Annotated in this window: 88 protein-coding genes, 1 tRNA gene and 1 pseudogene (1 of these 90 only partly in view); 36 read left to right on the top strand and 54 right to left on the bottom strand. The window is 68.7% G+C overall.

Annotated features, from left to right (window positions below; translation table 11 throughout):
• Positions 1-128: 128 nt before the first annotated feature.
• Positions 129-350: pseudogene (locus M8009_RS16875) on the top strand (integrase core domain-containing protein); the annotation flags it as partial.
• 943 nt (positions 351-1293) lie between these two features.
• On the opposite strand, the gene M8009_RS16870 reads toward M8009_RS16875, so the two are convergent.
• A complete protein-coding gene (locus M8009_RS16870; RefSeq protein WP_250063373.1) occupies positions 1294-2079 on the bottom strand; it encodes a glutamate synthase-related protein in 786 nt (261 codons plus the stop codon).
• Positions 2080-2209: 130 nt separating this feature from the next.
• Between M8009_RS16870 and M8009_RS16865 the strand changes: the two genes are divergently transcribed.
• Together M8009_RS16865 and M8009_RS16860 are read left to right on the top strand one after the other, a co-directional pair.
• Entirely contained in the window at positions 2210-3922 is a 1713-nt protein-coding gene (locus M8009_RS16865; RefSeq protein WP_250063371.1) for a VRR-NUC domain-containing protein, read from the top strand.
• Complete coding sequence (locus M8009_RS16860) at positions 3919-6240, top strand: ATP-dependent DNA helicase (protein WP_250063369.1); 2322 nt, start codon at positions 3919-3921, stop codon at positions 6238-6240. The genes M8009_RS16865 and M8009_RS16860 overlap by 4 nt, the downstream gene beginning before the upstream one ends.
• 7 nt (positions 6241-6247) lie before the next feature.
• On the opposite strand, the gene M8009_RS16855 is transcribed toward M8009_RS16860, so the two are convergent.
• Positions 6248-8065, bottom strand: coding sequence for a monovalent cation:proton antiporter-2 (CPA2) family protein (locus tag M8009_RS16855; RefSeq protein WP_250063367.1), 1818 nt, complete (start codon positions 8063-8065; stop codon positions 6248-6250).
• Positions 8066-8205: 140 nt separating this feature from the next.
• Here M8009_RS16855 and M8009_RS16850 point away from each other — a divergent pair, with 140 nt between their 5' ends.
• Entirely contained in the window at positions 8206-8871 is a 666-nt protein-coding gene (locus M8009_RS16850) for a cupin domain-containing protein (protein WP_250063365.1), read from the top strand.
• Positions 8872-8991: 120 nt separating this feature from the next.
• Positions 8992-9171 carry a PLDc N-terminal domain-containing protein gene (locus M8009_RS16845; protein WP_250063363.1) on the top strand — a complete coding sequence of 60 codons (180 nt, stop codon included), beginning with the start codon at positions 8992-8994 and terminating at the stop codon, positions 9169-9171.
• A gap of 81 nt (positions 9172-9252) precedes the next feature.
• Here the strand turns inward: M8009_RS16845 and M8009_RS16840 are convergent, their stop codons facing one another.
• Genes M8009_RS16840 through M8009_RS19145 form a run of 3 tightly spaced genes read right to left on the bottom strand, consistent with a single transcriptional unit; the run spans position 9253 to position 10228 of the window.
• Positions 9253-9846, bottom strand: a complete 594-nt coding sequence (locus tag M8009_RS16840; protein WP_250063361.1) for a DNA polymerase ligase N-terminal domain-containing protein — start codon at positions 9844-9846, stop codon at positions 9253-9255.
• 31 nt (positions 9847-9877) lie between these two features.
• The gene (locus M8009_RS16835) at positions 9878-10093 is read right to left on the bottom strand and encodes a DUF3565 domain-containing protein (protein ID WP_250063359.1); all 216 of its coding nucleotides are present in this window, start codon (positions 10091-10093) and stop codon (positions 9878-9880) included.
• A gap of 9 nt (positions 10094-10102) precedes the next feature.
• Positions 10103-10228: a hypothetical protein gene (locus tag M8009_RS19145; RefSeq protein WP_284047877.1), complete on the bottom strand. Its 126-nt coding sequence runs from the start codon at positions 10226-10228 to the stop codon at positions 10103-10105.
• Between the two features lie 210 nt (positions 10229-10438).
• On the opposite strand from M8009_RS19145, the gene M8009_RS19345 reads away from it, so the two are divergent.
• On the top strand, positions 10439-10543 hold the full coding sequence (locus tag M8009_RS19345; RefSeq protein WP_430886923.1) for a rhomboid family intramembrane serine protease: 105 nt from the start codon (positions 10439-10441) through the stop codon (positions 10541-10543).
• A gap of 679 nt (positions 10544-11222) precedes the next feature.
• A complete protein-coding gene (locus M8009_RS16830; protein WP_250063357.1) occupies positions 11223-11645 on the top strand; it encodes a hypothetical protein in 423 nt (140 codons plus the stop codon).
• A gap of 230 nt (positions 11646-11875) precedes the next feature.
• Here M8009_RS16830 and M8009_RS16825 read toward each other — a convergent pair whose 3' ends face one another.
• The 3 genes from M8009_RS16825 to M8009_RS16815 all read right to left on the bottom strand — a co-directional run bounded on the left by M8009_RS16825 (position 11876) and on the right by M8009_RS16815 (position 16634).
• Entirely contained in the window at positions 11876-12205 is a 330-nt protein-coding gene (locus tag M8009_RS16825; protein ID WP_250063349.1) for a hypothetical protein, read from the bottom strand.
• A 96-nt stretch (positions 12206-12301) separates the two neighbouring features.
• Positions 12302-13552 carry a ribonucleotide-diphosphate reductase subunit beta gene (locus M8009_RS16820; protein ID WP_250063347.1) on the bottom strand — a complete coding sequence of 417 codons (1251 nt, stop codon included), beginning with the start codon at positions 13550-13552 and terminating at the stop codon, positions 12302-12304.
• A 181-nt stretch (positions 13553-13733) separates the two neighbouring features.
• Complete coding sequence (locus M8009_RS16815) at positions 13734-16634, bottom strand: ribonucleoside-diphosphate reductase subunit alpha (RefSeq protein ID WP_250063345.1); 2901 nt, start codon at positions 16632-16634, stop codon at positions 13734-13736.
• 361 nt (positions 16635-16995) lie between these two features.
• Here M8009_RS16815 and M8009_RS16810 point away from each other — a divergent pair, with 361 nt between their 5' ends.
• Positions 16996-17709 (top strand): winged helix-turn-helix domain-containing protein, encoded by a 714-nt coding sequence (locus M8009_RS16810; protein WP_250063343.1) that lies wholly within the window; start codon positions 16996-16998, stop codon positions 17707-17709.
• 3 nt (positions 17710-17712) lie between these two features.
• The gene (locus M8009_RS16805; protein ID WP_250063341.1) at positions 17713-19329 is read left to right on the top strand and encodes an ATP-binding protein; all 1617 of its coding nucleotides are present in this window, start codon (positions 17713-17715) and stop codon (positions 19327-19329) included.
• Here the strand turns inward: M8009_RS16805 and M8009_RS16800 are convergent.
• Positions 19316-20230, bottom strand: a complete 915-nt coding sequence (locus tag M8009_RS16800) for a LysR family transcriptional regulator (protein ID WP_250063339.1) — start codon at positions 20228-20230, stop codon at positions 19316-19318. The two genes, M8009_RS16805 and M8009_RS16800, sit on opposite strands and share 14 nt — an antisense overlap.
• Positions 20231-20333: 103 nt before the next feature.
• Here M8009_RS16800 and metE point away from each other — a divergent pair, with 103 nt between their 5' ends.
• Both metE and M8009_RS16790 read left to right on the top strand, forming a co-directional pair.
• Positions 20334-22640, top strand: coding sequence for a 5-methyltetrahydropteroyltriglutamate--homocysteine S-methyltransferase (gene metE / locus M8009_RS16795; protein WP_250063337.1), 2307 nt, complete (start codon positions 20334-20336; stop codon positions 22638-22640).
• Between the two features lie 91 nt (positions 22641-22731).
• On the top strand, positions 22732-23493 hold the full coding sequence (locus tag M8009_RS16790) for a COG3650 family protein (RefSeq protein ID WP_250063335.1): 762 nt from the start codon (positions 22732-22734) through the stop codon (positions 23491-23493).
• Between the two features lie 57 nt (positions 23494-23550).
• On the opposite strand, the gene M8009_RS16785 is transcribed toward M8009_RS16790, so the two are convergent.
• Both M8009_RS16785 and M8009_RS16780 read right to left on the bottom strand, forming a co-directional pair.
• A complete protein-coding gene (locus tag M8009_RS16785; protein WP_250063333.1) occupies positions 23551-24618 on the bottom strand; it encodes a metal-dependent hydrolase in 1068 nt (355 codons plus the stop codon).
• Positions 24619-24689: 71 nt separating this feature from the next.
• Complete coding sequence (locus M8009_RS16780) at positions 24690-25229, bottom strand: DNA-3-methyladenine glycosylase I (protein WP_250063331.1); 540 nt, start codon at positions 25227-25229, stop codon at positions 24690-24692.
• 78 nt (positions 25230-25307) lie between these two features.
• Here M8009_RS16780 and M8009_RS16775 point away from each other — a divergent pair, with 78 nt between their 5' ends.
• Both M8009_RS16775 and M8009_RS16770 read left to right on the top strand, forming a co-directional pair.
• Complete coding sequence (locus M8009_RS16775) at positions 25308-25760, top strand: DUF411 domain-containing protein (RefSeq protein WP_250063329.1); 453 nt, start codon at positions 25308-25310, stop codon at positions 25758-25760.
• An 18-nt stretch (positions 25761-25778) separates the two neighbouring features.
• Positions 25779-26219, top strand: a complete 441-nt coding sequence (locus M8009_RS16770; RefSeq protein WP_250063327.1) for a VOC family protein — start codon at positions 25779-25781, stop codon at positions 26217-26219.
• A gap of 30 nt (positions 26220-26249) precedes the next feature.
• Here the strand turns inward: M8009_RS16770 and M8009_RS16765 are convergent, their stop codons facing one another.
• Positions 26250-26654, bottom strand: a complete 405-nt coding sequence (locus M8009_RS16765; protein WP_250063325.1) for a DoxX family protein — start codon at positions 26652-26654, stop codon at positions 26250-26252.
• Positions 26655-26753: 99 nt separating this feature from the next.
• Between M8009_RS16765 and M8009_RS16760 the strand changes: the two genes are divergently transcribed.
• Complete coding sequence (locus tag M8009_RS16760; protein WP_430886924.1) at positions 26754-27203, top strand: META domain-containing protein; 450 nt, start codon at positions 26754-26756, stop codon at positions 27201-27203.
• A gap of 90 nt (positions 27204-27293) precedes the next feature.
• On the opposite strand, the gene M8009_RS16755 is transcribed toward M8009_RS16760, so the two are convergent.
• The 4 genes from M8009_RS16755 to M8009_RS16740 form a co-directional block, all read right to left on the bottom strand.
• Positions 27294-30140, bottom strand: a complete 2847-nt coding sequence (locus tag M8009_RS16755; protein WP_250063321.1) for a valine--tRNA ligase — start codon at positions 30138-30140, stop codon at positions 27294-27296.
• A 117-nt stretch (positions 30141-30257) separates the two neighbouring features.
• The gene (locus M8009_RS16750) at positions 30258-30704 is read right to left on the bottom strand and encodes a DNA polymerase III subunit chi (RefSeq protein ID WP_250063319.1); all 447 of its coding nucleotides are present in this window, start codon (positions 30702-30704) and stop codon (positions 30258-30260) included.
• 61 nt (positions 30705-30765) lie between these two features.
• The gene (locus M8009_RS16745) at positions 30766-31866 is read right to left on the bottom strand and encodes a branched-chain amino acid aminotransferase (protein WP_250063316.1); all 1101 of its coding nucleotides are present in this window, start codon (positions 31864-31866) and stop codon (positions 30766-30768) included.
• 148 nt (positions 31867-32014) lie between these two features.
• Positions 32015-33535: a leucyl aminopeptidase gene (locus M8009_RS16740; RefSeq protein ID WP_250063314.1), complete on the bottom strand. Its 1521-nt coding sequence runs from the start codon at positions 33533-33535 to the stop codon at positions 32015-32017.
• 137 nt (positions 33536-33672) lie between these two features.
• Between M8009_RS16740 and lptF the strand changes: the two genes are divergently transcribed.
• From lptF to bfr, 5 genes are all read left to right on the top strand, one after another.
• Positions 33673-34755, top strand: coding sequence for an LPS export ABC transporter permease LptF (lptF, locus tag M8009_RS16735; protein WP_250063312.1), 1083 nt, complete (start codon positions 33673-33675; stop codon positions 34753-34755).
• Positions 34752-35816 (top strand): LPS export ABC transporter permease LptG, encoded by a 1065-nt coding sequence (lptG, locus tag M8009_RS16730; RefSeq protein ID WP_250063311.1) that lies wholly within the window; start codon positions 34752-34754, stop codon positions 35814-35816. The genes lptF and lptG overlap by 4 nt, the downstream gene beginning before the upstream one ends.
• Before the next feature lie 12 nt (positions 35817-35828).
• Complete coding sequence (locus tag M8009_RS16725) at positions 35829-36302, top strand: RDD family protein (RefSeq protein ID WP_250063309.1); 474 nt, start codon at positions 35829-35831, stop codon at positions 36300-36302.
• Between the two features lie 110 nt (positions 36303-36412).
• Positions 36413-36619, top strand: a complete 207-nt coding sequence (locus tag M8009_RS16720; RefSeq protein WP_250063306.1) for a (2Fe-2S)-binding protein — start codon at positions 36413-36415, stop codon at positions 36617-36619.
• A 160-nt stretch (positions 36620-36779) separates the two neighbouring features.
• Positions 36780-37262: a bacterioferritin gene (bfr, locus tag M8009_RS16715; protein WP_250063304.1), complete on the top strand. Its 483-nt coding sequence runs from the start codon at positions 36780-36782 to the stop codon at positions 37260-37262.
• Positions 37263-37337: 75 nt separating this feature from the next.
• Here the strand turns inward: bfr and M8009_RS16710 are convergent, their stop codons facing one another.
• The 3 genes from M8009_RS16710 to M8009_RS16700 are packed head-to-tail and all read right to left on the bottom strand — an operon-like array spanning position 37338 to position 39212.
• The gene (locus M8009_RS16710; protein ID WP_250063303.1) at positions 37338-37565 is read right to left on the bottom strand and encodes a DUF1653 domain-containing protein; all 228 of its coding nucleotides are present in this window, start codon (positions 37563-37565) and stop codon (positions 37338-37340) included.
• Positions 37566-37623: 58 nt separating this feature from the next.
• Positions 37624-38454: a tRNA cyclic N6-threonylcarbamoyladenosine(37) synthase TcdA gene (tcdA, locus tag M8009_RS16705; RefSeq protein ID WP_250063301.1), complete on the bottom strand. Its 831-nt coding sequence runs from the start codon at positions 38452-38454 to the stop codon at positions 37624-37626.
• Complete coding sequence (locus tag M8009_RS16700; RefSeq protein WP_250063299.1) at positions 38451-39212, bottom strand: pseudouridine synthase; 762 nt, start codon at positions 39210-39212, stop codon at positions 38451-38453. The genes tcdA and M8009_RS16700 overlap by 4 nt, the downstream gene beginning before the upstream one ends.
• A gap of 107 nt (positions 39213-39319) precedes the next feature.
• Here M8009_RS16700 and M8009_RS16695 point away from each other — a divergent pair, with 107 nt between their 5' ends.
• The 4 genes from M8009_RS16695 (at position 39320) to M8009_RS16680 (ending at position 43936) form a co-directional block, all read left to right on the top strand.
• Positions 39320-40474 carry an alpha/beta hydrolase family protein gene (locus M8009_RS16695; protein ID WP_250063298.1) on the top strand — a complete coding sequence of 385 codons (1155 nt, stop codon included), beginning with the start codon at positions 39320-39322 and terminating at the stop codon, positions 40472-40474.
• A 94-nt stretch (positions 40475-40568) separates the two neighbouring features.
• Positions 40569-42314, top strand: a complete 1746-nt coding sequence (gene aceK / locus M8009_RS16690) for a bifunctional isocitrate dehydrogenase kinase/phosphatase (RefSeq protein WP_250063295.1) — start codon at positions 40569-40571, stop codon at positions 42312-42314.
• A 37-nt stretch (positions 42315-42351) separates the two neighbouring features.
• The gene (locus M8009_RS16685) at positions 42352-43086 is read left to right on the top strand and encodes an SIR2 family NAD-dependent protein deacylase (protein ID WP_250063293.1); all 735 of its coding nucleotides are present in this window, start codon (positions 42352-42354) and stop codon (positions 43084-43086) included.
• A 73-nt stretch (positions 43087-43159) separates the two neighbouring features.
• Positions 43160-43936, top strand: a complete 777-nt coding sequence (locus M8009_RS16680) for a tRNA-uridine aminocarboxypropyltransferase (RefSeq protein WP_250063291.1) — start codon at positions 43160-43162, stop codon at positions 43934-43936.
• Positions 43937-43991: 55 nt separating this feature from the next.
• Here the strand turns inward: M8009_RS16680 and M8009_RS16675 are convergent, their stop codons facing one another.
• From M8009_RS16675 to def, 8 genes are all read right to left on the bottom strand, one after another.
• On the bottom strand, positions 43992-44252 hold the full coding sequence (locus tag M8009_RS16675; protein ID WP_250063289.1) for a c-type cytochrome: 261 nt from the start codon (positions 44250-44252) through the stop codon (positions 43992-43994).
• Between the two features lie 339 nt (positions 44253-44591).
• Positions 44592-45830, bottom strand: a complete 1239-nt coding sequence (locus M8009_RS16670) for a TraB/GumN family protein (protein ID WP_250063287.1) — start codon at positions 45828-45830, stop codon at positions 44592-44594.
• An 88-nt stretch (positions 45831-45918) separates the two neighbouring features.
• The gene (locus M8009_RS16665; RefSeq protein ID WP_250063284.1) at positions 45919-47367 is read right to left on the bottom strand and encodes a TrkH family potassium uptake protein; all 1449 of its coding nucleotides are present in this window, start codon (positions 47365-47367) and stop codon (positions 45919-45921) included.
• Between the two features lie 16 nt (positions 47368-47383).
• Positions 47384-48757, bottom strand: coding sequence for a Trk system potassium transporter TrkA (gene trkA, locus M8009_RS16660; RefSeq protein WP_250063282.1), 1374 nt, complete (start codon positions 48755-48757; stop codon positions 47384-47386).
• 119 nt (positions 48758-48876) lie between these two features.
• Positions 48877-49083, bottom strand: coding sequence for a dodecin (locus M8009_RS16655; RefSeq protein ID WP_250063280.1), 207 nt, complete (start codon positions 49081-49083; stop codon positions 48877-48879).
• Between the two features lie 35 nt (positions 49084-49118).
• The gene (gene rsmB, locus M8009_RS16650; protein ID WP_250063278.1) at positions 49119-50471 is read right to left on the bottom strand and encodes a 16S rRNA (cytosine(967)-C(5))-methyltransferase RsmB; all 1353 of its coding nucleotides are present in this window, start codon (positions 50469-50471) and stop codon (positions 49119-49121) included.
• Positions 50468-51457, bottom strand: a complete 990-nt coding sequence (gene fmt, locus M8009_RS16645) for a methionyl-tRNA formyltransferase (protein ID WP_250063276.1) — start codon at positions 51455-51457, stop codon at positions 50468-50470. Before fmt ends, rsmB begins: the two co-directional genes overlap by 4 nt.
• A gap of 113 nt (positions 51458-51570) precedes the next feature.
• A complete protein-coding gene (def, locus tag M8009_RS16640) occupies positions 51571-52083 on the bottom strand; it encodes a peptide deformylase (protein ID WP_250063274.1) in 513 nt (170 codons plus the stop codon).
• A 170-nt stretch (positions 52084-52253) separates the two neighbouring features.
• Here def and M8009_RS16635 point away from each other — a divergent pair, with 170 nt between their 5' ends.
• The 5 genes from M8009_RS16635 to aroE are packed head-to-tail and all read left to right on the top strand — an operon-like array spanning position 52254 to position 56934.
• A complete protein-coding gene (locus tag M8009_RS16635; RefSeq protein WP_250063272.1) occupies positions 52254-53363 on the top strand; it encodes a LysM peptidoglycan-binding domain-containing protein in 1110 nt (369 codons plus the stop codon).
• Between the two features lie 14 nt (positions 53364-53377).
• A complete protein-coding gene (dprA, locus tag M8009_RS16630) occupies positions 53378-54475 on the top strand; it encodes a DNA-processing protein DprA (protein ID WP_250063270.1) in 1098 nt (365 codons plus the stop codon).
• Between the two features lie 58 nt (positions 54476-54533).
• A complete protein-coding gene (tsaC, locus tag M8009_RS16625) occupies positions 54534-55091 on the top strand; it encodes an L-threonylcarbamoyladenylate synthase type 1 TsaC (RefSeq protein ID WP_250063268.1) in 558 nt (185 codons plus the stop codon).
• 44 nt (positions 55092-55135) lie between these two features.
• On the top strand, positions 55136-56068 hold the full coding sequence (gene hemF / locus M8009_RS16620; RefSeq protein WP_250063266.1) for an oxygen-dependent coproporphyrinogen oxidase: 933 nt from the start codon (positions 55136-55138) through the stop codon (positions 56066-56068).
• Between the two features lie 53 nt (positions 56069-56121).
• Positions 56122-56934, top strand: a complete 813-nt coding sequence (gene aroE / locus M8009_RS16615; RefSeq protein WP_250063264.1) for a shikimate dehydrogenase — start codon at positions 56122-56124, stop codon at positions 56932-56934.
• Between the two features lie 129 nt (positions 56935-57063).
• Here the strand turns inward: aroE and M8009_RS16610 are convergent, their stop codons facing one another.
• Positions 57064-57324, bottom strand: coding sequence for a hypothetical protein (locus M8009_RS16610; RefSeq protein WP_250063262.1), 261 nt, complete (start codon positions 57322-57324; stop codon positions 57064-57066).
• Between the two features lie 19 nt (positions 57325-57343).
• Positions 57344-58147: a M48 family metallopeptidase gene (locus tag M8009_RS16605; protein WP_250063260.1), complete on the bottom strand. Its 804-nt coding sequence runs from the start codon at positions 58145-58147 to the stop codon at positions 57344-57346.
• 119 nt (positions 58148-58266) lie between these two features.
• Here M8009_RS16605 and M8009_RS16600 point away from each other — a divergent pair, with 119 nt between their 5' ends.
• Positions 58267-59133, top strand: coding sequence for an ATP-binding protein (locus M8009_RS16600; protein ID WP_250063258.1), 867 nt, complete (start codon positions 58267-58269; stop codon positions 59131-59133).
• A 155-nt stretch (positions 59134-59288) separates the two neighbouring features.
• Here the strand turns inward: M8009_RS16600 and M8009_RS16595 are convergent, their stop codons facing one another.
• The 15 genes from M8009_RS16595 to trmJ all read right to left on the bottom strand — a co-directional run bounded on the left by M8009_RS16595 (position 59289) and on the right by trmJ (position 73571).
• Entirely contained in the window at positions 59289-59909 is a 621-nt protein-coding gene (locus M8009_RS16595) for a hypothetical protein (protein WP_250063256.1), read from the bottom strand.
• A 198-nt stretch (positions 59910-60107) separates the two neighbouring features.
• Positions 60108-61511, bottom strand: a complete 1404-nt coding sequence (gene der / locus M8009_RS16590) for a ribosome biogenesis GTPase Der (RefSeq protein ID WP_250063255.1) — start codon at positions 61509-61511, stop codon at positions 60108-60110.
• On the bottom strand, positions 61508-62656 hold the full coding sequence (bamB, locus tag M8009_RS16585) for an outer membrane protein assembly factor BamB (RefSeq protein ID WP_250063253.1): 1149 nt from the start codon (positions 62654-62656) through the stop codon (positions 61508-61510). The genes der and bamB overlap by 4 nt, the downstream gene beginning before the upstream one ends.
• Positions 62653-63309 (bottom strand): YfgM family protein, encoded by a 657-nt coding sequence (locus M8009_RS16580; protein ID WP_250063251.1) that lies wholly within the window; start codon positions 63307-63309, stop codon positions 62653-62655. The genes bamB and M8009_RS16580 overlap by 4 nt, the downstream gene beginning before the upstream one ends.
• 28 nt (positions 63310-63337) lie before the next feature.
• Positions 63338-64666 (bottom strand): histidine--tRNA ligase, encoded by a 1329-nt coding sequence (gene hisS, locus M8009_RS16575; protein ID WP_284047876.1) that lies wholly within the window; start codon positions 64664-64666, stop codon positions 63338-63340.
• A 40-nt stretch (positions 64667-64706) separates the two neighbouring features.
• Positions 64707-65822, bottom strand: coding sequence for a flavodoxin-dependent (E)-4-hydroxy-3-methylbut-2-enyl-diphosphate synthase (gene ispG, locus M8009_RS16570; RefSeq protein ID WP_250063249.1), 1116 nt, complete (start codon positions 65820-65822; stop codon positions 64707-64709).
• A gap of 10 nt (positions 65823-65832) precedes the next feature.
• Entirely contained in the window at positions 65833-66855 is a 1023-nt protein-coding gene (locus tag M8009_RS16565) for a RodZ domain-containing protein (protein ID WP_250063247.1), read from the bottom strand.
• Positions 66856-66903: 48 nt separating this feature from the next.
• Positions 66904-67632, bottom strand: a complete 729-nt coding sequence (gene pilW, locus M8009_RS16560; protein WP_250063245.1) for a type IV pilus biogenesis/stability protein PilW — start codon at positions 67630-67632, stop codon at positions 66904-66906.
• Between the two features lie 122 nt (positions 67633-67754).
• Positions 67755-68882, bottom strand: coding sequence for a dual-specificity RNA methyltransferase RlmN (rlmN, locus tag M8009_RS16555; RefSeq protein WP_250063244.1), 1128 nt, complete (start codon positions 68880-68882; stop codon positions 67755-67757).
• Between the two features lie 212 nt (positions 68883-69094).
• Positions 69095-69520, bottom strand: a complete 426-nt coding sequence (gene ndk, locus M8009_RS16550) for a nucleoside-diphosphate kinase (RefSeq protein WP_250063242.1) — start codon at positions 69518-69520, stop codon at positions 69095-69097.
• Between the two features lie 212 nt (positions 69521-69732).
• Positions 69733-70059, bottom strand: coding sequence for a HesB/IscA family protein (locus tag M8009_RS16545; RefSeq protein ID WP_106231851.1), 327 nt, complete (start codon positions 70057-70059; stop codon positions 69733-69735).
• 25 nt (positions 70060-70084) lie between these two features.
• Positions 70085-71242 carry an IscS subfamily cysteine desulfurase gene (locus M8009_RS16540; RefSeq protein WP_250063240.1) on the bottom strand — a complete coding sequence of 386 codons (1158 nt, stop codon included), beginning with the start codon at positions 71240-71242 and terminating at the stop codon, positions 70085-70087.
• A 60-nt stretch (positions 71243-71302) separates the two neighbouring features.
• Positions 71303-71773 (bottom strand): Fe-S cluster assembly transcriptional regulator IscR, encoded by a 471-nt coding sequence (gene iscR / locus M8009_RS16535; RefSeq protein WP_250063238.1) that lies wholly within the window; start codon positions 71771-71773, stop codon positions 71303-71305.
• Between the two features lie 82 nt (positions 71774-71855).
• The gene (gene cysE / locus M8009_RS16530) at positions 71856-72740 is read right to left on the bottom strand and encodes a serine O-acetyltransferase (protein WP_250063236.1); all 885 of its coding nucleotides are present in this window, start codon (positions 72738-72740) and stop codon (positions 71856-71858) included.
• Positions 72741-72824: 84 nt separating this feature from the next.
• The gene (gene trmJ / locus M8009_RS16525; RefSeq protein WP_250063234.1) at positions 72825-73571 is read right to left on the bottom strand and encodes a tRNA (cytosine(32)/uridine(32)-2'-O)-methyltransferase TrmJ; all 747 of its coding nucleotides are present in this window, start codon (positions 73569-73571) and stop codon (positions 72825-72827) included.
• Between the two features lie 138 nt (positions 73572-73709).
• Here trmJ and M8009_RS16520 point away from each other — a divergent pair, with 138 nt between their 5' ends.
• Complete coding sequence (locus M8009_RS16520) at positions 73710-74504, top strand: inositol monophosphatase family protein (RefSeq protein WP_250063232.1); 795 nt, start codon at positions 73710-73712, stop codon at positions 74502-74504.
• A gap of 117 nt (positions 74505-74621) precedes the next feature.
• Here the strand turns inward: M8009_RS16520 and secF are convergent, their stop codons facing one another.
• The 5 genes from secF to queA all read right to left on the bottom strand — a co-directional run bounded on the left by secF (position 74622) and on the right by queA (position 80170).
• The gene (gene secF, locus M8009_RS16515; protein WP_250063231.1) at positions 74622-75545 is read right to left on the bottom strand and encodes a protein translocase subunit SecF; all 924 of its coding nucleotides are present in this window, start codon (positions 75543-75545) and stop codon (positions 74622-74624) included.
• 9 nt (positions 75546-75554) lie between these two features.
• Positions 75555-77405 (bottom strand): protein translocase subunit SecD, encoded by a 1851-nt coding sequence (gene secD / locus M8009_RS16510; protein WP_250063229.1) that lies wholly within the window; start codon positions 77403-77405, stop codon positions 75555-75557.
• 149 nt (positions 77406-77554) lie between these two features.
• Positions 77555-77890 (bottom strand): preprotein translocase subunit YajC, encoded by a 336-nt coding sequence (gene yajC, locus M8009_RS16505; protein ID WP_089713395.1) that lies wholly within the window; start codon positions 77888-77890, stop codon positions 77555-77557.
• A gap of 66 nt (positions 77891-77956) precedes the next feature.
• Entirely contained in the window at positions 77957-79075 is a 1119-nt protein-coding gene (gene tgt, locus M8009_RS16500; protein ID WP_250063227.1) for a tRNA guanosine(34) transglycosylase Tgt, read from the bottom strand.
• A 63-nt stretch (positions 79076-79138) separates the two neighbouring features.
• On the bottom strand, positions 79139-80170 hold the full coding sequence (queA, locus tag M8009_RS16495; RefSeq protein ID WP_250063225.1) for a tRNA preQ1(34) S-adenosylmethionine ribosyltransferase-isomerase QueA: 1032 nt from the start codon (positions 80168-80170) through the stop codon (positions 79139-79141).
• A 140-nt stretch (positions 80171-80310) separates the two neighbouring features.
• Between queA and M8009_RS16490 the strand changes: the two genes are divergently transcribed.
• From M8009_RS16490 to M8009_RS16480, 3 genes are all read left to right on the top strand, one after another.
• Positions 80311-80397: transfer RNA gene (locus M8009_RS16490), tRNA-Leu, on the top strand.
• A gap of 117 nt (positions 80398-80514) precedes the next feature.
• Positions 80515-80847 (top strand): type II toxin-antitoxin system RelE/ParE family toxin, encoded by a 333-nt coding sequence (locus tag M8009_RS16485; protein ID WP_250063223.1) that lies wholly within the window; start codon positions 80515-80517, stop codon positions 80845-80847.
• Positions 80844-81149: an addiction module antidote protein gene (locus M8009_RS16480; protein ID WP_250063221.1), complete on the top strand. Its 306-nt coding sequence runs from the start codon at positions 80844-80846 to the stop codon at positions 81147-81149. Before M8009_RS16485 ends, M8009_RS16480 begins: the two co-directional genes overlap by 4 nt.
• Positions 81150-81221: 72 nt before the next feature.
• On the opposite strand, the gene M8009_RS16475 is transcribed toward M8009_RS16480, so the two are convergent.
• From M8009_RS16475 to M8009_RS16465, 3 genes are read right to left on the bottom strand one after another with little or no spacing between them, the layout of a single operon-like run.
• Positions 81222-82034, bottom strand: coding sequence for a DUF1206 domain-containing protein (locus M8009_RS16475; RefSeq protein WP_250063219.1), 813 nt, complete (start codon positions 82032-82034; stop codon positions 81222-81224).
• Between the two features lie 33 nt (positions 82035-82067).
• Positions 82068-82682, bottom strand: a complete 615-nt coding sequence (locus tag M8009_RS16470) for an exopolysaccharide biosynthesis protein (protein WP_250063213.1) — start codon at positions 82680-82682, stop codon at positions 82068-82070.
• Positions 82672-82827 carry a hypothetical protein gene (locus tag M8009_RS16465; RefSeq protein ID WP_250063212.1) on the bottom strand — a complete coding sequence of 52 codons (156 nt, stop codon included), beginning with the start codon at positions 82825-82827 and terminating at the stop codon, positions 82672-82674. Before M8009_RS16465 ends, M8009_RS16470 begins: the two co-directional genes overlap by 11 nt.
• 197 nt (positions 82828-83024) lie before the next feature.
• Here M8009_RS16465 and rnk point away from each other — a divergent pair, with 197 nt between their 5' ends.
• Positions 83025-83438 (top strand): nucleoside diphosphate kinase regulator, encoded by a 414-nt coding sequence (gene rnk / locus M8009_RS16460; RefSeq protein WP_250063210.1) that lies wholly within the window; start codon positions 83025-83027, stop codon positions 83436-83438.
• 75 nt (positions 83439-83513) lie between these two features.
• On the opposite strand, the gene M8009_RS16455 is transcribed toward rnk, so the two are convergent.
• Positions 83514-83744: a hypothetical protein gene (locus tag M8009_RS16455; protein ID WP_250063209.1), complete on the bottom strand. Its 231-nt coding sequence runs from the start codon at positions 83742-83744 to the stop codon at positions 83514-83516.
• A gap of 260 nt (positions 83745-84004) precedes the next feature.
• Between M8009_RS16455 and M8009_RS16450 the strand changes: the two genes are divergently transcribed.
• Together M8009_RS16450 and M8009_RS16445 are read left to right on the top strand one after the other, a co-directional pair.
• Positions 84005-84622, top strand: a complete 618-nt coding sequence (locus M8009_RS16450) for a LysE family translocator (RefSeq protein ID WP_250063207.1) — start codon at positions 84005-84007, stop codon at positions 84620-84622.
• 92 nt (positions 84623-84714) lie between these two features.
• Positions 84715-85947: an EAL domain-containing response regulator gene (locus M8009_RS16445; protein ID WP_250063201.1), complete on the top strand. Its 1233-nt coding sequence runs from the start codon at positions 84715-84717 to the stop codon at positions 85945-85947.
• Here M8009_RS16445 and M8009_RS16440 read toward each other — a convergent pair.
• A protein-coding gene (locus tag M8009_RS16440) for an acyl-CoA dehydrogenase family protein (protein ID WP_250063200.1) crosses the window boundary here: on the bottom strand, positions 85887-86484 show its 3' portion. The gene runs 1055 nt beyond the window's last position; the window shows 598 of its 1653 coding nt (coding positions 1056-1653); its start codon lies beyond the right edge, outside the window — the gene reads right to left on this strand; the stop codon is at positions 85887-85889. The two genes, M8009_RS16445 and M8009_RS16440, sit on opposite strands and share 61 nt — an antisense overlap.

Raw genomic sequence — 86484 nt, 5'->3', positions numbered from 1 at the left:
AGGTCGTTAGGGTTTCACCCATGGCGAGTGGTCCTCTTGAATCGTGTTCTGCCAGGAACATCTTGATTCTACAAGAGAAAACCACTCGCCATCTTCATTTTCAGCCCTGCCTCATGAATAAGCCGGGATACAGCCCGCACACCAACGGCAAGGCGGAGCGATTCATCCAGATAGCGCTACGGGAGTGGGCCTATGCTCGGTCATACGCAAGTTCGGAAGAGCGCGGCAGGCACTTGCCTGCCTGGCTCCATCAATACAACTGGCATCGGCCGCATGCCAGTCTGGATTACCACTCTCCGGTTAGCCGGCTGGGCCTTTCCGTGAACAACTTGGTGGGTTTACACAACTAGTGTCTTTAGCCTAGTCATTTAACATAGCGTTAGGGCGGGAAGTCACTACGTGACCTGATGGCGGTGTCCGACATCACTGAGCGAGGAACGGTGCTTTCTGGGCAATACAATTCTGGAAACCAGCGATAACCATCCCTGTAGTCACTGACTCGTTAGTGTACTGATACACTAGGTTGTCTCGAGGGCTTGTGAACTCTCTCTTGCTAAATAATATCGCAGTTCTATTTTTAGGAATGAACATCCGATGAGAGGTAGATGTTAAATTATCGTATTCCCAAGGTTGTAGTGGTTCGAATGTCGAATCGAGATCTGTTTTTTCATCGGCAGTATTTCTAAAGTCTCTTTTCCATCTCATCTCATCTCATTGAGTGTGTTATGTAAATATTTCTCTACAAGCTTATTATTTCTATTGGTAATCTTGATGATAGTCCTTTCAGCATCATTAGCTAGAGATAAATAATCTAGATCAAACCCTAACTAAACACCTTTGCCAGCTAGGTGTATAACATCATCTTTTGATTGTTCGACAAAATTCGACGTGTCAAAGTGTTCGATTCTTAAGCTTCTTTTTCTAAGCGCCCCACCTGGAAGGTTTTCGTGTACAAACAAAAATCGATATATGATGTCCCAATCGCCAAAAGTCAGTATCACCCACTGCTGCTGGGCAAGATCAGGCATTCTGGATCGTAGTGGCGTGAACTACCGGTGTGCGATGGTCCGTGGAAGAAACTCTATGACCTTTTCAACCAGTAACGCGATGAGGTCATCTTCGAGGCCACCTTGGCCCGGCTACAGCTGAGACGCGAGAGGATCGGAGTGCGCAGACAAAGAAGGGGGCTCTTGGGAATTACTGATTACCGATACAGGTATCGTTTATTGTCAGTATTTCATGTGTACGTACTGACGTCGTGATTAGCGGATATAAGCCTTTAATTACAATAGTTTATATCGTGTCAACACCCCGAGTCTTTCGGTGTGTGGCCCCCTGGGAGAGCTTGACCTCGATCATCTTGACCTCGGGGCGGGCGGCGTTCTCAACGAACGTGTTTGAGTCGAAGTTGCCCTCGTGGTCGCGACATCCGAAATAGCCGGAGCCGATCTCCCACACCAGGTCGCCGCCCTGCAGATGGTGGCGAGAGATGCCGCCCTCGCCGGTATCGTGGTAGAAGCCGCCGCGCCGGGCCCCAAGATTCAGGGCCTCGATGGCGTTGCCGGATAGCGCGCCGAAGCTCATGGCGGAGATATTGAGCAGGTTGACGCGATAGGGTTGGCGGCGCTCGCTGCCAACCTCCACCGCAAGGCTGGCCGGGTCTGGCTGCGCGGGCGACAGCGACGGGTTGATCCATTCGTAGCCCTCCGCGTACATGTCCAGTACCGAGCCGAAGGGCTTCTTGTCGAGGATATTCTTGGCACGCTGGTAGACGGCACTGCGCTGTTCGCGGGAAAAGGGGCGCTCCTCGGTATCCGACTGCACGAAGTATTGGCGGATCTCGGGGCCGATGCCCTCCATGCAGTAGCGGAAATGGGCAAGGATCGGATAGTTGCGACGCAAGGTCCGGGACCGCTGCCTGAGGTCCCAGGTGCCCAGGCTGACCAGGGCGGCGAACGGCAGCACGGGCCAGAAGGGCGCACCCATAGCCCAGGCGGGAAGGGTGACGACAAGCCCCAGCAGGCTCGCGATGAAGGCGCTGTAGCGAAGCGGAATGGGTCGGGGAGCACGAATTGCCATCGGAAACTCCGGATTAGGTCGGCCGTCGGCGGACGCCCGGTATTGGCCACGTCGGTATGGGTCGGTCGACGGGACACTTCCTTACAGCTCCGCCACTTCCCTCGTCCCGGCCAGCTGATACCATGGATGCATGAACAGTACTCCTGCCGCCGCGCCGGTCACCGCGCCCCTGGACGATCCGCGCTACTACCTGGCGAACTTCCGCTTCGTGCTGGCGTGGGTGGCCGAACGCCACGGTGACCTGCTGGACGCGGCCGAGCACGACTTCCTGGCGGCGTTCGCCGTCCTGCCCGAGGCGTCGCAGGCGCTGCTGGTGCGCATGGTGATGCGCAAGGGCGAGCACTTTCGCACCTCGCGACTTCGCTATCCCGAGATCGGCGACACCGAGGCGGCGCTAGCGCCCCTGGTGGCGTCGGGGCTGGTCGAGGCCGCCCCCGAGCTCGGCCTCGAGGCGCTCTTCCGCCAGCTGCGCCTTCCCGAACTGCGCCGTGCCCTGGCCGGCGAGATCGCCGCCGCGGGGCTCCCCGCGGCCACCGGCAAGGCGGCGCTGCTCGAGGTGCTGGCGCCGCGGCTCACCGAGCCTCGCCGGCTCGCTGACTGGTGGCCCGCGGCGCCGGACCGGGTCGTGCGCCTCGCCGTGATGGCGACCTGCGACCGGCTGCGGCTGATGTTCTTCGGAAACCTGCGCCAGGACTGGGCCGAGTTCGTGCTCACCGAGCTCGGTCTGCAGCGCTTCGAGCGCGTGGCAATCACCCCCGACTCCCGGGCCTTCCGGCGCCGCACGGAGGTGGACGCCTACCTGGCCCTGCATCGCCTGCGCGAGCGCCTGGAGGCAGGTGAGGCGGTATCGGCACTGTGTGCCGAGCTGCCCGCGCCGCTGGTCGACAACGCCTGGCTGGCGGCGCGGCATCGGCGGCTCTGCGTGGCGCTGGGCCGCCAGGCGGAGCGTGAAGGGCAGGGCGAACCGGCCCTTGCTCTCTATGCCCAGGCCGGCTGGCCGGAGGGGGATCTGCCCGGCAGCGTCGAGGCGCGCATCCGTCACCTGCGTCTGCTTGAGCGCCGCGGGGCGCACGCCGCGGCCCTGGCCCTGGCCGAGCCACTGATGAAGGCCCCGGCCAGCGAAGAGGAGGCCCAGGCGCTGGGACGGCTGGTGCCGCGGCTGTGTCGCCGGCTGGGGCTGTCCCCGCCGGCGTCCCGGCGTGAGCCGGCCCCGCGACAGTGGACCCTGACCCTGCCGCCCGGCCCGGTGGAGGCCGCGGTGTGCGATCACCTGCATCGCGATGCGGCGCCGGTGCACTACGTGGAGAACAGCCTGTTCACCGGGCTCTTCGGCCTGCTTTGCTGGGAGGCGCTCTTCGCGCCGCTGCCCGGGGCCTTCTTCCACCCCTTTCACCACGGCCCGGCGGATCTCTACCGCGAGGACTTCGTGGCCCGCCGCCGCGCCCGTTTCGAGACCTGCCTGGCCCGGCTTGAGACGGGCGAGTATCGCGAGGCGATCCGCGCCACCTGGCAAGAGAAGCACGGCCTGGCCTCGCCCTTCGTGCACTGGGGAGCGCTCGACGAGGCACTGCTCGAACGGGCGCTGGACTGCCTTCCGGCCGCCCACCTGCGTGCCTGCTTCGAGCGGCTGCTCGGTGACCTCAAGGCCAACCGGGCCGGCCTGCCGGACCTGATCCAGTTCCTTCCCGAGGCCCCGCAGGATGAGCCGCGCTACCGGCTGATCGAGGTGAAGGGGCCGGGCGATCGGCTGCAGGACAACCAGCGGCGCTGGCTGGCCTTCTTCCATGCACGGGAGATCCCCGCCGCGGTCTGCCATGTGCGCTGGGCGGGGGACGGCGCATGAGCGAGGGGGCGGGCTATCGGGTGGCGGTGCGTGCGCTGTGCGACTTCACCGCCCGGGAGGGGGACCTGGACCACCGCTTCACCCCGGCCCCCAGCGCCAGGGAGGGCATCGCGGGCCATGCCCGGGTGGCGAAACGGCGCGGCGAGGGCTACGAGGCCGAGCTGCCGCTCTCCGCCTCCTTCGAGGGGCTCCGGGTGGCCGGCCGCGCCGACGGCTTCGACCCGTCGGCCAACCGCCTGGAGGAGGTCAAGACCCATCGCGGCCGTCTGGAGCGCATGGCTGACAACCAGCGGGCCCTGCACTGGGCCCAGGTCAGCGTCTATGGCGCGCTGCTGTGTGCCGAGCGTGGCCTCGCCTCGCTGACCCTGGCGCTGGTCTACCTGGACATCACCACCGGCCGCGAGACCGTGCTGACCCGCGAGGCGAGCGCTGCCGAGCTTCAGGCCTTCTTCGCGGTCCAGTGCCGACGCTTTCTGGCCTGGGCGGCGCAGGAGGCCCGGCATCGCGAGCGGCGCGATGAGGCGCTCGGCGAGCTTACCTTTCCCCACCACGCCTTCCGTCCCGGCCAGCGCGACCTGGCGGAGAGCGTCTACAAGGCCGCCAGCACCGGCCGCTGCCTGCTGGTCCAGGCGCCTACCGGCATCGGCAAGACCCTCGGCACCCTCTTCCCGCTGCTCAAGGCCATGCCCCGCCAGGGGCTCGACCGCCTAGCCTTCCTGACCATGAAGACCCCGGGGCGCCGGCTGGCGCTGGATGCTCTGGCGGTCCTCGGTGCCGGGAAGGAGGCCGCCGGAAGCCCAGACGCCGGCAGCCCGGATGCCATGCCCGCCCCGCTGCGGGTGCTGGAGCTCACCGCCCGGGAGAAGGCCTGCGAGTATCCCGACCGGGCCTGCCATGGCGAGGCCTGCCCGCTGGCAGCAGGCTTCTACGACCGGCTGCCGGCGGCGCGCCAGGCCGCCGTGGCACGTGGCTGGCTGGACCGCGAGGCGCTGCGCGAGGTAGCCCTCGACCACGGCCTCTGCCCCTACTATCTGGGGCAGGAGCTGGCGCGCTGGTGCGACGTGGTGGTCGGCGACGTCAACCACTGGTTCGATGCCAATGCCCTGCTGCACGGCCTCGCCCGGGCCAACGGCTGGCGCCTGGGCCTGCTGGTGGACGAGGCCCATAACCTGGTGGAGCGGGCCCGGGGCATGTACAGCGCCGAGCTTGACCAGCGCCGTCTCGCCCGCCTGCGCCGTGAGGCGCCCGGGGCCCTGCAGCGGCCCCTGGGGCGGCTGGCCCGGCAGTGGCAGGCGTTGGTCCGGGAGGCGGGCATGAGCGAGGCCGGCGAGCCGGGCCGGCCGGCCTACCGGGTGCTCGACGACCTGCCCGGCGGGCTGGTCGCGGCCCTGCAGGGCGTCGCCGGCGCCATCACCGAGCATCTCGGCGAGCACCCCGACCAGGCCACCCTTGCGCTCCAGGAGCTGCTCTTCGAGGCGCTGGCCTTTACCCGCCTGGCGGAGTCCTTCGGCGACCACTCGCTGTGCGACCTGGCTCGCCACGGCCGTGGTCGGGCCGTGCTGGGGCTGCGCAATCTGGTGCCGGCGGACTTCCTGGCGCCGCGCTTTGCGGCGGCGCAGTCTGCCGTGCTCTTCTCGGCGACCCTGAGTCCCGCCCACTATCATCGGGACCTGCTGGGCCTGCCGTCGGCCACGGTGTGGCAGGAGGTCGCCTCGCCGTTCGCCGCCGAGCAGCTCGAAGTGCGCATCCGTGCCGACATCTCCACCCGGCTGCGCGATCGGGAGGCGTCACTGGCGCCCATCGTCGCCGAACTGGCCGGCCAGTACCGCCGCCGGCCGGGCCACTACCTGGCCTTCTTCAGCAGCTTCGCCTACCTGGAGGCGGCCCTGGCACGCTTGCAGGAGGCCCACCCGGAGATTCCCGTGCGTGCCCAGACCCGCGGCATGCGCGAGGAGGCCCGCGACGCCTTCCTGGCCGGCTTCGCGCCAGGCGGGATGGGGATCGGCTTCGCGGTGCTGGGCGGGGCCTTCGCCGAGGGCATCGACCTGCCCGGCGAGCGGCTGGTCGGCGCCTTCATCGCCACCCTGGGCCTGCCGCCTTTCGACCCCTTCAACGAGGCCCTCAAGGCGCGCCTGGCGGCGCGCTTCGGTCAAGGCGACGACTACGCCTACCGCATCCCGGGGCTGATCAAGGTGGTGCAGGCGGCGGGCCGGGTGATCCGGGGGCCCGACGACGAGGGCACGGTGGTGCTGATGGACGACCGCTTCGCACGCCGCGAGATACGGGGCCGGCTGCCGGGGTGGTGGGCCATCGAATGATGGCGCCTCAGCGCGGCTCCTCCGGGATCTCCTCCACCCGGGTGGCGATCTCCTCGTCGTCCTCGTAGAGCGTCTCGAGTTCCCGGGCGGCCTCCTGGATGGTCTGGATCTGCTGCTGCTCGTTGCCGAACACCTCGAGCTGGCGCAGCAGCGCCTGCTCGTCGTGGGGTCGGAAGGTATCGATGGTGTGCTGGGCCTGCTCTCGGGGGATGCCCAGGCCGATCAGGGCGTCGCGGGTCAGCTCCAGGCTGGCGGGCAGCAGTTCGCGCACGATATGGGTGATTCCGGCGCGCATCAGCAGGTGGGCATGGTGACGGTTGCGCGCCCGGGCATAGAGCTGAAGATGGGGAAACTGGCGCCGCACCTGGCCGACGATGCGCATCGAGGCTTCGGGGTCACCCACCGCCACCACCAGCACCCGGGCCCGGTCGGCGCCGGCGGCCTTGAGCAGGTCGATGCGCGAGGCATCGCCGTAGTAGACCTTGTTGCCATAGCGGCGCACCACCTCGACTTGGTCGGCGTTGATGTCGAGCACCGTGTAGGGGATCTTCAGCCCCTGCAGGGCGCGCCCCATGATCTGCCCGAAGCGGCCGAACCCGGCGATGATGATCTGCGGGGCATCGTCGGGCAGGGTGTCGTAGGCGCGCTTCGGCCGGGGGCGGGTGAAGAGGCGGCGCAGGCCGCGCACATGCAGCTGGAAGAGCAGTGGGGTGGTCGCCATGGAGAGCGATATCACGAGAATCAGCAGGCTGACCAGCGACGGGTCGAGCAGGGCGGCCGTGGCCGCCGCGGAGAGCAGCACGAAGCCGAACTCGCCGCCCTGGGAGAGCAGCACCCCCAGGTTGCCGGCATCCTTCCAGCCGGTGCCGTGGACCCTGGCAGCGACCAGCATGGCCAGTGCCTTGAGCAGCACCAGCCCCAGGGTCAGGCCGAGCACGACCAGCGGCATCTCGCCGATCAGGCGGATATCGGCCGTCATGCCCACCGCCATGAAGAAGAGCCCCAGCAGCAGGCCGCGGTAGGGCTCGATATCGGCCTCGATGTTGTGGCGGTACTTCGAATCGGCGAGCAGCACGCCGGCGATGAACGCCCCCAGCGCCATGGAGAGCCCGGCCAGCTCCATCAGCAGGGCGGCGCCGATCACCACCAGCAGCACCGTGCCTGCAAACACCTCGCGGCTGCGGGTCGCTGCTGCATAGTGGAACAGCGGCCGCAGCAGGTAGCGGCCGCCGACGATCAGCCCGAGGAAGGCGCCGACGGCAACCAGCACCCCCTCGAGCAGGGGTATCAGGCCATCGGCCAGCAGGCTATCCGCGGCCAGCATGGGGATGATCACCAGCACCGGGATGGCCGCCAGGTCCTGGAACAGCAGCAGGGCGAAGGCATTGCGGCCGTGGCGGGTCTGCAGCTCCTTGCGCTCGCCGAGCAGCTGCAGCACCAGCGGCGTGGAGCAGAGCCCCAGGCTGAAGCCCACCACCAGCGCCGCGGCGGGAGAGAGCCCCAGCCACCAGGCCGCCAGCGAGAGCAGGGCCGTGGTGATGGCCACCTGCAGGCTGCCGAAGCCGAACACCGCCTTGCGCATCACGCGCAGGCGCGAGGGCTTGAGCTCCAGTCCGATCACGAACAGCAGGAAGACGATGCCGACCTGGGAGAACTGCAGCACCGCCTCGGCATCGGCCACCAGGGCCAGGGCCGAGGGGCCGATGACCACCCCCGCGGCCAGGTAGCCCAGCACCTCGCCGAGCCCCAGGCGCTTGAAGACCGGCACGATCAGCACCGCCGCGGTGAGGAAGATCAGCGCATTGAGCAGCAGGTCGATGGCCAAGGGCGACTCCTTGCGAATGGCGGTGGGGAGCCCCATGCTAACCGATGGAGGCCACGCGGTGGTCATGCAAGCGTCGGGCCAGGTCAGCGGCTCGGCATCGAGAGGCCCTGTCCCGGAGCCCCTGTCAGTAGGAGGGCATCATGCGACTCAATGCCGACTTCAGTCGCCGTGCGGTAATCACTCCCGACCAGTACCGCTGGGTGGAATCCCCTACCCCGGGGGTGGAGCGGATGATGCTCGACCGGGTCGGCGACGAGGTGGCCCGGGCCACCTCCCTGGTGCGCTATGCGCCCGACAGTACCTTCCCGACCCATGAGCATGGCGGGGGCGAGGAGATCCTGGTGCTGGAGGGCGAGTTCGCCGACGAGCATGGCCGCTACCCCGCGGGCCACTACCTGCGCAACCCCATCGGCACCGCCCATGCCCCGCGGGTGGGCGCTCAGGGGGCGCTGATCTTCGTCAAGCTGCACCAGTTCTCGCCGGACGACACCCAGCAGAAGGTCATCGACACCCGCGCCGAGCCCTGGCGGCCCGGGCTCGTCGACGGGCTCGAGGTGTTGCCGCTGCACGACTTCGAGGGCGAGCACGTGGCGCTGGTGCGCTGGGCCCCCAACACCCGCTTCCAGACCCATGCCCACTGGGGCGGCGAGGAGATCCTGGTCCTCGAGGGCACCTTCCATGACGAGCATGGGGCCTATCCCGCCGGCAGCTGGCTGCGCAGCCCCCATCGCAGCCAGCACACGCCCTTCACGCGGGAGGACGGCGCGCTGATCTACGTCAAGGTCGGGCACCTGCTGCCCGAATGAGCGCCTTGCCCGTAACCCATGCTGACAAATCGCTACCGGCCGCGATTGTGCGTTTCGCGGCCGCTGTGCTACCTCTAAGGGCGGCACTTCGCCAAATGGAAACCGACAAGGAGATGTCGCATGGGTATCGAAGTAGGCGGCCTGCTGGGCCTGATCTGGCTGATCATCGTCATCTGGGCCGTCGTCAAGGTGGCCAAGAGCCCGGCCAGCGGGCTCTCCAAGCTGATCTGGATCCTGGTACTGCTGTTCTTCCCACTGATCGGGTTGATCATCTGGTTCCTGTTCGGGCCCAAGGGATAGCGATTCCCCGGCCTTCCTCCCTCCGCATCGGCGGGCGCCTCGCGGTCCATCCGGGCCGCGGGCGTCGCGGACTCTCCGGGCTCAGGACTGGTCCCGGCCCGCCTCGCGGGTGATCCTCTCCAGGGTGCGCTCCGACACCACGGACGCGGGTTCGGTGGACGTGGGGTTACGTCGCGCATCGGCGGCCTCGTCCTCCATCTTCACCAGCAGCCAGCCCTCCCCCTGCCCCAGGTGAGTGCGTATCAGCGCATAGCCCCCGCGCAGTTTCTCCCCTTCCAGCCACACGGTGGCATGGCCGTCTTCGAGCTGCTCGGCGATCGAGGCGTGGTCCGCGAGGTTGCGGTAGTGGCCGCGATCCCAGATCAGCACGGTTCCGGCGCCGTATTCGCCCTCGGGGATCACGCCCTCGAAGTCGGCATAGGCCAGGGGATGATCCTCGGTGGGGATCGCCAGGCGCTTGACCCGCGGGTCGGTGGAGGGGCCCTTGGGCACGGCCCAGGACCTTAGCACGCCATCGACCTCGAGGCGGACATCGTAGTGCAGGGTGGAGGCGGCATGCTGCTGGATGACGAAGCGCGGTCGGTCACTCTCCCGGCCATCTTCCATGGGCTCGGGGGTACGGCGTGGGTCACGCTTCTCGCGGTAGCGTGTCGGGGTGTCGCGGGATGCGGCCATGGGGCATCTCCGGGTGGTGGCTATCCCCAGTCTAGTCGCTGCGCGGGTTGTCACGGGGCTCGCCACGATCACACTTTACGCACTCGAGGGCGAGGCCGAGACGGGAGCGCCGACCGGCCTCGCTGGTCACCCAGGGACGCTCGGTCCAAGGCGGCTGATGGCGGACGTGCTGGTTATGGCCGCAGGCGAGTTCCGCGACCCAGTGGCCCTCCTCGTCGAGGTGGTAGCCGATGATGGGCTGCTGCATGGCGGGAGGCTATCGCCGGGGCGGCGGGGCCTTGTAATGGCCGGGTATCGTCACCCGCTCGCCGTTGGGCAGGTCGCGGACGTGGGCGGGTACGAAGACCCGCGTGATCACGCTTCTGGCCTTGCGCTCGGTCATGGGGGAGCCCTCCGTGTCGTCCCTGGATGCCTCACCCCCACATTAGCGCTCCTGGCCCTCGGCAATCAATGCCGGCTCGGTGCCCCGCCCGCCGCATCGTCCTGGCTCCGGGCGGCGTGGCTCAATGGCGCCTCGGCCCTTCAGCGGGACGCGCGCTGCCCTGGTGCAGCCGGGTGAAGCGGACTGGCGGGCGAGTTCCATCTCTGGCAGTTGCTGCGCTATGCCTTCCTCCCCGGAAGCTTCTTTCATCTTTTCATCAACATGTTCGTGCTGTGGATGTTCGGCAGTCCCCTGAAGCGCGACTGGGGCAGCTAGCGCTTCGCCGTCTACTATTTCCTGTGCGTGCTGGGGGCGAGTTGGGTCTGGCCTTGGTAACATTCCTGATGAGGCAGCAGAGTAACCTTTTCTCGTGAGGCAATACGAACGGCCAGAGTAATTGTTGCTCAATATTGCTGCTGATCCCGCCGATTCCCATGAAGGCCAAGTACTTCGTGATCGTCATCGGCCTCGTAGAGCTATGGTCCGGTATAGCAGGCACCCGCTAGAGTGTGGCGCATTTCGCCCACCTGGCGGGGATGGTGGTGGGACTTTTCCTGATGCTGAGCTGGCGGTAGCAGCCGCCTTCCCGGCGGGGGTGCGGAGCATCTTCCCGATCCGGTTGGGACCAAGCGCAACTGGCCCCCCTGAGCTAGGGTGAGAAGTATCTACCAGCCACCTTCATGTCCTTCGGCAACTCAGCAGGATGGATGGGCCGCAAGGCGGGGGAGGGGGCATGAATGTCCGCCGGTAATCGCTGGGTAAATCTCCCATTGGCGGATCGACAAGGCCGGGAGATGAGCAAAGCAAAGCTAGGAAGGCGCTACCGAGTGACTTGGGCTTGTGGCGTGAAAGATTGACCGTGAGGAGAATCTCCCGTCGTCAAGGAACGAAGACTGCGTCGTCCGTACAGCCACTGACGCGCTTTCTCAAGTCTGACAACTAAGGAGGAAAGGGCATGATGACCGCGAGGACCTGGATCGGGACACTGCTGGTTTCCGTTCTTGTGGCAACTGCCGGCACAGCGTCGGCCTCGGAACAAGAGGTCGCCCTGCAAGCCGGGGCGACACAGCTTACATCTGATGAAATTGCCGAACTGATCGTTAGCAAGACGGTGACCGCGAAATCGGGAGACAATCGGTTCCTGTTTCACTATAGCGAGGATAACGTACTGTCCGGAAAAATGATCGATGGCGACTGGTCCGATACCGGCTATTACGGTATCACCGACGATGACCGCGTTTGCCTCTCGATGACCAACGACCAAGGGCGCCTGCGTTGCCTTACACTGTTGAAAGCTGAGGATACGGTGAAAAAATACAACTCCGACGGCGACATGACCTTCGAGCTACTGGAGTTCCAGGAAGGCAATCAGCTGTAGCCCCTGTTGCCGGCCCCTCTCGACATCCCGATGATAGAGAGGGGCTCCTGTATTCGGTATCACCTCACGGCTGCCGGTTCCTGTCCACTTTTTAGAGTCCTTCCTGCAAGTGCGTCTTTTCCAATCTCTGCTTTGCCCAACGTGGGCGCAGACCGAGACTGCCAAGCGCTGGGCTCTCGACGATCTGGCTGCTGGCACTGGTTCCGGCCAGAGGTCCCGGGCGGGGTGGCTCAATGGCGCCTCGGCGCGGCAGCGGGACGCGCGCTGCCCTGGGGCAGCCGGGTGAAGCGCACCGGCGGGCTGTACTTCTCGCCGTCGGGGGCGTGCTCGGGGGCCGGCCGTACCCGCCAGCCCCGCGAGGTCGCCCACTCCTTGAGCTCCCGGTAGTCGAGCAGCGGATAGTCCCGCGAGTAGGGGTTGGGGGATGACGACGGAAAGGCGAAGGCCACATGGGGATAGCGGGCCAGGGCGTCTTCGCTGTCATGGGCGCTGAGCGCCTGGTCCAGGGCGGACTGCCACGCCCGGGAGTCGCGACGTGCTACGGCTTGGGTTACATGCATCGGATTGCCCTCCGGTGTTGTGCCTGTTGTTGCCGGGCCATGAAAAACGCCCCGCCCGGCAGGGCCGGACAGGGCGTCATCATATTCCCATTCTGTTCAATCCCAGCTCAGTGCGCCGCCCACCTGGTACTCGGTGACGCGGGTCTCGAAGAAGTTCTTCTCCTTGCGCAGGTCGATGATCTCGCTCATCCACGGGAAGGGGTTCTGCGCGCCGGGGAACTGCTCCTTGAGGCCGATCTGCGCCAGGCGGCGGTTGCAGATGAAGTGCAGGTACTCCTCCATGATCGCCGCGTTCATGCCCAGCACGCCGCGGGGCATGGTGTCCCGGGCATAGGCGATCTCCAGCTCGGTGCCCTCGAGGATCATCTGGGTGCATTCGTCCTGGAACTCGGGCGTCCACAGCTGGGGGTTCTCGATCTTGATCTGGTTGATCATGTCCACGCCGAAGTTCAGGTGCATGGACTCGTCGCGCAGGATGTACTGGAACTGCTCGGCCACCCCGGTCATCTTGTTGCGCCGGCCCATGGAGAGGATCTGGCTGAAGCCGCAGTAGAAGAAGATGCCCTCGGTGACGCAGTAGAAGGCGATCAGGTTGCGCAGCAGCTCCTGGTCGGTCTCGGTGGTGCCGGTGTTGAAGTCCGGGCGCGCCAGCGACTGGGTGTGCTTGAGGCTCCAGGCGGACTTGGCGGCCACCGAGGGCACCTCGCGGTACATGTTGAAGACCTCGCCCTCGTCCATGCCCAACGACTCCACGCAGTACTGGTAGGCGTGGGTGTGGATCGCCTCCTCGAAGGCCTGGCGCAGCAGGTACTGGCGGCACTCGGGGTTGGTGATCAGGCGGTAGAGCGCCAGCACCAGGTTGTTGGCCACCAGCGAGTCCGCCGTTGAGAAGTAGCCCAGGCTGCGCTCGACGATGCGACGCTCGTCCGCGGTGAGGCCCTCGGCGCTCTTCCACAGGGCGATGTCGGCGTTCATGTTCACTTCCTGGGGCATCCAGTGGTTGGCGCTGCCGTCCAGGTACTTCTGCCAGGCCCACTCGTACTTGAAGGGCACCAGCTGATTGAGGTCGGCGCGGGCATTGATCATCTGCTTGTCGTCGACCTCGATGCGCGCCGCGCCCATCTCCAGCTCCTCGAGGCCGGCGGCCACGTCGAGCTCGTCGAGTGACTTGCGCGCCCGTGCCAGGCGATCCTCGTCGGCCGCAACGTAGCGACCGGCACTCTCTTTCACGGCCGCTTCGCGCGCGGGCTCAGCTTTGGGCTCGGCGGCGGGCTGAGGCGCGGGAGCCGGCTTGGGTTGCTCGGCGACCGTGGTCTCGTCTTCGTGGAACTCGTCCCAATTAAGCATCGTTTCTCTCCCGGTGGTGGTCCGGATGATGTGGCGGACGCGCTCGGCGCCTCGGCCAGGATTGGTGGTTGACGCGAGGGAGGGCAAAGCCTTCCCTCTCTTGCTTGGCGCTTGGCGCTTGGCGCTTGGCGCTTGGCGCTTGGCGCTTGGCGCTTGGTGCTTGGCGCTTGGCGCTTGGCGCTTATTGACAGGCCTCGCAGCCCAGCTCGTCGATCTCGCCGGCGCTCGGTGCGCGCTGGCCGCCCTTGCCCTGCAGGAAGTCCTCGACGCCGCGCGGCTCGAGGCGAGGAGGCTCGGCGGCCGGCTCGGGGCTGGCCGAAGGCGCCGGTGCACCATTGCTCACCGCATTGAGGGTGCCGCGGTCGACGGTGGACTTCTCCACCGAGGTCGCGCCCAGGGCGCGCAGGTAGTAGGTGGTCTTGAGGCCGCGGAACCAGGCCATGCGGTAGGTCACGTCGAGCTTCTTGCCGGAGACCCCCTTGATGTAGAGGTTCAGCGACTGCGCCTGGTCGATCCACTTCTGGCGGCGGGCGGCGGCCTCCACCAGCCACTTGGGCTCCACCTCGAAGGCGGTGGCGTACTTGGCCTTGAGGTCGTCCGGGATGCGGTCGATGGGCTGGGCCGAGCCGTCGTAGTACTTGAGGTCGTTGATCATCACCTCGTCCCACAGCCCGCGCGCCTTGAGGTCGTTGACCATGGGCGCGTTGACCACCGTAAACTCGCCGGAGAGGTTCGACTTCACGTAGAGGTTCTGGTAGGTCGGTTCGATGGACTGGGTCACGCCACAGATGTTGGAGATGGTGGCGGTCGGAGCGATGGCCATCACGTTGGAGTTGCGCATGCCCTGGCCGGCGATCTTGTCGCGTAGCCGGTCCCAGTCCTGGGTGACGCTCTCGTCGAGCTCGATGTACTTCTCGCCGCGCTCGGTCTTGAGCTTCTGGATGGAGTCGATGGGCAGGATGCCCTGGCTCCACAGCGAGCCCTCGAAGCTCTGGTACTGGCCGCGCTCGGCGGCCAGGTCACTGGAGGCCTCGATGGCGTGATAGCTGACCAGCTCCATGGAGCGGTCGGCGAACTCGACGGCCGCGTCACTGGCGTAGGCGATGTCCTGGGCGTAGAGGGCGTCCTGGAAGCCCATGATGCCGAGCCCCACCGGACGGTGCTTGGCGTTCGAGTGGCTGGCCTGGGGCACCGCGTAGTAGTTGATGTCGATGACGTTGTCGAGCATGCGCAGCGCGGTGCGCACGGTCTTCCTCAGCTTCTCGCCGTCGAGTTCGCCGTCGACCACGTGCTGGGCCAGGTTGACCGACCCCAGGTTGCACACCGCGATCTCGTCGGCCGAGGTGTTGAGGGTGATCTCGGTGCAGAGGTTGGAGCTGTGCACCACGCCGGCGTGCTGCTGGGGGCTTCGCAGGTTGCACGGGTCCTTGAAGGTGATCCAGGGGTGGCCGGTCTCGAACAGCATCGAGAGCATCCTGCGCCACAGGTCCTTGGCGCGGACGCGCTTGTAGAGCTTGAGCTCCCCCGTGCGGGTCATCGCCTCGTACTCCTCGTAGCGCTGCTCGAAGGCCGCGCCGTAGAGGTCATGGAGGTCCGGGCAGGTGGCCGGGGAGAAGAGCGTCCACTCGCCGTCATCGAAGACCCGCTTCATGAACAGGTCGGGCACCCAGTTGGCGGTGTTCATGTCGTGGGTGCGGCGGCGGTCGTCGCCGGTGTTCTTGCGCAGCTCCAGGAACTCCTCGATATCGAGGTGCCAGGTCTCGAGGTAGGCGCAGACCGCCCCCTTGCGCTTGCCGCCCTGGTTGACCGCCACGGCGGTGTCGTTGACCACCTTGAGGAAGGGGACGACGCCCTGGGACTTGCCGTTGGTGCCCTTGATCCAGGAGCCGAGCGCGCGCACCGGCGTCCAGTCGTTGCCCAGGCCCCCGGCCCACTTGGAGAGCAGGGCGTTGTCGCGGATGGCGCTGTAGATGCCGTCGAGCTCGTCGGGCACGGTGGTCAGGTAACAGCTGGAGAGCTGGCTGCGCACGGTACCGGCGTTGAACAGGGTCGGCGTGGAGGCCATGTAGTCGAAGCTCGAGAGCAGCTCGTAGAACTCGATGGCCCGCGCCTCGCGGTCGTCCTCGCTCAGTGCCAGGCCCATGGCGACCCGCATGAACATCACCTGGGGCAGCTCGTAGCGTACCTCGTCGCGGTGGATGAAGTAGCGGTCGTAGAGGGTCTGCAGGCCCAGGTAGGTGAAGGCGTTGTCGCGATGGTGGTCCAGCGCCTCGCCCAGGCGCTCGAGGTCGAACTCGGCAAGCCTGGGGTCGAGCTGCTCGAACTCGATGCCCCTGGCGATATAGGCCTTGAAGGCCGGCGCGTAGAGCTCGGCCATCTCGCCGTAGGTGGCCTCGTCGGCGATGCCCAGGAAGGAGAGCGCCTCGCGGCGCAGGTTGTCCTGCAGCAGCCGGGCGGTGACGTAGGTGTAGTCGGGGTCCTTCTCCACCAGGGTGCGGGCGGTCATCATCAGCGCCTGGGAGACGCCGTCCACGGTCACGCCGTCGTAGAGGTTCTTCAGCGAGTCGTCGACGATCTTCTGGGTCTCGACGTTGGCCAGCCCCTCGCAGGCGTCCGACACCAGGGTCTCGATGCGGCCCAGGTCCAGCGGGCGGGTGGTTCCGTCGGCGAGGGTCACGTTGAGGCTGGGGTGCGGCTTGACGATGTCGCCACCGGCCGCGGCCCGCGCCCGGGCGTGAGCCTCGCGGTAGAGCACGTAGGCGCGGGCCACCCGCTGCTCGCCGGCGCGCATCAGCGCCAGCTCGACCTGGTCCTGGATGTCCTCGATGTGCATGGTGCCGCCGTCGGGCATGCGGCGCAGGAAGGTCTGCTCGATGCTCTCGGTGGACTGGCGGACGAAGTCGCGCACCCGCGAGGAGGTGGCGGCATTGTCGCCCTCCACGGCGATGAAGGCCTTGCTCATGGCGACGGCGATCTTGTCGGCGTCGAAGGGCATGACATCGCCATTGCGCTTGATGACGCGCAGGGCCTTGGGTGCGGTGACGGAAACGGACGGCTCGTCCGGTGTGGCAATGGTATCCATGGCGCCGGGGGTCCCTGACTGGTGAGTCGAATGGTCGAAGGCCGCCTCTCGGGCGACGGTTGACAGGCATGCTGCCGGTTGCTAAGGCACATGATGTAGTGTTCCTGTCGGATCGAGACACAAGATAGTGTGCTTTTCGGCCCCCATCAAGTGGATAACCTGTGGATCGGCTGTGGCCATCCGTGGGGCAGAATGGCGCCCGTCGCCAGGCCCCGCCGTTGGGCCACGGAGACACCCGCTGTCGCCGTGTGGAGACGGGAAGGCGGAATGCCGGATTTCGGGTATCCTTTAGCTATTGGCGTTGGCTCCCGACAGCGGGAGCCCCGCGACCGCTCACCTGCCCGCCGGGATGGAACAGAGGATGGACGACAGCTTGCAAGCCCAGGAACAGGATCATGTGCTGATCATCGAGGATGACGAGCGGCTGGCCGGCCTGACCCGCGATTACCTTGAGGCCAACGGCTTCCGGGTCACGGTGGAGGCCGACGGCGCCCGCGGGGTGGAGCGGATCCTCTCCCTGCAGCCGGACCTGGTGATCCTCGACCTGATGCTGCCGGGCGAGGATGGCCTGTCGATCTGCCGCCGGGTGCGCAGCGAGTACCCCGGCCCGATCATGATGCTCACCGCGCGCACCGACGACATGGACCAGGTGCTGGGCCTGGAGATGGGCGCCGACGACTACGTGCCCAAGCCGGTGCAGCCGCGGGTGCTGCTGGCACGCATGCGCGCCCTGCTGCGGCGTGCCGAGCCGACCGAGGTCGGCGAGGAGACCCGACTGACCTTCGCCGACCTGGTGATCGACAACGCTACCCGCGAGGCCTGGCTGGACGGCGAGCGCATCGACCTGACCAGTGCCGAGTTCGACCTGCTCTGGCTGCTGGCCAGCAACGCCGGCCGGGTGCTGACCCGCGAGGAGATCTTCGACCGCCTGCGCGGCATCAGGTACGACGGTCAGGATCGCTCCATCGACGTGCGTGTCTCGCGCATTCGTCCCAAGATCGGCGACGATCCCAACCAGCCGCACCGCATCAAGACGGTGCGCAGCAAGGGCTACCTCTTCGTCAGGGACGGCTGAACCATGCGTCGGACCCTGGCCGACAGCACCTTCCTGCGCGTCTATGTCCTGCTGGCGCTGGCGCTGCTGCTGACCTTCGGCCTGGCCCTGCTGGGGCTGGCCATGGTCGACCAGGTGCGCCGCGAACACTATCGCGAGCAGCTGGTCGAGCCGCCGATGCGGGTGCTGACCGCCTGGGTCGACTCGCTGCCCGAGTCCGGGCGCGAGGCGTGGTTGGCAAGCCGCTCAGAACAGCTCGACATGACCCTGCGGCTGGTGTCGGTCGATGATCTTTCCCTGAACTACTTCTCCCGCTCGCGCCTCGAGCGTGGCCGTGTGCTGGTCATGCCTCGGGGCGAGCATGGCTGGCGCCTGCAGCGCCTGCTGCCCGGTGGCGAGCGGCTGCTGGAGGTCGACGTGGCGAGCCTCAGCGAGCAGCAGCTGCGCGGGCTCACCGAGCTGCTCGCCGAGTGGCTCGCCCAGCTGTCTGGCGACGCGCGCCGGGCCCAGCTGGAGCGGGTCGCCGGTGACGGCATTCCGCTGCAGCTGAGCGACTCCCCGCCCGAGGGGCTGGATACCCGCCAGCTGGCGCGGCTGGCCGAGGGTGAGGTGGTGATCCGCCTGCTGCCGGGGCGCTGGTCCATGGCGATGTACCGCCTGATGCCCGGCAGCGACCCGCAGACCCGCTGGCTGGCCATCGGCCCGGTGAAGGCCTTCGAGCCGCTGCCGGTCTCGCTGCAGCTGCTGCTGCTGGTGCTGCTGCTCGGCGTGCTGGCGGCGATCATCTACCTGATCGTGCGCGGGGTGGAGGCGCGCATGGCGCGGCTGGAGCTGGCGGCCACGCGAATCGCCGGCGGGCGCCTGGATACCCGCGTCAAGGTGGAAAGCGGCGACTTCCTGGGGCGGCTGGGAATGGCCTTCAACGGCATGGCCGCCCAGGTGCAGTCGCTGCTGCGTGCCCAGCAGGACATGATCCGCGCCGTCTCCCACGAGCTGCGCACGCCGGTGGCGCGCATCCGCTTCGCGGTGCAGATGGTCGAGGACATGACCGACGATCCGGCGATCCGTCGGCAGCTGGAGGGCGTCGATGGCGACATCACCGAGCTCGACGAGTTGATCGACGAGATCCTCACCTATGCCCGGCTGGGCAGCGAGACGGCCAACGGTGCCGAGTTCGAGACCTCGCTGGTCGACTGCCGCGCCATGGCCGAGCGGGTCATCGAGGCGCTGCGGCCGCTGCATCGCGACATCCGCATCGAACTGGACGAGGGGCCGGAGGTGGAGGTGCAGGCGGAGCCCCGCTACCTGCAGCGGGCGCTGCAGAACCTGGTGGCCAATGCCTGCCGTCACGCCCGCAGCCGGGTGGTGATCCGCCTGCAGAGCGAACCCCGGCTGGTGCGCTTGGACGTGGAGGACGATGGCCCCGGCATCCCCGCGGCGGCGCGCACCGAGGTCTTCAAGCCCTTCGCCCGCCTGGACGACAGCCGCACCCGCCGCTCCGGCGGCTACGGCCTGGGGCTCTCCATCGTGCAGAAGGTCATGGCCTGGCACGGCGGCAGCGTGATGGTGGATGTCAGCGCCGCGCTTGGCGGGGCGCGCTTCACCCTGCTGCTGCCGCGGCGCAACGCTACGCCGGCCTGATCCCCTCCAGCACCGCGAAGGAGGTCTCCCGGGCGGTGCGCAGGAAGTCCTCCATCCAGGGCGCGCCGCGGGTCTCCTCGCGGATCGCCGCGAACAGCGTGCTCCACACCCCCTTCTCGCCCAGGGCCACGGCCTTGACGTAGTCGCGCTCCAGGTACTCGGTGAGCGCCCAGTTGGGCAGCGCGCAGACGCCGCGTCCGCTGGCCACCAGCTGCATCATCATGATCGTCAGCTCGGCGGTGCGTACCTCCTTCGGCCGCACCCCGGCGGGATCGAGGAACTGGGTGAAGACGTCCAGCCGGGAATGTTCCACCGGGTAGGTGATCAGGGTCTCCTCGGCCAGCTCCGCGGGCGTGACGAAGGGGCGACCCGCCAGGGGGTGCTGGCGGGCCACCGCCAGCAGGCCCTCGTAGCGGAACAGCGGTTCGTAGTGGATGCCGGGCAGCGGCTGAGGGTCGGCGGTGATCACCAGGTCGAGCTGCTCGCGGGCCAGCGCCGGCAGGGGGTCGAAGTGGTGGCCGCCGGGGATGTCGATCTCCACCTCCGGCCAGTGGTCGCGGAAGTGGTCGATGGTGGGCATCAGCCACTGGAAGCAGCTATGGCACTCGATGGCCATGTGCAGCCGCCCCCGCTCGTTGCCGGCCAGCCGGGCCAGGTCGCGCTCCGCCATGCGCACCAGCGGCAGGACCTGCTCGGCCAGGGTCAGCAGGCGCGTGCCGGCCCGGGTGAACTCCACCGGCCGGCTCTTGCGCAGGAACAGCGGGCTGCCCAGGCGCTCCTCCAGGTCCTTGATCTGGTGGGAGAGGGCCGACTGGGTCAGGTGCACGCGTTCGGCGGCCTCCACCAGGGAGCCGGCATCGCGCAGGGCGACCAGGGTGCGCAGGTGACGGAGTTCGAGCATTCGAGTGAGCCTGATTCATCTTCAAGATTAGGAAGTTTAGTTTGATTCACTCCCCCTGGCCAGCGAGACTTCCCGGCATCATTCATGCAGAAAGGACGTCATCATGACGCTGGCTCATGTTATCGGCTATCCGCGCATCGGCGCGGATCGCGAACTGAAGCGCGCCACCGAGGCCTACTGGCAGGGCGACATCGACCAGCAGGCCCTGGAGGCCATCGGGCGCGACCTGCGCCTGGCGAACTGGGCGGCCCAGCGCGAGGCCGGACTCGACCTGGTCACGGTGGGGGACTTCGCCTTCTACGACCAGGTACTCGACGTCTCGGTGCTGCTGGGGGCGGTGCCGGCCCGTTTCGGTGCCGAGGAGGAGGTGGCGCGCGGTGAGGTGGCGCTGGACACCGCCTTCCGCATGGCCAGGGGGCGGGCTCCCAGCGGCGAGCCGGCCGCGGCCTGCGAGATGACCAAGTACTTCGATACCAACTATCACTACCTGGTCCCGGAACTGCGCCCGGGGCAGCGCTTCCGCCTGGCCAGCAGCCGGCTGTTCGACCAGGTGGATGAGGCCCGGAGCGCCGGCCACCCGGTCAAGGTGGCCTTGACCGGCCCGCTGACCTGGCTGTGGCTGGGCAAGGGGCGGAGCGATGCCGGCGACGACTTCGACCGGCTCGCGCTGCTCGACGGCGTCCTCGATGTCTACGTCGAGGTCCTGCAGCGGCTGGCCGGGCAGGGCGTCGAGTGGGTGCAGCTCGACGAGACGGCGCTGGTGCAGGACCTGCCCCTGGCCTGGCGGCAGGCCTTCGAGCGCGCCTACCATCGCCTGCAGGCGGCCCCCGTCAGGCTGCTGCTGGCGAGCTGTTTCGGTGGCCTGGGCGACAACCTCTCGCTGGCGGTGGGCCTGCCGGTGGAAGGCCTGCACATCGACGTGGTGCGTGCCCCGGCACAGCTGGAGGCGGTGCTGGACCGCCTGCTGCCCCACAAGGTGCTTTCGGTGGGGGCCATCGACGGGCGCAACGTCTGGCGGGCCGACCTGGCCCTGCTGCGCGAACGCCTGGCCACGGCGCGCATGCGCCTGGGCGAGCGGCTATGGATCGCCACCAGCTGCTCGCTGCTGCACGTGCCGGTGGACCTGGCCGCGGAAACCACGCTGGATGCCGAACTCGGCAGCTGGCTGGCCTTCGCCCGACAGAAGCTCGACGAGACGGCCGCCCTGGCGCGCCTGCTGGACGGCCGCGCCACCGCCGCAGAGCGCGACCGCGTGGAGGCCGCCAGCCGGGCCCTGCAGTCGCGTCGCGAGGCGCCTCGCCTGCATCGCCCCGAGGTAGCCGAACGGATGGCCGGAATCACGGCGGCCGATATCAGGCGCCGGTCCCCCTTCGCCGAGCGTGCCGTGGCCCAGCAGCGCCATCTCGCGCTGCCGCTGTTCCCCACTACGACGATCGGCTCCTTCCCCCAGACGGCGGAGATCCGCGCCGACCGGCGCGCCTTCAAGGCCGGCGAGCTCTCGTGCGAGGCCTATGAGGCACGGATGCGCGAGGAGATCGCCCGGGTGGTGGCCCGCCAGGAAGCGCTGGGCATCGACATGCCGGTACACGGCGAGCCCGAGCGCAACGACATGGTCGAATACTTCGGCGAGCAGCTCGACGGCTATGCCTTCACGCGCTTCGGCTGGGTGCAGAGCTACGGGACGCGCTGCGTCAAGCCGCCGATCCTCTTCGGTGACGTGGTGCGCCCGGCGGCGATGACGGTGCGCTGGAGCGAGTACGCCCAGTCGCTCACCGCCAGGCCCATGAAGGGTATGCTCACCGGGCCGGTCACCCTGCTGCAGTGGTCCTTCGTGCGCGACGACCAGCCCCGCGAGACCACCTGCCGGCAGATCGCCCTGGCGCTGCGCGACGAGGTGGTCGACCTCGAGGCGGCCGGCATCCGCGCCATCCAGATCGACGAGCCGGCGCTGCGCGAAGGGCTGCCGCTGCGCCGTGCCGAGTGGCAGGGCTACCTCGACTGGGCGGTCGAGTGCTTCCGCCTGGCCGCGTCGGGCGTGCGCGACGAGACCCAGATCCACACCCACATGTGCTACTCGGAGTTCAACGACATCATCGAGTCGATTGCCGCCCTGGACGCCGATGTGATCACCATCGAGACCTCGCGCTCGGCCATGGAACTGCTCGATGCCTTCCAGGACTTCGCCTACCCCAATGCCATCGGGCCGGGGGTCTACGACATCCACTCGCCCAATATCCCCGAGGTGGCCTGGATGGTCGCGCTGATGGAGAAGGCCGCCGAGCGCATCCCAGTCGAGCGCCTCTGGGTGAACCCGGATTGCGGCCTCAAGACCCGCGGCTGGGCCGAGGTGGAGCCGGCCCTGGCCAACATGGTCGAGGCGGCCCGGGAGCTGAGGCGTCGTCACGGCTGACGCCCAGCGTTGAGCCGGGTGCCGGCGCGCAGGGGCAGGGCGGCTGGTATGCTGGGGCCCAAGGAATATCGTCGATACGCAAGGAGCCGCCATGTCTCGTCACACCGCTTCCGCCCGCCCCCTCGTCCTGTTGGGGGCGACCCTGTGGCTTGCCGGCTGCGCTGCCACCCCGGACGGGGCGGCGACCCGCCCCGAGGTCGCCGATCGCGGGGCCTCCCGCGACGGAAGTGCTACCCAGGCCCAGCCCTCCGCGCCGCTGATGCCTTCGCTCTTCTTCCCTGGCGATGCCGGGACGCTTACCGCCTGGCGCTGCACGCCGGCCCAGGACCTGGTCACCGCGGCGACCGAGGAGGAGCTGCGACTCTGGTCCGCCCATGGGGCCTACCGGATGCCGCCGGCGGTGGTGGCCAGCGGTGCCCGCTACCAGCAGGGCGAGCTGAGTTTCTGGAACAAGGGCGACGAGGCGGTGGTGGAGAGCGCCACCGGGCGGCTCGACTGCACCCGCGACCTGACCCAGAAGGTGCTCACCCGTCGCCAGCGGCCTGGCACCATGTTCCACGCCCGGGGCAACGAGCCGGGCTGGGTGGTCAACCTGGCCAGCGACCGGCCCCAGGCGACCCTGGTGCTGGACTACGGCGAGCGCGAGATGACCCTGCCCTACCGGGTGACGACCCTGGACAACGGCGAGGGGCGCATGATCCTGGCCAGCGGCCGGGCCGATACCCCCTTCGAGCTGCGCCTCGAGGCGCGCGCCTGCTTCGACAGCATGAGCGGTCAGCCCTTCCCGGCGCGGGTCACCCTGAGCATCGACGGCGAGCAGTATCGCGGCTGTGGTCAGGGCATCGCGCCCTGATAGCATTCCGCCCCGCGTGAATGCCGAACCATGCGCTCCCGAACTCGGCTGCCGTCGTCAGCACTGGCCGGGCGTGCTGACCAGCCACCGGTGGGAGACGAAGTCGCTGGTGCAGAGCCCCGGCTCCGGGCCGAGGATGCGGGCTCCCAGCCGGGAGAGGGCGTCCCGATTGCCGCGGGAAGGGGAGGGCAGCTGCTCGGAGACCGTGACCGGCCGCCAGTCGCCGTCGTCGCGGGTAGCCAGGGTGAAGGCGAAGGGGTGGAAGCCCGGGAAGCCCAGCCGCAGGTCGGTGGCCACCAGGGCCTTGCGGCCATCGAGCTCGCGGGTCTCGTAACGCAGGAAGGGCCCGGCGAACCAGTCGAGGCGCCGGCCGCGTGGGCTGTCGAGCGCCGTCGCCTCCAGCTCGGCGCCGCGGGCATAGGTCTCCAGCGCCGGCCGGCGGTCGCCGTCGAACACGCCCACCAGGGCCTCGTGATGGTGCTCGCCGTCGGCCACCGTGACTCGCCACAGCAGCGTATTGAAAGGCGTAGGCTGGACGAGTCGCGGCGCCTGCTGCAGGCTCTGCGCGGCCAGCACCGGGGCGATGCGCGCCTCGACCAGCTGCTTGGCGCCGACGGCGAACACCAGGTAGGCGCAGGAGAGCGCCAGCCCCCAGCTCGGTGCCCGCTGTGCCCTGCCGGTGGCGAGTGCCACCCCCACGCCCACCAGCAGCGGCAGGCTGTAGAGCGGGTCGATGATGAACACCACGGGCCAGGCTGCGGGACGTACGTCCAGCGGCCACCACAGCTGGGTACCGTAGGTGGTCAGGGCGTCGAGCAATGGGTGGGTCAGCAGGATGAGCCCGAAGAAGAGCCCCCAGCGGCGCAGCGAGATGTCCCTGGCCGGGGCGAAGTGCCGCGAGAGCAGCGCCAGGGCGATGACCAGCCCCGCCAGCACGAACAGCGAGTGGGAAAAGCCGCGGTGCTCGGTGACGTTGGCCACCGCATCGCCGTAATCGATGACCACGTCCAGGTCGGGCAGGGTGCCGAGGACCGCGCCGACGAGGACCGCCTTGCGGCCCAGCCGCCGGCCGAGCACGGCGCCGCCGATTGCCGCGCCCAGCGCGGCCTGGGTAATCGAGTCCATCAGGAGGTCCTTGGTCAGCGGTAAGCCTTTCCTGTGACGCCCCGGTCTGCCGCGGGTTCCCCGGGCTGCGCTCAGTCGCGCCGTGCCCAGTGCGGCCCGGCCTCGAGGATGCGCGCCTGCACCGGGCAGTCGTCGCGGTGGGCACCGGGCAGGTAGCCGGTGCTCATCAGCAGCTCGCCCACGATCTCCGGCCCGGTGAAACGGAAGGTGCGCTTGAATAGCCTGACCCAGTCGGCATGCTCCAGCGGGTGGTGGTGGTCGAGCCAGGCGCGCAGGCTGCCGTGCTCGGCCTGCAGGGCCTGTACCACCCCGGCATTGTGGATCACCGCATCGACCTTGAGACGGTTGCGGATGATGCCGGCATCCGCCAGCAGCCGCGCCCGCTCGGCCTCGCCGTAGCCGGCGATGCGGTCGATGTCGAAACCCTCGAAGGCCTCCCGGAAGGCCTCGCGCTTCTTCAGCACGGTGAGCCAGGAGAGCCCCGCCTGGTTGATCTCCAGCACCAGGCGCTCGAAGAGGGTGCAGTCGTCGTTCACCGGGAAGCCGTACTCGTGGTCGTGATAGGGCCCGTGGAACGGATGCCCAAGGGCCAGGTCGCAGTAATGGCTCATGCTGTCGCTCCGGGGTGGCAGTGGGGCCGGGAGATGGCCGACAATCGTGCCGATACCTTATACCGGGGAGTGCCCGTCATGACATCACCGCTACGCCAGACCCTCGCCGGCGCCCTGCTGGCCGTCATCGCCATTCCCGCCTGGGCCGAGACGCCCGTGGTGGAGATGCACAAGGACCCGAACTGCGGCTGCTGCACCGCCTGGGCCGAGCACCTGGAGGCCGAGGGCTTCGAGGTGCAACAGCACGAGACCCGCGACATGCGGGCGGTGAAGATCGAGCATGGCGTCTCGCCCGAGCTCGCCTCCTGCCACACCGCGGTGGTGGACGGCTACGTGATCGAGGGCCATGTGCCGGCGGCCGACATCCGTCGCCTGCTGGACGAGCGCCCCGACCTGGCGGGCCTGGCGGTGCCGGGCATGCCCCATGGCTCCCCCGGCATGGAGACCGGCCGCCAGGACGACTACGCGGTGCTGGGCTGGCGTCATGACGATCGCACGCCGGCGATCTTCAACGAATACACCCATGACTGAAGCGACAGGAGTCCCCCCATGCAGTACCTGCACACCATGGTGCGCGTCAGCGACCTCGATGCCTCGCTGCACTTCTACTGCGACCTGCTCGGCCTGACCGAGGTGCGTCGCAAGGAGAGCGAGAAGGGCCGCTTCACCCTGGTCTTCCTGGCCGCCCCGGAAGATGAAGCGCGCTCCGCCGAGCTCAAGGCGCCGGAGTTGGAGCTGACCTGGAACTGGGACCCGGAGGAGTACACCGGCGGGCGCAACTTTGGCCACCTGGCCTACCGGGTGGACGACATCTATGCCCTCTGCGAGCACCTGCAGGCCAACGACGTGACCATCAACCGTCCGCCCCGGGACGGCCACATGGCCTTCGTCAGGAGCCCCGACGGCATCTCGGTGGAACTGCTGCAGAAGGGGGAACCCCAGGACCCGAAGGAGCCCTGGATGTCGATGGAGAATACCGGGACCTGGTGACCCCTAGGACTCGACGGCCGGGTGGCAGGCTCAATCCGGCCGCCAGGCCATCCGTCCGCTGCCCAGGAAGACGATGGCGAGGGCGCCGAACAGGAAGAAGCCCTGCAGCTCCAGGGCCCAGCCGCCGTTGCCGTTGAAGGTGGTGAGCTCGCCCATATGTACCAGGAAGATGGCCACCACCATGTTGGCGGCCATCAGCAGCCCCGCCACACGGCTTCGCCAGCCGATCAGCGCCATCAGCGGTGCCACCACCTCGCCGATCAGCACGCCATAGGCGAGCACGGTCGGCAGGCCTTGCCCGGCCAGGGTGTTGCCGATCCAGGTCAGGCTGCCCGGATTGAGCAGCTTGGTCAGTCCGTGGGGCAGCAGCAGGCCGGCCACGGTCAGTCGCAGGATCAGCTTGCCGAGGGCATCGTTGTGGAGCGCTTGGAGCATGCGGGGCCTCGTCGTGCGGCAGGGGAATTGTCTCGATGCCCCGGCTGGGGCAAGCTTGGCGCCTGGGCAATCACCTCGCGCCTCAAGGAAGATGCCATGATGATCAAACCGTTACGCAACACACTGCTGCTCGCGACCGGCGCCCTGTTGCTGGCCGCCTGCGGTGGTGGCCCGGCGCCCCAGGTCGCCGACGAGCCCACGGCGCGCCTCGAGGGGCCGGTAGTCGACCAGCGCTGGAACCTGCTGCTGGTGGGCACCGACGAGCGCCTCGAGATGCCGGAGCGTCCCCACTTCGTGATCGACCGTGACGGCCGGGTGAGCGGCAGCGACGGCTGCAACCGGCTGACCGGCCGGGCCGCGCTGGGCGAGAACAACCGCATCGCCTTCTCCGACCTGGCCACCACCCGTCGCGCCTGCCCCCGGGCCGAGGATGCCGCCCGGGTGACCGGCATGCTGGAGAATGCCTACCGCTACCTGATCGACCACGACCGGCTGGTGTTCTTCGGCCCCGACCAGCGGGTGCTCGGGGGCTGGCGCCGCGTCGACTGACACCGCAACCACCGACCGGGAAAGGACTGACCGGGAAATGAAAAGGGCCCGCCAATGGCGGGCCCTTGCTGCTGGGGAAGTGGACAACGATCAGAGCGCGGCGATCTTGTCGCGCTGCTCGACCAGCAGGCGGCGCGAGGCCTCGAAGTCCGCGAGTTTGCCGCGCTCCTTCTCGACCACCGCCGCGGGGGCCTTGGCGACGAAGCTCTCGTTGCCGAGCTTCTTCTCGATGCCGCCGATCAGCTTGTCCTGCTTGTCGATCTCCTTGGCCAGGCGGGCGAGCTCGGCCTCCTTGTCGATCAGGTCGGCCATGGGCACCAGCACCTCCATCTCGCCCACCAACTGGGTGGCCGAAAGCGGCGCCTGCGCAGGGTCGTCGAGCCATTCGACACGCTCCAGCTTGGCCAGCTTGGCGAGGAACGGCCGGTTGGCCGCCAGGCGCCTGGCGTCTTCCGCGCTGCCCTTGGTGAGCAGTACCTCCAGCGGCTTGCCCGGGGCGATGTTCATCTCGGCGCGGATGTTGCGCACCGCGACGATCACCCCCTTGAGCCACTCGATATCGCGCGTCGCCGACTCGTCGAGCCGGCTGTCATCGGCCTGCGGCCAGGGCTGGACCATCAGGGAGTCGCCCTCGCCCTGGCGGGTGCCGGCCAGCGGGGCCACGCGCTGCCAGATCTCCTCGGTGATGAAGGGCATCATCGGGTGGGCCAGGCGCAGGATCGCCTCCAGCACGCGCACCAGGGTGCGGCGCGTGCCACGCTTGGCCTCCGCGGAGGCGGCCTCGTCCCACAGCACCGGCTTGGAGAGCTCCAGGTACCAGTCGCAGTACTCGTTCCACACGAAGTCGTAGAGCGCCTGGGAGGCGTGGTCGAAACGGAACTCCTCCAGGGCCTTCGTCACCTGGGACTCGGTCTGCTGCAGGCGTGAGACGATCCAGCGGTCGGCCAGCGACAGCTCGACCGGCTCGCTCCCCAGGCCGGTATCCTCTCCCTCGGCATTCATCAGCACATAGCGCGAGGCGTTCCACAGCTTGTTGCAGAAGTTGCGGTAGCCCTCCAGGCGGCCCATGTCGAACTTGATGTCGCGCCCGGTGGTGGCCTGGGAGAGGAAGGTGAAGCGCAGGGCGTCGGTGCCGTGAGGCTCGATCCCCTCGGGAAACTCGCTACGCGTGGCCTTCTCGATCGCCTGGGCCTTCTGCGGCTGCATCAGGCTGCCGGTACGCTTCTGCACCAGCGTTTCCAGGTCGATGCCGTCGATCAGGTCGATGGGGTCGAGCACGTTGCCCTTGGACTTGGACATCTTCTGGCCCTGGCCGTCGCGCACCAGGCCATGCACATAGACCTGCTTGAAGGGCACCTCGCCCATGAACTTGCCGGTCAGCATGATCATCCGCGCGACCCAGAAGAAGATGATGTCGAAGCCGGTGACCAGCACGCTGGAGGGGTGGAAGGTCGCCAGCTCCGGGGTCTGTTCCGGCCAGCCCAGGGTGCCGAAGGTCCAGAGCCCGGAGCTGAACCAGGTGTCCAGCACGTCCTCGTCCTGGGTCAGTGCGACCTCGGCGGGGAGGTCATGCTTCTCCCGGGCCTCCGCCTCGCTTCTCGCCACGTAGACGTTGCCATCATTGTCGTACCAGGCGGGGATGCGGTGGCCCCACCACAGCTGGCGGGAAATGCACCAGTCCTGGAGGTCGCGCATCCAGGCGAAGTACATGTTCTCGTAATTCTTCGGCACGAACTGGATCTCGCCCGTCTCCACGGCCTCGATCGCGGGCCTGGCCAGGCTCTCCACGGCCACGAACCATTGATCGGTGAGCAGCGGCTCGATGACGTCGCCGGAGCGGTCGCCATAGGGCAGGGTGTTGCTGACCGTCTCCACCTGCTCGAGCAGGCCCGCGGCCTCCATGTCGGCGACGATGCGCTGTCGTGCCTCGAAGCGGTCCAGGCCGGCATAGGCCTCGGGCAGGGTCGGGTCGATGTCGGGCAGCGGCCGGCCCTGGATGTCGAAGGCCTCGGCCCGCGCGAGGATGGCGGCGTCCTGGGTGAAGACGTTGATCAGCGGCAGGTCCTGGCGGCGGCCCACCTCGTAGTCGTTGAAGTCGTGGGCCGGGGTGATCTTCACGCAGCCCGAGCCCTTCTCCATGTCGGCATGTTCATCCGCCACCACCGGGATCCGGCGGCCCACCAGCGGCAGTTCCACGAACTTGCCCACCAGCGAGGCATAGCGCGGATCCTCGGGGTTGACCGCCACGCCGGTGTCGCCGAGCAGGGTCTCGGGACGAGTAGTGGCGACGACCAGGTACTCCTTGCCGGCATCGGTGGTCACGCCATCGGCCAGCGGGTAGCGGAAGTGCCAGAAGTGGCCCTGCTGGTCGCGATTCTCGACCTCGAGGTCCGAGATGGCGGTATGCAGGGTGGGGTCCCAGTTGACCAGCCGCTTGCCGCGGTAGATCAGGTCCTCTTCGAAGAGGCGCACGAAGACCTCCTGCACCGCCCGGTAGAAGCCGTCGTCCATGGTGAAGCGCTCGCGCGACCAGTCGACGCTCGCGCCCATGCGGCGCAGCTGGCGGGTGATATGCCCGCCGGACTCCTGCTTCCACTCCCATACCCTGTCGATGAAGGCCTCGCGGCCCAGGTCGAAGCGGGTCTTGCCCTCCTCGGCGGCGATCTTGCGCTCGACCAGCATCTGGGTGGCGATGCCGGCGTGATCGGTGCCCACCTGCCAGAGGGTGTTGTGTCCCTGCATCCGCCGCCAGCGGATCAGGGTGTCCATGATGGTGTCCTGGAAGGCGTGGCCCATGTGTAGGCTGCCGGTCACGTTGGGCGGCGGGATCATGATCGCGTAGGGCATGCCTTCGCCGGAGGGGGCGAAGCGGTTGTCGGCTTCCCAGCGCTCGTACCAGCGGGATTCGATCTGCTCGGGTTGGTAGGTCTTGTCCATGGGCATTCCGGGTCGAGGAGGTGGCACCGACCCATGGCAGTGCGCCTCGCGGGGGCTGCCAGGGTGCCGGGGATGCTGAAAAATGGACCCAATTATAGCGTGATGCGGGGGGAGGCGTCAGCCCGCCTGGCCCTTGAGCTGGTGCGGGGTGACCGGGTAGCCGCGCTTCTTGTAGGTCTGCCAGCACTCGCGCTTGGCGGTAAGCACTTCCTGATGCTGGTTGATGATCTCGGCGATGCGCTCGAAGCGCGAGAACCACTCGGGGATGCCGGGGTGCAGGTTGAGCAGCGCCTGGGGCGGCTCGCCGTCCATCGGCAGGTCCTGCCAGCCGATGGTCACCGGCACGTCGCTTGTCGGCTGGCCTCCCGACAGGGCGTGAGGCACGTAGGCATCGGCCCGGAAGGTCCAGAGCCGGTCGTCCAGCTCCCGGGCCATGGCCTCGTCCTCGGCATGCAGGTGCAGCCGGTAGCCCTTGCGGTAGATCGTCTCGGCCAGCCGGCAGGCGAAGAGCAGGCGGGCCTCGAGCGTGGTGTCGGGGAGGATATAGAAGTCGACTTGGGTCATGGTTGATCGCAGCCCTGTCCCCGGCGTCCCTTGAGCGGAAGGAGGCGTAATCTCGGCTGGCTCAAGCCAGGCGCGTCAGCCAGCCGCGAGTGTCCTCGCTGCGGCCGTACTGCAGGTCGAGCAGGCGGGTGCGCAGGCGCTTGGCCACCTCGTTGTCGCCCTGGGCGGAGAGGCGGATACGGTCGTTCTCGGTGACCAGCTCGCCCACCGGGGTGATCACCGCGGCGGTACCGCAGGCGAAGATCTCGGTGATCTCGCCGGAGGCGGCGCCCTCGCGCCACTCCTCGATGCTGATCGGGCGCTCTTCCGGGGTCAGGCCCTCGTCCTTGGCAAGGGTCAGCACCGAGTCGCGGGTCACGCCCTCGAGGATGGTGTCGGTGAGGCGCGGGGTGACGATGCGGCCGTCGCGGAACACGAAGAACAGGTTCATGCCGCCCAGTTCCTCGACCCACATGTTCTCGGCGGCGTCGAGGAAGGCGACCTGGCTGCACTCGTGGGCCGCCGCCTCCTTCTGGGCGGCCAGCGAGGCGGCGTAGTTGCCGCCGCACTTGGCGAAGCCGGTGCCCCCCGGGGCGGCGCGCTTGTAGTGCGAGGAGAGCCAGATGGAGACCGGCTTCACGCCGCCCTGGAAGTAGGCGGCCGCCGGCGAGGCGATGACGTAGTAGTCGACCTCATGGGACGGGCGCACGCCGAGGAAGGTCTCGCTGGCGATCATGAAGGGGCGCAGGTAGAGGCTCGATTCGTCGGCCTCGCTGGCCGGGGTCGGCACCCAGGCCTGGTCCCGGGCGAGCAGCGCCTTGAGCGAGTCGACGAAGTCCTCGTCGGAGAGCTCCGGCAGGGCCAGGCGGCGGGCGCTGCGACGAAAGCGCTCGGCGTTCTTCTCCGGGCGGAAGGTCCAGACCGAGCCGTCGGCGTGGCGGTAGGCCTTGATGCCCTCGAAGATCTCCTGGCCGTAGTGCAGCACCGCGGCGGCAGGGTCCAGCGTCAGCGGGCCGTAGGGGCGCACCTCATGGCCGTGCCAGCCGGCATCGAGGGTCCAGCGGATATGGGCCATATGGTCGGTGAAGTAGCGACCGAACCCCGGGTTGTCGAGGATGTCGTTGCGGAGCGTTTCCGCGGTGGGGCGGGTGGAGGGGCTCACGGAAAAGCGTTCTAGGGACACGGCAAGAGGTCTCCGCTACTGGCGGGGCGCATCCGGGCGCCCGCGGCACGAAACAGGATACCGGGCCGGCGAGGGCCCGGTGCATGGAAGTCGACACCCCTCATGAAAAGGTCACCACCGCAAAAAGGCAACCCTGCCGGGAGCGAAATCAGTCGTCGGTGATCTCGACTTCGTTATCGGTCTCGCGGTCCAGCAGGTACTGGGTCAGCAGCCCCACCGGGCGACCGCTGGCGCCTTTCTCCTTGCCGGAGGTCCAGGCCGTGCCGGCGATGTCCAGGTGCGCCCAGGGGAACTTGTCGGCGAAGCGTGACAGGAAGCAGGCCGCGGTGATGGTGCCCGCCGGGCGGCCGCCGATGTTCGCCAGGTCGGCAAAGTTGGAGTCGAGCTGCTCCTGGTACTCGTCCCACAGCGGCAGGTGCCAGGCGCGGTCCCAGGCGGTCTCGCCGGCATCCAGCAGGTCCAGCGCCAGGTCGTCGTCGTTGGCCAGCAGGCCGGTGGCATGGTGGCCCAGGGCGATGATGGCGGCCCCGGTCAGGGTGGCGATGTCCACCACGCTTGCCGGCTCGAAGCGCTCGGCGTAGGTCAGGGCGTCGCACAGCACCAGGCGGCCCTCGGCGTCGGTGTTGAGCACCTCCACGGAGAGGCCCTTCAGCGTCTTGATGATGTCGCCGGGCTTGGTGGCACGGCCGTCGGGCATGTTCTCGGCGGCGGCGACGATGGCCACCAGGTTGATCCTCGGCTTGAGGGCCAGTATGGCGGTGACGGTGCCGAACACGCTGGCCGCCCCGCACATGTCGAACTTCATCTCGTCCATGGCCTCGCCGGGCTTGAGCGAGATGCCGCCGGTATCGAAGGTGATGCCCTTGCCCACCAGAACGTGGGGCGCCTCGTCGGGGCTCTCGGCGCCCCGGTACGTCATGACGATCAGCCGCGAGGGCTGTTCGCTGCCACGGCCTACGGAGAGCAGGCTGTGGGCGCCCAGGCGCTCCAGGGCCTCCTCGTCGAGGACTTCCACGGAGAGCGCCCCGCCGGAGCCCTGGCCCAGCGCCTCGGCCTGCTCGGCCAGGTAGCTCGGGGTGCAGACATTGCCCGGCAGGTTGCCCAGGGTGCGGGTGGTGGCCTCCCCCAGGCCGATGGCGTCGCCGATGCGCCCGCCCTGGCGGGCCGCCTCGGCATCGCCATGCTCGCTGACCAGCAGGGTGACGCGGGCGAGCTGCGGCGCGGGGGCCTTCTCGGACTTGAACGCGTCGAAGCGGTAGACGGCGCGGTGGGCGGCTTCGGCCACCATGCGAGCCTTCCAGTCGCAGGCGCGCTCGGGTACCGGCACGTCGTTGAAGGCCACGGCGATGTCCTCGACGGGCAGCGCCGCCAGGGCGGTGAAGGCGGCATCCAGCGCCTTGCGGAAGGCGCCTTCCCGGCACTTGTCGCGCTCGCCGAGGCCCACCAGCATCAGACGGTCGGCATTGAGCCCCGGGGCGAAGGGGACCATCAGCACATTGCCCAGCCTGGCGTCGAAGTCACCGCGCTCGATCAGCTGGCCGATCAGCCGCTCGCTGACGTCGTCGAGCTTGGCGGCAGCGGGCAGCAGCGCGCCGTCCTTGAACACCGGTACCACGAGACAGGCCGTCTCGGCCTTGGCGGGATTGGCCGTCTGAACGGGGAATTCCATGGTGTCTCCACAAGACAAGCGATGGGTGATTCTGGATAATGCCGGCACGTTGCCGAGTCATCCCAGTGTACCCAAGGCAAGGCGTCATTGCATGGAAGATGGCCAGGCCCCGCGGGGTGCCGGGCCGGGAGACAGCGTTGATCATATTCCGTTACCTGACCCGCGAGATCCTGCTGACCATGGCCGCCGTGGCCGGCGTGCTGTTGCTGGTGATCATGGGCAGCCGCTTCATCCGCTACTTCTCCAATGCCGCCGAGGGGGAGATTCCGGCGAGTATCCTCGGCACCCTGATGCTCTTCCATCTGCCGGGGTTCCTCGAGCTGATCCTGCCGCTGGCGTTCTTCCTGGGCATCCTGCTGGCCTATGGCCAGCTCTACCTCAACAGCGAGATCACGGTGCTGGTGGCCTGTGGCACCAGCCCCAACCGCCTGCTGCAGGTCAGCCTGGTGCCCGCCGCCCTGGTGGCGATCCTGGTAGGGATGTGCAGCCTCTGGCTGACCCCGGCCGGTGCCCTGCACAACGAGGTGCTGCTCGAGGAGCAGCGCAGCCAGCTCGACTTCTCCGCCCTGGCGCCGGGGCGCTTCCAGGATTTCGGCGGCGGGCGCACGGCCTATACCGAGGCCATGAACGAGGACCAGAGCCGGATGCAGGAGGTCTTCATCAGCGAGCGTCAGTCGCGCGGCGACGGCACCCCGGAGAGCGTGGTGACCCGGGCGGGCACCGGCTACCAGACCGTCGACCCGGAGACCGGCAGTCGCTTCCTGGTGCTTGCCGATGGCGAGCGCTACAGCGTCGACCCGGGGCGTGCCGAGGCCGAGCGGCTCGAGTTCGGCACCTATGCGGTGCGCCTCTCGGGGGCGGCCGAGGCACCCGAACTCGATGCGCCCGAATACGCCACCACCGCCGCGCTGTTCGCCGATGAGGCCCTGCCGGCGCGGGCCCAGCTGCAGTGGCGGCTGGGCCTGCCGCTGATGGTCTTCATCCTGACCCTGCTGGCCATGCCGCTCTCCCGGGTCAATCCTCGCCAGGGGCGCTTCGCCAAGCTGCTGCCGGCCATCTTCCTGTATGTGGCCTACCTCAGCCTGCTGCTGGCGGCGCTGGACGCCATCGGCCGTGGTAGCTGGCCGGTGGCAGTGGGGATGTGGCCGATCCATGGCGGCTTCCTGGCCATCGGCCTGGCGATGATGGCCCGGGCCCAGCACAAGGGGATGAGCGGATGATCACCGACCGGCTCGATCGCTACATCGCCCGCAACGTGCTGGGCGCCATCATCGTGGTGCAGGTGGTGCTGCTGGGCCTGGACCTGGTGATCACCTACATCAACGACCTCGGCGACGTGGAGGGCGACTACGGGGCCTTCCAGGTGCTGCTCTACCTGCTGATGCGCCTGCCCTGGCGCTTCTACCAGTATGCGCCGGTGGGCGTGCTGATCGGGGCGCTGATCGGCCTGGGCAGCATGGCCTCGAGCAACGAGCTGACGGTGATGCGCGCCGCCGGTCGCTCGCTGGTCCGCATCCTCTGGGGCGTGATGAAGCCCATCATCCTAGTGATCCTGGTGGTGCTCGCCATCGCCGAGTTCGTCAGCCCGCGCACCGAGCAGTTCGCCAGCGCCTGGCGCCTCGAGCAGATGCAGGGCGAAGGCGCGGTGCTCACCGAGCGCGGCGGCTGGCAGCGCGAGGGCGACAGCTTCTATCGCTTCGGGGCCATCCGCGCCGATGACACCGTGCTCGACCTGACCCGCTACCGCTTCGAGGGCAAGACCCTGCGCGAGGCGACGAGCGCCCGGCGGGCGGTGTGGCGCGATGGCCGCTGGCAACTGGAGGACGTGGCGGTGACCCGCTTCCTGGAAGCGCGCACCGAGGTCGAGCGCCATGAGACCCTGGGCTGGCAGACCGCCATGACGCCGGCCCAGCTCGACCGGCTGCTGCGCGACGTGGAGAGCCAGGCGCCCAGTGAGCTGTGGGCCTATGCCCGCTACCTGCGCGACCAGGGCCAGCAGGCGACCCAGCCGCTGCTCTATTTCTGGCAGAAGATGCTGATGCCGTTGACCATGGCGTCGCTGGTGCTGGTGGCCGCCTCCTTCGTGTTCGGCCCCCTGCGCACCGTGGCCGCCGGCACCCGGGTCTTCTACGGGGTGATCACCGGCCTGGTCTTCAAGTACCTGCAGGACCTGCTGGGGCCGGCCTCCACGGTGTTCGGCTTCTCGCCGGCCTGGGCGGTGCTGGCGCCGACCCTGCTGTGTGCCGGGCTGGGGTTCTATCTATTGCGCCGTACGGGCTGAGCCGGGGGATTCATGCAACGATGTTTCGACCAACTCGATGCTGTCTGGCCGGCCGGCCTAGGCCGGCGGCTGGGCGCCATGCTCTATGACGGCCTGCTGGTGCTGGCGATCTGGATCGTCATCGCCTCGGCGCACCTGGCGGTGGTGCGACTGGTGCTCGAGGTGCCGGCGGAGCAGGTGGGCACGGGGCTCGCCCAGGTGATCTCGCTGCGCCTGCTGCTGGCGGTCACTGCCTTCGCCTTCTTCGCCTTCTTCTGGACCCGCGGCGGCATGACGCTGGGCATGCAGGCCTGGCGGCTGCGGGTGCAGACCCTCGACGGCTGCTCGATCACCGGTTTCCAGGCGCTGCAGCGCTTCCTGGTGGCCGGCATCTCGCTGGGCGCCTTCGGCCTCGGGTACCTGTGGATCCTCGTCGACGGGGAGAAGCGCAGCTGGCCGGACATCGCCTCCGGCACCCGGGTGGTGGTCCTGCCCAAGCGCCGCTGAGGGGCGTGCGATGCGCCTGGCCTGCCTCGGTCAGGTTTTTGTGGCATGCCGCTTGCGATTACCCATGCGAATCATTTACATTCGCCTCATGGCCAGCGTGAGGTGATGCGATGTACGTGTGTGTTTGCAAGAACGTGACCGACCACCGGATCCGGGGCGTCGTGGAGGATGGGGCGCGCAGCTGGCGCGAGGTCCAGCAGCGGACCGGGTGCGGGACCCAGTGCGGCAAGTGTGCCTGCACCGGCAAGGACATCACCCGCGAGGCGATCCGGGACGAGCTGAGATCATCCGCCGAGGGGCTCTCCTATGCCGTCTGATGGCAATCGCTATCGTTCGCTTTTCCTTTAGCAAGACAATGATTTTGTTGAATTTTCTACGGCATTGCCTAGACTGTGAGATTACGGGCTAGCTAGGCGCGAACGGCCGTGCCAAGCTGAAAAAAAGCAGCCCCCTGACAACAGTGATCGAGGTAATGAGATGAAAGGCGACAGCAAGGTCATCGAACACCTGAACACCGCGCTCGGCAACGAGCTGGTGGCCATCAACCAGTACTTCCTGCATGCCAAGATGTACAAGGACTGGGGCCTGAAGGCGCTGGCCAAGTGGGAGTATGACGAATCCATCGAGGAGATGAATCACGCCGACAAGTTGATCGAGCGCATCCTCTTCCTTGAGGGCGTGCCCAACCTCCAGGACCTCGGCAAGCTGTACATCGGCGAGCACGTGCGCGAGATGCTCGAGAGCGACCTGAAGATCGAGCATGCGGGGCGCAACGACTACATCGAGGCCATCACCTACTGCGAGCAGGTCAAGGACTACGTCAGCCGCGACCTCTTCCGGGACATCCTCGCCGACGAGGAAGACCACATCGACCATATCGAGACCGAACTCGGCCTCATCGACAAGGTTGGCATCGAGAACTACCTGCAGAAGCAGATGCAGGAAGCCGGCGACGAGTAACGCGCGAGGCGAGGGATCCTGTCGATCCCCGCGTCCCGACGAGCGCCCCGCGGCCCAGGCCGCGGGGCGCTTGCGTCAGGGGAACGCCTTCTCGAGGGCAAAGCGGGCCACCGGCTCGCCCTGGACCTCGACGCTCTCCAGGAACATGCCCAGGGGGCGCGTCCAGAGGCCATAGTCGCCATAGAGGGCGCGATAGACCACCAGTGGCTCCTCGGTCTCGCTGTGCCGGGCGACACCCAGCACTTCGTAGAGCGGGCCCTTGTAGTGGCGGTAGATGCCGGGGCGAGGGGAGGGGTGTTCCATGGAAAGGCTCCTTTGGTTTCAAGGGCGCGGTCTCAGGGGCGTGGCCTGGGGCTGGGTGTCAGGGGGTGGCGCAGGCCTCTTTCGCCAGCCGGGCCAGCACCCGGGCGGCGGCGGTGAAGCCGAAGCTGCCGGTGACGAAGGTCGCCGCCCCGAAGCCCGAGGCGCAGTCGAGCCGGGTGGCCTCCCCGTCGGCGGGCTTCTGTAAGCACACCTCGCCATCAGCGCCGGGATAGACCAGCTGCTCGTCCGAGTAGACGCACTCCACCGAGAAGCGCCGCTTCGGGTTGCGAGAGAAGCCGAAGTCGCGACGCAGCCGGGCACGCACCTTGGCGAGCAGCGGGTCGTGTTCGGTGCGGGTCAGGTCGGCCACCCGGATGCGGGTGGGGTCGGTCTGGCCACCCGCGGCGCCGGTCACCACGAGCGGCAGCTTACGACGCTTGCACCAGGCGATCAGCGCCGCCTTGGCGACCACGCTGTCGATGGCGTCCACCAGCTGGTCGGCGTCGAGGGGGATGCGCCTTGCCAGGTTGGCGGGGGTGACGAAGGCGGTGTCGGCCACCACCTCGATGCCCGGCTGGATGGCCCGGCAGCGCTCGGCCAGTACCTCCACCTTGGGGCGGCCGATGGTGCCGTCCAGGGCGTGCAGCTGGCGGTTGACGTTGGAGACGCAGACGTCGTCGAGGTCGATCAGCGTCAGCTTGCCGATGCCGGAGCGTGCCAGGGCCTCCACCGTCCAGCTCCCCACGCCGCCCACGCCCACCACCACCACGTGGGCGCGGCGAAAGCGCTCGGCGGCACGCTGGCCATATAGCCGGCGGATGCCGCCGAAGCGGGCATCGTAGTCGTCCGGGGCGGCAGCGGGGGCGGTGAAGGGGGCGGAATCGGTCATGGCATCACGCTCGGGCGGTCGTGGTGTCGGGACGGCGCCGGCAGGTGGCCCGACCAGCCGAAGCGCTCGAAGAGCGTCGTCATGCAGGCATCCAGGGGGCAGCAGAGCTCGAGGCGCCGGCCGCTCACCGGGTGATCGAAGGCCAGGCCCACCGCCGCCAGCAGCAGACGCGGGCACGCCAGGTGCTCGGCGAAGAAACGGTTATGGTTGCCCTTGCCGTGCTTGGCATCGCCGATGATCGGGTAGCCTCGCCGCGAGAGATGGCGGCGGATCTGATGGCGGCGGCCGGTCTGCGGCCTTGCCTCGATCAGCGAATAGCGGCTCTGGGGGTAGCGATCCACCCGGACCGGCAGCTCGACGCTGTCGAGTCGACGGATCTCGGTCACCGCTTCCATGGCTGGCATCTCGGCCTTGGGGCGGCGACCCTCCTCCTCGCGAAGGGGGTAGTCCAGCCGCTCCTGGTGCGGGCCGACGCCACGCACCACCGCCAGGTAGCGCTTCTCCACCCGGCGGGCGGTGAAGGCCGCCTGGAGGCCCGCCGCGGTCTCGGGGTCGAGGGCGAAGACGATCACCCCGGAGGTCGGGCGGTCCAGGCGGTGGACCGGATAGACCCGACGGCCGAGCTGGTCGCGCAGCCGTTGCAGCAGGAACTCGCGCTCGCCGCGGGCAAGCGCGCTGCGGTGCACCAGCAGGCCGGCCGGCTTGTGCACGGCGACCAGGTGGTCATCCTGATGGAGAAGGCTCAGCGCGGGTGTCATCGGGGGCACGGTCACGGGATCAAGGGGGCGCCATTGTCGCCGGCCGACGGCCTGCTGTCATCCATCCGTGCTCCGTCGCGATCGCGAAAGTCCGGTGCGAGGTCGTCATGGCCGCTAGTCTGGTCGACATGAGAACGCGTCTTCGTCTGGGGGCCCTGCTGATGGCGCTGAGCCTGCTCCCCGCCCTGCTGGCGGGCTGTGCCAGCCTGAACCGGAATCACCAGGCCCTGATGGTGCTGGGCGACCTGTCGGCGGGCGACGGGGAGAGCCGGCTGAAGCGTCGCAGCGAGCCACCCCGCCGGGAGGGCCTCCACTATGCGCGCCAGGGTCGCGCCTACCAGGCCGATCTCTATCACCCCCGAGTGCCCAGCCGGGGATCGCTGATCCTGGTGCACGGCTTCACCGAACAGGGCCGTCGCGACCCGCGCCTGGTGGCGTTGGCGATGACCCTCGGCCGGGTGGGATTCACGGTTATGGTGCCGGAACTCGACGGATTGCGGGACTACTCCATCAGCACCCGCGAGGTAGAGGCCATCGTCGATGCCATCCGCCATGCCACCCGGGCGTCGCCCGAGGTGCCGCCGCGCACCGCGGTGGCGGCGGTCAGCTTCGCGGTGGGACCGGCCCTGATCGCCGCCATGGACGAGGCGGTGGCCCATCGGGTGAGCTTCGTGGTGGCCGTGGGCGGCTACTATGACATGACGGACATGCTGCGCTATGTCACCACCGGCGAGGACCGCGGCGAGGTCGGCCGGGCGGTCCCCCCGCCGCAGCGGGAGGCGCGCTGGGCCGTGCTGTTGAGCCAGCTGCAATGGCTGGAGGACCAGCAGGACCGGGCGTTGCTCGAGACCATTGCCCGGCGCGGGCTGGCGGACCACGCGGCCCCGGTGAGTGCCGAGGCCCAGCGGCTGGGGGGCTCGGGCAGGGCGCTCTTTGATCTGGTGACCAACGAGGATCCGGGCCGCGTGGAGGCCCTGATCGGCAGGCTGCCGCCAGCGCTGGCAAGGGAGCTCGAGGCGCTGGACCCCTCGCGCCGCTCGCTCGACAGCCTGCAGGCCAGGCTGGTGCTGATCCATGGACCGCAGGACCGGGTGATCCCGTTCAGCCACAGCCGACGCCTGCACGATGCCCTGCCGCCGGGGCAGGCTCGCCTCTTCGAGGCCGGGGCGCTGCAGCACGTGGCGGTATCGTCGGGCTGGCGGGACGGCTGGGGCCTGTGGCGCGCGCTGGTGCATGTGCTGGCACTGGGTGAGGGCGAATGAGGCCGACGGCGGCCCTGGCGGGCGCCACCTTGGTCGGCTCGCCTTGCGCTGCACAATTCGTCATGCTGGGGGTCTCGCTGTCCGGAGCCCGATCATGAAGCATTCGCCCGCCTATCACCTCGCCGCCACCGTGCTGCATGGCTTCGACGAGTACCGTTCGCGCTTCAAGCAGATCACCGCGGATGCCAGTCGCCGCTTTCGGGACGCCGCCTGGCGCGAGGCCCAGCAGGCCTCGGCGGAGCGCATCGACCTCTATGACGAGAAGGTGCAGGAGACGCTGGCACGGCTGAGACGCACCTTCGACGATGACCTGCTGACCCACTGCGAGTGCTGGGGGGAAGCCCGGCGCCACTACGCCGAGCTGATCAACCAGCGGCTGGACTACGAGCTGGCCGAGACCTTCTTCAACTCGATGTTCTGCTCGCTCTTCCACCACCGCCACATCCGCAACGACTGGATGTTCGTCTACAGCTCCCGGGAGCGGGCGGCGCACCACTCCGGCCTCGAGCTGTGCCGCCATCGGCGGGTGGGCGGGGACTGGGCGGCGGGGTTGCGCTGGGCGCTGGGCGAGGCACGCTTCGAGACGTCCTTCGTCGACCTGGAGCGTGAGGCGGCCCTGGGCAGCGAAGTGCTCCAGCAGCTGCTGCCCGGGGCCATCCTCGAGGACCCCGAGGCCGAGATCGAACTGATCAAGAGCGTCTTCTACCGCAACAAGGGCGCCTACCTGGTCGGCAGGATACTGGGCGGTGGCCAGCAGGTACCGCTGGTGTTGCCGGTGCTGCATGAGCAGGGCGAGGGACTGCACCTGGATACCGTGCTGATCGAGCCCGACGAGGTGTCGATCATCTTCTCCTTCACCCGCGCCTACTTCCAGGTCAAGGTGGTGGTGCCCAGCGAGTTCGTGCACTACCTGCAGGAGCTGATGCCCGACAAGCCCCAGGGCGAGCTGTATGCCTCCATCGGCTTCTTCAAGCACGGCAAGACCGAGTTCTTCCGCGCCCTCAACCGCCAGGTGGCCAAGCGCGAGGACCAGTTCATCATCGCCCCGGGGGTGCGTGGCATGGTCATGGCGGTCTTCGTGCTGCCCTCCTTCCGCACGGTGTTCAAGATCATCAAGGACCGCTTCGACCCGAGCAAGGAGATGACCCGCGAGAACGTCCGCGAGAAGTATCGCCTGGTCAAGCGCCACGACCGGGTGGGGCGCATGGCCGATACCCAGGAGTTCTCCAACTTCATCGCCCGCCAGGACCACTTCGATCCCGACTGCCTGGCGCACCTGCTGGAGGTGGCTCCCTCCACCGTCTACCTGCGCGGCGACAAGGTCATCATCAAGCACTGCTATACCGAGCGCATGATGACGCCGCTCAACCTCTACCTAGAGCAGTGCGACGAGGTGGAGACCCTGGCGGTGCTCAAGGACTACGGCAATGCCATCAAGCAGATGGCCGCCGCCAACATCTTCCCCGGCGACATGCTGCTCAAGAATTTCGGCGTGACCCGCCACGGCCGGGTCGTCTTCTACGACTATGACGAGGTCAGCTACCTGACCGAGTGCAACTTCCGGCACATTCCCGAGCCCATGTACCCCGAGCAGGAGCTGGCCGACGAGCCCTGGTACTCGGTGGGACCCAATGATATTTTCCCCGAGGAATTCGGCCCCTTCCTGTTCGCCGACGTGCGGCTGCGCAAGCGCTTCTACCAGCTCCACCCGGAGCTGTTCGATGCCGACTACTGGAAGGGGCTGCAGCGGGCGATCCTCGACGGTCGGGTGATCGACGTCTATCCCTATCGCAACAAGCGGCGCTTCGCCGGTGGCGACGACAATGGCCTGACCTACTGAGCAAGGCGCGACAGGCACAGCAAGCACGAGGCGACCCATGGGTGACCCGAGACGCCCCCACCTGGTGGTCTTCACCGGGGCCGGAATCAGTGCCGAGAGCGGCATCCAGACCTTCCGCGCCAGCGATGGCCTGTGGGCGGATCACCCCGTGGAGGAGGTCGCCACGCCCCAGGCCTGGCGGCGGGACCCCGAGCGGGTGCTGCGCTTCTACGACCAGCGGCGCGACCAGGTGCGCCGGGCCCGTCCCAATGCCGCCCACAAGGCCCTGGCGGCGCTGGAGCAGCAGGGCTTCCAGGTCAGCATCATCACCCAGAACATCGATGACCTGCACGAGCGCGCCGGCTCACGCCACGTGCTGCACCTGCATGGCGAGATCCTCAAGGCGCGCTCCTCGGTGGACCCGCGCATGCACTACCCGCTGCCCCGCGGTGGCATCCGCCTGGGGGACATCTGCGACAAGGGTAGCCAGCTGCGCCCGGACGTGGTGTGGTTCGGCGAGGCGGTGCCGCACTTCGCGGACGCCTGCGAGATCGCCGCCCAGGCCGACCTGCTGCTGGTGGTCGGGACCTCTCTCGCCGTGATGCCGGCGGCCTCGCTGCTCGAGCATGCGCCCCTCGACGCTCCCTGCGTGCTGGTCGACCCCGAGGCCGATGCCCTGACCCCGCCGGGCGTCACCGGCCTCGGCCAGCCGGCCGGAAAGGGGGTGCCGGCACTGGTGCGACACTGGACGCGTGAGGGGAGGCTCTGGCTTCCGGAGACGCTACTCGCGTAGCAGGGGGCAAGCAGCAACAAGCGCATGGCCCATGCTAGAATGCCGGCCCCTTCGGTCCGGGACCATGCCGCACATGCAGGACGACACCTTCCACGACGCCGTCATCGAGCGCGACCCCGCCACCGGGCTCTCCAGTGACCCCGCCACTGGTCATCCGCGGCCGCCGCGCCGTGAGTTCAAGGCCCGGGGAAGCTTCGTCACCCGCTGCGAGTGCTGCAATCTGCCGGTGCTCAACTGCCTGTGTCCCTATCGGGTCACGGCCACCAGCGAGGCGCGGGTGTGGCTGCTCACCCACCCTCTGGAACACCACAAGCCCACCAATACCGGGCGGCTCATCGCCGACATCTTGCCCGGCACCGAGGTCTTTACCTGGTACCGCACGGCGCCCGACGAGCGGCTGCTGGCGCTGCTCGAGGACGCGCGCTACGCGCCCTTCGTGATCTTCCCCGACGACCAGCCGGACTATGCCGACCGGGTGGTGGGCATGGAAGCCGTCACCGAGCGTCAGCGAGGTGGCCGGATACCGGTCTTCATCATCCTCGACGGGACCTGGCGGCAAGCCCGGCGGATCTTCCGCAAGAGTCCCTACCTCGACCGGCTGCCGGTGCTGCCGCTGGCCACCGAGCGGCTCACCCGCTACCGGCTGCGCAAGCCGGCCTCCGCCGCGCACCTCTGTACCGCCGAAGTTGCCATCGAGCTGCTGCGCCAGGCCGGAGACACGCAGGCGGCCGAGGTGCTCGACGACTACTTCGATGCCTTCAACGACAGCTACGCGGCCAGTCGGCGCCACGAGAAGCTCGAGGCACCGACGGCGGCGATGCGGCGTCTGCGGGAACGAGCCCTTCGCTGAGCCTGCGGCCTCTCCCCGCTGACGCGATCGTTGGGTCACGCGCCATGGGGCGGCCTCACTCCTGGTGCTTGCTCAGGATCCAGTCGACCAGCTGCTCGGCCTCCTCCTCGCTCACCTCGGCACGCTCGCCAGATTCCGGCATGGTCGCCGACCCCCAGTGATCCTCGCCCCCTGTCATCACGACCTCGACCAGGTAGCCCCTCATCTCTCCCCCCGCGTACTTGGCGGCAATGCTGTTGAAGCCCGGCGCCCGCGGGGTTTCATCGTCCCGGGCGTGGCAGCTAAGGCACTGCTTCTCCTCCGCCAGCTGCAGCATGTCCTCGGACTCTGCAGAGGCAGATGAGGCTCCCAGGAAAACGAAGCTCAGCGCCAAGGATAGGATGGCCGTTTTCATACGATTGTCCCCCGTGTTCATCCGGAGGCCTTCTTCCGGATGATCGCCATGGATGGTGGTCCATCAAGGCCACAACGGCGGCGCCCACGGGGCCGCCGCCGCTGCCGCTGCCTTGAACATAGGTCAGGGGGACAGGGCGCGGGTTCTGCTTTCTCTCATGCCGGGGCTCAGCACCTCTCATGCCAATGTCCGCCACGCCTGTGGCGCGAGCGCTCGGAGCCGGTGGCGGGCACCGTCATGGCACTCGCCCCGGCAGGGAGGTCAGCCGCCAAACAGCGCTCCGGCGATGCGGAAACCGGCGATCCAGGTCCCGGCCGCGGAGCCGAGGGTGGCGGTCAGGAAGACCAGCAGGGTGCGCGAGACCCGGTTGCGCCACCAGCCCTTGAGCTCGGTGACGTCATGGCGCAGGGTCGAGAAGTCCCGCACCTTGGGCTTGCGCATCCACAGCTCCACCCCGGCGGCGACGAAGCCGGCACCGATGGTGGGATTGAGCGAGGTGAGCGGCGCGGCGAAGAAGGTCGCCGCCACCGTGACCGGGTGGGCGAGGGCCGCCAGGGTGGCCGCCCCGGAGAGCACGCCGTTGATCAGGAACCACTCGCCCACCAGCTGCCAGCCCAACTGGGTGTTGCGCGAGAAGCCGATGGCGAAGCCGGTCAGCACCAGAGCGGTGATCAGCCAGGGCAGCGCCCGCCAGATCCGCGACGGCGGCGGGGTGACCTCGAGGCGCCCACGCTCCGCAGCGGGGTCGGCGGGCAGTGGCTGCTCCAGCTGCTCGGCCATGCCCTTCATGTGGCCGGCCCCGATCACCACCAGCACGTGGCGATAGCGTCCGGGGCCGGCATCCTCCGCCAGGCGCAGCACCATGTAGCGGTCCCGTTCGCTGATCAGCGGCGTGTAGAGGGATTCCGACTCGGCGGCAAACTCGCTGAAGGTGGACTCCAGGACGTCGCCCTCCTTGAGCCGTTCGATCTCCTCGGCGGAGACCTGCTGGCGCGACAGCACGCTGCCGAGCAGCCCCGAGAACAGCGAGAAGCGCTGCCACCAGGGCACGTTGTGATAGATGCGCTTGAGGGTGATGCCCACGTCGCGGTCGATCAGCAACAGCGGCAGGCCGGCGTCACGGCTCTCCTCCAGGGCGGCGCGCATCTCGGCCCCCGGCTCGATGCCCGACTGCTCGGCCACGCGCTGCTGGAAGGCGCCCAGCGCCAGGCTGGCCGCCACCATGCCGGCCTTGCCCTGGCGGAAGATCTGGAACAGGTCCTGCTCGCCCAGGGCATCGGGGTTGGTGAGGCTGTGGTGGCGCGAGTCGCAAAGCTCGATGGCCACGGCGTCGTAATCGCCGGAACGGATCAGCGCGCGCACGTCCGCGGCGCTCTCGGCGGAGACATGGGCCGTGCCCAGCAGGGTATAGCGGGTCTCGCCCACCTGCAGGACCCGGCGCGGGCCGCTGGTGGTGTCGTCCTGGGGGGCGGTGGTCACGGAGTCCTGGGAGTCGGTCATGGACGCTCGGGCAGTATGGAGTGAAAGGGCGATTATCCACGAAGCCCGCCGACGGGCCAAACCCGCTGCGACGCTTGCCTCGGGTCTGCTACTTGCGCCAGAAGGCCGGGGTAAACAGCACCAGTACGGTGAAGATCTCCAGGCGGCCGAGCAGCATGGCCATCACCAGGATCCACTTGGCCAGCTCCGGCAGGTCGCCATAGTGGGCGGAGGCCTCGCCCAGCGCCGGGCCCAGGTTGTTGAGCGCTGAGCCCACCGTGGACCAGGCGGTGACCTGGTCGACCCCGGTGGCCATCACCCCCACCAGCATCAGGAAGAACAGCATCACGTAGGCGGAGAAGAAGCCCCATACCGCCTGGGCGATGCCGTCCGGCACGCTGACCTTGCCGATCTTCACCGTGATCACCGCATTGGGGTGGATCAGGCGCATCACCTCGCGCATGCCCTGCTTGAGGATCAGGATGATGCGGATCACCTTCATGCCGCCGCCGGTGGAGCCCGAGCAGCCGCCGACGAAGGCCGCGACGAACAGCAGGAAGGGCAGGGCGCCGGGCCAGGTGGAGAAGTCCGCCACGGCGAAGCCGGCGGTGGTGGCCACCGAGACCACCTCGAACAGGCCGTGACGCAGCCCAAGCTCGGTACTGTAGGTGTCGGTCAGCCAGAGCGAGAGGACCGTGATCACGGTCAGGCTGATCAGGAAGAGCATCAGGAAACGCGCTTCCGGGTCCTGGAAGTAGTGCGTCACGCTGCGCTGCCGCCAGGCGAGGAAGTGCAGGCTGAAGCTCACCGCGGAGACGATCAGGAAGAACACGCAGATCATCTCGACCAGCGCGCTGTCGAAGTGGCCGATGCTGGCGTCATAGGTGGAGAAGCCGCCGATGGCCACGGTGGAGAAGCTGTGGCCCAGGGCATCGAACCAGTCCATGCCGGCCGCCATGTAGGCCAGCATGCAGGTCAGGGTCAGGCTGGCGTAGATGTACCACAGCGCCTTGGCCGTCTCGGTGATGCGCGGGGTGAGCTTGGAATCCTTCAGCGGGCCCGGGATCTCGGTGCGGTAGAGGGCCATGCCGCCGACCCCCAGGGTCGGCAGGATGGCGACGGCCAGCACCACGATCCCCATGCCGCCCAGCCACTGCAGCTGCTGGCGGTAGTAGAGGACCGCCTTGGGCAGGAATTCGATGCCGGTGATCACCGTGGCGCCGGTGGTGGTCAGGCCCGAGAAGGATTCGAAGACGGCGTCGGTGGGGGCCAGGGCCGTGTCGCCGGTGAGCATCAGCGGCAGCGCGCCGAACAGCCCCAGCACGCTCCAGAACAGTGCCGCGATCAGGAAGCCGTCTCGGGTGCGTAGCTCCTTGCGGGCGTGGCGGTTGGGCAGGTACATCACCGCTCCGGTGGCCACGGTGATGCCTATGGCCACCGCGAAGGCCTCCCACATGCCGTCGGCGAACAGCAGCGAGATCAGGATCGGTGGCACCATGGTCAGGCTGAACATCATGAGCAGCAGGCCCAGGATGCGCAGGATCATGCGCAGGCTCATCGGGCGGCTCTCCTCATCAGAAGAACGTCAACCCGACCTGGAAGAGTCGCTCCACGTCGCGCAGCCGGCGCTTGTCGATCACGAACAGGATGACGTGGTCGCCGGACGCCACCACCACGTCGTCATGGGCGATCAGCACCTCCTTGCCGCGCACCACGGCGCCGATGGTGGTGCCCTGGGGCAGGTCGATCTCGCCGATGGTGCGTCCCACCACCTTGGAGGACTGGGTGTCGCCGTGGGCGATGGCCTCGATGGCCTCGGCTGCGCCGCGGCGCAGCGAGTGGACGTTGACGATGTCGCCGCGCCGCACGTGGGTCAGCAGGCTGCCGATGGTGGCCTGCTGGGGCGAGATGGCGATGTCGATCTCGCCGCCCTGGACGAGGTCCACGTAGGCGGCGTTGTTGATCAGCGTCAGCACCTTCTTGGCGCCCATGCGCTTGGCGAGCATCGACGACATGATGTTGACCTCGTCGTCGTTGGTCAGCGCGCAGAAGATGTCGCAGTCCTCGATGTTCTCCTCTTCCAGCAGCCGCTTGGCGGTGGCACTGCCGTGCAGCACCACGGTGCGGTCGAGGCGTTCGGAGAGCTGGGTGCAGCGCTCGAGGTTGTGCTCGATGATCTTGACCTGGTGGCTGTGTTCCAGGTGCTCGGCCAGGCGCTCGCCGATGTTGCCGCCGCCGGCGATCATCACCCGGCGGAAGTCGCGGTCGAGGCGGCGCAGCTCGCTCATCACCGCGCGGATGTCGCGGCGGGCGGCGATGAAGAAGACCTCGTCGTCGGCCTCGATCACGGTGTCGCCGCGGGGGATGATCGGCCGGTTCTGGCGGTAGATGGCCGCCACCCGGGTATCGACGCTGGGCATGTGGCGGCGCAGGAAGCCCAGCTCCTGGCCGACCAGCGGGCCGCCGTAGAAGGCCTTCACCGCCACCAGCTGCACCAGGCCGCCGGCGAACTCCAGCACCTGCAGAGCACCGGGGTGCTCGATCAGCCGGCGGATATGGTCGGTGACCACCTGCTCGGGGCTGATCAGCACGTCGATGGGCACCGCCTCGTGGGCGAACAGTCCCTTGCGGGTCAGGTAGGCGGTGGCGCGTACCCGGGCGATCTTGGTCGGCGTGCGAAACAGGGTGTGGGCGACCTGGCAGGCGATCATGTTGACCTCGTCGGAGTTGGTCACCGCGATCAGCATGTCGGCGTCCTCGCAGCCGGCCTGGCGGAGCACCATGGGGTAGGAACCGGCCCCGACGACCGTGCGGATGTCCAGGCGGGTATGCAGCTCGCGCAGGCGCTCGCCGTCGGTGTCCACCACCGTGATGTCGTTCTCCTCCCGGGCCAGGTGCTCGGCCAAGGTGCCGCCGACCTGGCCGGCGCCGAGGATGATGATCTTCATGGTCGTTGCCGTCCGCTCCGGTCAGGCCGAGGTGTATCGGGGCGGCGCACCTTGTGCGCCGCAACATGACGGGGCAAGCCTAAACCAGCCGCCGTGAGAAGAACAGGTCGTGTCGTGGCTCAGTCGAGGGTGAAGCCGACCTTGAGGGTGACCTGCCAGTGGGTGACCCGGCCGTGCTCGATATGGCCGCGGGTGTCCACGACCTCGAACCAGCGCATGCCATGCAGGCTCTCGGCCGCCTTGGTCAGGGCGCTCTGGATGGCGTCCTCGATGTCCTTCTCCGAGGAGCCCGTCAGCTCGATGTGCTTGTAGGTGTGGTGGCTCATGGGACCTCCAGTATCAGGGAGTGGAATGCCCGCCCTCAGGCGGGGCGCCTCTCCAGTCTGGCATAGAAGAAGCCGTCGTGGCTGTCGGGCTGCGGCAGCAGCTGTCGCCCGGCGCCCGCGGCGCGGCCCCAGGCCATGTCGCTCGGGGTGGTCGCCACCGCCTCCGGGGTGCGGGCGAGGAAACGGTCGATCTGTTCGGCGTTCTCCTCGGGCAGCACCGAACAGGTGGCGTAGAGGAGGGTGCCGCCGGGGCGCAGCAGCGGCCAGAGGTTGTCGAGCAGCCGGGCCTGGAGCTCGGCCAGCCTGGGGATGTCCGAGGGGCGGCGCAGCCGCTTGATGTCGGGGTGGCGGCGGATCACGCCGCTGCCGGAGCAGGGGGCATCGAGCAGGATGGCGTCGAAGGGCGTGCCGTCCCACCAGTCGCGGCCGGTGGCGTCGCCCTCGGCCAGGGTCGCGGCGAGCCCCAGGCGCGACAGGGTGTCCTCGACCCGGGCCAGGCGGGCGGCATCGCTGTCGACGGCCTGCAGGTCGATGTCGAACAGCTCCAGCAGGTGGGCGGTCTTGCCGCCGGGGGCGCAGCAGGCGTCCAGTACCCTGGCGCCGGGCCGCGGGGCCAGCGACGGGCCGAGCAGCACGGCGGCGAGCTGGGCCGACTCGTCCTGGACGCTGACATGGCCCGCGGCGAAGCCGGGCAGCGTCTCGACATCGCGGGGCGCCTCGAGGGTCAGGCCGTCCGGGGCATGCGGACAGAGACGCGCCGGGATGCCTGCGGCGGCGAGGCGGTCCAGGTACATCTCGCGGTCGCCATGGCGGCGGTTGATCCGCAGCGTCATGGGTCCCGGCGTGTTGTTGGCCTCGCAGATGGCGTGCCAGTCGTCGGGCCAGGCCTGACGCAGGGCCTTGAGCCACCAGCGGGGATGCAGCAGGGCCACGCCCGGGTCGCGGTCGACCTCGGCCTGGAGCTCGGCGCTCTCACGCTGCAGGCGACGCAGGCAGCCGTTGAGTACCCGGGTGGCCCACTCCTTGCCCAGCAGGCGAGCGGCGCCGGCGGTTTCGCCGACGGCGGCATGGGCCGGGATGCGCAGGTAGAGCAGCTGGTGGATGCCAAGCAGCAGCAGGGCCTGGACGTCGGCGTCGCGGGCCTTGAACGGCTTGACCAGCAGCTTGCCGGCCAGTGCCTCGAGGCGTGGCAGGGTTCGGCAGGTGCCGAAGCAGAGCGCCTTGAACAGGGCGCGGTCGCGTGCCACAACCTGATGGTCGTCGAGGCCGGTGAGCGACCCCTTGCCGGTGATCACCGGGGCCAGGGCGCGGGCCGCGGCGGCCCGCACGGCCAGGCCGTTGTCGCGACTGCCTTCCCGGTCGCGGGGCGCGGGGGTTGCCTGACTCATGGGGTGGCCTCCTCATCGATGTGTCCCAGTCGGATACCGGGCGCGAGGCGCTCGGCGCGGGCCTTGAGCAGTTCGCTCACCGCCAGGGGCTTGCCGCCGGGCAACTGGGCGCGGGTCACCTCGAGCACCTGCTCGCCGGCCTCCCCGCAGGCGATGCGCAGGGCATCGGGGCCGTGGGACAACAGCGTGCCGGGGGGCTCCGGGGCCTCGCCCGGGGCGGGAGAGGCGGCCCGCGCCATCAGTAGGCGCAGGCGGTCGTCCCCCAGGGCGCACCAGGCCACCGGCCAGGGGTTGAAGGCGCGGACCCGGGCGGCGAGCTCCCCGGCCGGGCGGCGGAAGTCGAGCTCCGCCTCGACCTTGGAGAGCTTGGCGGCATGGGTGACCCCTGCCTCGGGCTGGGGCGTGGCGTCGAGCCCTTCGCCGGCCAGGGCATCCAGGGCCTCGACGATGGCCTGGCCGCCGAGGCTCGCCAGGCGGTCGTGGAGCTCGCCGCCGGTGGTGGTGGCCGAGATCGGGGTACGCCTGACCAGCAGCATGTCGCCGGTGTCCAGCCCCGCGTCCATCTGCATGATGGTCACCCCGCTCTCCTCGTCGCCGGCCTCGATGGCCCGCTGGATGGGGGCCGCACCGCGCCAGCGCGGAAGCAGCGAGGCATGCACGTTGAGACAGCCCAGCGGCGGGATCGCCAGCAAGGCACGGGGCAGGATCAGCCCGTAGGCCACCACCACCATGATATCGGCCTCATGGCGCGCCAGCTCGGCCTGTGCCTCGGGCGCCTTGAGGGTCGCCGGCTGGAAGACCGGCAGGCCGTGCTCCAGCGCGAGGGCCTTCACCGGGCTCGGCGTCAACTTGCGGCCGCGGCCGGCCGGGCGGTCGGGCTGGGTATAGGCGGCGACGACGTCGTGGCGGCTCGCCAGCAGCGCCGCCAGGCTCTCGGCGGCGAAGTCGGGGGTGCCGGCGAAGATGACGCGCAGGGGTCGGGACATGTTCAGGGCCTTGCCAGTGGGCGATGCCCCTCATGATAACGGAGGTGGCCGTAAACAACGAAGGCCGGCGCGACGGCGCCGGCCTTCTCCGGGAGGTCCGTTTCGGCAGGGGATCAGGCGGGCTGCGTCAGACGGTGCCGCTTCTGCATCTTCTTCATCACCCGGTCACGCTTGAGCACGGAGAGGTAGTCGACGAACAGTATCCCTTCCAGATGATCGTATTCGTGCTGGATGCAGTGGGCGAGCAGGCCCTCGGCCTCCATCTCGAAGGGCTGGCCGTCACGATCCAGCGCCTTGAGGTGGACCTTCAGGGCGCGGGGGACATCGGCGTAGTACTCGGGGATCGACAGGCAGCCCTCCTGCATCGGCTCGCGCTCGTCACCGATGGGCGTGAACTCCGGGTTGATCAGCACCAGCGGCTGCGACTGGTCGTCGCTGACGTCCATGACGATGACCCGGCGATGCACGTCCACCTGGGTAGCGGCCAGTCCGATGCCGCGCGCGTCGTACATGGTCTCGAGCATGTCGTCGACCAGCCGGCGCACCTCGTCGTCTACCGCCTCGACCGGCGTCGCGATGGTGCGCAGCCGCTCGTCGGGAAATTCGAGGATGGGTAATTTGGCCATGGCGTTGGAATCACCGTTATGCTGTCATTTACAAGATGACACTATTCTAGAAGTTGGCGCCCGGGGGTGAAACCGCCGAGCGTGCATCACATCAATAGCGTCTGACTATACCACGTCGTCGTCGTTCCATGGCGCCAGGCGTGAGGCCAGCAACGCGGGGGAGAGCAGGGATGAGACAGACAGGATGCGCAGCGGGATGGCGCCAGCGGCTGAAGGGGGGGCTCGGTGCCCTGCTGGTGGGCGGGGCCCTGGGCCTCGCCGCCACGCTGGTCCAGGCCCAGGGGCTCTCCTGGGAGGATGGCCTGAGGGGCGATGCCCCGGATCGCTATACGGTAGTCAGGGGGGACACCCTGTGGGACATCTCTGGCCGTTTCCTGCGCCATCCCTGGCAGTGGCCCGAGGTGTGGCAGGTCAACCCGCAGATCGAGAATCCGCACCTCATCTATCCCGGTGACGTCGTTTACCTCTATGACTGCAACGGGCGCCCCTGTCTCGGCCTCGAACGCGGCCAGGGCATGGTACGGCTGTCGCCGGAGGTCCGCACTACCCCGCATCGCGAGGCCATCGAGCCGATTCCCCTGGATGCCGTGCGCCACTTCCTGCGCGAGCACCGCGTCATCGACGATCCCGAGACGCTCGACGAGCTGGCCTATGTGGTCGCCGGAGACGATGGCCGCCTGGTCAGCGGCGGCGGCGACCGCCTCTATGCCCGCGGCCGGGTCGAGGGCGGCGGCCGCTTCGGCATCTACCGGGTGGGCGAGCGCTATGTCGACAGCGCCACTGGCGAGCCGCTCGGCCTCGAGCTGGAGAGCGTCGGCCAGGCGCGCCGCCTGCGTCAGGAGGATGACATCGCGGTACTGGAGGTGACCACTTCCAGCCAGGAGGTGCGCAACGACGATATCGTGCTGCCGCTCGAGGATCGCCGGCTGGTCACCGAGTTCCTGCCCCGGGCCCCCGACCGGGAGGTCGAGGGGCGCATCCTGGCGGTGCCCGGCGGCGTGCGCTTCATCGGCCGCCTGCAGGTGGTGGCCCTCGACCGTGGACGGCGCGACGGCCTGGAGGCGGGCCATGTGCTGAGGGTCGAGCAGCGCGGCGAGCTGGTCAGTGACCCGCGCACCGGCGAGTCGCTGCGCCTGCCAGGCGAGGATGCCGGCCTGGTGATGGTCTTTCGTCCCTACGAGAAGATGAGCTATGGGCTGGTGATGCAGGCCAGCCGCACGCTCTCCGTGGGCGATCGTATCCACAGCCCGCAGCGCCTGCTGGATACGGCGCTGCGCTAGGACGGGGCCCGACGTTGAAGGCGCGGGAATGGCTGGTCCTCGCCCGGTTGCCCGGCATGGGGGCCGCGCGTCTGGCCGAGCTGGTGGCGGCGCGGCCTGACTGGCCGGATGGCTGGCTGGCGGTGCTGCCGCGCGAGGCGGCCATGTCCCTGCGGCTGTGGCTCGACCATCCCGCCCGCAGCCCGCTCTCTGCCGAACTGGCGGCCGACGAGGCCTGGCTCACTGCCGAACCAGGCCGGCACCTGATCCACCCCGACCATCCCGCCTGGCCGAGACTGCTCGGGCAGATCGCCGATCCCCCGCCGGTGCTCTGGGCGCTGGGCGACCTCGAGGCCCTCGCTCCGCCGCGACTGGCCATGGTCGGCTCGCGGCGGCCGACCCGCGAGGGGCTGACCAATGCCACAGGCTTCGCCCGGGAACTGGCCGGGCGGGGCTGGTGCGTGGTCAGCGGCATGGCGCTGGGCATCGATGCCGCGGCCCAGCAGGCCGCACTCGACGCCGGCGGGGCGAGCGTGGCGGTGCTCGGCTGCGGGGTCGACGTCATCTATCCGCCGCGTCACCATCGCCTTCATCGGCGCCTGCAGGAAAGCGGCGGACTGCTGCTCTCCGAGCATCCCCCGGGCACCCCGGCTCGGGCCGGCTTCTTCCCCCGTCGCAACCGCATCGTCACCGGCCTATCGCTGGGCGTGCTGGTGGTGGAGGCCGCCGAGCGCAGCGGCTCGCTGGTCAGTGCCCGGCTGGCCCTCGAGCAGAACCGCGAGGTCTTCGCCCTGCCCGGCTCGATCCACAACCCCATGGCCCGGGGCTGCCTGCAGCTCATCCGCGATGGCGCCGTGCTGGTCCGCGACCTGAACGACATCCTCGCCGAGCTCAGCCAGTGGGCCGTGGCCGCCGCGCCCGCGTCGATGCCGGGGCCCGGACCGGCCGAGGTGGGAGAGGATTCGCTGCTGCGCTGGCTGAGCGACACCCCCACACCGGTGGATGCTCTGGTGGCACTGACCGGCCGGGGCGTCGCCGACTGCCAGCGCGGCCTGCTCGAACTGGAGCTGGAGGGCGCCGTGACCCAGGCCGCCGGTGGCTGGGTGCGCCTGCCGACCCGGCCGGGAGCGTGATAGCATATGCCCCCCTGAGGCCGGTCATCCGGCATGTCGTGACGAGGCGAGGAGACCCATGATCGAGGCCACTGCTCTTGAGGAGGCCGTTGCGGCCCTGCGTACCGGAGGCGTGATCGCCTACCCCACCGAGGCCGTCTGGGGGCTGGGGTGTGACCCGGACGACGAGCAGGCCCTGTCCCGCCTGCTGCGCCTCAAGGCGCGCGACCCGGCCAAGGGCGTGATCCTGGTGGCGGCGAGCATCGGCCAGTTCGCGCCCTGGCTCGAGGGGCTGCCCGTCGCGCTGCATGCGCCCCTGGCCGCGAGCTGGCCGGGACCCGCGACCTGGCTGGTGCCCGACAATGGTCGCGCCCGCCCCCTGGTGCGCGGCGACCATGACCGGGTGGCGCTGCGGGTCTCTGACCATCCGCTGGTCGTGGCGCTTTGCGAGGCCTTCGGCGGGCCGGTGGTCTCGACCTCGGCCAACCGGGCCGGCGAGCCGCCGGCAATGAGCGCCGAGCAGGTCCGGGCCGTCTTCGGTGCTGAGCTCGATGCCGTGCTGGACGGCCCGCTGGGCGGCCACGAACGCCCCAGTACCATCCGTGACCTGGTCTCCGGACGCGTACTGCGCTCCTGACGCGCCTCCTTCCAGCCCATTCCCTTCCAGCCCAGGAGGCTCCCTTGGCCAACGCCAATCTCGATGACGTCAAGACCTACCTGCTCGACCTCCAGGAGCGCCTCTGCGCGGCGCTGGCCGACGAGGATGGCGGCCGCTTCCGCGAGGACGCCTGGGACCGACCCGAGGGCGGCGGTGGCCGTTCACGGGTGATCGAGCACGGCCGGCTCTTCGAGAAGGGCGGGGTGAACTTCTCCCACGTGTTCGGCGAGCGCCTGCCGCCGTCGGCCACCGCGGCGCGGCCGGAGCTCGTCGGGCGCAGCTTCCATGCGGTGGGGGTCTCCTGGGTGCTCCATCCCGAGAACCCTCATGTGCCCACCAGTCATGGCAACGTGCGCTTCATCATCGCCGAGAAGGCGGGGGAAGCCCCCGTCTGGTGGTTCGGCGGCGGCTTCGACCTGACGCCCTACTACCCGGTGCATGAGGACGTGGTGCACTGGCACCGGGTGGCGCGCGACGCCTGCGCCCCCTTCGGCGAGGAGGTCTACCCCCGCTACAAGGCCTGGTGCGACGACTACTTCTATCTCAAGCATCGCGACGAGACCCGCGGCGTGGGCGGGCTCTTCTTCGACGACCTCAACGAGGGCGGCTTCGCACAGTGCTTCGCCTTCCAGCGCGCCGTCGGCGACGCCTTCCTCGATGCCTACTTGCCCATCGTGCGCCGCCGTCGCGACACGCCCTGGAGCGAGCGCGAGCGCGACTTCCAGCTCTATCGTCGCGGACGCTACGTGGAGTTCAACCTGGTGTGGGACCGCGGCACCCTGTTCGGGCTGCAGAGCGGCGGGCGCACCGAATCGATCCTGATGTCGCTGCCGCCCCTGGCGCGCTGGGAATACGATTGGCACCCCGAGCCGGGCAGCCCCGAGGCGCGCCTCTATGACGACTATCTGCGTCCCCGCGACTGGCTGGAAGAAACCGATGGGGCCATTGTGAAGTAACCAGCCCCGCAACGCACAGCTATCTGCGATGGTTCTGAAGGAGAGAAAACACCATGACCGATCGCTACTGCGTCTTTGGCCACCCGGTCGGCCATTCGAAGTCGCCGGCCATCCACGCCGACTTCGCCGACCAGGTCGGTGATGACATCGAGTACGTCGCGACCGAGGCGCCGCTTGATGACTTCGCCGGCGCCTGGCGACGCTTCGTGGCCGAGGGCGGCCGCGGAGCCAACGTCACCGTGCCCTTCAAGGAGCAGGCCTTCCGCCTCTGCGACACCCTCAGCGAGCGCGCCCGCCGGGCCGGGGCGGTCAACACCCTGATCCTCGGCGACGATGGCGAGACCCGTGGAGACACCACCGATGGTATCGGCCTGGTGCGCGACCTCGAGCGCCATGGGGTGGCGCTGGCCGGGGCGCGGATCCTGGTGCTGGGCGCCGGGGGCGCGGTGCGCGGCGTGCTGGAGCCGCTGCTGGCCCAGGGGCCGGCGAGCCTGCGGGTGGCCAACCGCACCGCGGCCAAGGCCGAGGCCCTGGCCGTCGACTTCCGTGACCTGGGCGCGATCGTCGGCGGCGGCTTCGAGGCGGTGGAAGGGCCCTATGACCTGGTGATCAACGGCACCAGTGCGAGCCTGGCGGGCGATCTGCCACCGCTGCCCGATGACCTCTTCACGCCGCGTGCCACCGCCCACGACATGATGTATGGCGCCGAGCCCACGGTCTTCCTGCACTGGGCCGCCGAGCGTGGCGCCCAGACCGTCGACGGCCTGGGCATGCTGGTGGAGCAGGCGGCGGAGTCCTTCTTTCAGTGGCGCGGCAGGCGCCCCGATACCGCGCCGGTGCTGGAGAGGCTAAGGCAGGCGCTTTAAGAAAGCGCGAACGACTGCCACCGGGTCAGCCCCGAGGATAGCGATGATTGGACGCCGTCAGCGTCTCTTGACGTGGAGCCTTCAGCGCCTCTTGACGTGGAGCCTTCAGCGCTTCTTGACGTGGAGCCTTCAGCGTTTCTTGACGTAGAGCCCCACCATGCAGAGCGCCACGCCGGCCACCGAGGTCAGCATGCCGCCATTGACCAGCCAGGGGTGGCGGTCGATCCAGGGCACGAAGGGCTGGACGGTCTCGCGGCAGACACCCGCCTGGTAGTCCCAGTGCCCCTCCTGGACGAGCAGGCAGTCGCGCACGTCACCCAGTTCCATGAAGTAGGCGCCCATCAGTACCAGGATGGGCGCTACCAGCAGCAGCAATCCGATCTTCAGCATGTGCGTCGAGTCTTCTTTATCAGGGGCGCGGGCAGTTGGGCGTGCGGCCGGCGTTGCGGGCCCGTTCATAGCGACTCATGGCCTCGCCCATGGCCGCCTCCAGGCCGCCGATGCGCTGACCGTGGCTGGGGTGGGTGGACATCCAGGCCGGTGGCCGGGCGCCGCTCCCGGCGGCTCCCATGTTGTCCCACAGCGCGATGCTGGCCCGCGGGTCGAAGCCGGCATCGGCCATCAGGGTCAGGCCCAGGGTGTCAGCCTCGCTCTCGTGGCGCCGCGAGAAGGGCAGCAGGATGCCGTACTGGGCGCCCATGCCCAGCGCCGCCATCATGGTCTCGCCCCCGGCGCCCTGCATGCCGGAAGCCGACGAGATCACCGACAGGCCGAGCTGGGTGGCGGTCTGGGTGGAAGCGCGCTCGTTGGCATGGCGGGCCAGCACGTGGGCGATCTCGTGGCCGATCACCGCGGCGAGCTGGTCCTGGTTCTGCGCGACATGGAGCAGGCCGGTGTTGATGCCCACGTAGCCGCCGGGGAGAGCGAAGGCGTTGGCATCCTCGGACTCGAAGACCTTGACCTGCCAGTTCTGGCTGCGCTCCCGCTCGGGCAGGGCGCGGACCACGGCCTCGGTGACGCACTGCACGTAGCGCAGCGGCGCACCGCCGACCGTCGGCAGCTCCTGCTGGTACTGGGCGAAGGCCTGGGCCCCCATCTGGTCGAGCTGCTCGTCGGACATCAGGGTGAGCTGCGAGCGCCCGGTGGGCGAGGTGGTACAGGCGGCGAGGCTGACGCTCAGGGCGCCAACGGCAAGGTAATGGGTCCAGCGCATGGAGAGCTCCTGTCGGTTCCAGATCACTGAGACTCTGGACGGGGCGTCGAGGTTCGCCACAAGATACCCCGAACGCCGGTCAGGTCAACCGGGAAACGTGCACACCGGGAGGAAGCCTCATGGACGCCGAGCTGTCGCGTCGTTTGCTCAAGCTGCTGGATCACGTCGAGCACTGGCTGCCGCCACCCCCGCTGGAGGTGGACTGGGAGCGTGACGTCGCCGCCCTCTGGCAGCGCCATGCCCTGGGAGGCCGGCTGCTGCCGGTGCCGCCCCGGGATGCCCTGGCGCTGGACGACCTGCTGGGCATCGAGCGCCAGAAGCTGGCGCTGGTCGACAACACCCGGGCCTTCCTGCAGGGCCACCCGGCCAACCACGCCCTGCTGTGGGGCTCGCGGGGCAGCGGCAAGTCGTCGCTGATCCGCGCCCTGCTCAACAGCCTGTCGGGCGAGGGGCTGCGCCTGGTGCAGGTGGACCGCCATGACCTCGCGGCGCTGCCGGTGCTGGTGGAGCAGCTGCGCCACCAGCGCCAGCGCTTCGTCGTCTATTGCGATGACCTCTCCTTCGAGGGGCACGACGATGCCTACAAGGCACTGAAGAGCGTGCTGGACGGGGCCCTGACCGGGCCGCCGCCCAATGTGCTGCTCTATGCCACCTCCAACCGCCGCCACCTGCTGCCGGAGTCGATGAGCGACAACGAGGGCTCGCGACTGGTGGGCGATGAGCTCCACCACGGCGATGCCGTGGAGGAGAAGATCTCGCTCTCCGACCGCTTCGGGCTGTGGCTGGGCTTCCACCCCTTCAACCAGGACGTCTACCTGGAGGCCTGCTGTCACTGGGTCAGCCAGCTGGGCCATCGCGAGGACTGGAACGCCGAGGCGCGGGCCGAGGCGATCCGCTTCGCCACCCTGCGCGGCGGGCGCAGCGGTCGCGGCGCCTGGCAGTTCGCCACCCAGTGGGTGGGCCGCCGGCGCCTGCACGGGAAGTAAGATAGAACTTCAGCAAAATCCCGGCAACGGGGCTGATCCGGCGACAGGCCTATGAGGGGCGCTGTGAACCCATCCATGGGCGCTACCGACGCCATCCCTGGCGTAGGACCCCCTCTACGACCTGTTCCCGGCGCCCCGCTTGTGCTCTGGCCACGTTACCCCCGCGGAATCAGCGAGCCATCCTCGCCCACGCCCAGGCGGATGGTGGGAGTGAGCAGGCCGGCGGGCAGGGTCATGCCCAGGCCGCGCAGGTCCCCCGGGGTGATCGCCAGTTCGCTGCCAGCGGGCAGCTCCCCCTGGCGGGCCAGCTGGCTGGCGAGCTCCACCATGGGGGCCAGCCGCTTGCCGTCGCCACCCAGCAGGTCGAAGGCAACCGGCAGGCGCAGCTTGGCGTCATCGCCCGAGGTCAGGGTCACGTCCTGCTCGTAGTCGCCGCTGACCGGCTCCACGCCGGGCATGTCCAGGGTCCAGCGGAAGCCGGCCATCTCCACCGGCGGCATGCCGGTGGGCAGGCCGAGCCCCATGGCCAGGGTGGCCTGCAGCGGCAGGCTGCCGGCGCCGAGGCTCGACATCGCCAGCGACATGATATCGCTGGTGTCTAGGCGGGCATCCACGGCGTAGGGGCCGATGCGCACCTCCTCCACCCCCAGCGACGTCACGGCCAGGCGGAAGGCGAAGAGGCCGGTCTGGGGGATCGCCAGGCAGCCGCCGAGCAGGGCAGCCAGGCAGAGCGGGGCGAGCAGGCGCCAGCGGCGCGTCAGGCGACGGATGAGCATCGTGGAATCCTCAGGGAGAGCAGCGGTGCTGCATTGCAGCGAGGGGCGTATTTCAGGGCCAATGGTGGCTCGCGTCAAGCCGTCGGGGCCCCTCCCTGCCCTCGGCAGAAGCGGAACTGTCGGCGCTTGACGACAGCGCCCGGCAGGTCGTGATGACCGGGCCGGGCGCGGCGGACATGAAGGCCAGGGGAGGGTGGCTCAGCGGCGGCTCCTGCGCGCCTCCTTGGTGCGGCCCAGTTCCCGCTTCTTGGCCTTCTCACGGTCGCTGGCGCCGGCCAGCGAGTCGTAGGGGTTCTCGCCCGATCGGAACTCGAAGCGCATCGGGGTGCCGCGCACCTTGAGCACCTTGCGGAAGGTGTTGGTCAGGTAGCGCTTGTAGGCCTCTGGCAGCGAGCCTGTCTGGTTGCCGTGGACCACGATGATCGGCGGGTTGCTGCCGCCCTGGTGGGCCATGCGCAGCTTGATCCGTCGCCCGCGCACGAGGGGCGGCTGGTGGGCCTCCACGGCGTCCTGGAGGATGGTGGTCAGGCGGTTGGTGGACCAGTGGGCGTTGGCTGAGGCGAAGGCGCGCTCCAGTGACGGGTAGAGGTCCCCCACCCCGGTGCCGTGCAGCGCCGAGATGAAGTGCAGATCGGCATAGTCGGCGAAGCCCAGGCGGCGCTTGATCTCGGTGCGCATCGACTCCTTGGCCTCGTGCTCCAGGCCGTCCCACTTGTTGACTGCCAGCACCAGGGCACGCCCGCTGGTCAGCACGTAGTCCAGCAGGTGGAGGTCCTGCTCCACCAGTCCGCTGCGGGCATCCAGCACCACGATGGCCACGTGGCACTCCTTGATCGCCTCCAGGGTCTTGATGATCGAGAACTTCTCGGCTATCTCGCGGACGTTCTTGCGGCGCCTGACCCCGGCGGTGTCCACCAGCACGTAGGGCTTGCCGCGCCGCTCGAAGGGAATCTCGATGGCGTCGCGGGTAGTGCCGGCCTCGTCGAAGACCACCACCCGCTCCTCGCCGAGCAGGCGGTTGACCAGGGTCGACTTGCCGACGTTGGGGCGGCCGATCACGCCGATGCGGATCCCCTTGGTGCCGGTGTCCGCGGGGATGCTCTCGTCACGCGCGGGGAAGGGCTCGAGCACCTCCTCGATCAGCGTGGTGACGTTGCGGCCATGGGCCGCGGCGATGGGGTGCGGGTCGCCGAGCCCCAGCTGCCAGAAGTCGGCCATGGCGCTGTGCTCTTCCAGGCCGTCGACCTTGTTGACCACCAGCCAGGTCTTCTTCTGGTTGACCCGCAGGTGGTTGGCGATGGCCTGGTCGGCGACGTTGAGGCCGGCGCGGGCGTCGACCAGGAAGAGCACGATGTCGGCCTCGTCGATGGCCACCAGCGATTGCTCGGCCATGGCCGCATCGATGCCCTCCTCGTCACCGCTGATGCCGCCGGTATCGATCACCGTGTAGGCCTTGTCGCCGAGCATGCCGTTACCGTACTTGCGGTCGCGGGTCAGCCCCGGGAAGTCCGCCACCAGGGCGTCCCGCGAGCGGGTCAGGCGGTTGAAGAGCGTCGACTTGCCGACGTTGGGACGGCCGACCAGGGCGATCACCGGCGTCATGGGCGAAGCTCCAGGGCTTCCAGGGTGCCGTCGTTGGCCAGCGCATAGATGCGCCGCCGGTCGGTGAGCGGGCGCACGCCGATCCCCGAGCCGTCGACGCGGGTGCGGCCGACGATCTCACCCTCGCGGGCATCGATCAGGTGCAGGTAGCCCTCGACGTCGCCCACTACCAGGTGGTCGGTGGCATAGGCTGGCGCGGTGAGCGAACGCCCCTCGAGGGCCTCGTTGCGCCAGATCTCGTTGCCGGACCCGGCATCCACGGCGATGACGTGGCTGGCCTCGTCGACCACGAACAGGAAGTCTCCCACCAGGATCGGGGTGTGGTAGCTGGAGAGCTCCTGCGCCCACTGCACCTCGCCGGAGGGGGCGTCGAGGGCGGCCAGGCGGCCGTTGTAGCTGGTCACGAAGAGCCGGCCGTCCTGGGTAAGGACCGGCTGACCGGCCAGGTCGACCAGGCGGTCGATCTCGCTGCGCCCCTGGGGAATGGCGATGCGGCGCTCCCAGAGCGGCTGGCCGCTGCGGTTGTCCAGCGTCACCAGGCGACCATTGGCGAAGCCGGCGAAGGTGACCGGGTCGATCACCGTGGGGGTGCCGGTGCCGCGCAGGGTCAGCGAGGGGCGCGGGCCGCTGTAGACCCAGCGTTCGTCGCCGCTCTGGCGGTCCAGGGCCGTGACGCGACCATCGACGGCCTGCACCACCAGCAGCTGCTGGTTGGCCTGGGGCGCGGCCAGCACCTCACTGGTGACCCGGGAGCGCCACTGGATCTCGCCATCGGCCTGGTCCAGGGAGAGCACCTCGCCGTTGCGGGTGGCCAGGAAGAGGCTGCCGGCCACGGCGGTCAGGCCGCTGGAGACCGGTGTGTCGAGCTCGACCTCCCAGCGGGTCTCGCCGCTGTCGGCGTCCAGTGCCGCCACCAGGCCCCGGCCGTCGGCGGCGAACAGGGTGTCACCGTCCTGGGCCGGTGACACCGGGTAGCCGGCCTCGCCCAGCCCCTTGCCGACGCGCTCGCGCCACAGGGTCTCCAGCTCGGTGGTGGCGTCCAGGGACGTCAGCTCGCGCGGGGCATACTCGGGCTCGGCCTTGCCGGCGCAGCCGGCCAGCAGGGCCAGGGAAGCGGCAGCGGCAATCAGCAGGGTCGGTCTCATAGGGTGGCCTCCTCGGCGCCGAGGTCGTCCAGCTTGAGCTGAACGCCGTAGAGCGGCTGGTCACGTTTGTCGGCGAGGGTCAGGGCCTCGCGCCAGGCCTCACGGGCCTGGTCGGCCTGCCCCAGGGCATGCTGGGCATCGCCGCGCACCTCGGCGCGCTGGGCCGCCAGGGCCTCGGGTACGCCCTCCAGGGTGGTCAGGGCCGTCTCGGCACTGCCCTCGGCGAGCTGCAGGCGGGCCAGGCGCAGGCGCGCCAGGCCCTCTAGGTAGTCGCGCTCGCTGCCCTCGACCACCGCCTCGAGGGCGGCCCGGGCCCGTTCCCGGTCACCCGCGTCGACCGCCAGGCGGGCGTCGAGCAGCCGTGCCAGGTCGGCGTAGAGGGTCTTGCCGTGCTCGTCGATGATCTCGCCGACCAGCTCGTCGGCACGCTGTCGGGCATCGTCGTCCAGGTCGTCCCGGCCGGTGAGGTCGAGCAGCTGCTGGTAGCGCATGGAGGCAGCCTCGGCCTTGCTCGCCTGATAGTCCTGCCAGGCGTTCCAGCCGAACACGCCGGCCGCGGCGATGACCACGCCGGCGATCAGCGAGGTCCCGTTCTCCTTCCACCAGCGCTTGATGGCCTCAAGCTGTTCTTCCTCGGTTCTCAGCTCCGCCACGGGCGGTCTCCTCTGATGCGGGTGTCCGTCAGGCGAAGGATTCGCCTTCCAGCAGGGATGTCAGGGTGTCGGCGAGCCCCGCCTGGGGGAGGCGCTGCTGCTCGCGTTCCTCGCGCAGGAACTTCAGGGTCACGCTGCCCTCGGCCAGCTCGTCCTCGCCGAGCAGCAGCGCCAGGCGGGCGCCGCTGCGGTCGGCCTTCTTGATGCGGCTCTTGAAGCTGCCGCCGCCGCAGTGCAGCTGAAGGCGCAGCTCGGGCAGCGCCTCGCGCAGGCGCTCGCCGAGCAGCAGGGCGGCGGAGGTGGCCGCCTCGCCCATGGGCAGCAGATAGACGTCGAGCTCGTCGCGGGCGGTGTCGGGTACCAGGTCCAGGGTGTCGAGCAGCAGCACCAGCCGCTCAATGCCCATGGCGAAGCCCACCGCCGGGGTCGGCTTGCCGCCGAGCTGCTCCACCAGGCCGTCGTAGCGGCCGCCGGCGCACACCGTGCCCTGGCTGCCGAGCGCCGTGGTGGTCCACTCGAAGACGGTGCGGCCGTAGTAGTCCAGGCCGCGCACCAGCCGCGGGTTGATCACGTAGTCGATGCCGGCGCCGTCGAGCAGCGCGCAGAGCTGCTCGAAGTGCGCGCGGGAGGCGTCGTCCAGATGGTCCATCAGCCTCGGCGCGGCATCGAGCATCTCGGCCATGTCGGGATTCTTGGAGTCGAGGATGCGCATCGGGTTGCTGGACAGGCGCCGGCGGGAGTCCTCGTCGAGCAACGCATGGTGCTGCTCGAAGTAGGCCACCAGGGTGTCGCGATAGGCGGCACGGGCCTCGGCGGAGCCCAGGGAGTTGAGCTCCAGTGTCACGTGCTCGTACAGCCCCAGTGCCTTCCACAGGCGGGCCGAGAGCAGGATGGTCTCGGCGTCGATGTCCGGCCCCTCGAGGCCGAAGGCCTCCACGCCGACCTGGTGGAACTGGCGGTAGCGGCCCTTCTGGGGGCGCTCGTGGCGGAACATGGGGCCCTGGTACCACAGCCGCTGGGTCTGGTTGTGGAGCAGGCCGTGCTCCATGGCGGCGCGCACGCAGCTCGCCGTGCCCTCGGGGCGCAGGGTCAGGCTGTCGCCGTTGCGGTCGTCGAAGGTGTACATCTCCTTCTCGACGATGTCGGTGACCTCGCCGATGGAGCGCTTGAACAGCGCGGTCTGTTCGACGATCGGCGTGCGGATCTCGGCATAGCCATAGCGCTTCATCAGCGCCTGGACCTGGCCCTCGACGTACTGCCACAGCACCGACTGTTCCGGCAGCAGGTCGTTCATGCCACGGATGGCCTGGATCTTCTTCTTACTTGGCTCTTTTTGACTTGCTTGGGACTTGCTCAATGCTTGCTCCTTGTCTGCTCGCCGGACGCCACCCAGGGGGTCAGGCGTCCCGGGCGATGACATCCTGTTCGGCCTGCTGCTTCTCGCGCACCTTGTCGCGGATCAGCCGCTCCAGGTCGTCCACCAGGTGGTCGTTGCGCAGCTTGCTCGCCGGCTTGCCGTCGATGTAGACGAGGTTGGCGGGGCTGCCGCCGGTGAGGCCGATATCGCTCTCCTTGGCCTCGCCCGGGCCGTTGACCACGCAGCCGATCACCGAGACGTCGAGTGGCGTCATGATGTCCTCCAGGCGCTCCTCGAGGGCGTTCATGGTGCCGATGACGTCGAAGTTCTGGCGCGAGCAGCTCGGGCAGGCCACGAAGTTGATGCCCTTGCTGCGCAGGCGCAGGCTCTTGAGCATGTCGTAGCCGACCTTGATCTCCTCGACCGGGTCGGCGGCGAGCGACACGCGAATGGTGTCGCCGATGCCGTCCATCAGCAGCATGCCCAGGCCGATGGAGGACTTGACGGTCCCCGAGCGCAGCCCGCCGGCCTCGGTGATCCCCAGGTGCAGCGGCTGCTCGATGCGCCTGGCCAGGTCGCGATAGGCTGCCACCGCCATGAAGACGTCCGAGGCCTTGACGCTGACCTTGAAGTCGGGGAAGTCGAGGCGGTCCAGATGGTCGATGTGGCGCATCGCCGACTCGACCAGGGCCGCGGGGGTGGGCTCGCCGTACTTCTTCTGCAGGTCCTTCTCCAGCGAGCCGGCATTGACGCCGATGCGGATCGGGATGCCGTTGTCGCGGGCCGCCGAGACCACGGCGCGGACCCGCTCTTCCTTGCCGATGTTGCCGGGGTTGATGCGCAGGCAGTCGACGCCGAGCTCGGCGACGCGCAGGGCAATCTTGTAGTCGAAGTGGATGTCGGCGACCAGCGGCACCTCGACCTCGCGCTTGATGCGCCCGAAGGCCTCGGCGGCGTCCATGTCGGGCACCGAGACGCGCACGATGTCGGCGCCGGCGGCCTCGAGCTGGCGGATCTGCGCCACGGTAGCGGCCACGTCCAGGGTGTCGGTGTTGGTCATGCTCTGGACGGAGATGGGGGCATCGCCTCCGACCGGCACCTTGCCGACATGGATCTGGCGCGACTTGCGACGAACGATGGGGGATTGTGCGTGCATGGTGACGGAATCATTCTCCCAGGGTGAAGCGGGCAACGTTGTTGGCCCCGGCGCGGGCCGGGAGGTCCACGGGCTCGCCTTGCCAGACCAGCTCGACGCCGGTGGCGTTGCCCACGGTCAGGCGGAACGGCGGTTCGCCTTCGACGCGTGCCGTGGTGCCGGGTTCCTGGAGGCCGACGAAGACGCGCTCATTGCTGGCGTCGAAGATCTCGGTCCAGGACTGCTCGTTGAAGGTCAGCTCCAGCACCCGCGCATCGCCGGCCACTTCCTCGGCGGGGCCCTCCTCCTCGGGGGCGGCCTCGGCGACCGCGTCGGGCTCGGCCTCCGCGGCCGCCTCGCCGTCGCCGCTGGCGGCCGTGTCGTCGGCAGCGCTCTCGTCCTCGGCCGTTGCCGGCTCGTCGGCGGCGTCGTCGGCCGGCGACGGCGGCTCGGCATCGCGTGGCGCGTCCTCGACCAGGCCGAGGTCGCTCTCCTCCTCGGGCAGCGGTGGCAGGGAGGCATCGCCGCTGGCGTCTCCTTCGCTGCTGGTGCTGTCCTCGGTGATGGTGGTGCTGCCGTCCAGGCTGTCCACCGATACCGGCCCGCTGTCGCCGGGGGCGGGCGGCTGGCTGCCGCCGCGGCTCTGCCACCACATCAGCGTCAGGCCGATCAGGCCGGCGATCACCAGCACGGTGACCAGGCGGAACAGCCAGGCGCCGAGGCGCGAGGGCGGCCGGGTGACCTGGACCGGGGTGATGCGGTGCTCGGTCTCCTGGGTGCCGAAGCGTGCCTTGTAGGCCTCGAGCACGGGACGGTCGTCGATGCCGAGCAGGTGGGCGTAGCTGCGCAGGTAGCCGCGGCGATAGGCGGCCACCGGCACCTCCTCGTAGCTGTCGCCTTCCAGCCCCTGGATCACCGCCGGGCGCAGGTTGAGGGCGGCGGCGACCTCCTCGCGGTCGAGGCCCTGGGCCTCGCGCTCGCGACGCAGCATCTCGCCCGGGGAGGCCTGGCGTGGTGCGGTCTCGGCGGCATCATCGGTGTGAATGTCGCTCATGGCTGAGCATCCTTCGTCAGTAAACGGTGGTCTGGGCCCGGCACGGGATCACTCCAGCTGGTCGGCGTAGAAGCTGGCGGTGGCGGGGTCGCCGCGATCCCGGGCGATGTCGCGGGCCAGGCGCAGGGCTTCGGCCCGCGGGCCGGCCAGGCGCATGTAGGTCTCGAGCTGCTGCTCGGCGCGCTCGAGGTTGCCCTGGGCGTACTCGAGCTCGGCCAGCAGCAGGTAGCTGCGCGGGCGGCGCGGGGCGATGGCCTGGGCGCGGGCCAGGCTCTCCCGGGCGGCCGCGACGTCGCCCATCTCGAGCCGGCACTGGCCGAGGTTGGCAAAGAGCTGCGCCCGGCTGTCGTACTGGGTATCGCGAGAGGCCTGCTCGAGCTGCTCGCAGGCCTCGCCAAGGCGGCCACGATCATACAGGAACGCGGCGTAGTTGTTGCGTGCCCGGGTGAACGAGGGGTCGGCCTCGAGGGCGCGCCTGAAGGTCTCGTCGGCGAGCCCGGCCTCGCCCTGACGCTGGTGGACCATCGCCATGGCCTGCAGGGCCTCGGCATCCCGGGGATCGATCTCCAGGGCGCGGTCCAGGGCATTCATGGCGCGCGGCAGGTTGTCGCGCTCGAGGTAGGCGACGCCCAGACGGGTGTAGGCCTCGGAGGCCTCGTTGTCGCTGCCCCCGGGCAGGTTGGTCTGGGTGGCGCAACCGGCCAGCCACAGCGAGCCCAGCAGCATGGTGGCGGCGGGTATCTGCCTCAGGCCGATCATGCGCGGGCAACGGGTCATGGCATCCTCTCCAGGTGGGCACGGAGCCGGCGGCCCAGGGTAGCTGGCGACACGCGGCCGACGGTGAAAAAAGGCCCGTCCATCAAAGCGCCGAGCCCAGTTGAAGTCAAGGTGACCCCCGCTCAGTCGGCGTCGATCTGAATGGACTGGATATAGCGCTCGTGGCGCCGGGTGCGATCCTTGACGCGACCCACCAGCTGACCGCAGGCGGCATCGATGTCGTCGCCGCGGGTGGTGCGGATCGGCGCGGTGTAGCCCAGCTCATAAAGCCACTGCTGGAAGCGTACCACCTGGTTGCGCGACGGCGTCTCGTAGCCCGAGTGCGGGAAGGGGTTGAAGGGGATCAGGTTGATCTTGCACGGCAGCTCATCGAGCAGGGCGGCGAGCTGCTCGGCGTGCTCCTGCTGGTCGTTGACGTCCTTGATCACCGTGTACTCGATGGTCACCATTCGCGTGTCGTGGCACTTGGCCAGGTAGCGGTGGCAGGCATCGAGCAGGGTGCGGATGTTGTACTTGCGGTTGAGCGGTACCAGCTCGTTGCGCAGCTCGTCGTTGGCGGCATGCAGCGAGATGGCCAGGCTCACGTCGAGCTCGTCGCCGAGCTTGTCGAGCATCGGCACCACGCCGGAGGTAGAGAGCGTGACGCGGCGCTTGGAGAGGCCGTAGCCGTCGTCGTCGAGCATCAGCTTCATCGCGGGGACGACGTTGTCGTAGTTCATCAGCGGCTCGCCCATGCCCATCATCACCACGTTGGTGACGGGACGCTGGGCGGTGTCGCGGCGGGGCCCCACGCTGCGCTGGGCCACCCACACCTGGCCGATGATCTCGGCGGCGGTGAGGTTGCGCTGGAAGCCCTGCTTGCCGGTGGAGCAGAAGCTGCAGTCCAGCGAGCAGCCGACCTGGGAAGAGACGCACAGGGTGCGGCGCTTGCCGTTGTCGGCGGGGATCAGCACCGTCTCCACGTAGCTGCCGTCCTCCACCTCGAGCACCCACTTGCGGGTGCCGTCGCTGGAGGTGCCCTCGTAGACCACGCCGGGGCCGCGGATCTCGGCGACCTCGGCCAGACGCGAGCGCAGCGCCTTGGAGAGGTTGGTCATGGCGGCGAAGTCGTCGCAGCCCTCGATGTGGATCCACTTCATCACCTGGGCGGCACGGAACTTCTTCTCGCCGATGGAGAGGAAGAAGGCTTCCAGCTCCTCGCGGGTCATGCCGAGCAGGTTGGTGAGACGGGGAGCAGTGGTGGCGGTCATGGCGGTCAGCGAGTCGTTGGGGCAGTGGGCAGCGGGGGCTGTGCCCCCGCTGGGCAGAAGAGCTGCCTAAGGGAACTTCTGATTTATGTCGCGAGCGAAGAGAGGTTGGTCGACGCCGGAGCGCAGAAACCGGAGCCTATGCGGTACTAGGTGAGGATTTCGAGCACCGCCGGCAACCAAGATATCGAGCGCAGCAATAAATCAGTGTTTCCTCAGCGCGGGCAGATCTCGTCAGCCGCAAAGAAGTAGGCAATCTCGCGCTCGGCGGATTCCGGGGAATCGGAGCCATGCACGGCGTTGGCGTCGATGGCCTCGGCGAAGTCGGCACGGATGGTGCCCGGCGCCGCTTCCTTGGGGTTGGTGGCGCCCATCAGGTCACGGTTCTTGGCGATGGCCTCTTCGCCCTCGAGCACCTGCACGACCACCGGTCCGGAGGTCATGAAGCCGACCAGGTCCTTGAAGAAGGGGCGCTCCTTGTGCTCGGCATAGAAGCCACCGGCCTTCTCCTCGGAGAGCTGGAGCATCTTGGCGGCCACGATCTTCAGGCCTCCCTTCTCGAAGCGGCTCTCGATCTCGCCGATCACGTTCTTGGCGACGGCATCGGGCTTGATGATGGACAGGGTGCGCTGGTTGGCCATGGGGGCATGTCTCCGGTTGGTTGGAAAATGATGTGGTGATGGATGCAGTGGTGATGGATAGCGCCGCGCCGCCCCTGGCTCCGCGAGGGAGAGGGCGGCGCGGCGATTCGGATTGAGCGGCCCGGCGCCCGGCGTTGCGGCGTCCGGCGGTTCGGCAACGTGCGCCGACTGGGCGGGGAGTATAACGCTCCGGGACGGCGTTGAACAATCGTTCAGACGCTGAAGCTCTCGCCGCAGCCGCACTGGTCCTTGACGTTGGGGTTGTTGAAGCGGAAGAAGCGGTTGAGCCCTTCCGAGACATAGTCGACTTCGCTGCCATCGAGCATCTCCAGGGCCTCGGGGGCGACGAAGACGGTGACGCCGTGCTCCTCGAAGGTCACGTCGTCATTGGCCGCCTCGTCCGCGAAGTCGAGCACGTAGCTGTAGCCGGAGCAGCCGCTGGGCTTGACCGAGACCCGCAGGCCAAGGCCGTGGCCCCGCTCATCGAGCACCCGGTGGATCTGCTCGGCGGCGGCAGTGGTGATCGAAAGGTGCGCCATGGTCTCTCTCCTGTACGTGGTAGGGTCAGACCGCCCGGCGACGCAGCCCGCCCAGGGCGTGTCGCAGGGCATCCAGTGTGCGGTTGATGTCGGCCTCGGTGGTGAAGCGGCCGAAGCTGAAGCGCAGCGAGGCCAGCGCCAGGGGGCGCGGCAGGCCGATGCCCTTCAGGACATAGGAGGGCTCGACGCTCGCCGAGTTGCAGGCCGAGCCGGTGGAGAGCGCGATGTCGCGCAGCGCCATCAGCAGCGACTCGCCCTCCACCCCCGCGAAGGCCAGGTTGAGGATGTTGGGGACCGCCACCTCGACCGCGGTGTTGCGGTGGATGCCGTCGAGATCGCCGAGGCCCTCGAGCAGGCGGTCGCGCAGCGCGGTGATCCGCGCCTGGTCGGCCTCGCCCTCGGCGGCGGCGATGGCGAAGGCCTCGCCCATGCCGGCGATCTGGTGGGTGGGCAGGGTGCCGGAGCGCATGCCGCGTTCATGGCCGCCGCCATGGATCAGCGCCTCCAGCCGCAGGTCGGGGCTGCGCCGCACGTAGAGGGCGCCGATGCCCTTGGGGCCGTAGGCCTTGTGGCCGGAGAGCGACAGCAGGTCGATGCCGAGCCGGCCGACGTCCAGCGGGAGGCGGCCCACCGCCTGGGCGGCATCCACGTGGAAGGTGGCGCCGAAGGCATGGGCCACCTCGGCCAGTGCCGCCAGGTCATGGATCACCCCCAGCTCGTTGTTCACCGCCATCAGCGAGACCAGCACGGTGTCGTCGCGCATCGCCTCGCGCAGCTGCGCCGGGGTGATCCGCCCGTCGCGGCCCGGCGTCAGCCAGGTCACCTCGAAGCCCTCCTCCTCCAGCGCCTTGGCGGTATCGACCACCGCCTTGTGCTCGATGATGGAGGTCACCAGGTGGCGGCCACGGGCCCGGTTGGCGCGCATGAAGCCGGTCAGTGCCAGGTTGTCGGCCTCGGTGGCGCCGCTGGTCCAGACGATCTCGCGGGGGTCGGCGGCGATCAGGTCGGCGACCTGGCGGCGGGCGCTCTCCACCGCCTGCTCCGCCTGCCAGCCGAGCATGTGGCTGCGCGAGGCGGGGTTGGCGAAGATGCCGTCGAGGGTCAGGTAGCGGCTCATGACCTCCGCGACCCGCGGGTCGACCGGGGTGGTGGCGGCATAATCGAGGTAGACGGGTGCGCTCATGGGCTCGCTGTTCTGGTTGTGGGGTCGGGGCTGTGGGTCGGGGCGGTGGGCTTCGGGGACTCAGCTGGTGCTAGAGGCCATGATACCGTCGTCCCGGCGGCCGCGCTGGCGGTTGGCGATGGCCTGGATCTCCCCGCGCCCGGCCAGCTGAGCCAGGGTGATCTCCTGCAGGAAGCCATGGATGTGTTCGGAGAGCTCGCACCACAGGTGGTGAGTGAGGCAGGTGTCGCCCTGCTGGCAGTCCGAGAGGCCGCCGCAGCGAGTGGTATCCACGGATTCGTTCACCGCCTCGATGACCTGGGCTACGGTGATGCCCTCCGCCGCCTGGGCCAGCAGGTAGCCCCCGCCCGGGCCGCGCACGCTGTCCACCAGCCGGGCGCGCCGCAGCCGCGCGAACAGCTGCTCCAGATAGGAGAGCGAGATCTCCTGGCGCTTAGAGATGTCGGCGAGGCTGATGGGGCCGGTGTCGGCATTCATGGCCAGGTCGAGCATGGCGGTGACGGCGTAGCGTCCCTTGGTGGTCAGGCGCATGAGGAACTCACCTCGGCACCGACACGCGGGTCGGCAGTCAATGAACGTGATCCAGCATTATGGTAAAGACCGAGTGTCATGGTCAACCATTGCGCCGTCGAGAGGCGGTGGCTTCCTCACGCTCCTCTCCTGCGGGGTCGTCCGTGCTCCGCTCGTCCGGTTCTTCCCGGGGCGGGCAGCAGCTGTCGACGTCGGCGAGGATGTCGGCGAAGTCCTCGTCGCGCAGTTCCGGCAGGCGGCCGTCGCGGTAGCTGGCGTCGACCTTGCGCAGCGTCGTGCACATGCGCTCGATGCGCTCGTCCACGGCGTGCATGTGGTCGAGCATCGCCTGGATGGAGCGGGCCACCGGGTCGGGCATGTCCTGGCTGACGCCGTAGGCGTCGAAGCCGAACTTGCGGCGCATCGCCTCGCGACGCGCGGGATCCACTTCCAGCTCCTCGGCCTGGTCGGGGTCGACGCGCTGCACGACCTTGCCGGGGATGCCGACCACGGTGGCGCCGGCGGGTACCTCCTTGGTGACCACGGCGTTGGAGCCGATCTTGGCACCGGTGCCCACGCTGAAGGGGCCCAGTATCTTGGCGCCGGCGCCGACGATCACGCCGTCCTCCAGGGTCGGGTGGCGCTTGCCCTTGTTCCAGCTGGTGCCGCCCAGGGTCACGCCCTGGTAGAGGGTGACGTCGTCGCCCACCTCGGCGGTCTCGCCGATCACCACGCCCATGCCGTGGTCGATGAAGAAGCGCCGGCCGATAGTCGCCCCCGGGTGGATCTCGATGCCGGTGAGCCAGCGCGAGAAGGTGGAGAGGCTGCGCGCCAGCCACTTGAGGTTCTTCCGCCACAGCCAGTGGCTGAGGCGGTGGATGAGCAGGGCATGCAGGCCCGGGTAGTTGGTCAGCACTTCCAGGAAGTTGCGTGCCGCCGGGTCGCGGGCGAATACGCTGTTGATGTCCTCGCGCAGACGTTCAAGCATGCAGCGGTCCTTGGGTGGCAGGGCAATGGGGAGTGGCCTTCATAGTGGGGGCGCGGCGAGCCGGCTTCAAGCCGCGCCCGCCATCTACTCGCGGCGCTCGGCCTGCTGTTCGGTGGCGGTGAGGATGCCACGCAGGATGTTGAGCTCCATGCGCTCGGGGCGGGCCCGCAGGGTGAAGCGGCGCAGCCGGGCCATCAGCTGTCGCGGGGTGGCCGGGTCGTGGAAGCCGATGGTGACCAGGGTGCGCTCCAGGTGCTCGAAGTAGTGCTCGAGCTCCTGGTGGCTGGCCAGCGGCTGTGCCGGAGGCGCCTCGGCCCGGGCCGTCGATGCCTGCTGACCCAGCCAGGCCTGCCGGCATTCGTAGGCCAGCACCTGCACCGCGGCGGCCAGGTTCAGGGAGCTGAAGTCGGGGTTGGTGGGAATATGCACATGGGCATGGCAGCGCTGCAGCTCGGCATTGGTCAGGCCGCTGTCCTCGCGGCCGAAGACCAGGGCGACGCACGCCTCGGGGCTGGCCAGCTCCGCCGGCAGCCGTTCGCCGAGTGCACGGGGGGTGATCATCGGCCAGGGCAGGGTGCGCGAGCGGGCGCTGGCCCCGACGACCAGGGTGCAATCGCCCACCGCCTGCTCGAGGGTCTCCACCGTGCGGGCGTCATGTACGATATGATCGGCCCCCGAGGCCCGGGAGACGGTGTCGGCGGTGAGTGGCTCGCAGCGCGGTGCCACCAGGGCCAGGTCGGACAGGCCCATGTTGTGCATGGCGCGGGCGGTGCCGCCGATGTTGCCGGGGTGGCTGGTGCCGATCAGGACGATGCGGATGCGCTCGAGCATGGGGGGCCTGTTGATGCTGGGGGGAGGCGGGCGATTCTATCACGCCGGCCGGTTGGGTCGAATGGCGCGCCCCGCGCGCTTCTGCTAGGATGCGCGCCGACCCGTTCTTTAACACCACCGACTCCCCAAGGCCCGATCATGCATCCGATGGTCCAATTCGCGCTGCGTGCGGCACGCAGCGCCGGCGAACAGTTCCTGCGCATCCGCGAGCGAATCGAGAACTCCCACCAGGAGCACAACCTCGACCGCCTGCTCGAGGATGCCGCCCGCAATGCCGAGACGCTGATCGTCCGTCAGCTCGCCCGCGGCTACCCCCAGCATGGCGTCGAAGGGCGCTTCACGCCTCACCGCGCCGGTGAGGGCGAGGGTGCCGACACCCTGTGGAAGATCGAACCCTTCCATGGCTACTCCAACCTGAGCGTCGCCTCCCCCGGCTTCGCGCTGTCGGTGGTCTGTCTCGTCAAGGGCCGCCCGGAGCATGCGGTGGTGATCTGCCCCTTCAGCGATGACGAATACCTGGCCAGCCGGGGGCGCGGTGCCCAGCTCAACGGCAAGCGCCTGCGGGTGTCGAAGAACACCGCCGTGGCCGGCACCCGCATCGCCATGAGCCTGCCCGAGACCTGGCTGCGTTCGCGCTTCCTGCCCTCCTACCTGACCCTGGTGCAGCAGCTCGGCCCGCAGATCGAGCTGCAGCGTGCCTCGGGCAGCGGCCTGCTCGACATCGCCGAGCTGGCGGCGGGGCGTGCGGATGCCGCCTTCGTGCTGGGCCTCGAGGAGCAGGACCTGCACGTCGGCTCGCTGCTGCTCAAGGAGAGCGGCGCCCTGATGGGCACGCCCGACGGCCAGCCCAGTGTCGAGGTCGAGGGGCGCCTGATGGCCGCCGGCCCGCGGCTCTACAAGGCCCTGGTGCAGCAGCTCAAACCGCACTTTTAAGCGCCAAGCGCCGAGCTAGCGCCAAGGCAAGAAAACCCCCATCGGATAGGCTCCGGTGGGGGTTTTTCGTTGGTGGTCATTATAATCGAGGCTTCATTCTGCGGCGCTCAGCGCTGGCTAGGGCAGCTCCTCGACCTCGGGATCTTCCTTCTTCGGCGGGATCAGGTCCTCGCGATCCAGCTTCACCGCCAGCAGCAGGGCCGCCGCCACATAGATGGAGGAGAAGGTCCCGACCACCACGCCGGCGATCAGGGCGATGGCGAAGAAGTGGATCATGTCGCCCCCCAGCAGTAGCAGCGCCAGCAGCACCAGCAGGGTGGTGCCGGAGGTCGCCAGGGTGCGCGACAGGGTCATGTTGATCGCCTCGTTGAAGATCGTCGGCATGTCATCGATGCGTGACTTGCGGATGGTCTCGCGGATGCGGTCGTAAACCACGATGGTGTCGTTGAGCGAATAGCCGATCACCGCCAGCAGGGCGGCGAGCACGGTGAGGTCGAACTCCCACTGGAACAGCGCGAAGAGCCCGACGACGATGATCACGTCGTGCAGCAGCGCCAGCAGGGCGCCGATGGCGAACTTGTACTGGAAGCGGGCCGCCACATAGAGCATCACGATACCCAGCGCCACCAGCAGGCCCATGCCGCTCTGGTCGCGCAGCTGGTCGCCCACCTGGGCGCCGACGAACTCGGCGCGCACCAGCTCCACCTCGTCGCCGGCGTTGCGCAGCAGGTTCACCACCTGCTCGCCGACATCGGGGTCGAAGGCCTGCTGCAGGCGGATCAGCACCTCGGTGGAGGCGCCGAAGGTCTGCACCGAGACGTCACGGAACCCGGCGCCCTCCAGGACCTGGCGAACCGCGTCCAGCGAGGGGGCCACCGCGTAGCGGACCTCGACCAGGGTGCCGCCGGTGAAGTCCAGCCCCAGGTTGAGCTGCTGGAACAGCAGCGCGGCGATCGACACCAGCAGCATCAGGCCGGAGATCGCGAAGGCGACCCGGCGCCTGCCCATGAAGTCGAGCTGTCGATTGACGAGGGATTTCATTGCCACCTCTTATATCCAGAGCTTCTTGACCGGCTTGCCGCCGTAGGTCAGGTTGACCATCGCCCGCGTCACCATCAGGGCGGTGAACAGCGAAGTGATGATCCCTAGCGAGAGGGTCACGGCGAAGCCCTTGACCGGCCCGGTACCGATGGAGAACAGGATCACCGCCACCAGCAGGGTGGTGATGTTGGCATCGATGATCGAGGTGAAGGCGCGCTCGTAGCCGGCGTGGATGGCCTGCTGCACCGACAGCCCCTCCCTGAGTTCCTCGCGTATGCGTTCGAAGATCAGCACGTTGGCGTCCACCGCCATGCCCAGCGTCAGCACGATGCCGGCGATGCCGGGCAGGGTCAGGGTGGCGCCGAGTAGCGACATGGCCGCCACCAGCAGGGTCAGGTTGAGCGCCAGGGCGACGTTGGCGAAGACGCCGAACACCTTGTAGCGCACCAGCATGAAGAGCACCACCAGCAGCAGGCCGATCTGTACCGACATGATGCCGCGCTCGATGTTCTCGGCGCCCAGGCTCGGCCCGATGGTGCGCTCCTGCACGAAGTAGATGGGCGCGGCCAGCGAGCCCGAGCGCAGCAGCAGGGCAAGCTCCGCCGCCTCGGTGGGCGAGTCGAGCCCGGTGATGCGGAAGCTGTTGCCCAGCGCGCTCTGGATGGTGGCCAGGCTGATGATGCCCCGCTCGGTGTAGGGCTCGCGCTCCACGACCTCCTCGCCGTCCACCGTCTTGGTGGTCTCGCGGGTCTTGTGCTCGATGAACAGCACCGCCATGTTGCGGCCGATGTTGGTGCGGGTGGCCCGGTTCATCAGGGTGCCGCCGGTGCCATCCAGGTCGATGTTGACCTGGGGGCGGCCGTTCTCGTCGAAGCTGTGGTTGGCATTCGAGACGCTGTCGCCGGAGATGATCACGTCACGCATCAGGTCGGCGCTGCGCGACTCCTGGTTGCGGAACGGGAAGGTCTCGGTCTCGCTGTCCGGCGTGTCGGGGCGCGCCTCGAGGCGGAACTCGAGGTTGGCGGTGGCGCCCACGATGCGCTTGGCGGCCACGGTATCCTGCACGCCGGGCAGCTCGACCACGATCCGGTTCGGCCCCTGGCGCTGCACCAGTGGTTCGGCCACGCCCAGCTCGTTGACCCGGTTGCGCAGAGTGGTGAGGTTCTGGTTGATGGCGTAGTCCTGGAGCTCGTTCACTGCCTGGTCGGTCATGGTCATGACCAGCCGGGCGCCGCGGTCCTCGCCTTCGCTTGCGTAGTCGAAGTCGGGGAATTCGCGGGCGATCAGGCGGCGCGCCTCGTCGCGGTCCTCGGCGCTGGCGAAGGCCATGGAGATGGTGCGCTCCTCGATCTCGGTGTCGCGGTAGCGGATCCGTTCACTGCGCAGCTGTTCGCGCATGGCGCTGGCGTTGACCTCGAGGCGCTGCTCGAGGGCGGCGTCCATGTCGACTTCCAGCAGGAAATGCACGCCGCCGCGCAGGTCGAGGCCCAGGGTCATGGGGGAGGCCGAGAGCGACTGTAGCCAGGCCGGCGTGGATTCGGCCAGGTTCAGCGCCACCACGTACTCGTCGCCCAGCATGTCGCTGATGCGGTCGCGGGCCCTGATCTGGTCGTCGGCGTTGTCGAGGCGGATCAGCACGCGGTTCGCCTCCCGCTCGGCGTCGGTGATCTCGATGCCGGCTTCGCCGAGGTCGTCGCGGATGCGTTCGAGCTGGCGCTCGTCGATGGTGGCGTCGCCCCGCTCGCTGCTGATCTGGACCGCGGGGTCCTCGGGGAAGAGGTTGGGGAGGGAGTAGACCAGGCCGGCGAGGAGCACGACGAGTATCAGCAGATACTTCCACAGGGGGTAACGGTTGAGCATGGGAGCCCTGCCCTCAGGTTGCGGACGTTGGAGGCTGACGAGGCGACCGGTGGGGGCGGGAGCCGGTCGCGCGACTCCTGCCGCACCGGACGCAGGGCAGCCCCGTCACGACCCGGGCAGGGTCGCGACGGGGCGGGAAGGCGCCCCGGTCAGATGGACTTGAGCGTGCCCTTGGGCAGGACGGCGGCCACGGCGTTCTTCTGCACGTTGACCTCGGTGCCTTCGGCGATCTCCATGCTCAGGAACTCGCTGTCGTCGCTCACCTTGGTGATGCGGCCCAGCATGCCACCGCCGATGACGATCTCGTCACCCTTGGAGAGGTTGCCGATCAGCTGCTTGTGCTGCTTGGCGCGCTTGGCCTGGGGGCGCCACAGCAGGAAGTAGAAGATGGCCACGAAGCCGACCAGCATGACGATCTGGGCGATGCCGCCACCGGCGGCGCCGGCATCCTGGGCCATGGCCGGGGAAATGAAGAAGTCCAGCATGTATGACGATCTCCTGGGTGATGAAAGCGGGATATTCTACGGCCGGCCTTGCGGGCCGGCCGTGGATCAATTCGGTGCGGGAGGAACCGGCAGGCCGCGCTGCGCATAGAAGCCTTCCACGAAGTTCGCCAATGTACCCGCTTCGATGGCACCGCGCAAACCGGCCATCAGGCGCTGATAGTGGCGCAGGTTGTGGATGGTATTGAGCATCGAGCCGAGCATCTCCCCACAGCGATCGAGGTGGTGCAGGTAGGCGCGGGAGAAGTGCCGGCAGGTGTAGCAGTCGCAGCCCTCTTCGAGCGGCCGGGTATCGAAACGGTGCTTGGCATTGCGGATCTTGACCGTGCCCTCGGCGCTGAAGAGGTGGCCGTTGCGCCCGTTGCGGGTGGGCATCACGCAGTCGAACATATCAACCCCGCGGCGCACGCCCTCCACCAGGTCCTCGGGCTTGCCCACGCCCATCAGGTAGCGCGGGGTATCGTCGGGCATCCAGCTCGGCAGGTAGTCGAGCACCCGCATCATCTCCTCCTTGGGCTCGCCCACCGAGAGGCCGCCGATGGCCAGGCCGTCGAAGCCGATCTCGAGCAGGCCCTCCAGCGAGCGCTCGCGCAGCCCGGGGTACATGCCGCCCTGGATGATGCCGAACAGTGCCGAGGGGGAGTCGCCGTGGGCGTCGCGGGAGCGGCTTGCCCAGCGCAGCGAGCGCTCCATGGAGAAGGCGGCCTCCGCCTCGGTGGCGGGATAGGGGGTGCACTCGTCGAAGATCATCACCACGTCGGAGCCCAGCGAGCGCTGTACCGCCATGGACTCCTCGGGACCCATGAACACCTTGGCGCCATCCACCGGCGAGCGGAAGTGCACGCCCTGCTCGGTGATCTTGCGCATGGCGCCCAGCGAGAAAACCTGGAAACCCCCGGAATCGGTGAGGATCGGCCTCTCCCACTGGGCGAAGTCGTGCAGGTCGCCGTGGGCCTCGATGACCTCGATACCGGGGCGCAGCCAGAGGTGGAAGGTGTTGCCGAGGATGATCTCGGCGCCGATCTCCTCGACCGAGGCGGGGGTCATGCCCTTGACGGTGCCGTAGGTGCCTACCGGCATGAAGGCGGGGGTCTCCACCGTTCCGCGGGGGAAGGTGAGGCGGCCGCGGCGCGCCCGGCCATCGCTGGCCAGGTGTTCGAATGTCATGAAGCTCTCTTTACGCATGGGGACTCTCGTGGCGCATCGTGGCGAAGCCGGGGCGTCGGCGTGTCAGGGCTTGCGTGTCAGGAACATGGCGTCGCCGTAGCTGAAGAAGGCGTAGCGTTCGGCCACCGCCGCCCGGTAGGCCGCCAAGGTGGTGTCGAACCCGGCGAAGGAGGCCACCAGCATCAGCAGGGTGGACTCCGGCAGGTGGAAGTTGGTCACCAGCGCATCGACGCAGCGCCACGCGTAGCCCGGGTAGATGAAGATATCGGTCTCGCCGCTGAAGGGGGCGATCTCGCCGTCGGCGTTGGTGGCACTCTCCAGGCAGCGCACGCTGGTGGTGCCGACCGCCACCACCCGGTTACCCCGGCCGCGCACGGCGCGCACCTGCTCGCAGGCGGCCTCGGTGACCTCGATCCACTCGCTGTGCATCTGGTGCTCGCGGATGTCGTCGGCGCGCACCGGCTGGAAGGTGCCGGCCCCCACGTGCAGGGTGACGTAGGCGCTCTCGACGCCCCTGGCGGCCAGGGCCTCGAGCAGCGGCTCGTCGAAGTGCAGCCCGGCGGTGGGAGCGGCCACGGCCCCGTCGCGGCGCGCGTAGACGGTCTGGTAGCGCTCGCGGTCGGCCAGTTCGTCCTCGCGGGTGATGTAGGGCGGCAGCGGCATGTGCCCGTGCTGCTCCAGCAGCGCGATCAGCGGCGTCTCGCCGAGGAAGCGCAGCTCGAACAGCGCCTCGCGGCGCCCCTCCACCACGGCGCGGATGTCCCCCTCGAAGACCAGCTCGGTGCCGGGCCTGGGCGACTTGCTTGAGCGCAGGTGGGCGAGCCCGCGATGAGCGTCCAGGGGGCGCTCGAGCAGCATCTCCACCCTGCCGCCGCTGGCCTTGTGGCCGTGCAGGCGGGCGGGAATCACCCGGGTGTCGTTGAACACCAGCAGGTCCCCGGGGGCAAGCAGCTCGACCAGGTCGGGGAAGCGGCGGTGGGCGAGCGCGCCGGTGGGGCCATCGACGCACAGCAGGCGGCAGTCGCTGCGCTGCTCGGAGGGGTAGCGGGCAATCAGCTCCTCGGGGAGCTCGTAGTGGAAGTCGGCGCGCTGCATGGGGGCATTCTGATCCGGCTCAGGGGTCGTGTAGGGCGGCTCGACGAGCCGCGCAAAGCCCGACAGGATACCGCCTCGCGGCAGGGAAGTCAGCCGGCTGATTGACCTGCCCCAGTGCCCACGTATAATGCCTGCGCGTTGCCGGCGTGGCGGAATTGGTAGACGCAGCGGATTCAAAATCCGCCGGGTGCAAGCCCTTGTCGGTTCGAGTCCGACCGCCGGTACCAGCCTTGTGCCAGATCTGAAACAGCCGCCTTCGGGCGGCTGTTTGCATTTTTGCCCCACCACCGGGGAGTGCGGTGCGTTTCCTCCAATGCTTGTAGCTTTCAGGCTACAATGCTTCCATGATGGAGCTCACGCACTACCTGACCGCTGACGGCCATGACCCTTTTCAGGCCTGGCTGGATACCACCAAGGCCAAGGATCGTCAGGCTGCCATGCGGGTGCTGACCCGCCTCAACCGGCTGGCCGCTGGCAATGCCGGCGACGCCAAGGCCGTGGGTGAGGGAGTGCTGGAGCTGCGAATCGACTACGGCCCTGGCTACCGCGTGTATTACGCCAAGGTGGGCAGGCGCCTGGTCATGTTGTTGATCGGTGGCACCAAGAAGCGCCAGCAGGCCGACATCGAGCAGGCCAAGGGGTTTCTGGCTGACTACCGAAGGAGGTCTCTGAGATGAAACGCCACGACGACGCCGTGATCGAGATGCTGCGTAATGACCCTGAGATGGCGCTCGAATACCTACGCGCTGCCTTCGACGAGCTGGACGAGGAGGGCGGAGAGTCTGCCTTCCTGATGGCCCTGCGCCATGTGGTGGAGGCCCAAGGCGGCATGGCGGCCGTGGCCGAGCGTGCCAAGGTCTCACGCGAAAGCCTGTACCGGGCGCTCTCACCCAAGGGCAACCCTACCCTGCGCACCATGACCGCCGTCATCAAGGCGACCGGGATCCACTTCCATGACCTGACGCATCACGCTTCCTGAAGTGGCCAGCAAGCGTGGCAAGACGAAGCACCCCGCTGCGCCCAGGGGTGCTTGGATCAACGCCCCATGTCTTCAATCGACGCTGGTATCCCGGAAGCCGGCATTGATCAGGCAGTAGATCCCGTAGCCGAACAGGCCGAGGGCCACCACGCCCAGCAGCCAGGGCCCGAAGGGCTGGCCGGCCAGCACGTTCAGTGCACCGCCGAGGCCCTGGGCCTCGCTGGGGTCGGTCTGCCATGCCGCCAGGCACAGGAAGAGCCCGATGATCACGAAGACCACCCCGCGGGCCGAGAGGCCCCAGCGGGTGATGCCCTCGAAGAAGCGACGCTGGGCCGTGCCCATCTCCTGGTGGTGCCAGTTTTTGAGGTAGGAGCGGGTGATGGCCCGCCACAGCTGGCGCAGGCCGACATCCAGGAACACCAGGCCGACGGCGAACACCAGGATCACGCCTCCGCGGTGGCTCATCAGCAGGGCGGTGCGATCCTGGGCGGCGGCCTCCCCCGAGGACATCGCCAGGTTGCGCAGCAGGTCGAAGCAGTAGACCCCCAGGCTTCCGTGGGTAAGGCTGCTGACCAGAAAGCCCAGCCGGGTGCCGATCCCCTTGAGGCCCAGCCCCACCTCCTCGGTATCCATCAGGGCCTGCGTCAGGCGCCACAGGGCATAGGCGAAGAGCCCGGCGCCGAGCAGGCCCAGCATGACGTCGCCGAAGGGGCGGGCGACCAGCTGGTTGATCGCTTCCTTGGAGCCGACATTCTCCCCGCCCAGCCCGGCCGCCGCCAGCGAGGCGAGGCCGCCGATCAGCAGATAGACGATGCCCTTGGCGACGTAGCCGGCGCGTGCCGCCAGGGCGAGGCCCTGCTTGAGGTGTCTCTCGGGACTTGGCATGGCGGCTCCTGGGGCAGGGGGACCTGTTGCCGTTCAGGTCAGGTTGAGGATCATCAGCGCCAGGGTGCCGCCGGTCAGGGCATAGCCCAGCAGGGCCATCAGGCCGTCGTTGGCCAGCAGCGCCAGGCCGAAGAGCGTCAGTGCCAGTCCGGCCCCGTTGGCGGTGAAGGGCACCACCTCCATGGGCGGCATGGCCAGGGCGATCAGCAGGCAGGTCAGTGCCACGGGAAGGTGGGCCGGTGGCCGTGTAAGCCGCACGAGCCGCTGCTTGAGCAGTCGGTCGACCCAGCGCGCCGGGCGCTCCATCCAGCGGGTGGCCTTGACGAAGTGTTCCCGCGAGACCCGGCGTTCCAGCAGCCAGGCCGGCAGCCAGATGTGGTCCCGGCCGGCCAGCAGCTGGACGCAGGAGAGCACCACCAGCATGGCCATCAGGGTCGGCACGCCGGGAATGTCGCCGACCAGCGGCGCCAGGGTGACCAGGCCGGCGATCAGCAGGAAGGGGGCGAAGGAGCGCCGGCCCACGCTGTCGAGGATGGCGCCGAGGCTGACGCTCTCCCGGCGATGGCCAGCCTGCTGGACCCTGCCCAGCAGGCTGGCCAGGTCGGCTGGAGGGGCCTGGAGCGGCGTGTCGCTGGTGTCACCGGCCATGCCGCCTCCCGGTCCACAGCAGCAGGACGCCGAGCAGCAGCAGCGCCGGCCCCACGAAAGCGACCGGGCTCGAGGTCCACCAGCCGATGATGGGCAGCAGGGCGCCGAGGATCAGCAGGGCGATGGCGAGGGTCCGGACCGTCATGGGCAGCGTCTCTGTGAAGGTGTGCCGTCAGTGTAGCGTCGCGGCCGAGGGGTCTGCAGCCCCGCGGCTGTCGCCTCGCCCCGGGATGGCGTAAGGTAAAGGCATCGCAGTCCTTCGCCCGTTCTCGGGTGGAGGGCTGTTTTCGTTGGTTACCCCGGAAAACGTGCAATCAGCGTTGATGGCGCCCAGGAGGTCTCATGGCAACGCGCCCCCCCATCATCATCAATCGGCTCGATGCCGAGCGGCTGCAGCGGCTCATCGACGAGGCCGACGACAAGGACCTGGCGGTGGCCCGCTCCCTGGAAGAGGAGCTGGCCCGCGGCGAGGTGGTCGACCCGGAGCTGATCCCCGAGGACGTGGTCAGCATGTGCAGCCAGGTGCAGTTCACCGACCTGGCCCGCGACCGGCAGATCATCCGCACCCTGGTCTACCCCCATGCGCTGTCCACCACCGAGGATGGCATCTCGGTGATGGCCCCCGTGGGTGCGGCCCTGATTGGCCTGCGCATCGGCGAGACCATCGACTGGCCGCTGCCGGGGGGACGCGAGACGCGGCTGCGCATCGATGCCATCCTCTGGCAGCCCGAGCGGGAAGGACAGTTTCACCGCTAGGAGCCTGTCGTGCATGTCCCGCCGCTGTTCGAGTCCCGTCGATCACTCGGGCCTGCTACCGCACCTTGCAGAGCATCACGGCGTAGTGTGCCGGTGTTCCGGGATCCTCGAGGCGATCGCCATGGCCTCGCCCAGGCTGGTGGCCACCGCATCCCAGGGCAGCGGCGATCCGGCGTGGTGGCAGTGGTAGAGTGCGTCGCCATCGATCTCGACACGATGGATGTCGTTGCCTTGATCGTCCTGCCACCAGTCGGCATGGACGTGTTGCCAGCTGGATGCGAGCGGGGTGGCAATGGCGTTTGTCATGACGGCTGTCCCTCCTCGAGTATCTTGTAAGGGCGCTGGCTCAGGATGCTTGATAGTTTGTTCAGGTGAGGGTCTTGCCGCCCGTGCCAGCGGAAGCGGGAATCGAGTCTGCGGCTACATGGTCCCCTTTCGCTCAGGCTAGTATAAAAACAGTGTTTGTAAACACTGTTCCTTAACTCTCGACTCTAGTGTTCTGCGGCTATGCGACCAGCGAGGATAGCCGTGAACCAACGCAATGCCCGGGATTCAGGAGGCGGTACATGCCCTTTTCGTTATGGCTATCACTGGCCGCGGTCTGCGCCATGGGGGCCATGTCGCCCGGCCCCAGCCTGGCCCTGGTGCTCCGTCACACCCTCGGCGGAGGCCGCCTGCCGGGCGTCGCGGCGGCCCTCGCCCATGCCCTGGGCGTGGGCTTCTATGCGCTGCTCACGGTGTGGGGCCTGGGGGCACTGATCGTGCGTTTCCCGCTGCTGTTCCAGGCGATCACCTGGGGCGGGGCGGCCTACCTGGCGTGGCTCGGGATCAAGGCCCTGCGCGCCGGGCGTGGTGGCGCCCTGGATGCCGCGGGCATGGCCACCAGCCGTCGCCAGGCGGCGCGCGAGGGCGTGCTGGTGGCGCTGGGCAATCCCAAGCTGATCCTCTTCTTCATCGCCCTGCTCAGCCAGTTCGTGACCCCCGAGATGAGCCTTGCCGCCAAGGCGCTGGTGGTGCTCACGGCGATGGTCATCGACGGCGGCTGGTACGTGCTGGTGGCGGTGGGCCTGTCCCACTCGCGGGTGCTGCCCTGGCTGCAGGCCAGGGCCCACTGGCTCAACCGCATCACCGGCGTGCTGCTGCTGGCGCTGGCGCTGCGGGTGGTGGTCGGGCCCATCGGCTGAGCGATTACGTTGACGTGCGTCATGCCCCTCTCCCTGTGACTCAGGCCTTTTGCTGATACGCTGAAGATCAGTGTCCTGGTGGGAACCCCTGGATGAATGATCTGACGATGCAGGCGCAACGGCTGGCGGTGGTGCTCGAGGAGGATCCCGATGCCGCCGCCACCCTGTCTCTGCAGCTGCGTACCCTGGGCATGGAGTCCCGCTACTGCCGGCACGGCCAGCACCTGATCGGCGAGGTCATGGCCCGTCGTCCCCAACTGGTCATCATGGCCCTGGAGTTCGGCCAGCAGGATGGCATCTCCATGCTGCGCCGGCTCGCCGAGTGCGGCTACAGCGGCCGGGTGCTGCTGCTCAGCGGGGTCGAGCGCAAGATCGTGCGCATCGCCGAGCGCCTCGGCCAGGCCCTGGGGCTGCAGATGCTGGCCTCGCTGGACAAGCCGATGCGGCTCATCGAGCTGCGCGAACGCCTCGAGGCCCTGGCCACGGGGTGTTCGCCGGGTGACGCCCCCGCCGTCACGCCCCCCTGTCGTATCGAGGAGCTGGACCGGGCCTTCGCCCGCCAGGAGATCACCCTGCACTACCAGCCCCAGTTCGAGCTCGCCAGCGGCCGCCTCAGCGGCGTCGAGGCACTGGTGCGCTGGGCCCACCCCGAGGCGGGCCTGCTGGTGCCCGGCCGCTTCCTGCCGCTGCTCACGCCCGACCAGAACCGCCACCTGACCCGTCGCGTGCTGCAGCTGGCGCTGGAGGATGCCGCCCGCTGGCGCCGGGCCGGCCTCTCCCTGTCGCTGTCGGTCAACGTCACCGCCGATGACCTGATGTGCCCGGAGCTGCTCTCCCTGGTCAGCGAGGGGCGCTGTGCGACGGGCGATGCCCCGGTGGTCCTCGAGATCACCGAGACCGCGGCCATGGAGGACGAGCTGCTCGGCAGCGAGGTCGCGGCGCGGCTGCACCTGGGGGGCCTGGAGGTCTCGGTGGATGACTTCGGGGTGGGCTTCTCGTCGCTGGCCCGGCTGCAGCTGCTGCCGATCAGCGAGCTCAAGGTCGATCGCAGCTTCGTCAGCCGCCTGCTCGAGGACGCCCAGGATGCCGCCATCGTCGAGGCGGTGGCCCTGCTGGGGCGCCGGCTGGGCATCCGGGTGGTGGCCGAGGGGGTCGAGGACCTCGCCTGCCTGGCCCACCTCGAGCGCTACGGCTGCACCCATGTGCAGGGCTTCGGCCTGGCGCGGCCCATGCCCGCCATGGAGATCCTGGCGCTGGCCGGCGCTCAGTCGCCGATGCGCGCCAGCAGGGCCGGCAGCGGCGCATCCGCGGGCAACACCCCGTAGGCCGGTCCGGCCTCGTCACCCAGCCGCGAGCGGCAGAAGGTCTCGGCCACCTCCGAAGGGGCATGGCGCAGCAGCAGGGCGGCCTGCAGGCACTGGGCCAGCCGCTGGGCCAGCCAGCGGGCGCGCGGCTCGAGCGAGGCGGGCGGCGCGGCCAGTTCGGTTTCCAGCAGGGCCAGGGCGCGGTCGAGTTCGGCCTGCTGGCCGCGCACCGCGGCGAATTCGGCCTGCAGCGCGGCCAGCGCTTCCGGGTGGCGGCCCAGCACGCGCAGCAGGTCGAGGCAGATCACGTTGCCCGACCCCTCCCAGATCGAGTTGACCGGCGCCTCGCGGTAGAGCCGGGCCAGCGGCGTTTCCTCCACATAGCCGATCCCGCCCAGGCACTCCATGGCCTCGGCCATGAAGCCTGGCGTGCGCTTGTTGTGCCAGTACTTGGCCAGGGTCGGCAGCAGCCGTGCCAGGGCGCCCTCGGCCGCGTCGCCACGGGCGGCGCCATCGAAGGCCCGGGCGGCCCGCATCACCAGCACCAGGCCCGCCTCC

The organism is Halomonas gemina, assembly GCF_023554995.1.
Taxonomy (GTDB): domain Bacteria; phylum Pseudomonadota; class Gammaproteobacteria; order Pseudomonadales; family Halomonadaceae; genus Halomonas; species Halomonas gemina.
Note: the sequence above shows the minus strand (reverse complement) of the source record. Positions and strands in the feature narration are given on the sequence as shown.

Coding starts and splice junctions, on each gene's coding strand:
- M8009_RS16445 (WP_250063201.1), top strand. CDS start 84,715: ATGAATGATCTGACGATGCAGGCGCAACGGCTGGCGGTGGTGCTCGAG.
- cysE (WP_250063236.1), bottom strand. CDS start 72,740: ATGCTTGAACGTCTGCGCGAGGACATCAACAGCGTATTCGCCCGCGAC.
- metE (WP_250063337.1), top strand. CDS start 20,334: ATGACGCTGGCTCATGTTATCGGCTATCCGCGCATCGGCGCGGATCGC.
- ispG (WP_250063249.1), bottom strand. CDS start 65,822: ATGCACGCACAATCCCCCATCGTTCGTCGCAAGTCGCGCCAGATCCAT.
- secD (WP_250063229.1), bottom strand. CDS start 77,405: ATGCTCAACCGTTACCCCCTGTGGAAGTATCTGCTGATACTCGTCGTG.
- rnk (WP_250063210.1), top strand. CDS start 83,025: ATGGCAACGCGCCCCCCCATCATCATCAATCGGCTCGATGCCGAGCGG.
- M8009_RS16750 (WP_250063319.1), bottom strand. CDS start 30,704: ATGACCCAAGTCGACTTCTATATCCTCCCCGACACCACGCTCGAGGCC.
- rlmN (WP_250063244.1), bottom strand. CDS start 68,882: ATGACCGCCACCACTGCTCCCCGTCTCACCAACCTGCTCGGCATGACC.
- M8009_RS16565 (WP_250063247.1), bottom strand. CDS start 66,855: ATGAGCGACATTCACACCGATGATGCCGCCGAGACCGCACCACGCCAG.
- M8009_RS16820 (WP_250063347.1), bottom strand. CDS start 13,552: ATGCTTAATTGGGACGAGTTCCACGAAGACGAGACCACGGTCGCCGAG.
- M8009_RS16810 (WP_250063343.1), top strand. CDS start 16,996: ATGGACGACAGCTTGCAAGCCCAGGAACAGGATCATGTGCTGATCATC.
- M8009_RS16655 (WP_250063280.1), bottom strand. CDS start 49,083: ATGAGCCACCACACCTACAAGCACATCGAGCTGACGGGCTCCTCGGAG.
- M8009_RS16720 (WP_250063306.1), top strand. CDS start 36,413: ATGTACGTGTGTGTTTGCAAGAACGTGACCGACCACCGGATCCGGGGC.
- tsaC (WP_250063268.1), top strand. CDS start 54,534: ATGATCGAGGCCACTGCTCTTGAGGAGGCCGTTGCGGCCCTGCGTACC.
- trkA (WP_250063282.1), bottom strand. CDS start 48,757: ATGAAGATCATCATCCTCGGCGCCGGCCAGGTCGGCGGCACCTTGGCC.
- M8009_RS16600 (WP_250063258.1), top strand. CDS start 58,267: ATGGACGCCGAGCTGTCGCGTCGTTTGCTCAAGCTGCTGGATCACGTC.
- M8009_RS16860 (WP_250063369.1), top strand. CDS start 3,919: ATGAGCGAGGGGGCGGGCTATCGGGTGGCGGTGCGTGCGCTGTGCGAC.
- M8009_RS16725 (WP_250063309.1), top strand. CDS start 35,829: ATGCAACGATGTTTCGACCAACTCGATGCTGTCTGGCCGGCCGGCCTA.
- M8009_RS16520 (WP_250063232.1), top strand. CDS start 73,710: ATGCATCCGATGGTCCAATTCGCGCTGCGTGCGGCACGCAGCGCCGGC.
- M8009_RS16765 (WP_250063325.1), bottom strand. CDS start 26,654: ATGCTCCAAGCGCTCCACAACGATGCCCTCGGCAAGCTGATCCTGCGA.
- M8009_RS16665 (WP_250063284.1), bottom strand. CDS start 47,367: ATGAGCCTGCGCATGATCCTGCGCATCCTGGGCCTGCTGCTCATGATG.
- M8009_RS16450 (WP_250063207.1), top strand. CDS start 84,005: ATGCCCTTTTCGTTATGGCTATCACTGGCCGCGGTCTGCGCCATGGGG.
- M8009_RS16465 (WP_250063212.1), bottom strand. CDS start 82,827: ATGACGGTCCGGACCCTCGCCATCGCCCTGCTGATCCTCGGCGCCCTG.
- M8009_RS16480 (WP_250063221.1), top strand. CDS start 80,844: ATGAAACGCCACGACGACGCCGTGATCGAGATGCTGCGTAATGACCCT.
- M8009_RS16815 (WP_250063345.1), bottom strand. CDS start 16,634: ATGGATACCATTGCCACACCGGACGAGCCGTCCGTTTCCGTCACCGCA.
- M8009_RS16455 (WP_250063209.1), bottom strand. CDS start 83,744: ATGACAAACGCCATTGCCACCCCGCTCGCATCCAGCTGGCAACACGTC.
- M8009_RS16675 (WP_250063289.1), bottom strand. CDS start 44,252: ATGCTGCAGCTGGCGGAGGAGAAGCAGTGCCTTAGCTGCCACGCCCGG.
- M8009_RS16845 (WP_250063363.1), top strand. CDS start 8,992: ATGGGTATCGAAGTAGGCGGCCTGCTGGGCCTGATCTGGCTGATCATC.
- M8009_RS16760 (WP_430886924.1), top strand. CDS start 26,754: ATGATCAAACCGTTACGCAACACACTGCTGCTCGCGACCGGCGCCCTG.
- fmt (WP_250063276.1), bottom strand. CDS start 51,457: ATGTCCCGACCCCTGCGCGTCATCTTCGCCGGCACCCCCGACTTCGCC.
- M8009_RS16485 (WP_250063223.1), top strand. CDS start 80,515: ATGATGGAGCTCACGCACTACCTGACCGCTGACGGCCATGACCCTTTT.
- M8009_RS16780 (WP_250063331.1), bottom strand. CDS start 25,229: ATGAGCCATTACTGCGACCTGGCCCTTGGGCATCCGTTCCACGGGCCC.
- M8009_RS16740 (WP_250063314.1), bottom strand. CDS start 33,535: ATGGAATTCCCCGTTCAGACGGCCAATCCCGCCAAGGCCGAGACGGCC.
- secF (WP_250063231.1), bottom strand. CDS start 75,545: ATGAAATCCCTCGTCAATCGACAGCTCGACTTCATGGGCAGGCGCCGG.
- rsmB (WP_250063278.1), bottom strand. CDS start 50,471: ATGAGTCAGGCAACCCCCGCGCCCCGCGACCGGGAAGGCAGTCGCGAC.
- M8009_RS16545 (WP_106231851.1), bottom strand. CDS start 70,059: ATGGCGCACCTTTCGATCACCACTGCCGCCGCCGAGCAGATCCACCGG.
- M8009_RS16610 (WP_250063262.1), bottom strand. CDS start 57,324: ATGCTGAAGATCGGATTGCTGCTGCTGGTAGCGCCCATCCTGGTACTG.
- queA (WP_250063225.1), bottom strand. CDS start 80,170: ATGCAGCGCGCCGACTTCCACTACGAGCTCCCCGAGGAGCTGATTGCC.
- aceK (WP_250063295.1), top strand. CDS start 40,569: ATGAAGCATTCGCCCGCCTATCACCTCGCCGCCACCGTGCTGCATGGC.
- M8009_RS16770 (WP_250063327.1), top strand. CDS start 25,779: ATGCAGTACCTGCACACCATGGTGCGCGTCAGCGACCTCGATGCCTCG.
- M8009_RS16805 (WP_250063341.1), top strand. CDS start 17,713: ATGCGTCGGACCCTGGCCGACAGCACCTTCCTGCGCGTCTATGTCCTG.
- M8009_RS16710 (WP_250063303.1), bottom strand. CDS start 37,565: ATGGAACACCCCTCCCCTCGCCCCGGCATCTACCGCCACTACAAGGGC.
- bfr (WP_250063304.1), top strand. CDS start 36,780: ATGAAAGGCGACAGCAAGGTCATCGAACACCTGAACACCGCGCTCGGC.
- M8009_RS16695 (WP_250063298.1), top strand. CDS start 39,320: ATGGCCGCTAGTCTGGTCGACATGAGAACGCGTCTTCGTCTGGGGGCC.
- pilW (WP_250063245.1), bottom strand. CDS start 67,632: ATGACCCGTTGCCCGCGCATGATCGGCCTGAGGCAGATACCCGCCGCC.
- lptG (WP_250063311.1), top strand. CDS start 34,752: ATGATCACCGACCGGCTCGATCGCTACATCGCCCGCAACGTGCTGGGC.
- M8009_RS16840 (WP_250063361.1), bottom strand. CDS start 9,846: ATGGCCGCATCCCGCGACACCCCGACACGCTACCGCGAGAAGCGTGAC.
- M8009_RS19145 (WP_284047877.1), bottom strand. CDS start 10,228: ATGACCGAGCGCAAGGCCAGAAGCGTGATCACGCGGGTCTTCGTACCC.
- M8009_RS16685 (WP_250063293.1), top strand. CDS start 42,352: ATGGGTGACCCGAGACGCCCCCACCTGGTGGTCTTCACCGGGGCCGGA.
- M8009_RS16635 (WP_250063272.1), top strand. CDS start 52,254: ATGAGACAGACAGGATGCGCAGCGGGATGGCGCCAGCGGCTGAAGGGG.
- trmJ (WP_250063234.1), bottom strand. CDS start 73,571: ATGCTCGAGCGCATCCGCATCGTCCTGATCGGCACCAGCCACCCCGGC.
- M8009_RS16680 (WP_250063291.1), top strand. CDS start 43,160: ATGCAGGACGACACCTTCCACGACGCCGTCATCGAGCGCGACCCCGCC.
- M8009_RS16595 (WP_250063256.1), bottom strand. CDS start 59,909: ATGCTCATCCGTCGCCTGACGCGCCGCTGGCGCCTGCTCGCCCCGCTC.
- M8009_RS16785 (WP_250063333.1), bottom strand. CDS start 24,618: ATGGACTCGATTACCCAGGCCGCGCTGGGCGCGGCAATCGGCGGCGCC.
- M8009_RS16830 (WP_250063357.1), top strand. CDS start 11,223: ATGATGACCGCGAGGACCTGGATCGGGACACTGCTGGTTTCCGTTCTT.
- M8009_RS16670 (WP_250063287.1), bottom strand. CDS start 45,830: ATGACCGACTCCCAGGACTCCGTGACCACCGCCCCCCAGGACGACACC.
- tcdA (WP_250063301.1), bottom strand. CDS start 38,454: ATGACCGATTCCGCCCCCTTCACCGCCCCCGCTGCCGCCCCGGACGAC.
- M8009_RS16790 (WP_250063335.1), top strand. CDS start 22,732: ATGTCTCGTCACACCGCTTCCGCCCGCCCCCTCGTCCTGTTGGGGGCG.
- M8009_RS16775 (WP_250063329.1), top strand. CDS start 25,308: ATGACATCACCGCTACGCCAGACCCTCGCCGGCGCCCTGCTGGCCGTC.
- ndk (WP_250063242.1), bottom strand. CDS start 69,520: ATGGCCAACCAGCGCACCCTGTCCATCATCAAGCCCGATGCCGTCGCC.
- M8009_RS16850 (WP_250063365.1), top strand. CDS start 8,206: ATGCGACTCAATGCCGACTTCAGTCGCCGTGCGGTAATCACTCCCGAC.
- M8009_RS16700 (WP_250063299.1), bottom strand. CDS start 39,212: ATGACACCCGCGCTGAGCCTTCTCCATCAGGATGACCACCTGGTCGCC.
- M8009_RS16870 (WP_250063373.1), bottom strand. CDS start 2,079: ATGGCAATTCGTGCTCCCCGACCCATTCCGCTTCGCTACAGCGCCTTC.
- yajC (WP_089713395.1), bottom strand. CDS start 77,890: ATGCTGGACTTCTTCATTTCCCCGGCCATGGCCCAGGATGCCGGCGCC.
- M8009_RS16865 (WP_250063371.1), top strand. CDS start 2,210: ATGAACAGTACTCCTGCCGCCGCGCCGGTCACCGCGCCCCTGGACGAT.
- iscR (WP_250063238.1), bottom strand. CDS start 71,773: ATGCGCCTGACCACCAAGGGACGCTACGCCGTCACCGCCATGCTCGAC.
- aroE (WP_250063264.1), top strand. CDS start 56,122: ATGACCGATCGCTACTGCGTCTTTGGCCACCCGGTCGGCCATTCGAAG.
- M8009_RS16540 (WP_250063240.1), bottom strand. CDS start 71,242: ATGAGCGCACCCGTCTACCTCGATTATGCCGCCACCACCCCGGTCGAC.
- M8009_RS16835 (WP_250063359.1), bottom strand. CDS start 10,093: ATGCAGCAGCCCATCATCGGCTACCACCTCGACGAGGAGGGCCACTGG.
- M8009_RS16825 (WP_250063349.1), bottom strand. CDS start 12,205: ATGCATGTAACCCAAGCCGTAGCACGTCGCGACTCCCGGGCGTGGCAG.
- M8009_RS16800 (WP_250063339.1), bottom strand. CDS start 20,230: ATGCTCGAACTCCGTCACCTGCGCACCCTGGTCGCCCTGCGCGATGCC.
- M8009_RS16605 (WP_250063260.1), bottom strand. CDS start 58,147: ATGCGCTGGACCCATTACCTTGCCGTTGGCGCCCTGAGCGTCAGCCTC.
- bamB (WP_250063253.1), bottom strand. CDS start 62,656: ATGAGACCGACCCTGCTGATTGCCGCTGCCGCTTCCCTGGCCCTGCTG.
- M8009_RS16755 (WP_250063321.1), bottom strand. CDS start 30,140: ATGGACAAGACCTACCAACCCGAGCAGATCGAATCCCGCTGGTACGAG.
- def (WP_250063274.1), bottom strand. CDS start 52,083: ATGGCCAAATTACCCATCCTCGAATTTCCCGACGAGCGGCTGCGCACC.
- M8009_RS16475 (WP_250063219.1), bottom strand. CDS start 82,034: ATGCCAAGTCCCGAGAGACACCTCAAGCAGGGCCTCGCCCTGGCGGCA.
- M8009_RS16470 (WP_250063213.1), bottom strand. CDS start 82,682: ATGGCCGGTGACACCAGCGACACGCCGCTCCAGGCCCCTCCAGCCGAC.
- der (WP_250063255.1), bottom strand. CDS start 61,511: ATGACGCCGGTGATCGCCCTGGTCGGCCGTCCCAACGTCGGCAAGTCG.
- tgt (WP_250063227.1), bottom strand. CDS start 79,075: ATGACATTCGAACACCTGGCCAGCGATGGCCGGGCGCGCCGCGGCCGC.